Source organism: Zhurongbacter thermophilus (assembly GCF_026184435.1).
Taxonomy (GTDB): domain Bacteria; phylum Coprothermobacterota; class Coprothermobacteria; order Coprothermobacterales; family JAADFF01; genus JAADFF01.
Map to the genome: position 1 here is coordinate 1,038,086 of NZ_CP046447.1, position 115,343 is coordinate 1,153,428.

The 115,343-nt window shown below is 42.0% G+C and carries 128 protein-coding genes, 4 tRNA genes, 3 rRNA genes and 1 other RNA gene (2 of these 136 running past the window's edge); 22 read left to right on the forward strand and 114 right to left on the reverse strand.

Going from position 1 to position 115,343, the window contains the following annotated elements; all coding sequences use genetic code 11:
* The 5 genes from murJ to GM182_RS05170 all read left to right on the forward strand — a co-directional run.
* A protein-coding gene (murJ, locus tag GM182_RS05150) for a murein biosynthesis integral membrane protein MurJ (RefSeq protein ID WP_449186050.1) crosses the window boundary here: on the forward strand, positions 1 to 465 show its 3' portion. The gene continues 1,056 nt to the left of window position 1, outside the view; the window shows 465 of its 1,521 coding nt (coding positions 1,057-1,521); the start codon falls outside the window, past its left edge; it ends in the stop codon at positions 463 to 465.
* 55 nt (positions 466 to 520) lie between these two features.
* Positions 521 to 1,693, forward strand: coding sequence for a BMP family lipoprotein (locus GM182_RS05155; protein ID WP_449186051.1), 1,173 nt, complete (start codon positions 521 to 523; stop codon positions 1,691 to 1,693).
* Between the two features lie 61 nt (positions 1,694 to 1,754).
* Complete coding sequence (locus GM182_RS05160; protein WP_449186052.1) at positions 1,755 to 3,332, forward strand: ABC transporter ATP-binding protein; 1,578 nt, start codon at positions 1,755 to 1,757, stop codon at positions 3,330 to 3,332.
* Positions 3,325 to 4,467 (forward strand): ABC transporter permease, encoded by a 1,143-nt coding sequence (locus tag GM182_RS05165; protein WP_449186053.1) that lies wholly within the window; start codon positions 3,325 to 3,327, stop codon positions 4,465 to 4,467. Before GM182_RS05160 ends, GM182_RS05165 begins: the two co-directional genes overlap by 8 nt.
* The gene (locus GM182_RS05170) at positions 4,467 to 5,342 is read left to right on the forward strand and encodes an ABC transporter permease (RefSeq protein WP_449186054.1); all 876 of its coding nucleotides are present in this window, start codon (positions 4,467 to 4,469) and stop codon (positions 5,340 to 5,342) included. The genes GM182_RS05165 and GM182_RS05170 overlap by 1 nt, the downstream gene beginning before the upstream one ends.
* 108 nt (positions 5,343 to 5,450) lie before the next feature.
* On the opposite strand, the gene GM182_RS05175 is transcribed toward GM182_RS05170, so the two are convergent.
* Genes GM182_RS05175 through GM182_RS05185 form a run of 3 tightly spaced genes read right to left on the reverse strand, consistent with a single transcriptional unit; the run spans position 5,451 to position 8,176 of the window.
* Positions 5,451 to 6,788 carry an S-layer homology domain-containing protein gene (locus tag GM182_RS05175; protein ID WP_449186055.1) on the reverse strand — a complete coding sequence of 446 codons (1,338 nt, stop codon included), beginning with the start codon at positions 6,786 to 6,788 and terminating at the stop codon, positions 5,451 to 5,453.
* A complete protein-coding gene (locus GM182_RS05180) occupies positions 6,763 to 7,587 on the reverse strand; it encodes a hypothetical protein (RefSeq protein WP_449186056.1) in 825 nt (274 codons plus the stop codon). The genes GM182_RS05175 and GM182_RS05180 overlap by 26 nt, the downstream gene beginning before the upstream one ends.
* Positions 7,580 to 8,176 (reverse strand): pyruvate kinase alpha/beta domain-containing protein, encoded by a 597-nt coding sequence (locus GM182_RS05185; protein ID WP_449186057.1) that lies wholly within the window; start codon positions 8,174 to 8,176, stop codon positions 7,580 to 7,582. The genes GM182_RS05180 and GM182_RS05185 overlap by 8 nt, the downstream gene beginning before the upstream one ends.
* Before the next feature lie 60 nt (positions 8,177 to 8,236).
* Here GM182_RS05185 and GM182_RS05190 point away from each other — a divergent pair, with 60 nt between their 5' ends.
* Complete coding sequence (locus tag GM182_RS05190; RefSeq protein ID WP_449186058.1) at positions 8,237 to 8,878, forward strand: putative metalloprotease CJM1_0395 family protein; 642 nt, start codon at positions 8,237 to 8,239, stop codon at positions 8,876 to 8,878.
* A gap of 75 nt (positions 8,879 to 8,953) precedes the next feature.
* The gene (locus GM182_RS05195) at positions 8,954 to 10,282 is read left to right on the forward strand and encodes a glutamine synthetase family protein (protein ID WP_449186059.1); all 1,329 of its coding nucleotides are present in this window, start codon (positions 8,954 to 8,956) and stop codon (positions 10,280 to 10,282) included.
* A gap of 38 nt (positions 10,283 to 10,320) precedes the next feature.
* On the opposite strand, the gene GM182_RS05200 is transcribed toward GM182_RS05195, so the two are convergent.
* The 7 genes from GM182_RS05200 to GM182_RS05230 all read right to left on the reverse strand — a co-directional run bounded on the left by GM182_RS05200 (position 10,321) and on the right by GM182_RS05230 (position 16,107).
* Positions 10,321 to 10,395, reverse strand: a tRNA-Val gene (locus tag GM182_RS05200).
* 17 nt (positions 10,396 to 10,412) lie between these two features.
* A tRNA-Gln gene (locus GM182_RS05205) sits at positions 10,413 to 10,487 on the reverse strand.
* Between the two features lie 46 nt (positions 10,488 to 10,533).
* Positions 10,534 to 11,514, reverse strand: a complete 981-nt coding sequence (locus GM182_RS05210) for an ABC transporter ATP-binding protein (protein WP_449186060.1) — start codon at positions 11,512 to 11,514, stop codon at positions 10,534 to 10,536.
* Positions 11,507 to 12,496 (reverse strand): ABC transporter ATP-binding protein, encoded by a 990-nt coding sequence (locus GM182_RS05215; RefSeq protein WP_449186061.1) that lies wholly within the window; start codon positions 12,494 to 12,496, stop codon positions 11,507 to 11,509. Before GM182_RS05215 ends, GM182_RS05210 begins: the two co-directional genes overlap by 8 nt.
* 5 nt (positions 12,497 to 12,501) lie before the next feature.
* Positions 12,502 to 13,443: an ABC transporter permease gene (locus GM182_RS05220; protein WP_449186062.1), complete on the reverse strand. Its 942-nt coding sequence runs from the start codon at positions 13,441 to 13,443 to the stop codon at positions 12,502 to 12,504.
* A 10-nt stretch (positions 13,444 to 13,453) separates the two neighbouring features.
* The gene (locus GM182_RS05225) at positions 13,454 to 14,371 is read right to left on the reverse strand and encodes an ABC transporter permease (RefSeq protein WP_449186063.1); all 918 of its coding nucleotides are present in this window, start codon (positions 14,369 to 14,371) and stop codon (positions 13,454 to 13,456) included.
* Positions 14,372 to 14,439: 68 nt separating this feature from the next.
* Positions 14,440 to 16,107: a peptide ABC transporter substrate-binding protein gene (locus GM182_RS05230; RefSeq protein WP_449186064.1), complete on the reverse strand. Its 1,668-nt coding sequence runs from the start codon at positions 16,105 to 16,107 to the stop codon at positions 14,440 to 14,442.
* Positions 16,108 to 16,186: 79 nt separating this feature from the next.
* Here GM182_RS05230 and GM182_RS05235 point away from each other — a divergent pair, with 79 nt between their 5' ends.
* On the forward strand, positions 16,187 to 17,269 hold the full coding sequence (locus GM182_RS05235; protein WP_449186065.1) for a DUF763 domain-containing protein: 1,083 nt from the start codon (positions 16,187 to 16,189) through the stop codon (positions 17,267 to 17,269).
* Here the strand turns inward: GM182_RS05235 and GM182_RS05240 are convergent.
* The 5 genes from GM182_RS05240 to GM182_RS05260 all read right to left on the reverse strand — a co-directional run bounded on the left by GM182_RS05240 (position 17,249) and on the right by GM182_RS05260 (position 21,258).
* The gene (locus tag GM182_RS05240; protein ID WP_449186066.1) at positions 17,249 to 17,506 is read right to left on the reverse strand and encodes a hypothetical protein; all 258 of its coding nucleotides are present in this window, start codon (positions 17,504 to 17,506) and stop codon (positions 17,249 to 17,251) included. The genes GM182_RS05235 and GM182_RS05240 overlap by 21 nt on opposite strands.
* Before the next feature lie 72 nt (positions 17,507 to 17,578).
* Positions 17,579 to 19,567, reverse strand: coding sequence for an elongation factor G (gene fusA, locus GM182_RS05245; protein ID WP_449186067.1), 1,989 nt, complete (start codon positions 19,565 to 19,567; stop codon positions 17,579 to 17,581).
* Positions 19,568 to 19,591: 24 nt separating this feature from the next.
* Positions 19,592 to 20,110: an arginine repressor gene (locus GM182_RS05250; protein WP_449186068.1), complete on the reverse strand. Its 519-nt coding sequence runs from the start codon at positions 20,108 to 20,110 to the stop codon at positions 19,592 to 19,594.
* A gap of 33 nt (positions 20,111 to 20,143) precedes the next feature.
* Positions 20,144 to 20,671: a DUF2284 domain-containing protein gene (locus GM182_RS05255; RefSeq protein ID WP_449186069.1), complete on the reverse strand. Its 528-nt coding sequence runs from the start codon at positions 20,669 to 20,671 to the stop codon at positions 20,144 to 20,146.
* Positions 20,668 to 21,258, reverse strand: coding sequence for a protein-L-isoaspartate(D-aspartate) O-methyltransferase (locus GM182_RS05260; RefSeq protein WP_449186070.1), 591 nt, complete (start codon positions 21,256 to 21,258; stop codon positions 20,668 to 20,670). Before GM182_RS05260 ends, GM182_RS05255 begins: the two co-directional genes overlap by 4 nt.
* Positions 21,259 to 21,320: 62 nt before the next feature.
* On the opposite strand from GM182_RS05260, the gene GM182_RS05265 reads away from it, so the two are divergent.
* Positions 21,321 to 24,644: a hypothetical protein gene (locus tag GM182_RS05265; protein ID WP_449186071.1), complete on the forward strand. Its 3,324-nt coding sequence runs from the start codon at positions 21,321 to 21,323 to the stop codon at positions 24,642 to 24,644.
* 24 nt (positions 24,645 to 24,668) lie between these two features.
* Here GM182_RS05265 and GM182_RS05270 read toward each other — a convergent pair whose 3' ends face one another.
* The 4 genes from GM182_RS05270 to GM182_RS05285 form a co-directional block, all read right to left on the reverse strand.
* On the reverse strand, positions 24,669 to 25,040 hold the full coding sequence (locus GM182_RS05270) for a hypothetical protein (RefSeq protein WP_449186072.1): 372 nt from the start codon (positions 25,038 to 25,040) through the stop codon (positions 24,669 to 24,671).
* Complete coding sequence (locus GM182_RS05275) at positions 25,037 to 27,733, reverse strand: calcium-translocating P-type ATPase, PMCA-type (protein WP_449186073.1); 2,697 nt, start codon at positions 27,731 to 27,733, stop codon at positions 25,037 to 25,039. Before GM182_RS05275 ends, GM182_RS05270 begins: the two co-directional genes overlap by 4 nt.
* A gap of 124 nt (positions 27,734 to 27,857) precedes the next feature.
* Positions 27,858 to 27,932: transfer RNA gene (locus GM182_RS05280), tRNA-Gly, on the reverse strand.
* A 33-nt stretch (positions 27,933 to 27,965) separates the two neighbouring features.
* Positions 27,966 to 30,149: a bifunctional alpha,alpha-trehalose-phosphate synthase (UDP-forming)/trehalose-phosphatase gene (locus GM182_RS05285; protein ID WP_449186074.1), complete on the reverse strand. Its 2,184-nt coding sequence runs from the start codon at positions 30,147 to 30,149 to the stop codon at positions 27,966 to 27,968.
* Between the two features lie 46 nt (positions 30,150 to 30,195).
* Here GM182_RS05285 and GM182_RS05290 point away from each other — a divergent pair, with 46 nt between their 5' ends.
* The 6 genes from GM182_RS05290 to GM182_RS05315 all read left to right on the forward strand — a co-directional run bounded on the left by GM182_RS05290 (position 30,196) and on the right by GM182_RS05315 (position 35,024).
* On the forward strand, positions 30,196 to 31,404 hold the full coding sequence (locus tag GM182_RS05290) for a glycosyltransferase (protein WP_449186075.1): 1,209 nt from the start codon (positions 30,196 to 30,198) through the stop codon (positions 31,402 to 31,404).
* 90 nt (positions 31,405 to 31,494) lie between these two features.
* Positions 31,495 to 31,872, forward strand: coding sequence for a GntR family transcriptional regulator (locus GM182_RS05295; RefSeq protein ID WP_449186076.1), 378 nt, complete (start codon positions 31,495 to 31,497; stop codon positions 31,870 to 31,872).
* Complete coding sequence (locus tag GM182_RS05300) at positions 31,865 to 32,530, forward strand: ABC transporter ATP-binding protein (protein ID WP_449186077.1); 666 nt, start codon at positions 31,865 to 31,867, stop codon at positions 32,528 to 32,530. Before GM182_RS05295 ends, GM182_RS05300 begins: the two co-directional genes overlap by 8 nt.
* Complete coding sequence (locus GM182_RS05305) at positions 32,517 to 33,125, forward strand: hypothetical protein (RefSeq protein WP_449186078.1); 609 nt, start codon at positions 32,517 to 32,519, stop codon at positions 33,123 to 33,125. The genes GM182_RS05300 and GM182_RS05305 overlap by 14 nt, the downstream gene beginning before the upstream one ends.
* A complete protein-coding gene (locus GM182_RS05310) occupies positions 33,122 to 33,844 on the forward strand; it encodes an ABC transporter ATP-binding protein (RefSeq protein WP_449186079.1) in 723 nt (240 codons plus the stop codon). Before GM182_RS05305 ends, GM182_RS05310 begins: the two co-directional genes overlap by 4 nt.
* Entirely contained in the window at positions 33,834 to 35,024 is a 1,191-nt protein-coding gene (locus GM182_RS05315) for an ABC transporter permease subunit (RefSeq protein ID WP_449186080.1), read from the forward strand. The genes GM182_RS05310 and GM182_RS05315 overlap by 11 nt, the downstream gene beginning before the upstream one ends.
* Positions 35,025 to 35,048: 24 nt before the next feature.
* On the opposite strand, the gene GM182_RS05320 is transcribed toward GM182_RS05315, so the two are convergent.
* From GM182_RS05320 to rpsL, 44 genes are all read right to left on the reverse strand, one after another.
* Positions 35,049 to 36,521, reverse strand: a complete 1,473-nt coding sequence (locus GM182_RS05320) for an HD domain-containing phosphohydrolase (protein ID WP_449186081.1) — start codon at positions 36,519 to 36,521, stop codon at positions 35,049 to 35,051.
* A complete protein-coding gene (locus GM182_RS05325; protein WP_449186082.1) occupies positions 36,522 to 37,865 on the reverse strand; it encodes a sensor histidine kinase in 1,344 nt (447 codons plus the stop codon). It abuts the gene before it with no gap.
* Positions 37,849 to 38,973: a substrate-binding periplasmic protein gene (locus tag GM182_RS05330; protein WP_449186083.1), complete on the reverse strand. Its 1,125-nt coding sequence runs from the start codon at positions 38,971 to 38,973 to the stop codon at positions 37,849 to 37,851. The genes GM182_RS05325 and GM182_RS05330 overlap by 17 nt, the downstream gene beginning before the upstream one ends.
* A 64-nt stretch (positions 38,974 to 39,037) precedes the next feature.
* Positions 39,038 to 39,427 (reverse strand): 30S ribosomal protein S9, encoded by a 390-nt coding sequence (rpsI, locus tag GM182_RS05335; RefSeq protein WP_449186084.1) that lies wholly within the window; start codon positions 39,425 to 39,427, stop codon positions 39,038 to 39,040.
* 13 nt (positions 39,428 to 39,440) lie between these two features.
* A complete protein-coding gene (rplM, locus tag GM182_RS05340) occupies positions 39,441 to 39,878 on the reverse strand; it encodes a 50S ribosomal protein L13 (RefSeq protein WP_449186085.1) in 438 nt (145 codons plus the stop codon).
* Positions 39,859 to 40,638 (reverse strand): tRNA pseudouridine(38-40) synthase TruA, encoded by a 780-nt coding sequence (truA, locus tag GM182_RS05345; RefSeq protein WP_449186086.1) that lies wholly within the window; start codon positions 40,636 to 40,638, stop codon positions 39,859 to 39,861. The genes rplM and truA overlap by 20 nt, the downstream gene beginning before the upstream one ends.
* Positions 40,631 to 41,323: an energy-coupling factor transporter transmembrane component T family protein gene (locus tag GM182_RS05350; protein ID WP_449186087.1), complete on the reverse strand. Its 693-nt coding sequence runs from the start codon at positions 41,321 to 41,323 to the stop codon at positions 40,631 to 40,633. The genes truA and GM182_RS05350 overlap by 8 nt, the downstream gene beginning before the upstream one ends.
* Positions 41,310 to 42,062 carry an energy-coupling factor ABC transporter ATP-binding protein gene (locus GM182_RS05355; RefSeq protein ID WP_449186088.1) on the reverse strand — a complete coding sequence of 251 codons (753 nt, stop codon included), beginning with the start codon at positions 42,060 to 42,062 and terminating at the stop codon, positions 41,310 to 41,312. Before GM182_RS05355 ends, GM182_RS05350 begins: the two co-directional genes overlap by 14 nt.
* Positions 42,050 to 42,793 (reverse strand): energy-coupling factor ABC transporter ATP-binding protein, encoded by a 744-nt coding sequence (locus GM182_RS05360; protein ID WP_449186089.1) that lies wholly within the window; start codon positions 42,791 to 42,793, stop codon positions 42,050 to 42,052. Before GM182_RS05360 ends, GM182_RS05355 begins: the two co-directional genes overlap by 13 nt.
* Entirely contained in the window at positions 42,781 to 43,140 is a 360-nt protein-coding gene (gene rplQ, locus GM182_RS05365; protein ID WP_449186090.1) for a 50S ribosomal protein L17, read from the reverse strand. The genes GM182_RS05360 and rplQ overlap by 13 nt, the downstream gene beginning before the upstream one ends.
* Position 43,141: 1 nt before the next feature.
* Positions 43,142 to 44,665 carry a helix-hairpin-helix domain-containing protein gene (locus tag GM182_RS05370; RefSeq protein WP_449186091.1) on the reverse strand — a complete coding sequence of 508 codons (1,524 nt, stop codon included), beginning with the start codon at positions 44,663 to 44,665 and terminating at the stop codon, positions 43,142 to 43,144.
* Positions 44,666 to 44,680: 15 nt separating this feature from the next.
* Positions 44,681 to 45,295 carry a 30S ribosomal protein S4 gene (rpsD, locus tag GM182_RS05375; RefSeq protein ID WP_449187289.1) on the reverse strand — a complete coding sequence of 205 codons (615 nt, stop codon included), beginning with the start codon at positions 45,293 to 45,295 and terminating at the stop codon, positions 44,681 to 44,683.
* A 12-nt stretch (positions 45,296 to 45,307) separates the two neighbouring features.
* On the reverse strand, positions 45,308 to 45,703 hold the full coding sequence (gene rpsK, locus GM182_RS05380; protein WP_449186092.1) for a 30S ribosomal protein S11: 396 nt from the start codon (positions 45,701 to 45,703) through the stop codon (positions 45,308 to 45,310).
* 17 nt (positions 45,704 to 45,720) lie between these two features.
* A complete protein-coding gene (gene rpsM, locus GM182_RS05385) occupies positions 45,721 to 46,101 on the reverse strand; it encodes a 30S ribosomal protein S13 (RefSeq protein ID WP_449186093.1) in 381 nt (126 codons plus the stop codon).
* A gap of 18 nt (positions 46,102 to 46,119) precedes the next feature.
* The gene (gene rpmJ, locus GM182_RS05390) at positions 46,120 to 46,236 is read right to left on the reverse strand and encodes a 50S ribosomal protein L36 (RefSeq protein ID WP_449186095.1); all 117 of its coding nucleotides are present in this window, start codon (positions 46,234 to 46,236) and stop codon (positions 46,120 to 46,122) included.
* Between the two features lie 21 nt (positions 46,237 to 46,257).
* Positions 46,258 to 46,521: a translation initiation factor IF-1 gene (gene infA / locus GM182_RS05395; protein WP_449186096.1), complete on the reverse strand. Its 264-nt coding sequence runs from the start codon at positions 46,519 to 46,521 to the stop codon at positions 46,258 to 46,260.
* A 1-nt stretch (position 46,522) separates the two neighbouring features.
* The gene (locus tag GM182_RS05400) at positions 46,523 to 46,783 is read right to left on the reverse strand and encodes a KOW domain-containing RNA-binding protein (RefSeq protein ID WP_449186097.1); all 261 of its coding nucleotides are present in this window, start codon (positions 46,781 to 46,783) and stop codon (positions 46,523 to 46,525) included.
* A gap of 50 nt (positions 46,784 to 46,833) precedes the next feature.
* Complete coding sequence (map, locus tag GM182_RS05405; RefSeq protein ID WP_449186098.1) at positions 46,834 to 47,574, reverse strand: type I methionyl aminopeptidase; 741 nt, start codon at positions 47,572 to 47,574, stop codon at positions 46,834 to 46,836.
* Entirely contained in the window at positions 47,571 to 48,188 is a 618-nt protein-coding gene (locus tag GM182_RS05410; RefSeq protein ID WP_449187290.1) for an adenylate kinase, read from the reverse strand. The genes map and GM182_RS05410 overlap by 4 nt, the downstream gene beginning before the upstream one ends.
* A 59-nt stretch (positions 48,189 to 48,247) precedes the next feature.
* Positions 48,248 to 49,558 (reverse strand): preprotein translocase subunit SecY, encoded by a 1,311-nt coding sequence (gene secY / locus GM182_RS05415; RefSeq protein ID WP_449186099.1) that lies wholly within the window; start codon positions 49,556 to 49,558, stop codon positions 48,248 to 48,250.
* The gene (gene rplO / locus GM182_RS05420) at positions 49,551 to 50,009 is read right to left on the reverse strand and encodes a 50S ribosomal protein L15 (protein WP_449186100.1); all 459 of its coding nucleotides are present in this window, start codon (positions 50,007 to 50,009) and stop codon (positions 49,551 to 49,553) included. Before rplO ends, secY begins: the two co-directional genes overlap by 8 nt.
* Before the next feature lie 15 nt (positions 50,010 to 50,024).
* Positions 50,025 to 50,525, reverse strand: coding sequence for a 30S ribosomal protein S5 (gene rpsE, locus GM182_RS05425; protein WP_449186101.1), 501 nt, complete (start codon positions 50,523 to 50,525; stop codon positions 50,025 to 50,027).
* Between the two features lie 15 nt (positions 50,526 to 50,540).
* Positions 50,541 to 50,909, reverse strand: a complete 369-nt coding sequence (gene rplR, locus GM182_RS05430; RefSeq protein ID WP_449186102.1) for a 50S ribosomal protein L18 — start codon at positions 50,907 to 50,909, stop codon at positions 50,541 to 50,543.
* Between the two features lie 16 nt (positions 50,910 to 50,925).
* Positions 50,926 to 51,468 carry a 50S ribosomal protein L6 gene (gene rplF, locus GM182_RS05435; protein ID WP_449186103.1) on the reverse strand — a complete coding sequence of 181 codons (543 nt, stop codon included), beginning with the start codon at positions 51,466 to 51,468 and terminating at the stop codon, positions 50,926 to 50,928.
* A 13-nt stretch (positions 51,469 to 51,481) separates the two neighbouring features.
* Positions 51,482 to 51,880, reverse strand: a complete 399-nt coding sequence (gene rpsH / locus GM182_RS05440; RefSeq protein ID WP_449186104.1) for a 30S ribosomal protein S8 — start codon at positions 51,878 to 51,880, stop codon at positions 51,482 to 51,484.
* A 10-nt stretch (positions 51,881 to 51,890) separates the two neighbouring features.
* Entirely contained in the window at positions 51,891 to 52,076 is a 186-nt protein-coding gene (locus GM182_RS05445; RefSeq protein ID WP_449186105.1) for a type Z 30S ribosomal protein S14, read from the reverse strand.
* Between the two features lie 14 nt (positions 52,077 to 52,090).
* Entirely contained in the window at positions 52,091 to 52,627 is a 537-nt protein-coding gene (gene rplE / locus GM182_RS05450; RefSeq protein WP_449187291.1) for a 50S ribosomal protein L5, read from the reverse strand.
* An 85-nt stretch (positions 52,628 to 52,712) separates the two neighbouring features.
* On the reverse strand, positions 52,713 to 53,036 hold the full coding sequence (gene rplX, locus GM182_RS05455; RefSeq protein ID WP_449186106.1) for a 50S ribosomal protein L24: 324 nt from the start codon (positions 53,034 to 53,036) through the stop codon (positions 52,713 to 52,715).
* A 13-nt stretch (positions 53,037 to 53,049) separates the two neighbouring features.
* Positions 53,050 to 53,442: a 50S ribosomal protein L14 gene (gene rplN / locus GM182_RS05460; RefSeq protein WP_449186107.1), complete on the reverse strand. Its 393-nt coding sequence runs from the start codon at positions 53,440 to 53,442 to the stop codon at positions 53,050 to 53,052.
* Positions 53,442 to 53,807, reverse strand: a complete 366-nt coding sequence (gene rpsQ / locus GM182_RS05465; RefSeq protein WP_449186108.1) for a 30S ribosomal protein S17 — start codon at positions 53,805 to 53,807, stop codon at positions 53,442 to 53,444. Before rpsQ ends, rplN begins: the two co-directional genes overlap by 1 nt.
* Positions 53,797 to 54,003, reverse strand: coding sequence for a 50S ribosomal protein L29 (gene rpmC, locus GM182_RS05470; RefSeq protein WP_449186109.1), 207 nt, complete (start codon positions 54,001 to 54,003; stop codon positions 53,797 to 53,799). Before rpmC ends, rpsQ begins: the two co-directional genes overlap by 11 nt.
* A 3-nt stretch (positions 54,004 to 54,006) precedes the next feature.
* Entirely contained in the window at positions 54,007 to 54,429 is a 423-nt protein-coding gene (gene rplP, locus GM182_RS05475; protein WP_449186110.1) for a 50S ribosomal protein L16, read from the reverse strand.
* Between the two features lies 1 nt (position 54,430).
* Positions 54,431 to 55,135: a 30S ribosomal protein S3 gene (gene rpsC / locus GM182_RS05480; protein ID WP_449186111.1), complete on the reverse strand. Its 705-nt coding sequence runs from the start codon at positions 55,133 to 55,135 to the stop codon at positions 54,431 to 54,433.
* Positions 55,136 to 55,151: 16 nt separating this feature from the next.
* On the reverse strand, positions 55,152 to 55,547 hold the full coding sequence (gene rplV / locus GM182_RS05485) for a 50S ribosomal protein L22 (protein WP_449186112.1): 396 nt from the start codon (positions 55,545 to 55,547) through the stop codon (positions 55,152 to 55,154).
* A gap of 11 nt (positions 55,548 to 55,558) precedes the next feature.
* Positions 55,559 to 55,846: a 30S ribosomal protein S19 gene (rpsS, locus tag GM182_RS05490; protein ID WP_449187292.1), complete on the reverse strand. Its 288-nt coding sequence runs from the start codon at positions 55,844 to 55,846 to the stop codon at positions 55,559 to 55,561.
* Between the two features lie 33 nt (positions 55,847 to 55,879).
* On the reverse strand, positions 55,880 to 56,719 hold the full coding sequence (gene rplB, locus GM182_RS05495; RefSeq protein ID WP_449186113.1) for a 50S ribosomal protein L2: 840 nt from the start codon (positions 56,717 to 56,719) through the stop codon (positions 55,880 to 55,882).
* 10 nt (positions 56,720 to 56,729) lie between these two features.
* Positions 56,730 to 57,020 carry a 50S ribosomal protein L23 gene (gene rplW, locus GM182_RS05500; protein ID WP_449186114.1) on the reverse strand — a complete coding sequence of 97 codons (291 nt, stop codon included), beginning with the start codon at positions 57,018 to 57,020 and terminating at the stop codon, positions 56,730 to 56,732.
* Positions 57,017 to 57,655: a 50S ribosomal protein L4 gene (gene rplD, locus GM182_RS05505; protein ID WP_449186115.1), complete on the reverse strand. Its 639-nt coding sequence runs from the start codon at positions 57,653 to 57,655 to the stop codon at positions 57,017 to 57,019. The genes rplW and rplD overlap by 4 nt, the downstream gene beginning before the upstream one ends.
* 6 nt (positions 57,656 to 57,661) lie before the next feature.
* Entirely contained in the window at positions 57,662 to 58,324 is a 663-nt protein-coding gene (gene rplC / locus GM182_RS05510) for a 50S ribosomal protein L3 (protein ID WP_449187293.1), read from the reverse strand.
* 20 nt (positions 58,325 to 58,344) lie between these two features.
* On the reverse strand, positions 58,345 to 58,653 hold the full coding sequence (gene rpsJ / locus GM182_RS05515) for a 30S ribosomal protein S10 (RefSeq protein ID WP_449186116.1): 309 nt from the start codon (positions 58,651 to 58,653) through the stop codon (positions 58,345 to 58,347).
* Between the two features lie 17 nt (positions 58,654 to 58,670).
* Positions 58,671 to 59,918: an elongation factor Tu gene (gene tuf / locus GM182_RS05520; protein ID WP_449186117.1), complete on the reverse strand. Its 1,248-nt coding sequence runs from the start codon at positions 59,916 to 59,918 to the stop codon at positions 58,671 to 58,673.
* A 6-nt stretch (positions 59,919 to 59,924) separates the two neighbouring features.
* On the reverse strand, positions 59,925 to 62,021 hold the full coding sequence (fusA, locus tag GM182_RS05525; RefSeq protein ID WP_449186118.1) for an elongation factor G: 2,097 nt from the start codon (positions 62,019 to 62,021) through the stop codon (positions 59,925 to 59,927).
* A 6-nt stretch (positions 62,022 to 62,027) separates the two neighbouring features.
* Positions 62,028 to 62,510, reverse strand: coding sequence for a 30S ribosomal protein S7 (rpsG, locus tag GM182_RS05530; protein ID WP_449186119.1), 483 nt, complete (start codon positions 62,508 to 62,510; stop codon positions 62,028 to 62,030).
* A gap of 24 nt (positions 62,511 to 62,534) precedes the next feature.
* Positions 62,535 to 62,909, reverse strand: a complete 375-nt coding sequence (rpsL, locus tag GM182_RS05535; RefSeq protein ID WP_449186120.1) for a 30S ribosomal protein S12 — start codon at positions 62,907 to 62,909, stop codon at positions 62,535 to 62,537.
* Between the two features lie 215 nt (positions 62,910 to 63,124).
* Between rpsL and GM182_RS05540 the strand changes: the two genes are divergently transcribed.
* Positions 63,125 to 64,288: a hypothetical protein gene (locus GM182_RS05540; RefSeq protein WP_449186121.1), complete on the forward strand. Its 1,164-nt coding sequence runs from the start codon at positions 63,125 to 63,127 to the stop codon at positions 64,286 to 64,288.
* Between the two features lie 606 nt (positions 64,289 to 64,894).
* Here the strand turns inward: GM182_RS05540 and rrf are convergent.
* The 6 genes from rrf to GM182_RS05570 all read right to left on the reverse strand — a co-directional run bounded on the left by rrf (position 64,895) and on the right by GM182_RS05570 (position 72,181).
* Positions 64,895 to 65,011, reverse strand: a 5S ribosomal RNA gene (gene rrf, locus GM182_RS05545).
* 59 nt (positions 65,012 to 65,070) lie between these two features.
* A 23S ribosomal RNA gene (locus GM182_RS05550) occupies positions 65,071 to 68,111 on the reverse strand.
* A gap of 98 nt (positions 68,112 to 68,209) precedes the next feature.
* Positions 68,210 to 69,804: ribosomal RNA gene (locus GM182_RS05555) — 16S ribosomal RNA — on the reverse strand.
* The 16S, 23S and 5S rRNA genes sit together here, the layout of an rRNA operon.
* Positions 69,805 to 70,233: 429 nt before the next feature.
* Positions 70,234 to 70,773 (reverse strand): thermonuclease family protein, encoded by a 540-nt coding sequence (locus GM182_RS05560; RefSeq protein WP_449186122.1) that lies wholly within the window; start codon positions 70,771 to 70,773, stop codon positions 70,234 to 70,236.
* 12 nt (positions 70,774 to 70,785) lie between these two features.
* Positions 70,786 to 71,526, reverse strand: a complete 741-nt coding sequence (locus GM182_RS05565) for a sulfite exporter TauE/SafE family protein (protein WP_449186123.1) — start codon at positions 71,524 to 71,526, stop codon at positions 70,786 to 70,788.
* Positions 71,516 to 72,181 carry an HAD family hydrolase gene (locus GM182_RS05570; protein WP_449186124.1) on the reverse strand — a complete coding sequence of 222 codons (666 nt, stop codon included), beginning with the start codon at positions 72,179 to 72,181 and terminating at the stop codon, positions 71,516 to 71,518. The genes GM182_RS05565 and GM182_RS05570 overlap by 11 nt, the downstream gene beginning before the upstream one ends.
* 97 nt (positions 72,182 to 72,278) lie before the next feature.
* Between GM182_RS05570 and lpdA the strand changes: the two genes are divergently transcribed.
* Together lpdA and GM182_RS05580 are read left to right on the forward strand one after the other, a co-directional pair.
* Positions 72,279 to 73,646 carry a dihydrolipoyl dehydrogenase gene (gene lpdA / locus GM182_RS05575; RefSeq protein ID WP_449186125.1) on the forward strand — a complete coding sequence of 456 codons (1,368 nt, stop codon included), beginning with the start codon at positions 72,279 to 72,281 and terminating at the stop codon, positions 73,644 to 73,646.
* A 12-nt stretch (positions 73,647 to 73,658) separates the two neighbouring features.
* Complete coding sequence (locus tag GM182_RS05580) at positions 73,659 to 74,261, forward strand: cyclodeaminase/cyclohydrolase family protein (RefSeq protein WP_449186126.1); 603 nt, start codon at positions 73,659 to 73,661, stop codon at positions 74,259 to 74,261.
* Between the two features lie 45 nt (positions 74,262 to 74,306).
* On the opposite strand, the gene GM182_RS05585 is transcribed toward GM182_RS05580, so the two are convergent.
* The 8 genes from GM182_RS05585 to sepF form a co-directional block, all read right to left on the reverse strand.
* A complete protein-coding gene (locus GM182_RS05585; protein ID WP_449186127.1) occupies positions 74,307 to 74,723 on the reverse strand; it encodes a bactofilin family protein in 417 nt (138 codons plus the stop codon).
* Positions 74,724 to 74,734: 11 nt separating this feature from the next.
* On the reverse strand, positions 74,735 to 75,802 hold the full coding sequence (locus tag GM182_RS05590) for a M23 family metallopeptidase (protein WP_449186128.1): 1,068 nt from the start codon (positions 75,800 to 75,802) through the stop codon (positions 74,735 to 74,737).
* The gene (locus tag GM182_RS05595; protein ID WP_449186129.1) at positions 75,777 to 76,211 is read right to left on the reverse strand and encodes a DUF4446 family protein; all 435 of its coding nucleotides are present in this window, start codon (positions 76,209 to 76,211) and stop codon (positions 75,777 to 75,779) included. The genes GM182_RS05590 and GM182_RS05595 overlap by 26 nt, the downstream gene beginning before the upstream one ends.
* Positions 76,201 to 76,758 (reverse strand): hypothetical protein, encoded by a 558-nt coding sequence (locus GM182_RS05600; protein ID WP_449186130.1) that lies wholly within the window; start codon positions 76,756 to 76,758, stop codon positions 76,201 to 76,203. Before GM182_RS05600 ends, GM182_RS05595 begins: the two co-directional genes overlap by 11 nt.
* A complete protein-coding gene (locus tag GM182_RS05605) occupies positions 76,746 to 77,468 on the reverse strand; it encodes a glutamate racemase (RefSeq protein ID WP_449186131.1) in 723 nt (240 codons plus the stop codon). The genes GM182_RS05600 and GM182_RS05605 overlap by 13 nt, the downstream gene beginning before the upstream one ends.
* Before the next feature lie 52 nt (positions 77,469 to 77,520).
* Positions 77,521 to 77,870, reverse strand: a transfer-messenger RNA (tmRNA) gene (gene ssrA, locus GM182_RS05610).
* A gap of 55 nt (positions 77,871 to 77,925) precedes the next feature.
* Positions 77,926 to 78,378, reverse strand: a complete 453-nt coding sequence (gene smpB / locus GM182_RS05615; RefSeq protein WP_449186132.1) for an SsrA-binding protein SmpB — start codon at positions 78,376 to 78,378, stop codon at positions 77,926 to 77,928.
* Positions 78,379 to 78,840: a cell division protein SepF gene (sepF, locus tag GM182_RS05620; RefSeq protein ID WP_449186133.1), complete on the reverse strand. Its 462-nt coding sequence runs from the start codon at positions 78,838 to 78,840 to the stop codon at positions 78,379 to 78,381.
* 55 nt (positions 78,841 to 78,895) lie between these two features.
* On the opposite strand from sepF, the gene GM182_RS05625 reads away from it, so the two are divergent.
* Positions 78,896 to 78,984 (forward strand) — tRNA-Leu (locus GM182_RS05625).
* 9 nt (positions 78,985 to 78,993) lie between these two features.
* On the opposite strand, the gene GM182_RS05630 is transcribed toward GM182_RS05625, so the two are convergent.
* From GM182_RS05630 to tadA, 6 genes are read right to left on the reverse strand one after another with little or no spacing between them, the layout of a single operon-like run.
* Positions 78,994 to 79,944 carry a PSP1 domain-containing protein gene (locus GM182_RS05630; protein WP_449186134.1) on the reverse strand — a complete coding sequence of 317 codons (951 nt, stop codon included), beginning with the start codon at positions 79,942 to 79,944 and terminating at the stop codon, positions 78,994 to 78,996.
* Positions 79,928 to 81,412: a dTMP kinase gene (gene tmk, locus GM182_RS05635; protein ID WP_449186135.1), complete on the reverse strand. Its 1,485-nt coding sequence runs from the start codon at positions 81,410 to 81,412 to the stop codon at positions 79,928 to 79,930. The genes GM182_RS05630 and tmk overlap by 17 nt, the downstream gene beginning before the upstream one ends.
* The gene (locus tag GM182_RS05640) at positions 81,409 to 82,920 is read right to left on the reverse strand and encodes an AAA ATPase domain-containing protein (RefSeq protein ID WP_449186136.1); all 1,512 of its coding nucleotides are present in this window, start codon (positions 82,918 to 82,920) and stop codon (positions 81,409 to 81,411) included. The genes tmk and GM182_RS05640 overlap by 4 nt, the downstream gene beginning before the upstream one ends.
* The gene (gene recR / locus GM182_RS05645) at positions 82,904 to 83,521 is read right to left on the reverse strand and encodes a recombination mediator RecR (RefSeq protein WP_449186137.1); all 618 of its coding nucleotides are present in this window, start codon (positions 83,519 to 83,521) and stop codon (positions 82,904 to 82,906) included. Before recR ends, GM182_RS05640 begins: the two co-directional genes overlap by 17 nt.
* A gap of 11 nt (positions 83,522 to 83,532) precedes the next feature.
* Positions 83,533 to 85,221, reverse strand: coding sequence for a DNA polymerase III subunit gamma/tau (gene dnaX, locus GM182_RS05650; protein ID WP_449186138.1), 1,689 nt, complete (start codon positions 85,219 to 85,221; stop codon positions 83,533 to 83,535).
* Positions 85,222 to 85,261: 40 nt separating this feature from the next.
* Complete coding sequence (tadA, locus tag GM182_RS05655; RefSeq protein ID WP_449186139.1) at positions 85,262 to 85,729, reverse strand: tRNA adenosine(34) deaminase TadA; 468 nt, start codon at positions 85,727 to 85,729, stop codon at positions 85,262 to 85,264.
* 54 nt (positions 85,730 to 85,783) lie between these two features.
* Between tadA and GM182_RS05660 the strand changes: the two genes are divergently transcribed.
* The gene (locus GM182_RS05660; RefSeq protein ID WP_449186140.1) at positions 85,784 to 86,761 is read left to right on the forward strand and encodes an ATP-dependent 6-phosphofructokinase; all 978 of its coding nucleotides are present in this window, start codon (positions 85,784 to 85,786) and stop codon (positions 86,759 to 86,761) included.
* Here GM182_RS05660 and csrA read toward each other — a convergent pair.
* From csrA to GM182_RS05755, 19 genes are read right to left on the reverse strand one after another with little or no spacing between them, the layout of a single operon-like run.
* Complete coding sequence (csrA, locus tag GM182_RS05665; RefSeq protein WP_449186141.1) at positions 86,758 to 87,027, reverse strand: carbon storage regulator CsrA; 270 nt, start codon at positions 87,025 to 87,027, stop codon at positions 86,758 to 86,760. The genes GM182_RS05660 and csrA overlap by 4 nt on opposite strands.
* Positions 87,008 to 87,460, reverse strand: a complete 453-nt coding sequence (gene fliW / locus GM182_RS05670) for a flagellar assembly protein FliW (RefSeq protein ID WP_449186142.1) — start codon at positions 87,458 to 87,460, stop codon at positions 87,008 to 87,010. The genes csrA and fliW overlap by 20 nt, the downstream gene beginning before the upstream one ends.
* 9 nt (positions 87,461 to 87,469) lie before the next feature.
* Positions 87,470 to 88,471 carry a flagellar hook-associated protein FlgL gene (flgL, locus tag GM182_RS05675; protein ID WP_449186143.1) on the reverse strand — a complete coding sequence of 334 codons (1,002 nt, stop codon included), beginning with the start codon at positions 88,469 to 88,471 and terminating at the stop codon, positions 87,470 to 87,472.
* Positions 88,472 to 88,484: 13 nt separating this feature from the next.
* On the reverse strand, positions 88,485 to 90,266 hold the full coding sequence (gene flgK / locus GM182_RS05680; RefSeq protein ID WP_449186144.1) for a flagellar hook-associated protein FlgK: 1,782 nt from the start codon (positions 90,264 to 90,266) through the stop codon (positions 88,485 to 88,487).
* Positions 90,267 to 90,272: 6 nt separating this feature from the next.
* Complete coding sequence (locus GM182_RS05685; RefSeq protein ID WP_449186145.1) at positions 90,273 to 90,614, reverse strand: hypothetical protein; 342 nt, start codon at positions 90,612 to 90,614, stop codon at positions 90,273 to 90,275.
* Entirely contained in the window at positions 90,607 to 90,888 is a 282-nt protein-coding gene (locus GM182_RS05690) for a flagellar biosynthesis anti-sigma factor FlgM (RefSeq protein WP_449186146.1), read from the reverse strand. Before GM182_RS05690 ends, GM182_RS05685 begins: the two co-directional genes overlap by 8 nt.
* A gap of 52 nt (positions 90,889 to 90,940) precedes the next feature.
* A complete protein-coding gene (locus GM182_RS05695) occupies positions 90,941 to 91,792 on the reverse strand; it encodes an HDOD domain-containing protein (protein WP_449186147.1) in 852 nt (283 codons plus the stop codon).
* A 7-nt stretch (positions 91,793 to 91,799) separates the two neighbouring features.
* On the reverse strand, positions 91,800 to 92,537 hold the full coding sequence (locus GM182_RS05700) for a flagellar hook-basal body protein (RefSeq protein ID WP_449186148.1): 738 nt from the start codon (positions 92,535 to 92,537) through the stop codon (positions 91,800 to 91,802).
* A gap of 14 nt (positions 92,538 to 92,551) precedes the next feature.
* Positions 92,552 to 93,268, reverse strand: coding sequence for a flagellar hook-basal body protein (locus GM182_RS05705; protein ID WP_449186149.1), 717 nt, complete (start codon positions 93,266 to 93,268; stop codon positions 92,552 to 92,554).
* Positions 93,261 to 93,671, reverse strand: a complete 411-nt coding sequence (locus tag GM182_RS05710) for a sigma-70 RNA polymerase sigma factor region 4 domain-containing protein (RefSeq protein WP_449186150.1) — start codon at positions 93,669 to 93,671, stop codon at positions 93,261 to 93,263. Before GM182_RS05710 ends, GM182_RS05705 begins: the two co-directional genes overlap by 8 nt.
* Positions 93,668 to 94,318: a hypothetical protein gene (locus tag GM182_RS05715; protein WP_449186151.1), complete on the reverse strand. Its 651-nt coding sequence runs from the start codon at positions 94,316 to 94,318 to the stop codon at positions 93,668 to 93,670. The genes GM182_RS05710 and GM182_RS05715 overlap by 4 nt, the downstream gene beginning before the upstream one ends.
* Complete coding sequence (locus GM182_RS05720; protein ID WP_449186152.1) at positions 94,315 to 94,851, reverse strand: hypothetical protein; 537 nt, start codon at positions 94,849 to 94,851, stop codon at positions 94,315 to 94,317. Before GM182_RS05720 ends, GM182_RS05715 begins: the two co-directional genes overlap by 4 nt.
* Positions 94,836 to 95,477, reverse strand: a complete 642-nt coding sequence (locus tag GM182_RS05725; protein ID WP_449186153.1) for a sigma-70 family RNA polymerase sigma factor — start codon at positions 95,475 to 95,477, stop codon at positions 94,836 to 94,838. The genes GM182_RS05720 and GM182_RS05725 overlap by 16 nt, the downstream gene beginning before the upstream one ends.
* 1 nt (position 95,478) lies before the next feature.
* Positions 95,479 to 95,820, reverse strand: a complete 342-nt coding sequence (locus tag GM182_RS05730) for a hypothetical protein (RefSeq protein WP_449186154.1) — start codon at positions 95,818 to 95,820, stop codon at positions 95,479 to 95,481.
* A 4-nt stretch (positions 95,821 to 95,824) separates the two neighbouring features.
* Entirely contained in the window at positions 95,825 to 96,313 is a 489-nt protein-coding gene (locus GM182_RS05735; RefSeq protein ID WP_449186155.1) for a chemotaxis protein CheD, read from the reverse strand.
* Entirely contained in the window at positions 96,306 to 96,944 is a 639-nt protein-coding gene (locus GM182_RS05740) for a chemotaxis protein CheC (RefSeq protein WP_449186156.1), read from the reverse strand. Before GM182_RS05740 ends, GM182_RS05735 begins: the two co-directional genes overlap by 8 nt.
* On the reverse strand, positions 96,944 to 99,028 hold the full coding sequence (locus GM182_RS05745; protein WP_449186157.1) for a chemotaxis protein CheA: 2,085 nt from the start codon (positions 99,026 to 99,028) through the stop codon (positions 96,944 to 96,946). Before GM182_RS05745 ends, GM182_RS05740 begins: the two co-directional genes overlap by 1 nt.
* Positions 99,025 to 99,477: a chemotaxis protein CheW gene (locus GM182_RS05750; protein WP_449186158.1), complete on the reverse strand. Its 453-nt coding sequence runs from the start codon at positions 99,475 to 99,477 to the stop codon at positions 99,025 to 99,027. Before GM182_RS05750 ends, GM182_RS05745 begins: the two co-directional genes overlap by 4 nt.
* A gap of 18 nt (positions 99,478 to 99,495) precedes the next feature.
* Positions 99,496 to 100,737, reverse strand: a complete 1,242-nt coding sequence (locus GM182_RS05755) for a DUF2225 domain-containing protein (protein WP_449186159.1) — start codon at positions 100,735 to 100,737, stop codon at positions 99,496 to 99,498.
* 59 nt (positions 100,738 to 100,796) lie between these two features.
* On the opposite strand from GM182_RS05755, the gene GM182_RS05760 reads away from it, so the two are divergent.
* Both GM182_RS05760 and GM182_RS05765 read left to right on the forward strand, forming a co-directional pair.
* Positions 100,797 to 101,207 carry a methyltransferase gene (locus GM182_RS05760; RefSeq protein WP_449186160.1) on the forward strand — a complete coding sequence of 137 codons (411 nt, stop codon included), beginning with the start codon at positions 100,797 to 100,799 and terminating at the stop codon, positions 101,205 to 101,207.
* Positions 101,176 to 101,937 carry a tRNA (adenine-N1)-methyltransferase gene (locus tag GM182_RS05765; RefSeq protein ID WP_449186161.1) on the forward strand — a complete coding sequence of 254 codons (762 nt, stop codon included), beginning with the start codon at positions 101,176 to 101,178 and terminating at the stop codon, positions 101,935 to 101,937. The genes GM182_RS05760 and GM182_RS05765 overlap by 32 nt, the downstream gene beginning before the upstream one ends.
* On the opposite strand, the gene GM182_RS05770 is transcribed toward GM182_RS05765, so the two are convergent.
* The 12 genes in view from GM182_RS05770 to thrS are tightly spaced (at most 27 nt apart) and all read right to left on the reverse strand, a layout consistent with a single transcriptional unit that may run on beyond the window.
* Positions 101,934 to 103,994 carry a serine/threonine protein kinase gene (locus tag GM182_RS05770; protein WP_449186162.1) on the reverse strand — a complete coding sequence of 687 codons (2,061 nt, stop codon included), beginning with the start codon at positions 103,992 to 103,994 and terminating at the stop codon, positions 101,934 to 101,936. The genes GM182_RS05765 and GM182_RS05770 overlap by 4 nt on opposite strands.
* Positions 103,985 to 104,707, reverse strand: a complete 723-nt coding sequence (locus GM182_RS05775) for a PP2C family protein-serine/threonine phosphatase (RefSeq protein ID WP_449186163.1) — start codon at positions 104,705 to 104,707, stop codon at positions 103,985 to 103,987. Before GM182_RS05775 ends, GM182_RS05770 begins: the two co-directional genes overlap by 10 nt.
* The gene (locus tag GM182_RS05780) at positions 104,698 to 105,510 is read right to left on the reverse strand and encodes a N5-glutamine methyltransferase family protein (protein ID WP_449186164.1); all 813 of its coding nucleotides are present in this window, start codon (positions 105,508 to 105,510) and stop codon (positions 104,698 to 104,700) included. Before GM182_RS05780 ends, GM182_RS05775 begins: the two co-directional genes overlap by 10 nt.
* On the reverse strand, positions 105,510 to 106,601 hold the full coding sequence (prfA, locus tag GM182_RS05785; protein ID WP_449187294.1) for a peptide chain release factor 1: 1,092 nt from the start codon (positions 106,599 to 106,601) through the stop codon (positions 105,510 to 105,512). The genes GM182_RS05780 and prfA overlap by 1 nt, the downstream gene beginning before the upstream one ends.
* Complete coding sequence (gene thyX / locus GM182_RS05790; protein ID WP_449186165.1) at positions 106,591 to 107,325, reverse strand: FAD-dependent thymidylate synthase; 735 nt, start codon at positions 107,323 to 107,325, stop codon at positions 106,591 to 106,593. Before thyX ends, prfA begins: the two co-directional genes overlap by 11 nt.
* Entirely contained in the window at positions 107,325 to 108,869 is a 1,545-nt protein-coding gene (gene rho, locus GM182_RS05795; protein ID WP_449187295.1) for a transcription termination factor Rho, read from the reverse strand. Before rho ends, thyX begins: the two co-directional genes overlap by 1 nt.
* A 27-nt stretch (positions 108,870 to 108,896) precedes the next feature.
* On the reverse strand, positions 108,897 to 110,369 hold the full coding sequence (gene gcvPB, locus GM182_RS05800) for an aminomethyl-transferring glycine dehydrogenase subunit GcvPB (RefSeq protein WP_449186166.1): 1,473 nt from the start codon (positions 110,367 to 110,369) through the stop codon (positions 108,897 to 108,899).
* A complete protein-coding gene (gcvPA, locus tag GM182_RS05805) occupies positions 110,362 to 111,738 on the reverse strand; it encodes an aminomethyl-transferring glycine dehydrogenase subunit GcvPA (protein ID WP_449186167.1) in 1,377 nt (458 codons plus the stop codon). Before gcvPA ends, gcvPB begins: the two co-directional genes overlap by 8 nt.
* Positions 111,739 to 111,741: 3 nt before the next feature.
* Entirely contained in the window at positions 111,742 to 112,128 is a 387-nt protein-coding gene (gcvH, locus tag GM182_RS05810) for a glycine cleavage system protein GcvH (RefSeq protein WP_449186168.1), read from the reverse strand.
* 14 nt (positions 112,129 to 112,142) lie between these two features.
* Positions 112,143 to 113,234, reverse strand: coding sequence for a glycine cleavage system aminomethyltransferase GcvT (gcvT, locus tag GM182_RS05815; protein WP_449186169.1), 1,092 nt, complete (start codon positions 113,232 to 113,234; stop codon positions 112,143 to 112,145).
* Position 113,235: 1 nt separating this feature from the next.
* Positions 113,236 to 114,894, reverse strand: coding sequence for a hypothetical protein (locus tag GM182_RS05820; protein ID WP_449186170.1), 1,659 nt, complete (start codon positions 114,892 to 114,894; stop codon positions 113,236 to 113,238).
* 15 nt (positions 114,895 to 114,909) lie between these two features.
* On the reverse strand, positions 114,910 to 115,343 hold the final stretch of the coding sequence (gene thrS, locus GM182_RS05825; protein ID WP_449186171.1) for a threonine--tRNA ligase. The gene runs 1,507 nt beyond the window's last position; the window shows 434 of its 1,941 coding nt (coding positions 1,508-1,941); its start codon lies off the right edge, out of view; its stop codon occupies positions 114,910 to 114,912.

The following is a 115,343-nucleotide window of genomic DNA, read 5'->3' on the forward strand; positions in this document are numbered from 1 at the left end:
GCAATGTATGCCATAGGTATCCCTTTTCAGAGCGCTATCATAGCATTCAATAGAGGACATTATGCATTTAAAGATACCATGACCCCTCTAAAAACCTCTTCTTTTGCACTATTTATCAATGTTATCTTTAACTATCTGTTTGGAATTATTTTAAATATGGGAATAATGGGTTTGGCATTAGGAACATCCCTAGCTAGCATTGTCAATTTCTATATGTTAGGGCATACATTAGAAAAGAAAATATCAGGCAAGTTAATAAACATGTTATTAAAAGATTTTATGAGAATTACAGCTTATTCTATCCCAATGAGCATAGTTTTAATATGCAGCAACCTATATTTAGGACAGATGCATAAAATAACAACTATACTTATTATATTTACAGCTGTGTTTACTTATGGTATCACCGTTATACTCGTGAAACCTAAAGAATTAAACATCCTTCGCAAGAGAAACAAGGTATAATAATTTATGCAGAGACACATGTCTCAACAATACCCTATAGAAGGAGGGACTATGCATGAAGAAAGTTTTTACAATCATTACAGTCCTTGCCCTGGTACTTACACTGGGGCTCATGGGTTGCGGTCAGTCTCAGACCAGTAACCAGAATTCAGGAGGCCAAGCAAGTGGTGAGCCCAAGCTTAAAGTCGGTGTCGTCTTTGACATCGGTGGAAGAGGAGACAAGTCTTTTAACGACTCTGCTTACAGAGGCCTCGTAAAGGCAGCTAAAGAGTTAGGCGGTTACATCAAAGATGATCCCGACAATGTCAATTATGGAACTAACATCGAAATGAAGTATCTCGAGCCCAAGCAGGGTGGAAGCGACAGAGAGCAGCTTCTGCGTAAACTCGCCGAGAACGGCTACGATCTGGTTATCGGTGTAGGCTTCGCTTTCACAGATGCCATTAAGAATGTTGCCAAGGACTTCCCCAATGTTCACTTTGCTATTATTGACTCTTGTTATAGCCCAGATGAGCATCCAGCCAATGTTACCTGCCTGCTATTCAAAGAGCAGGAAGGTTCTTTCCTTGTTGGTGCTATCGCAGGATATAAGACAGAAACAAACAAGATTGGTTTCATAGGTGGTATGGATATTCCTCTGATTCGTAAGTTCATGGTTGGATACGAAGCAGGCGCTATGTATGTCAACCCAGAACTCCGCAAAGATGGTGCTATTATGACCGCTTTTGTATCTGACGACCCTGGACAGGCTTGGAATAACCCACCAAAGGGTAAAGAGATAGCTATCTCTCAGTATGACCAGGGTGCTGATATTATTTATCACGCAGCAGGCGGAACAGGTATGGGTGTCTTTGAGGCAGCACTTGAAAAGAACAAATGGGCAATTGGCGTTGACTCTGATCAGGGTCTCATACTTGCCACATCTGACCAGGAAAAGGACAGAGAAATGGCAAAGCATATCATCACATCCATGCTTAAGCGTGTAGACACCGCAGTCTACACCATTATCAAGGAAATGTACGATAATGGCAAAGTAGATGCCAAGGTCATGGAGTTTGGTCTTAAAGAGAATGGTGTTGGCTACGCCTACAATGATTACAACAAGGATCTTCTCGATCCTATTAAGCCACAGGTAGACGAGCTGAAGCAGAAAATCATCAACGGTGAAATTAAAGTTCCAGCTACAGATGACGAACTTCAGCAGTTCAAAGCTAGCTTAGGTCAGTAATCTTAAATGCAAAAGGGGGAGCATACGCTCCCCCTTTTATTTTTGTGGGAGGTGAAACAACTTGCCCGGAGATATCATCCTCAAGATGGAAAACATCACGAAACGCTTTCCTGGAGTACTTGCAAACGACCATATTAACTTTGACCTAAGAGAGGGAGAAGTTCATGCCCTTGTAGGTGAAAATGGTGCAGGTAAATCGACTTTAATGAAGATTCTGTACGGACTTTATCATCCCGATGAAGGAACTATCTACATTAAGGTAGACGGTGAACTGAAACCTGTAAAATTTAAAAACCCTCAAGATGCTATCAAACATGGAATAGGAATGGTGCATCAGCATTTCATGCTTGTATACGGTCTTACCACAATTGAAAATATTATTTTAGGTTATGAACCATCAGCTGTCATAGATTTCGATACTGCAAAAAAGGAGATTCAAAAAATAATGGATGAAAGTGGATTACATGTTCCACTCGATGTAGATGTAGAAGTACTTTCTGTGGGCCAGCAACAAAGAGTAGAAATACTTAAAGTGTTATACAGAAAAGCCAAAATCCTCATCCTTGATGAACCAACGGCAGTATTAACTCCACAAGAAACAGATGAGCTCTTCAACATTATTAATAGATTGAAAGAACAGGGGCATAGTATCATTTTCATCAGCCATAAGCTTCACGAGGTTATGGCTATAGCAGACCGCATAAGTGTAATGCGTAAGGGTCGCCTTGTCCATACAATGCCTAAAAGCGAAGCAACAAAAGAAAAAATTGCAGAGCTCATGGTTGGTCATCCAGTGCTTCTGGATGTTCCAAGGCCCAATGTAACTCCTGGTGAGACAATATTAGAGGTTGAAAACCTCACGGTAGAGTCGGATACCAAAGGTGTCATGGCCGTTGATAATGTTAGTTTTTATATACGAGCAGGTGAAATATACGGGATTGCCGGCGTTGAAGGAAACGGGCAGGCTGAACTTATAGAGGCCATTTATGGACTTAGGCCTCCGAAAGGTGGAAAAATCACCATAAAAGGTGAAGATATTACAGGTAAGCCTACCCATGTTATAAGAAAAAAAGGTGTCTCCCACATACCGGGAGATAGGCATAAGTTTGGTGTATTTTTGCCTTTTACACTTGCAGATAACAGTATTCTTGGCCACCATAGAGAAGAAAACTTTGCCAAATACGGCATATTTAGAAAATTCTCCAACATAGCTCAATGGGCCAGAGAGATTATTAAGAAGTTCGATGTTAGAACCCCATCGGAAAAAGTTCCTATGAGTGCTCTTTCCGGTGGAAATCAACAGAAATTTGTTGTGGGAAGAGAGATTAGCTTTGAACATGAACTCATGATTGCAGCACACCCTACAAGAGGTGTAGATATAGGAGCTATGGAATTCATCTATAGACAACTATTTGAGGAGAAAAAACAGAAAAAAGCAATATTACTTGTGTCGGCAGACCTGGATGAGCTGCTGCTCCTTTCTGATAGGATAGGTGTTATGTTCAAAGGGAAGATCATCAAAGAACTTGATAACACGAGCAGACAAGTCACTCCAAAGGAAGTAGGATACTACATGCTCGGTGGAGATGTAGAAATACATGAAGATAGTGACATAGCAGGGGGTGAACAAAGTGCCTAAAAAGAAAACAAACAATATAAAATATTTCCTCTTGTCTCTCGTCGCCCCTGTTGTAGGTATTTTGATATCGGCTATTTTACTATTTTTCTTGATACTACTTATCAGAAAAGGCTCCATCAGTGATACCATTCATGCCTTTTACATCATGGGGCAAACACTAACATCTACCCAAGACTTAGGGTACATTATTGCAAGAGCTGAGCCTCTTGTTATATCTGGTATTGCCGCAGCAATAGCATTTAGAGCAGGTGTCTTTAACATTGGTACGGAAGGTCAATATTATATAGGCGGTCTTGTAGCATCTATATATGCGATTTATTTCTCATTTAAATCTCCTTCACTCCACTGGCTCAATGTCATATTCGTCGTGATTTTTGCCATGCTTGGTGGTGCATTATGGGCACTTATACCAGCTATTTTGAAGGTAAAAAAGGGAGTACACGAAGTTATCACAACCATCATGATGAATCAAATCGCATACACAACAGCCAAATATTTTGTAAATGGACCTCTAAGTGGTGTCAAAGGTGGAGAAAGTTTGGAACCCAAAACAATGAATTTCCCTGCAGCTGTGGATTTCCATAGACTATACGATATATTCCATGGACATTTTCCATTCCCCAAATATATTCCACTATATGAAAGTCTCTTTATCGCAGCTATAATAGTTTTCGTAGCATATATCATTATCTTCTACACCAATTGGGGATTTGAAATAGAGATGCTTGGAACAAATCCCAATGCCACAAAATACAGTGGTGTGCCTCCTAAAGTAGTGGTTTTTAATGCCATGCTGTGGAGTGGTGCCATTGCAGGACTGATTAACATCCAAGAAATATTTGGTATTAAAGGCTACTATACTCACCATATGACAAGCGGACTAGGCTTTGATGGTATTGCTGTAGCACTTATTGGATACAACAATCCTATTGGTGTGGTTTTAGCCGCATTTCTCTTTGGTTTCCTCAGAACAGCGGGTTATAATCTACAATTTGAGCTCGGTATACCAAACTCTACAATGGACCTCATTACAGGTTTTATTATCATTGTCATGGTAATAGCAAGTGTGGCAATGAATAGATATATATCCAAGCTCCGTAGAAAAGAAGTCCTCTCTGAGGCAGGTGATAGATAATGTGGCAAACAATTTGGTTTATTATTAGAAGTACCATAATATCTTCAGCTCCAATCGGATATGCTGCACTTGGCGGTGTATTTAATGAACGATCTGGTGTTGTTAATATAGCTCTTGAAGGCATACTGCTTGTGTCATCCTTTGGTTATGTTGCCGGTGCCTTCTTTGGTCACAGTGCTTGGTGGGGATTATTTTGGGGTATTATGGCAGGTCTACTGCTATCACTAATTCATGCCGTGGCAACTGTAACATTCAAAATTAACCATATCGTCAGTGGTGTTGCACTAAATACCATAGCTATAGGTGTAACTCGTATGCTATCGCTTGTCATGTTTGGACAAGAAACACAGAGTAAAACAAACTCTTACACCCAAATATTTGGCATGGACATTCAATGGCTTGTAGCTCTTATGCTATTCCTGGTAATTGCCCCACTATCATATTGGCTTTTGTTTAAAACATCTCTTGGACTTAGACTACGCTCTGTTGGTGAAAACCCAGAAGCTGCAGATAGCTTGGGTATCAGTGTTGAGAAAATGAGATATACAGGTGTCCTTATAGGTGGTGTCATTGCCTCATTAGGAGGTATAGCATTATATCCTACAATATGGCAGAGTGGTATTTCCGGTGGAAGAGGTTTTATCGGTTTGGCATCAATGATTCTAGGAAATTGGATGCCTATCCGTTCGGTACTCGCCTCTACCATGTTCGGTTTTGCCGATGCTATAAGGTTACTTGATTTCGTTAAAGCCTACATACCTGATGAATTCTTAACCGCACTACCCTATGTGCTCGTTCTTGTCGTACTTGCAGGACTTATAGGAAAGGCCAGACCACCAAGAGCCGATGGTGTTCCCTATGTCAGAGGCGAATAATATTACATAAGGCAAATAATGTCAAATATATAAGGGGGACCGAGTGGTCCCCCTATCTTTTTAGCTACAATTTCCTACAAAGTCATTTTCTGTAAATCATTACTGTATTTACTTCGTAAGTAAATAGGCACGATAAAGCATAACAATAACTTCTAATCTTGTAACATTATCAAAGGGTCTAAAAGTACCATCATCATATCCTTTTACTATTCCCTGCTTATACGCTATCTCAAGCCACGGTGCATACCACTTATCTGGTGAAACATCTTTGAATATACCTTCAGGTTGAGTATTCGATACCATTTCATATACAGAATTACCATATATATACTTTAATAAGAATATAGTTGCCTCTAACCTTGATAAAGAAACTGTAGGTCTATAAGTTCCATCTGGGTATCCACTGACCCTATGCATATAAAACAAATTGCCTAACAATCCAAACACTGGCTCTCCAATAGATACATCGGTAAATATTACCCCCTTAAAAAGATAGAATCTCCGATATAAACCACCTATAAGTATCGCCATATCCTTCCTTGTTGCAGGTACTGAAAGATTACTCCATGGAATAACACCGATGTTTTCAAACGATAACACATAATCTGTAGCCCAGTCAGGAACATCATTGGGTAAACCTTTTTCAAATATGGGAATATTCAGATAACTTCCCAAAAAGGGGCTACCAGTTGCCACAACAGATAAAGAAAATTGCCCTTTATGAGTCTTTCTATCTTTAACGGGAATATTGATAATAGCTATCTTTCTACTATCACCAGAGGGAATGGTTATATACTTTCCCGGTCTTATAGCATACTTGACATACTTCTCGTCAATATCATACAAACTGCTATATATAAGGTATTTCCCCGAATACAGAAGAACATTGAGGTTGATATCATCTCTGGAGAGTGTAATGGTAGCATCTTCCTTATTTTCAACAAACACATCAAAACTAACAACGCCTGACGAAGCTGTCAATACACCTTGAAGAAATAACGGTGAAAAAGCAACATCATCTTCGAAATACTTGACACGACTACTATGAACAAAAACCGTATAAAGCCCGCGTACATGATCATTGATACTAACCTCTACTTTGTAAGTTCCATCCTTACACTTTCCTATAACCTGCGTTCCACGATATAAACCAGAAGTTGCATCACCGATAACAGACAGGGGTATATGAAAATATCGTCTTCCCCACGGTGATATCACCTCAATATGAGATAAATAACTAGACTTTTGCTCCATAAAAGATATATCTCTAAGAAACAAATCTATATTGGCAACAAGATTATCACCGTGGCAAGTAAAGTATGTATTCAGTGATACTGAAGGGTTATTACTACCATAGACATATACAGCAGGAACAGTATATAAAAGGATCAAGGATAACAACAATCCTCCAATTACAAATTTAAACATTATTAGTTTTAAACGCATTTTTCACCCACCTATTTATATCTATACCAGATAATACCCTTTTTCGCTCATTTATTGACACATGACTTTGTCTCAGTATATCAGCTATTTCCTTTGGCACATACTGTTCTACCCATTTCTCATATATAACTTTGGCTACGACAGAAGCTGCAGCAACATGAAAATACTTTTCAGCACCAGTTTCCAAGACAACATTTTTGATAAACTGGTCCACCAAAGCACCTTTACTATAACGATCAATAATAATTTGATTTGACAGAGGTAATTTCAACAATGTTCCAATGTACATATAATCTAGCATTCTAGCAATATTTCCCATCCTTGCATATATTCTGTCGAACTGCTCCGGTGTATAAAGCATATATGACACTTTAAGACCATGACCATCAGTTTCTTTGAGCCACTTATAGAGGTCAAACAACCGTTTTTTACTAATATCCTTACTATCCATAAATCCACGACCTTGCAAATCACCATAAACCTGCCTATCCTTTACCCATACACATGACACTACTAGAGGCCCAAGATATTCTCCTTTCCCTGCCTCATCACATCCTACCCCTGGAAAAACTAGACTATTTTCATCCTCAAATATTGTTGTCAGCTGTAAAATCTTTTCTAATCCTGCTTCCTCACCTTGGTAAACCATTTTCCCCGAGGTATAAATATTAACTATCCCATTTTCTGTCCTAAACTGGATACCATATGGGATAGTTTTACTAGGATATTTATCTTTGAGTACTTCCAGAACTTTATCTAGATGTCTTTTAACATTGATTGTTCGGGTTATATTAGCCATCGTCACCCTCCAGATGAAATTGCACTAGCTTAGGTCTACAAATAAAGTGAATAGGCCTTATTGTCCAAATATTACGGGTATGAGCAGGATTGATAATCAAAGCAGTATCTACCCCCCTAGCGGTCCCGCCAAGAGATACAACCACATCTTTTGTGGTTACAAGTCCAGCATCTGCAGCCATTGCGGCAAGTTCTACTGCAACCTTAGTACCCTCTCCCATTGTTCTTAGTGCTAGTGCGAATATCTCAGTAGGATATATTCCCTTAAAGATCTTTCTCATTCCTCTATCAATACCGGCAAATGCATGTGTCATTGTTACCACTTCTATACCCCTATCACGAAGCCACTGCCTAAGTCCCGGTTCAAACTCATCCTCATCATCGTGAAAATATCCTATATGATGGGTAAACACAATCATCCGAACACCTTTAGGCTTCATTTCATACGCCTTCTTGGCAACAATCCCCCTACTTGAAGGCACAAGTACCGTCTTAGACGGTAGTTTCAAAGCATACTCAAAGGCAAGCTCCAAGGTCTTCTCTGTATTAATCTCTCCCGGCATATCGTAAAGTACAGTTTTCAGCTCCACAGCAATCCCTCCTCAATTTCTATCTCTCTATTCCGATTATACATATTGAGGTGGGAAGATATGGCATGGGATATCAACTACGAGCATACAATAGGAACAATCGGACAAGGTGAAAAAAAATCTGATGATAAGTGGGAATTATATCGAATGTTTGTATCTACCCAAATCAAGCAACAAACCCAGCGTCACAAGTTACCCGGCCAACTTGACAACAAGGAGAAAAAAGAAGTAGAAAAGCTTAGGGAAATAGATAGAAAGGTAAGGGCTCATGAGATGGCCCATCTAGTAGCAGGTGGGCCTTATGTCAGAGGTGGCCCATACTATAAATATGTAACAGGGCCAGATGGCAAACGATATGCCGTAGCAGGAGAAGTAAAAATTGACACATCTGAAGAAAAGGATCCGGAAAAAACTATTCAGAAAATGGAGATTGTTAAAAAAGCAGCTCTTGCACCAGCCGACCCATCACCAACAGATAGACGTGTTGCTGCTGAAGCTGCTGCTAAGGAAGCCAAAGCACGGGCTAAACTTATGGAAGAGAAGATGAAGAAATTCCGCGAATCTATGAAAAAACATACATCTATATCTGCAGGCGAAAAGTCTTATGTTTATAATAACCTACTTGCTTCACATAATATGGTATCTTCTATCAATGCCTCCAATAATCCCCCCTTCGTGGGGGGAATAGATATTACTCTTTAAACCTCATTTTTTCCTCTTGTTCTCAAGCATCCTTTTTGTTATAATCTCTCATATTTATCCAAGGGGGGATATGTCATGACAAGAGAAGAAGTTCTTGGTATTGTGAAGGAGAAAAACATTTCGTTCATTAGGCTAATGTTCACAGACCTGGCAGGTATTCCTAAGAATGTAGAAATTCCTGCAGAAGAGCTGGAAAATGCCCTGGAAAATGGCGTGTATTTTGATGGCTCATCAGTTGACGGATTTGTTGGCATCGAAGAATCTGATCTCATCTTGAAACCGGATCTGGATACATTTACTATACTTCCATGGACATTTGAAGAAAACAGACATACCGCAAGATTTATTTGCGATGTATATACCCCGAGCGGCGAACCATTCAGAGGAGATCCTCGTTATGTACTGAGAAAAACACTAAAGAAAGCAAGGGATATGGGCTTTACAGATTTCAAAGTTGGACCTGAGATGGAATTTTTCATCTTCAAAGAAAAAGCCAATGAACCCACAACAGAAATAATAGATACAGGTGGATACTTCGACCTACTTCCTGTAGACAAAGGAGAAAGAGTTAGACAAGACATTGTCATAGCCCTCAAAGAAATGGGCTTCAATATTGAGGCAGCCCATCACGAGGTTGCCCCATCTCAACATGAAATAGACTTCAGATACGGGCCTGCCCTATCTGTTGCAGACAATGTTATTACACTAAAACTTGTTGCTAAGACCATAGCTATTGCAAACGGACTTGTTGCAAACTTTATGCCCAAACCCATTTTCGGTGTCAATGGTTCTGGTATGCATGTACATATGTCTCTCTTCAAAGGAGAAGAAAATGCCTTCTACGAAGAAGGTGGCATATACGGTGGTATTAGTCAGACCATGCTCTATTTTATTGGAGGTATACTGAAACACATTAGAGCACTTACAGCTATCACCAACCCTACGGTAAATTCCTATAAGAGACTTGTACCCCACTATGAGGCTCCAACCAATGCATGCTGGGCCACAAACAATCGTTCAGCTCTTATAAGGGTACCTGCAGCAAGAGGTAAGGGGACCCGTATCGAGCTGAGAAATCCCGATCCTTCTGCCAATCCATATCTTGCATTTGCCGCTATATTGGCAGCAGGTCTCGATGGTATAGAAAACAAGATAACCCCACCTAACCCTGTAAACAAGGTCAACACATACGACCTCAGCGATGAAGAAATGAAAGAGCTTGGCATCATTCCACTACCTGCAACACTGGAAGAAGCACTACTGGAACTTGAAAAAGACGATGTTATCAAGGAAACATTGGGAGAACATGTATACAATATGTTCACCACTATTAAATGGGCTGAATGGAGAGAATACAACATGATTGTGCATGACTGGGAGATTGCTAAATACTGCAGAATATAACCATAAAAAGAAGGGGGACTGCGCGTCCCCCTCTTTCATGGTGGGCGGTGTAGGTTTCGAACCTACGACCTCCTGCTTGTAAGGCAGGCGCTCTCCCGCTGAGCTAACCGCCCATCTATCTCCTCTCCCGTGGCTGGGGGAGGAGGACTCGAACCTCCACGCCGGGATCCAAAGTCCCGTGTCCTGCCACTTAGACGATCCCCCAACCGAGGATCGCTAATGCGATATGTATTATAACACAAAAGCGATCCTCATTCAAGAGGGAAATGACAAGCCACTTTGCGCCCCCCAACCTCTTTTAACTGAGGTTTTTCCTTAAAACATATATCCTTTGCATAAGGACATCTTGTGGAAAATGGGCAACCGGGAGGCGGATTCAGTGGACTTGGCACTTCACCTTGCAATATAATTCTCTTACGCTGCCTCGCTATCTTCGGATCGGGTATGGGTACAGCAGAAAGAAGTGCCTCTGTGTATGGATGAAGTGGCTTTCTAAAAAGCTCTCTAGACGGAGCTTCCTCTACAACATTACCCAAATACATGACAATAACTCTATCAGATATGTATCTAACCATTGATAAATCGTGGGCAATGAACAGATATGTCAAGCCATATTTCTCCTGTAAATCAATAAGCACATTAACAACCTGAGCTTGAATAGACACATCAAGGGCAGAGATGGGCTCATCAAGCACAATTAGCTCTGGTTGCACAGCCAATGCCCTCGCAATTCCTATACGTTGTCTCTGACCACCAGAAAATTCATGTGGAAAACGATTGGCATGCTCCCTAACAAGGCCTACCGTTTCAAGAAGCTGGTATATGCGTTCTTGCCTTTCTTCCTTGGTTTTATACAGCTTATGGATATCTAAGGCCTCGCCAATAATTTCAGCAACTGTCATACGGGGATTGAGTGATGCATATGGGTCTTGAAATACCATCTGTATTTTTCTACGATAGGGGAGAAGCTCTTTATCACTTAGATGGGTAAGCTCTTCATTCTTAAACCAAATCTTACCATCGGTAGGTTTATAAAGCCTTACAATCGTTCTTCCAAGTGTTGTCTTTCCACATCCAGACTCACCAACAATACCAAGCGTCTCTCCTTCGTACACCTCAAAGGAAACCCCATCTACAGCCTTGACATATCCAACAACCTTTTTAGGAAAACCACCTGTAACAGGAAACCATGTCTTAAGATTTTCTATCTTCAATATGACGTTTTTAGACACTTTCCACCACTCCCATCTCCTTAAAAACTTTCCAGCAGTACACTTCTCTATCATCTGTACTGACAGCTACAGGCATTTTCTTAGCACAAATACGCATAGCATAAGGGCACCTGGGATGGAATCGACATCCGGGAGGTGGAGCAATCATATTAGGTGGGCTACCAGGAATAGCATACAACCTTTGACTTCTATCCATATCAAGCTTTGGTACAGCAGAAAGAAGAGCCTCTGTATAAGGATGTAAGGGCTTCTCAAACATGCTATATACATCACCTTCTTCTACCTTCTTACCAGCATACATTACCATGACCCTATCGGCAAACCCTGCAATAACACCAAGATCATGGGTAATAAAGATAACTGCCATATGATATCTTTCCTGTATCTCTTTAACAAGCTCCATAATCTGTGCCTGAACTGTCACATCAAGAGCTGTAGTAGGCTCATCCATGATGAGTAGATCAGGATTAAGGGCAATAGCCAATGCTATCATAACTCTCTGCCTCATACCACCAGAAAATTGATATGGATACTGAGAAAGCCTTTTTTCTGGTTCAGAGATACCAACGGCTCTCAATAATTCTATAGCCCTATCTATCTTTTGTTTTTTTGTTTTAAGATTCGGATCCCTACTAAGAAGCTCCATCATATGATAACCAACCGTCAGCGTAGGATTAAGGGAAGTCATAGGATCCTGAAATACCATGGCAATACGCTTGCCACGATAAGAATTCATTTCCCTATCAGATAATTTCAATAGGTCTATCCCATCAAAGATAATTTCACCACCAACTGTTTTTCCTGGCTGCTGCACCAGTCTCATGATAGACATTGCTGTAACCGATTTACCAGAACCTGATTCTCCAACAATACCTAGAACCTCTCCTCTATCAACAGAGAAGGATACTCCATCGACAGCTTTTACCACTCCAGCATACGTGTAGAAATATGTCTGAAGATTTCTTACTTCCAATAGTGCCATTATCGTCACCTCCTCAGTCTCGGGTCAAGAGAATCTCTTAAACCATCGCCAACAAAGTTGAATGCAAGGGCTATCAGGGCAATTGTCAGAGCGGGAAATAGCATCAACCATGGAGCTGTGCGAATGTACTCAACACCATCAGATGCCAAGCTACCAAGAGAAGCCATTGGGGCAGAAACACCGAGTCCTATATAGCTGAGAAACGCCTCGGTAAAAATAGCATTGGGAATATTCAGTGTAACGGTAACAATAACAGGACCCATAGCATTGGGTATAAGATGCCTAAGTAAAAGTCTTTTGGTGCTTGCACCAAGCACTCGTGCAGCAAGTACAAACTCTTCTTCTTTTAATGTTAAAATTTGACTTCGAACAATTCGGGCCATACCAAGCCAGTAGAAGAAACCCAACGCCAAGAAAATATTGACAAGCCCTGGACCAAGAACGACCATCAATAGGATAACAATAAGCAGTATTGGTATAGCATACATAATATCCACTATACGCATCATTATCTCGTCTACCTTTCCACCCATAAAACCTGATATACCACCATATAGAACACCTATAACAAGCTGAACCATAGCCGCAAGAAAACCAACAGCTAGCGAAATACGGGCTCCATACATCACACGGGTGAATAGATCTCTTCCAACATAATCTGTACCAAACGGATGAGCAAAATTAGGAGGTTCTAATATGGCATTATAATCTTGCTTATCATAAGGATACGGAGAAACAAGTGGGCCTACAAGGGCAAATAGCAATATTATGACCAGAAGAACTAAGCCTATAACAGCTAGGCGATTTTTTCGAAAACGACGCCATACATCTCCCCAAAATGTTACCTGAGGAGCAGTTAGTGCCTCCGCTCCCATCTTTTCAGATTCAGGTATTGGCTCCCACAAACTTTTGTCTTTCAGTTCTTCAACTCTTATATCCACACTCACCTTTACCACCTCACTCATACCTGATACGGGGATCAAGCAGGGCATAAGTAATATCTGCAAGTAAGTTCATAAGAATAAGGAAAGCCGCATAGAAAACGGTAACACCCAGTATAACAGTGTAATCACGATTGTAGATAGATGTAACATAATATCGACCCAGCCCCGGTATATTGAAAATCTTTTCTACAACAAAGCTACCAGTAAAGATTGCAGCAATCAGTGGGAATAGATATGTGACAACAGGAATAAGGGCATTCTTGAGTGCATACACAATAAGAACTCTAAAACCAGACAGTCCCCTTGCCTTAGCTGCTTTAACATAATCGTTGCTAAGAACTTCAAGCATAGAGGCCCTTGTAAGACGGGCAATAACTGCTGTTGGACCTAATGCAAGAGAAAGTGCCGGCAATATCATATGTTCCCATGACCCCCAGTTTGCAACGGGAAGCCAATGCAGTTTTACACCAAAGATATATTGAAAAATCGGTGCTATAACAAACGATGGCAAAGATATAAATAATATGGCAAAGAACATGGAAAACGAGTCTATCAGCCCCCCCTGATGTAGAGCCGATATGCTACCAAGCGATATACCAACAAATGTAGCAATAAGAACCGCCCAAAAACCAAGTTGAGCAGAAACGGGAAAACTCTCTTTAATAATGTCATTGACTGTTCTATCAGGATATTTAAAAGATGGACCTAAATCACCATGAATAATATCATTAAGGTAAAGAATATATTGCTTCCACATAGGTTCATTAAGATGATACTTCTCTTCCAAATTCTTTTTGATAGCCTCTGGAACAGGTTTTTCCCTGTCAAATGGACCACCAGGAATCATGTGTGCTAAAAAGAATGTTACAGTGACAACCACCCAAAGTGCTATAACCATAAGGGCCAGTCGCCTAACAATAAACCTCCCCACTCGCTACACCTCCTCTATAAAAAGCGGGGGGACTATGCGCCCCCCCTGCAAAGTCGCATGTCAAAGTCTTATTTCTGAATATAAGCCTCTTTGAAGTCTACCCAACCAAGAGAAATAGCAGCATAGTTCTTTACATAAGTCTTAACAAGTCTTGGATTGGTGTAGAAGTACAGAGGAATAATAGGCATATCTTCCATTAAAATCTTCTCTGCCTCATGCATATACTGGACTCTCTTAGCATTATCTGTTTCATATTTAGCCTTTTCGATGAGCTCGTCATACTGAGGATTAGACCAACCTGTATCATTATTTCCACTGGTAGAAACAAACATATCGAGGAATGTCATTGGGTCAACATAGTCACCAAGCCAACCTGCACGGGCAAGGTCAAACTGCCCCTCATTACGGCTCTGAAGATAAACTTTCCACTCCTGATTCTGAAGTTCCATTTCAATACCAAGATTTTCTTTTAGCATGCTCTGAATAGCCTCACCAATCTTCTTGTGGCCTTCAGATGTATTGTAAAGGTATATCAGCTTAGGAAAACCTTTTCCATCAGGATAACCAGCTTCAGCAAGAAGCTCTTTGGCCTTCTGTACATCTTCGGAGAAGTAATTTCCACCAACCTGTCTGAAATCTGTTCCCGGCTCGGCATCTGGGATACCCGGTGGAACAAATGCATAAGCGGGCTGCTGACCAGCTTTAAGAATTTTATCGGTAATGACAGATCTATTGATAGCCATGGCAATGGCCTTTCTTACCCTAACATCCTGAAGAGGATTCTTTTCGCCACCCATGGTCTTATCGGAACCGACATTAACAAGAATGTAGTATGTACCCAGAATTGGATCGATATGGAATTCAGGTTTGCCTTTCCACTGGTCAATCTGGGCTGTCGGAATGTTGTCAATCATGTCAACTTCGCCATTCTCAAACATCTGAACAGCAGTATTGGCATCTTCTACCATGTAGAAAACCAACTTGTCAAGTTTAACCTTATCCTTGTCAAAGTAATTGGGGTTCTTCTTCAGGACGAGCTTATCGTGGTGGCTCCACTCGGCAAGAACAAATGGACCATTGGTTACATAAAGGCTTGGATCCTTATCAATGCCCTTAGGCCACTCTGGATGTGCTTTAAGAACATGCTCTGGTAGTGGATAAAGTGTTGGAAATGCTACCAGAGAAAGGAAATATGGAGCAGGCTGTTCAAGCTCTACCTGCAATGTGTAGTCATCAAGAGCTTTTACGCCAACCTCGTTGGGATCGGTGATTTCACCGGTGTTATACTTCTCACCGTTCTTAATGTAATAAAGCTGGTAGGCATACTCAGATGCAATCTCTGGAGAAAGAGCTCTCTTCCAGGCAAATTCAAAGTCGTGAGCGGTTACTGGCTGACCATCAGACCATTTTACATCTTTCCTCAAATGGAAGATATAGGTCTTACCATTGTCTTTAACCTCCCAGCTCTCTGCAACGGCTGGCTGTGGCTTACCATCTCTGTCAAGACGAGTAAGACCATCAAAAGTATGTAACATGACTGTCATTTCAGGAACACCTGTTGCCTTTGCGGGATCAAGTGTCTCAGGCTCTGTACCAAGGTTGTACCTTAGTACCATCTCTGCTTTCTGCTCTTGTCCCTGACTCTGTTCTTGCTTCTGCTCTCCACAACCTACAAACATACCAAAGATAAGTCCGAAGACTAGAAGCAAGGTAAGAAATACTCTAAATTTTTTCACTGCTACTCCCCCTTTCGGAAGTTTTTTCACATAAAGTATTATACTAAAGATGCAACTATATGCAAAAAGGAGGTCATTTATGCGAAAATCAGGACAAGCAGATTTACCACTTCACGGGGGAAAAGCACCACGCTGGCTCTTCTCACGTATGGTAAGGTTAAGCAGGGTTTTTATAGAACTTGTACTCATAGAATTCGGACCTGACAAATTTATTGATATGCTATCTGACCCATACTGGTTTCAGGCATTCGGCAGTTTCCTTGGATTTGATTGGCACTCCTCAGGTCTAACAACAACAACACTCGGAGCCATAAAAATGGCATTATCAGAACTTCCTCCCAACATCGGTATATTTATTGCCGGTGGCAAAGGTAAAACAATGCGCAAAACCCCTGTAGAAATAGAATATACAGCTAAGTATCTAAAAATCTCTCCAGAAAAGCTGAAGTCTATCAGTAAAATAGCCGCTAAAGTAGATAGTGCATGGATCCAAGATGGATATAATATTTATCACCATAACATCATCTACACGTCCGATGGAAAATGGACTGTTATACAACAGGGCATGAATCCACAAAACAAATATGCACGAAGATACCATTGGCATTACAAACATATCAACGATACACTAACAACTCCTCATTCAGGAATTGATACCAAGGAATTAGAGAAAAAAGTATTCAATCTAACAACAAAGAAGTCAGAACCTACCAAACAAAGCATTCTGCAATTGTTCCATGAGATAAAACCTTCTGAGATAGAAAGCATATTCAAGAGTCTATCGGAAAAACAAAATAGCCTTTTTATGCCTGCACATCACGATGTTCGTCTAAAGTTCAGTGGCAATTTAAAAAAGGTTATTCTCTCTACATATGAGAATCCACCTAAAAATATACATGAACTGGCACTTTCCAAACTTGGCCCAGCTTCTACACGAGCTCTAGCAATGGCTGCCTCGTTACTATATGGTTCTGATATAGACTTTACCGACCCAGCTGTATATTCTTATGCACACGGTGGTAAAGATGGGCATCCATATCCTGTGAATATTAAGATATATGAAAACACAATAGCCATACTTGAAAAAATAGCCCGCTCACCGGGAGAAGAAAGCAAGCGAGCTAGAAAAATCCTCCAACAACTAGCTAATCTTCTCAAATAATGATTCTATATGTTTTAGTAGGTCATCGGCAACACCGGAAATATCATCTTTTTGTCCGACGGCTCTATATATTTCTGCAGAAAAAACAATGCCATTATCAACTTCTTCCTCAGGAATCCAAAAAGCACCGACTAGTTCATTTTCATGTTCATAAAATCTCACTAAAACTTCCTGGTCCTTGACTCTTACAATTCCATAAGCCTTTTTTTCTGCCAGCTTCTTTAAGAAATCTATCATAGCTCCCACCTCCTAAAAGACAATAGGGGCTACCGATTTGGTAGCCCCTATATTATAAGGTATAACTTACACTTAGTCTTCTTCTTTCTGAGACTCTGCTATAATCTTTTCTGCCATATGAGCAGGCACTTCGGCATAGTGGTCAAATTCCATCTGGAATGTGCCTCTGCCACCGGTGATAGATCTTATGGCACGGGCATAATCCATAAGCTCAGCATAAGGAACCTCAGCTATAATAACTTGATATTTACCCTCTGTATCCATGCCTATAATACGACCACGTCTAGAGTTGATATCTCCCATAATATCACCAACATAGTCCTTGGGCACTTTAACAGTAAGCTTGTAGATTGGCTCAAGAAGTATTGGTTTAGCATTCATCATAGCCTCTTGGAATGCCAGAGAACCAGCCACCTGGAAGGCATAATCTGAGGAATCAACAGGATGCTCTTTACCATCAAATAGTTTCACATGAACATCAACAACAGGATAACCTGCAATAACTCCCTTAGCCATACGCTCTCTTACACCTTTATCTACAGATGGGATATATGTACGGGATATAGCACCACCAAATATAGCATCTTCAAACTCATAACCTTTTCCTCTTTCAAGAGGCCAAATCTCTATGTGAACAACAGCATATTGACCATGTCCACCTGTTTGCTTAACGAATTTACCGACAGCTTTGGCCCTACCCTTTATGGTTTCTCTATAAGGTACCTTACGTGGAACAAGATTGACATCAACATGATACTTATTATGCAACCTCTCAAGAAGAAGTTTCTGCTGAACATCACCTTGTAAGTTCACCACAGTCTGATGCATTTCTGTGTCATAGAATGTCTCAAACGATGGATCTTCCTCATTACATTTATGCAATGCCTGTAAAAGTTTCTCCTGGTCAGTCTTGGTTTTAGGTTCTATGGCGATAGGCATAATAGGCTGTGGATACGGTATCTTGGTAAGCTCTACAGGGTTATTGGGGTCTGTAAGTATCTGATTGGCAGATATCTCTTCTACCTTTGTAATAGCTCCCATATCACCAGGCCCAATCTCATCAATTTCTGTGAGCTCCTTACCTAAAATTTCATAAATATGGTTGATACGTACCTGTGCTCCTGTATCTTTAACAAGAACAGTATCACCTTTCTTTAGAGAACCGCCAAATACCCTAAAGAGAACAATTTTACCAATATATGTATCTATATAAACTTTAAATGTAATAGCACCAAATGGCTGCTCTATCAGAGGTTTGTCAGCAGTATATGCTTTCTCCCATATACGCTCTGCAGGGGATGGAACATCTTCTTTGATTACCTTCAAAAGCTCATCTATACCGATATCTTTCTCGACAGAGCCAGGAATAACAGGAATAAAATTGCCCTCAAGGAATGCTTCCTTCATAGCCCTTCCTATTTCTTCCTTGGTAATCTCCTCACCGCCAAGATACTTTTCCATAATTTCATCGTCTATCTCAACGACAAGGTCCATAACCCTTTCCTTCAGCTCATCGGCAAGAGCTTGAACTTCCTCGGGAAATTCATCGGAAAATATAGATACAAGCCCCTTAAAGTTTGGTCCTTCCCCTACTGGAAGATAAAGGGGCATTGCTTTCTTTCCAAAGGCATTCCAAATAACCTCAAGGTACTCTCTAAAGTTTACCCCTTCTTTATCCATCTTATTGACAAAGATAATACGGGGCATATCATGATCTTCTCCACGATCCCACAATCTCTCTGCCTGTACACCTACTTCACGGGCAGAAATATCAAGAACAAAAATAGCCGTCTCACTAACATGAAGGGCTGCACATGCCTCACCGGCAAAGTCTAAATAACCGGGAGTGTCAATCATGTTAACCTTAACACCTTCATACTCAAATGGAAGCAGTGTTAAATTAACAGACATGCCGTGCTCTTTTTCAAAATCGTCGAAGTCGGAGATACCGGGAGCCTTAATCTTGCCTACCTTCATAAGTATTTTCTCGGCAAGGGCAGTTTTACCAGTGCCGTGATGTCCAACAAGGGCTACATTACGAATAGTTTTAGGGTCTCTCATAAAGCATCGCCTCCTATTTGATTTTTACTCTTCTTCGTCCTCCAGCGACATAGTATCGTCTGGGTTGAATTCAACAATTTTCTGGAGGGTACTAACAACTTCTGCTGCATTACTTCCTTCTTTAAGAAGGAAGAAGATCGTGTCATCTCCTGCCACACTACCGGCTATCTGTGGCAGAGATAAAGATTCAATAGCCCTAGCAACGGCACTGGCTGTTCCCGGTATTACCTTAACGAGCAATATAGGGCTGTTATACTCAAACGATGTAACAGCACGGCGAATAATTTCTATAACACGTTCATTAACTCCTTCAACAGCATAATCCTGAATCATATAGCGATATTCGCCAGTAGGAAGTGCAACTCTCACAGCACCAATACGCTTGAGGTCTCTGGAAATAGTACTCTGAGTGGCATTAAAACCTGCCTCACGAAGTTTATCTACAATTTCTTTCTGGGATCCCAAAAACTCTTCTTTAAGAAGTTTCTGGAGGTACATTAAACGCTTCTTTGTGCTCTTTCTCGAGCGCGAGCTGTCTGTCACTCTCATCACTCCTTTTTCATAAATATTCACTAATCACTCTAAGAGTATTATACTGAATAATCGTCTCGTATGCAAATAAATATTCACTTTATCAATTTCACTTGTTCGTTCTTGCAAATATGAAATAAGTTCCACTCCCATAGCAGATACAGAAGGACGCACATCCTGAGGGCGATAACATTCATGTGGCATACCACACACTTTGCATAGACGACACGATCCCGGGAAGAGGGGAAAGACATAATAAAAACCCATGTCTTGAAGTTTTCTCTGAATGTTTATTAATTTATATTGGAAATTTCTCTTATACATATCGAAGTCTTCATCGAATTCATCCTGCGTTGTCACTAGAACAAACCTACTATAACTTTGCCAGAACCTTACAATATCCTCATAAGTACCAGTATAAGGAGGACAAGAAGGATAATTACCATACTCCTTGCAACCAAACTTACACATGTACAAGGGCTTTATAGAAATAGGAAGATGGCTAATTTCATCAATACTAATAGGTTCAAGTCCTTCCGCTTTTACAATCTGAAAAATATAATCATCTTTCATCGCAGTGGTACAAACCTCACGGGATATAGCGTTTCCACCTTATCACCTTCAAACGTTTTCTCTATCTTCATAAGATACTGAATTCTTTCATCACCAACAGGAACAATCATAATTCCTCCCTCTTTTAACTGGTCAAGGAGCTCTATAGGAATATCCTCGGCATGGGCGAAAACCAAGATTTTATCAAAAGGCGCATACTCAGGAAGACCTAATACATCACCTGCAAGAAATACATGTACATTGTCAAAAGATGACAGATTTTCCTTGGCCAGCTGGTACAGCTCTGGTATCTTTTCCACAGTGTACACATCTGCACCTAAGGTTGCCATGATAGATGCTGCAAATCCCGTACCTGTACCAATTTCTAAAACCTTATCTCCTCTTTTGATATCGGCACGACATATCATATCCGCAATAAGAGAAGGCTGTGAAGTAGTTTGGCCATAGCCTATAGGAAGTGGCATATCATGATCGGCATATTTCCGATAAGCACGAGGCAAAAACTGCCTTCTATCTATCTCTTCAAATGCCTTTATAATCTCGGGTCTATCAGCACATACACGTTTAACATTCTCTATATAAGACATGTGCACCCCTCCTTTTAAAACACCCTCTTATAGTAATATATATTCATAAGGAGGTATTCGCCTTGAGTTTTTTGGAGATAGACGAACAAAGCGACTTTACATGGCTAGAAAATTGGCAAAAAGCCTCATCTATTTCGGATATTATCGCCAATTTAGATAATATAGATAATATAAAAAAGAATAGTTGGCCTGTTGAAAACCTTTCTCTAGGGGAGTCTCTTGCCACTATATCTTATTTATATGAATTAAAAAATGTAGATATACCGCTCCCACTTGCCCTTGATAGTATTGTATGGACAGATACAGGTTTGATACTATTGCCATCTGAACACCTGCTTAAAAGCAGAGAAGTTAAAGAATTTGCCAATAAAGTAGCCATTGATGCTATCTCCAAATGGAAAGGACATAGTCCTTTGCTATCAGAGCTGTTCAAAACTTTGCAATCCCAGGGATTAGATGGCATTGACAATATTGTAAGTAAGGAGCAACTTAAACAGTGGAAACTGCTCAGGCCGATTATACCGGAATATATTGATGTACTAGCCCATCAATTTCTCGAAGAAAGTAGTGGCAATCTTATAACATTTACCGGATTGGAAGGGGAAGGAGAAAGACTTGTAATATCAGCACTTATCAAAAACTTGAGAAATAGAAGCTTTGTTGTCATTACCGTTCCTGCAGGTGGTTCTTATAAAACCATGGTGGAATCCTTATTAGGCGGACTTGTTAAACTCATCCCTAGAAATACCATTAAATCTATCTTATCCATGTATGACGGTAATGTGGGCAGAATCCTTTCTAAATACACAAACATAACCTATAAGGGACCATCTGGTATACTCATACCTCAAATGGAAGGTTATTGGATAGGGCTTACAGTTAGTCAATTACTAAAACTTATCGACAAACCTGTTGCTGTAATTTTTGAAAATTATATTGACTCAGCTCGTAAAAAAAGTGTATGGGAAGCCTTGTCTTACGCTAAAGATGGTTTGTTTATTAGGAAGGATCCAGAAGGAACCCCTATTTTTCCACTAATGGACCCTGAAGAAGTCAGCGCTATAGCCAATCGCATGAACCTACCAGATATAGACCCTCTAACCCTATATAGTCTTTCCGAAGGCAAAACAAGCAGCGTTGTTAGCATATTAAGGATACTTCATTATCTTGACGAACATATGACAACAGCTATAAAAGATAAATTCTCCCTCATAGAAAAACTTGGTGAGAAACTCAAACCAGAAACTATAAAATATATAGCTGCAGCATTTGGAAGCAAACATACAGAAATACCATCAACCTTACTAAAAGGCATAAACACCTATCAAGATCTACTCCACATTGTAGAAAGCGGTCTTATTGACCTATATGGCGACCTTGCAACCATTGCAGACAACCATCTGTTGTCAAATATTATAAAAAACGCAGATGAGAGAATTTCTATTAGCAGACAACTCATCAGAAAAAGCAAACTCACACTGCCCATAATATACCATTTCTTAGACGAAGTTGATAATCTATCGGATAAGGGCAAACTAATACTCCTAAAACTCAGTGGTGCACTGCTTCACAAGCTGAGAAGTGATAACCTTGCAGAGGCTCTTGAACTTGCTTGGGAAATGGAAAAACGATTCGGGGATTTACTTTTAGAATACCCTCGTTATTACCTGTTAATAGGACATGTATTCATGCTAAATGGCAGAAGAGAAAGGGGTTATGAAATATTCTCTGCTGTACGCATGTTTCACGGTGATACCCCATGGCTTCTTACACATATTTTATACTATGCTTTTCCTATGCTTACAAATGGTATAGGATGGGAAGAGATACACAACATACTTACCAACTTAAAAGTAGACAGAGGTCCTTGCATAGAATACCTCATCAGAGATAGCATCATAAGGTTTAAGCTAAGACATAACAAAGACATATCACCTGAAGAGATGAATAATCTTCACAAAGCATACAAGCAATGTCCTGTATTTATAGAACATACTTTTCGATACAGAGATATTCTCATGCACATATATGCCAGAAACAAACAATACGATAGTGCCCTTTCAGAAGCTATCAAACTAAAAGATGCCTTCACAGAAAAAGAGCCATATCTTATGGCATATGGCATGTTTACTACAGGCATGTATTTAACGCTATCTGGTGGAAATCTATGGCTGGCAACATACTATCTAGAACGCTCCTTTGAATACTTCATTTATTACTACAATGTTGAGGCATTCCTAGCCATAGGCATGGCTATACAGTGGAAAGCCCAAATGCTCAGTCGCAGCGAATTTGAAGAATATATCAATACCCTGCTAGCCCTCATCGATATCGAAGGACTTATACTCTATGACAGAGATTATATCTATCTATCCATAGCCCTTGCATACCATCTATATGGTATGCAAGGAGTGGCAAACAGTTTCTTATCCATGGTATCCAAAGAAGTGGTGTTTAATAACGGTGGCGATATCACAAGAGGAAGTATGCACCTATACAACCTGCTTACAGAGGCAGCACCTACAGAAAACTTACCCTACTCTGAACACTACACCTACGATATGAACCAATATGAAATAACAGAAGATTTACCTAATCCCCCTCACTTACTTGTCGCAGACATGATTAAAAGTGGGAAGCCAAGAACCGTTAATCAAGATATAGAATCACTGACAAAACTTTCCAAGCATCTTTACAAAAACGGATTTAAACTCCTATCTGCTTATATACATGCTCTTATAGGCAAAAAGGCTATAAATTCTGCAAGGGAAATTGCCAACTTCCACTTTAGAAGAGCCAAACACCTGTTTGATATATTAGATTCGAAATGGTCTGATATAGTACTTGAAGAAATAGAGATGTCTGACCCATTTTATGCCCTCGCCATAAAAACTGCTATGGAGGTAGAAAAAGGTAACCTCATAGGTGGTTCAGATGCCACAGAGATTATAGAAATGTTCATCGAAACTATACGAATCATGCAGAGTGAGAATGAGGTACTGGAGCAAATCATTACACTAATCGAGGCATTTACAGGCTGTGATAATCCCATCAGTGCTAGCACAGACTTCCTTACCAGTGCTCTCACAATATGGGGAGCTTCCCGTGGTTGGATATATCTTGAGAGTCAAGGAACACCCAAGCTGTGGATACACATAAACATTCAAGGAACAGATGAAGAGGATTTTCTCATGCTTCCGATGGCTATGAAAGAGAGTATCGTCTCCAAGACAGGTAATTTCGTCGGTGCTATTATCAAAGAAGAAGACATCATTCTAAAGATCTATTTGGAAGCAGATGACAAGCAAAAATTTGGAAAAAACCATTTATTTGTCCTATCAAGAAGTGGAGATGCCCTACTTCACTTCTTAAGAAGCCACATATAGGAATAGGGCATCTCCACCTTATACTTACTTCTGCATATTCTGTAGTCTTATCATTTTACTTCTATCCCAGAAGTAGTAGATAATACCAAATACCATACCCCACATAGCTGAATTGGTAATGGTATAACCCATCACATAAGAGATAATACCCACGCCAATACCAACGGCCAATCCTCTAATAAGTAAGGTTTTGGCCATGCCCACCTTATATTTCAGCCAGAACTCCATGGCACTAAGCACTATAAAGATACCAATAATAATGCCAAAGCGGGTATACAGCTCTGAACCGGTAAAACCATTTTGTTTTAAACTATCCCACACAAGCCATGCAACAATGCCGGCAAAGAGCAGATAGCTAACAACAAGAATACCTATGATTTTTTTTATATCCTTCAAGATTCATACCTCCTTCCATACCATACCTTTGCCACTTCAAGGGCAAGAGCAGGCAACAGTGATGCAATGACAATAGTTGTCAAAAGACGAATATCCTTAACAGGGTTCAGCTGCATCACCCTATCTATCCCAGGTAAATACATGGCAAGCAAGAGAAGTGCTATAGAGATGAAAACAGCCCAGTTCATATACTTATTTGTAAACATCTTCGGGGTAAAGAGTATCCACTCCTTTTCAGACCTTGCAGCAAATCCCCTTACAACCTCTGCAATAACCAGTGTTGCCAGTGCAGCAGTTTGTGCTACATCATGTGGAAACTGCCAAACATATTTCACAAGATAGTAGACCGAAAGGACAGCTACTGTAATAAATGTAGCTGTTGCCCCCATAAGGAATGTCATTTTTCTATCAAGAAGCGGCTCGTTGGGATCCCTTGGAGGACGTTCCATAACATCTTTTTCGGGTCCCTCCATACCAAGAGCAAGTGCTGGGAACGAATCAGTAAGAAGGTTCAAGAAAAGAAGATGTATAGGTCTAAATGGAGATCCCCAGCCAAATAGTTCTGCCAAGAATACTATGGCAACCTCGCCCAGATTACAAGATAATAGAAATTGCACAAATTTTCTTATGTTGTCATAGATAATACGACCTCTTCTAACAGCTTTAGTAATGGTGGCAAAGTTATCATCAAGAAGTATAAGGTCTGCAGCCTCTTTGGCTACTTCTGTACCTCTAAGCCCCATAGAAACACCAATATCTGCCATCTTCAGAGCCGGAGCATCATTAACACCATCACCTGTCATGGCAACAATTTCATTGTGATACTTCAAAGCTTTAACAATACGTAGCTTATGTTCCGGACTAACACGGGCAAATACCTTGGTATCTTTGACTATTTTTCTTAGCTCTTCGTCTGTCATTCTCTCCAGCTCAGCACCCGTAATATATGTACCTTCTTCGTGATCTTCGACAAGACCAATCTCTTTGGCAATGGCCATGGCAGTAATAGGATTATCACCTGTGACCATAGCAACTTTAATTCCAGCAGTTTTACACATCTTTATAGCCCCAGGAACCTCTGGTCTTGGCGGGTCAATCATTCCAACGAGACCAACAAATATAAGGTCTTTTTCAGCTGTATCCTCATCAGGCTCTGCCATTTCTTTATAAGCAAATGCCAAGACCCTGAGTGCCTGTGAAGCCATAGAATTTGCAGTTTCTATAATTTTTTTCCTATCTTCCTCAGTAATTGGTCTAACCTCTTCTCCCACCTGTATATAAGATGAGACGGCAAGAATAGATTCTACAGCACCTTTCGACATGGCATAATATTTACCATCACACTTATGTATAGTCGTCATCATCTTTCTATCAGAATCAAATGGAATTTCACCTACACGAGGACATTCTTCCCTTAAACTTTGGACATCCAGCCCACCCTTATAAGCTAAAACGACAAGGGCCCCTTCAGTAGGATCACCTACAATGCTATATACACCATTTTCATCTTTTCTAAGATGAGAATCATTACATAAAGCGGATATCTTTAATATCCATTCCATTTCTGGAACATTCGCATTTTCAATATCACCTTCAGGGCTATAACCCTCACCTTTGACTTTATGGCATCCACCCGACGGGGTTCTCACATAGCGCACTGTCATCTCGTTCTGAGTAAGCGTTCCTGTTTTATCCGTGCAAATATGAGTTGTGCTACCCAATGTCTCCACAGCAGCTAATTTCTTCACTATTGCATTTTCTGCAGCCATTTCCATAACACCAATAGCAAGAACCAAAGTCATAACTGCAGGAAGTCCCTCAGGAACAGCGGCAACAGCCAGAGATACGGCGACCATGAACTGGTCAAGTATTGTTTGGAACATATTACTACCACTACCCCATGCCCTGTAAAGTCCCAGAGCAAAGACAATGGCAACAATACCCAAGGTGATAACACTGAGCTTTTTACTAAACTCTGCCATTTTCTTTTGCAGTGGGGTCTTTTCCTCTTCCATAGAAGCAAGTGAAGTGGCAATTTTACCAAGTTCTGTTGCTGGACCTGTAGCAACAACGATACCTTTGGCCCTACCCTTAACAACAGAGGTACCCATATAAAGCATATTCTTCCTATCTGCAAGAGCTGTATCTTCTCCTACTGTGCCAGGTACTTTCATAACTGGATGAGATTCACCGGTAAGAATAGATTCATCTACCATAAGGCCAAAGGCTTCCAGTATATATATATCAGCTGGAACTTTATCACCTGCTTCAAGAACTACAATATCGCCAGGGACAATTTCATCTACAGTGATCTCTATAATAGCCCCATCTCTTATAACTCTCGTATGAGGAGTGGTAAGTGTCTTCAATGCTTCAAGGGCACTCTCTGCTTTATATTCTTGGTATATACCAATAATGGCATTGAGCACAACAATGACAATGATGGCTATAGCATCAACCCATTCTCCTACAAATATGGAGATAACCGATGCCACCATAAGAAGTATAATCATAGGGTCAAGAAGTTGCTCAGCAAGCCTATCCCATAGGGTCTTTTTCTTTCCCTCAGGTAATACGTTTCTTCCGTATTTTTCTAGCCGCTTTCGAGCTTCTTCTATTGAAAGCCCCTTTTCGGGATCAACCCCGAACTTCTTTATAACTTCTTCCCTTGTCATAGCATGCCACTTTTCCACTCAAATCCCCCTCCTCATGGAAGATGTTATTTTATCTTTGCTATTCTAACACAAACATCCCATGTATATCGAAAATATCAAGATATCAAAAACGAAACAAGGGGGCAATTAATGCCCCCTTGAATGGAGCGGGTGACGGGATTCGAACCCGCGACCTCCTCCGTGGCAGGGAGGCGCTCTACCACTGAGCTACACCCGCCCCTTGCCAGTCGCAAATGCATTATAGCAAAAATCATTTTGTCATGTCAAGAGTACTTAGCTCATTTAAGAGGCTTCTCATTTCATCGACATCTTCAACAATCCACTTTGCTTTCGAAGGTTTAGGACCCACCTTTATTGTCCATGCATGCTCTGGCATGGCTTCAAACATATCCTCATCAGTCCAATCATCACCAGCTGCCAATATAAAATCGGCATCCTCTATGAACCGTGAGGAGGCAATCCCCTTATTAATACCGGCAACCCTTACCTCTATAACTTTATTACCGTCAATAATCTCTAAATCTTTTCCTGAAATCAGTGACATAAGTACTTCTTTCAGCTCCGCAGCCATAACCTGTGCATGCTCGGGAAGTGCCATTCTATAATGCCATGCAATGGCATGCTCCTTCTCTTCAACAAATGCACCAGCTGTTCTGTCAGCATACAGCTCCATGATAGGTCTAATATCGTTCTTCCAATCTGAAGGAATAGCAATAAGTGTATTCCAATCCTTACCCTTATGCTTAATCCAGGCACCGTGTTCGGCCACGAAAGACACGGGCAAATCTCCAAACCACTGATCAAGGGTCTTTCTATCTCTACCACTGACAATAACAACCTCCGCCTTATCAGAAAGCCTTTTTAGAATATCTTTTATCTCCTTATCAGGCTTAGCGTATTCTGGTCTTCTTACAATCTTCGTTAGTGTACCGTCATAGTCAAGTAGAAGCACTCTCTTTCTGGCAGATATAAAAGCATCTTTTAATTGTTTCTTAGCTTTTCCTGTTAGTATCTTCCCTGCAAACTGTCTGTGATAGTCCTTAATACCTTCCAGTCGCTCAACGAAATCTTCTGCCCATCTATGAACATTCCACTTCTTCACCCGTTCAAACATCTTACCCATACGCTCTCTCTTTTCTTCTATGGACATTGTCAGTGCCTCGTAGATGGCATCTGCCACCCCATCGGTATCCATAGGATTGACAAGTACAGCCTCTCCAAGCTCTGCTGCCGCACCGGCCATTTCACTTAGTACTAACATGCCACTCTCACCTTGTTTTACAGCAATATACTCTTTGGCAACAAGATTCATACCATCTCTTATGGGAGTAATGAGTGCAACATCGGCAAGGGCATACAGTGGTACCAAATCTTCCTGGGGAAAGCTTTTGTACATATACCATATAGGTATAACACCCCAGCCTCCATATTTGCCGTTAATCTGACCAACAAGTTTATCTATCCGCTCTTTCATATCCTGATATGTTTCCACTTGAGAGCGAGAGGGCACAACAATAAGGGCAAATACCACCTTTTCTCTCATCTTTGGGTACTTATCAAAGAAGCGCTCGATAGCCTTTAATCTGAGGTCTATACCTTTGGAATAGTCAAGTCTATCGATAGATAGTACCAGTTTGCGCCCATGAAGTTTTTTCCTATAATTTTCTATCTTTTTCTGGACAGAAGAAGACTGAGCCAGCTTTATAAATCTATCGGTATCAATACCCATAGGAAATGCAGATGCCTTTATCTGCCTCTTACCAACCCATAGCCTACCCATATGATGTTCTATACCAACAATGCGTCTAACACTGCTAAGGAAATGCCTAACATAATCATATGTATGAAAACCTATTAAGTCAGCTCCAAGCACTCCCTCAAGAAGTTCTTTCCTTTCGGGAAGCAATCTAAAAACTTCATAAGACGGAAATGGTATATGAAGGAAAAAACCAATAGTCGCATCAGGTATCTCTTTTCTTACCATTTGAGGTACAAGAAACAGATGATAATCATGAACCCAGATAATATCCCCATCTCTATATAAGGCTATAATCTTTTTGGCAAACTTCCTGTTTACATCAACGTAGCGTTTCCACATCTCACTATCACTAAACACTGTATAGTTAGCAAAATAGTGAAATAGAGGCCACAATGTTTTATTGGAATATCCATGATAATAACCGGCTATATCCCTTGAAGATAAAAATACAGGTTCAAATCCATCGCGTCTAAGCAGCATCTCCAGTTCTTCCCTATCATCCATAGAAAGGGTATCTGAAGCCATACCTGGCCAACCTATCCATATGCCTTCACTATTTTCAAATACAGCAGAGACGCCTGTTGCCAAGCCTCCAACACTCTTTTTGGTGGTAAACTGACCTTTGCGTCGGGAGACCGTAACTGGTAATCTATTAGAGACAATAATATAACGCATAAAATCACCCCCTTCTCTGTAATAATACCAAAGGGAGGTGAAAGGTATGCAGAAAAAACTTTCTGACTATCGTCGTGTTATTGGTGACAAAGAAATATACGAAATTTACAAGGCAGCCAAACCACTACTAGGTAAGCACGTCGTACATATCAACTCTACATATCAAGGCGGCGGTGTTGCTGAAATGCTAAATACACTCATTCCTCTAATGAACTCTATTGGCATTAAAACAGGGTGGAGAATACTTCATGGCACTCCTGAATTTTTTAATGTCACCAAATCGTTTCACAATGCCCTACAAGGGGCAGACATAAATCTGACCAACAACATAAAGAAAATCTATGAAGAGACAGTAGAAGCATTTTCTGTTTTTACCCATCTTGACCATGATTTTGTCATTGTTCATGATCCACAACCATTACCACTAATATCTTTCTACAAGAAATCCCAACCGTGGATATGGAGATGTCATATAGACATAACCAATCCTAATAAAACGCTGTGGGAATATCTTAAAGGATTTATACTTGCCTACGATACAGTGATTATTTCTAGTGAGAAATACAAAAAGGACGATCTTCCTAACCCGCAGGTTATATTCTATCCATCAATAGATCCATTATCTGAGAAAAATAGGGATATGACTCCTGAAGAGGTAGATATGGTCATTAAAAAGTATGGTATAAAAACAGACAAACCAATAATTACTCAAATATCTCGCTTTGACCCGTGGAAAGACCCTGTAGGTGTTATAGAGGTATTCAAGAAGGTTAAGCAAAGTGTAGATGCAAGACTTGTACTTCTCGGCAACATGGCCAGCGATGATCCAGAGGGTTGGAAAATATATAGAGAAGTTGAGAAAGCTGCTAAAGACCTTATCAAGACAGGTGATGTATTACTTCTAACAGTTGATTCCAGCACATTGGTAAATGCCCTCCAGAGAAAAGCCGATGTTGTTATTCAGAAATCCACAAGAGAAGGATTTGGCCTCACAGTCACAGAGGCTATGTGGAAGAAAAAGGCCGTTGTCGCATCTCGTGTTGGCGGTATCACACTGCAAATTGAAGACGGTGTTAATGGCTTCCTCCATGACCCATACGATTACGATGGATTTGCCAATACAATTGTTAAGCTTCTTGAGGATAAAGCCCTTGCCGAAGAGATAGGGCAGCGCGCCCATGAAACAGTAAAAGAAAAGTTCCTTATCACAAGACTCCTAAAAGATTACCTCAATCTCCTTTCATCACTTATGTAAATAGCGCGTTCAAGGCTGTGCATATGCACAGCCTTTCTTTTTTCTACTTTTGTATTATTTGTTATAATACAAATAGACAAGGTGAGGCATATGGATATAAAAATAGATTATCACAACACAAAACCAGTTTATAAGCAAATAAAAGAGCAAATCAAATATGCTATTGCTACAGGTGAGTTGAAACCCGATTATCGCCTTCCCCCTATAAGAACCCTTGCATCACAGTTGCAGGTCAATCCCGGCACTATTCAAAGAGTATACAGAGAACTCCTCAGTGAGGGATACCTATACACGAAAGGTTCAGGAGGTACATACATCAGCAGAGAAGCTCCTGTAATTTTAGCGCATGAAAGACAACAAATCATTACAGAGGATATAAAAACATGTGTAAGTAAGGCCAAAAAATTGGGTCTGGATATACACACTATCCATAAACTCATTGATAAGGAGTGGAATAACGATGCTTGATGTTAAGAATGTATGGGTAAAAATAGGCAAGAGAGAAATACTCAAAGACATTAGCTTTCATGTAGACAAAGGGTCTCTTACCGCATTTTTAGGACCGATAGGTAGCGGTAAAACTACAACCATTCGCACAATACTAAAGCTACTCAAACCTTATAAGGGAACAATATCTCTTGATGGAAAGGCATTTTACATCCCACAAAATACATTAATATACCCATCTATCACAGGGTACAACATATGCTACATAGCAGGATCTCATGCAAATACATTTAATAAATTGTGCAGTATATGGAAAATACCATGCAATACACCCATTCATGCAATATCTGAAGGTCAAAGAAGATTAATATTCTGGGCGGCAGCTCTCTCCAGCGATGCAGACATTATACTCGCCGACGAGCCATGGCAAGGAATTGACTTACCGCGTGTAAAAGCACTGAGAGAGTACATGATCCAGTGGGTATCAGATGGAAAAAGCATATTAATGGCATCTCACCAGATATACGAGGTAGAAAAAATTGCCGATACAGTCATCTTTATTAACGACGGTGAAATTATACTCCAGGGAAACTTAGAGGAGCTTAAGGAACATAGGGACCAAACGCTGGAACAGATGTATATGCACCTGTTTGGAGGTGAATACTATGAGGCTGTTTAAAACTTTTTATGGCAAAAACAATTTTTTCCTATATGTTCTGTATATAGGCATTTTGATATTTCTATATCTGTTTACAAACCTTTCTCCAGACAGCAACAAATTACTAAATGAGATGCACATTACAATGTCTAAGATACTTATGCTATACGGAATACTCGCTGGCGTTATTATAGGGGTAAGTGACCCATATTTACCTACAATATTTACCCCACGAGGTGAGTGGTATCGTACAGTTGGTATTACCGCTACCGACATATTGGAATACGAAGTCTTACATGCACTTGTTTATGCATCTATACCAACCATAGTTATTGTCTTAAAAGGAATAAGCATAGAAAAATCCCTTATGTATGTTTTTATGCCAGCAATAGCAGTTGGGCTTACTTTCACAACCCTAAAAAGTGCATTATCTCTACTATGTACAAAGGTTAACATATCCGCTTCCCTAGTACGTGTTACATACATGGTTGGAGGTATAGCACTGGCGGGGAATATCGCACAACTTGTTATCACTTATCCAATTGCAAGTAGTCTAACAGGGCTACTTATATATATATTGGGAAATGCTTTCATAATAAGGGAGGTGGTTTCATGATCGAGATCACAAACTTAAAGCGGAATTTTGGCAAAACAGAAGTATTAAAGGGCATTAGTCTCAAGGCCGAACCCGGTAAAGTTACAGGACTTTTGGGTCCTAATGGTGCCGGTAAAACAACAACTATCAAAATCCTTAGCACTATTCTAAAACCTCACGGAGGAGACATCATTGTTAATGGACACAGTGTTATCAAAGAGCCAGCTTTAGTTAGAAAAAATCTCGGGGTTGTATTTGAAGAATCAGGCATATATCAGAGACTTACCGGTGAGGAAAATATTCTCTACTTCGCCGACCTTGCAGATGTTCCACCTGATGTAGCAAAGGAAAGGATGTATAAGTTCTTTGAGCTTCTTGACGTAGACTATGCCAAAAAATTGGCAGGTACATACTCCAAGGGTATGATGCAAAAAATCAATCTTATAAGGGCCATAATACATAATCCTCCTGTAGTAGTCCTTGATGAACCAACAAACGGTCTTGATGTACCATCAACAAGGGCCGTAGAAACATTTATCAGAGAAATGAAAGACGAAGGAAAAACGATATTACTGTCTACCCACCTCATGGCACAGGTAGAGAAACTGTGCGATTACATATACATCATTCACAAAGGAAGAATTGTAGAGGAAGGTACCCCCCAGTCTATTAAGGAGAAATACGATACCGCAACTGTAGAAGATGCCTTCTTAAAGGTGGTGAGCTCTGATGTGGCGTAAGGTGTGGAGTGTTGTCAAAAAAGAACTAAAAGATCTATTTAGAGAAAAACGCACAATATTTATGACCATAATATTACCGGCTATACTGATGCCTGCTCTCTTAATAGGCATGTTCTACTTTCAAACATCTACATCTAAAAAGGAAGAAGTGCAGGCCAAAACCGTAGCCATACAAGTGGGAGATACACTGGCTAAGCATTATGCGGAGATTTTGAAAAAGGAGAAAATTATAGAAAATTACATTGAAGTCGATGACATAGGTAAAGCTATAAAAGATGGAAAAGCTCTCACAGGCTTTAAAATCGAACCAAAGGGTGATAGTATCATTATTGAAACATACTACAACGTAGAAAAAGCCAGTGGTAGCCAAAAAATACAGGCTATTGCCAATATTATCAAAGAAATGTATGTGGCCGAATATCTACAAAAACACGGGCTTCCACCTGTAAATACGTTAACCCAAATCAAAACTACACCTATTGGAGACCCCCTTGCAATGGTAAAGGCTATGACAGGATACCTTCTGGGTCTCTTTCTCGTCATGTTTACGACAATAGGCAATACTTACCTTGGGGCCGATATTGGTGCTGGTGAAAAGGAAAGGGGCACATTACTACCACTACTATCATCACCCGCAGATAGAAAATCCATTGCCACAGGTAAGTGGGTCGCCCTAACAATTACCAATCTTATATCGGCAACAGCTCTTCTGGCAGGTGAAGGATTCGCTATATGGTATGTTATAAAGCAGAGTGCCAGTATTGCACAGAGAAATTTTGATATTGGCATGATAGGAAAATTTATCAGCCCGAGTACAATGGTTATGCTATTCTTAGCGGCAGTGCTACTTGCCCTATTTGGTGCTGCACTGCAACTCATTATTTCTATGTGGAGTAAAACTCTGAGGGAGGCCCAGCTATACCTTAGCCAGCTTGGACTTCTTGTATTCTTGCCTGCTATGGCCATTATTCCCACAATGATATCTGGTGGTAAACTGGCAATGTGGGCATTCTACATTCCTATTGTCAATACCATGGCACTGGTATATGGAGCTGTTATGGGACAGCTGACAACACTCAATGTTATCGTTGCCTTTGGCGCCAATATTCTTGTAGCAGCAGTAGTAATCGGTATTGTAGTGAAAATCCTTGACATGGAACAAGTCATCTTGAGGACCTAAATATTTTTCTAAGAATGGGTAGGGTTAAATACGCACAACTCTACCCATTCTCTTCTTAATCTCGTCATAGTGCTCTATGAATATATCTACAACCATGGGATCAAATTTCTTTCCCTTATTTTCGCGGATAAATGCAAGAACCTCATCCTCAGGCCATGCCTTCCTGTATACCCTATCGTTAATAAGGGCATCGTATACATCTGCAACAGCAGTAATACGGGCAGGTAGTGGAATCTCTTCTCCCTTCAGACCATCTGGATACCCTGTGCCATCAAAGTTTTCATGGTGATACCTGGCTATAAGTGCGGCAATCTCAAAAACATCTTTATCGAACCGCGTCAGTATTTCATATCCGATAAGGGTATGTCTTTTCATAATTTCAAATTCTTCATCAGTCAGGCTACCAGGTTTGTTAAGAATATTATCCGGTATACCAATCTTACCTACATCATGAAGCATGGAAGCCAATTTATATTTATATACTGTTTCACTATCAATTCCAAGAAATTCTGATATGCTAGAAACAATCTCTGCAACCCTAGCAACATGCTCTCCTGTCTCACCTGATCTCTTACCAAGCAAATCTGTTAGTAGATAAATAATGTCAAATAGAGTAGTATTAAGTTGCTTGGTAAGTTCCATATTATGGGCAGCAACAATAGCATTATGTAAAAATATACCTAGAATGTTCTTCAACAAATCATCGTGCTTGTACATCTTCACAATAAAACCTACGTCTCTCATTTCTTCATCCTTAATATGCAAAAGGATAACATCTGAGGATGGCCAAAAGAAACTTTGACTTCCAGGTATATCCATAACATCTTTTAATTCTAAAACCTCTCTATCCATCACTCCTGTCTGCTCTACCACCTGTCCTTCTATTACAAACAAAGCAGATGCAGGTGATTGAAATGTATCCAAGAGTTCCAGCACTTTATGGTATACTCGTCTCAAAAAGGATTGAATGCTAAGTTCTGAAGACGCATCGGAAAGAAATGCGGCAATGTTTCTAAGTAGATTAGCTTCTCTTTCCACTCGCATAATATCTCTATAGGAGCGAAGACCTGAAACAACGATAGTATACAGAACATCAGATGATATTTCACCTTTTTCCCGATAATCATTGATATCGTATTTCTGCACAACTTCCCGCCTGGGGGCATATCCTGGCTGACCTGTTCGTATAACAAGCCTGATAAAGCGATTACCTAAAGTTTCCCTAATGTATTTCACAAGCCTCAGTCCTGCCTGGTCGTCTTCCATGACAACATCTATAATAGCCAATGCAATATCCGTTTCTTGTTCTAATATTTTTCTTGCCTCTTCACCAGAATAAGCACTAATAAGTTTTACAGGTCTACCTTCAAATGTAAATTTTCTAAGGGCAAGTCGAGTAATGTGATGGACATCCTCCTCGTCATCAACGAGCAGAACCTTCCATGGCTGTACTAAGGCCTCTTTACGTCTTTGGGCCGTCGTTTTAAATATGTCCATCTATTCCACTTCCTCTACAGGAAATGATATCACAATCCTAAAACCATGCTTATAATTTTCATCTATCTTAACAGTACCATTAAGTGTCGATGTTACAAGATTGTAGATAATAGATAGACCAAGACCGGTAGTATATCCTCCGGACTTTGTAGTAAAAAATGGCTCAAATACTTTATCTACAATTGAAGGGGAAAGGCCTTTACCATTATCACGATAATCTATGGTAAGTTGGCCATTTGCTATCGAAACATGAATATCTATCTCACCACCACTTCTACCATTAAAACCATGAACAAGTGAATTTTCTAGAAGATTAGTCAATATCCTAACAATAGCACCGGGGTAAGAAGATATCTTTTTATTATCACCACTGATATTAACCTTCACTCCGGCCTTTTCAAATCGCTTACCAAACGACTTAACTATATCCCGAATAAGCTCCATTACCTCAAATTCCATTTTTTCTTCTGATACTTCATAAGAAGTTATTTTCTTGAAGCTACGAATAAGCTCGTATGCTCGTTGGATATTACGCTCTAGTAAATCTATAAGTTCATTACCTATTTCAAGAAACTCTCTGAATTCCGATTCTTCTAACAATTTGTCTTTATAAAGCTGACTAATACGCTGAATCTCTCTAGAAAGTTCTGATACAGAAGTATATGCAACGCCAAGCGGAGTATTAACATCATGGGCTATCTGAGCCATGAGCTTAACAAGAGACTGAAATTTCTCCTGCCTAACAAGCTCAGTCCGTGTTGTCTCTAGTTCTTTTATCGTGTGCTTTAATGTGGAAAGCGTTTCAGAAAGTTCTTTATTAACTGCCTCTAACTTCTGTCTCATACGCAGATTTTCTAAGTATCTGGATAGTAAAAGATATACAAGAAAATATATCATAAAGATAGAAATGGCTACAGTACGGCGAAAATCCACTGTATAGAATGTTATAGAGCCAATATTCATTTCATCATAGGTGACAACAATTGATGTATCATCAATCTCCACAAGTCCTGCCCATAACAGCGCTTTCTGGAACCCGTTGAGACGAGAACGGCAATCAGTACTCTTAAAAAGAAGATTTCCGTAATCATCCATGACAGATAAACCACACATATCACCAGAGGAAAATAACACATGCGCAATTTCTCTAATTCTATTGCTGTTAAGCTCCCACACATATTGTTTCAACATAGCGGTGTATATCGATACTTTTTCCGTATATTGCCTATGCCAAGTCATGTCATAATAATACACAGTAACCAAAGCCATAATCATAAAAAGTAGAGCTCCAATAGACTTTTTAACAGACAAAAAACGGGAACTACGCTTATCTTGTTCCTTCATCGTAAATCACCTTTTGCAAAAAACTACATACTCCACGTATAGCAGGCGAACAACTAAAATATCTGCCTTTTACAAGAATATAACTGTCTGTTATCGGGGTATCACTCCATACAGAGAAAATCACACCATTTTTTAGATACATATCCAAAAAACTCTGACTGTAGCACGCAATATGGGGATTAAGGTTATAGGATGTCAAAATACGAAACACTTCACCCTTTTCGCCACATAGATATTGAGGGATACCTACATAAAAATCGCGCAGAGAAACTGTCTCAGGTTTAACCCCATAATGAGACAATATGTTATCCAATAGACCTTCACTAACAAGGTGAAATAAAGCGTCATTAACATGAAAAACTACATCTTTGGGAACATTTCGGGAATAAACAAGATAATGTCCATATCTATCCACAATACCTGGAGCTAAAACAAGTTCCTTATTATATAAGGATGTAACAAGATACTTTAGAGACAACGCAGAGTAAAATCCCAAATCCAATCTTCCCCTTGCCACCATACGTAAGAGCGAAGTAACATCGGACACTTCATAAATCTTGGCATGTATAACACCACCTATTAGACTTTTTAAAAACCTTTGCGTTCGAGTGCCTGCCACTACTCCTATTTTTTTGCCTTCAAGGGAAGATGGACCTGTGTACACAAATGCATCTTCCTTACGTTTGACAAACACAGAAGAAGTAATATACACAGGAATATCAGAATATTCAAATTGTCTACTGCGAGCAGAAGTATATGCGAGTAAGGCAAAGAAGGAAATTCTACCGTACTTCAAATCCAGTAGAATTCTCTTCAGCGGTCTATAGGGAACAACAGAAACGGATTTTATAGAAATACTTCTATGATTAAGGCTTTTATTAAGTGCTAAATTTACATCATTACCAATGCCACCCAACTCCGAATACTTAGGGAAAGAAGAATCCTGATACTCAGTGACCAACACATAGTTTGTACCTTTTGGAGCAATATCCCGAGATTCATTAGAAGCATAAGCAGCAGTAATATACAAGCAGATAAAAATGCCTACAATTAAAAAACTGACAAGCTTTTTCATAATATCACCAATAGTCATTATATAACCAGTCACGATATACAAAACAAAAAAAAGGGGCAGAAATATCTGCCCCTTATCTTTTTAGTAAATAAAATAATTAACGCTTTCTGTACTGTCTGGCTCTTCTTGCCCTGTGAAGACCGTATTTCTTTCTTTCCTTTTCACGGGGATCTCTTGTAAGAAGACCTTCCTTTTTGAGCATTGGTCTGAGATCTGGATTCTCGGCAATAAGCCATCTGGCTACAGCCAACCTGATAGCATCAGCCTGACCAGACTTACCACCACCGCGTACACGGGCTATTACATCATACTTTTCTTTTACACCGGCAATCTTGAGGGGCTTATCAATAAGCATCTCAAGAAGTGGGCGATGGAAATATCTTCTGTAGTCATAACCATTAACCCATACCCTACCAGTACCGGGAACCAAGTATACTCTTGCAACTGCTTCTTTACGACGACCAACTGTTATTAATCTTCCTTTCACCGCTTATCCCTCCTCATACCCACTTGGGCTCATACTTTACTGGCTTCTGAGCCTGATGGGGATGCTCAGGACCTCTGTAAACTTTCAGTCTACCAAGCATCTTTTTGCCCATTGCTGTCTTGGGAAGCATACCTTTAACTGCTCTCTTAATAATCTTTTCTGGGGTACGCTGTCTCATAAGCCACAGTGGTGTCTCTCTAAGATGGCCAAGATAACCTGAGTGAGAATAGTACACCTTCTGCTGCTCCTTCTTACCTGTTACCTTAACTTTATCGGCGTTAATAACAATAACAAAGTCACCCACATCAACACTTGGTGTGTATATGGGTTTGTGCTTACCTCTTAGAAGCACTGCTATTTCAGAGGCAAGCCTACCAAGAGTTTTACCCTCGGCGTCAACAACCCACCAGGTACGCTTCACCTCTTCCTTCTTAGGTATTATCGTCTTCATCGCTCTCACACTCCTCCTGCCACTTTATATCTATTTTATTATAGCGGATTTCTTTCAAAAAGAGCCCGCCCGCCGGGGCCGATTTACCCCGTAAAGATATATCTCCTTCAAGCACCTTACCGCTGGCACCCTGTGGCAACCGTCCAGTAGCCACTTCTACTAAAGTACCAACGATAAGTCGCACCATACCATATAAAAAACCCGAAGACCTAAATGAGAGTATAACATATTTACCCGCTTCGGTCAAGGACACATGTAGGGTACGAATAGTATTTTGTCTTGGGGCACCTGTCTTAGAAAAGTACACAAAGTCATGAGTACCTTGCACATACTCTATCTCCCTGCGAAGAACATCCACATTAAGATGTCTTACCCACCAACCATATCCTCTATCAAACACCGATAAAGGACAACGACTAAGCCTATATATGTATTCTTTTTCATGAGGGGTCCTTTGGGGATGAAAACTATCAGGCACATATGCCACCTTCCACACCATAACATCTTCGGGCAATAGCCCCCTCATAATTTGCAACCACTTCCGAGGTTCTATATTTCTATTGGAGTAAAAGGATACCACTTGATAATAGGCATGAACTCCAGTATCAGTCCGTGAGGCATATTCTATACGAATATCTTTGTTCTCTACACGTGAAATAGCCTGCTCTAACACCCCTTGTACAGTTCTCATGTTTGGCTGATACTGAAAACCATGAAAACCCCTTCCGTCATATTGCACAACAAATGCCACTTTATGCATACACACTCACCACCAACAACGCTATAGCTATAAGCAAAAGAAGTATATCTATTATCCCAAACCGAATCTCTTTTACAGGAGGAATACCTTTCTTGACATCTACACCTCTTAGATACAACGATATAGCCATAGCTTCTGCCTTGACAACAGCCGATATAAATACAGGAACTAATATAGAATAACCAACAGACAAAACATGACGAATATTTTTTATATCAAATCCACGAGCCCTCTGAGCAGTAATAATACGTTCTACCTCTTCTGACATAAGTGGAATAAATCTGAGCGACATTGCCAATACAAATGCCAGCTCAGAGGTGGGAAAGCCTATATATTTCAACGGTTTGAGCAAGGCAGAAATACCATATGTAATATCAAAGGGGGAAGATATCAGAGAAATTAGAGATAGTAAAACAATTAACAATAGAAGACGATAGCCCGTTAGAAAAGCGCTCAAAACATTACCTGTTGTTATAGCAGATACCACAATAAGCAAAAACACAATCCATAAGGCTCCAACAGTATATCTATACAGTTTTTTCCATGTAACATTAAATATAACTAAGACGGATAAGACAAACATGCTAACCAAAACAGTAAACCATATGTTTTTCCATAAGATAACAGCCAATATAACAAATAATATTATTTCCGTAGCTGGATGAATAAGTCTACGTACAGCCATGATATTTCCCCCAATACTCATACAACACATAATCTGGTGGCAATATGCCATATGAAACAAGCACCATATAATCAACTCGATTCTTGTCAATATAATGAACTTTTCCATCATAGAGAATAATTACTTCATCGGCTATGGAAATATCCTCAAGATTATGGGTAGTAAATAGAACAGTATTATCAGACTTAGCATAATCAGCAACAAACGATAAAATACTCTCTGCAGATATACCATCAAGACCTGCTGTAGGTTCATCAAGAAGCAGTAACTGTGGCCTATGAACGATTGTGGCAGCTAGTGATACCTTTCTTTTTTCTCCTCCTGAAAGCATGTGAGGATTGCGCTTCAAAAATGATTCATCGAGTCCCACAGCTAGTAAAGCACCTTTCACTAAACTATCGAACATATGTTTCTTTTCAGGATATAACATTTTTAGAGCAAACACTACCTCGTCATATACAGTAGTAGCAAATATACTTCTATCAGGATATTGAAAGGCAATAGAAACACACCGACGAAATTGCCTTTCTGATATTTGCCAAACATCTTTACCCTCAAGGATTATTTGCCCTGATAGAGGCTTGGCCAAACGAGCAAGAAGTTTCAACAGTGTACTTTTACCAGACGCCATAGCGCCTAAAAGTGCATAAACTTTTCCCCTTTCCAAAGACAAGGAAATATCAGATAAAACGATCATGTTTTTTTCGTAGCCAAAAGACAAACCATTTACTTCGACCAAAGTATTCCCAGCGGTTTCCACGGTATATTCCACTTCCTCGTCAGTTTATAGCTAAGAGGCAGAGTTAATCCAAATTGTTGATAATCTTCTTCCCACAAACTCTCAGGAAAACCATCAAATGCGATGGCTCCATCTTTAATACCTATAACTCTATCGGCATATTTAAGATCCTCAGAACGCTGTGTAATAAGAAAAATCAACAATTTCTTTGATAAATTTCGGAGATAACCCAATATCATATAACGTTCTTTCGTATCTAACATAGATGTTACCTCATCAAAAACGATAACTCCGGGAAAAAGAACCATCATCGTAACAATAGCCAACACCTGCTTATAACCACCCGAAAGTGTATGCACTTCTCTATTGCGGAAAGAATACAACCCAAATTGTTTTAGAATAGTTTCAGCTTTAGAGTATGCATCTGCATGTGAGAAACCTTTTAATAAATAGGAAAGAACAACTTCCTCCCAAACAGTAGAACCAATAAATCCCCATTCTGGATTTTGCCAAACATAACCTGCACGGGGTACACTATTTGTATCTTCATCATATATACGACCATCATAATTTAATACACCAACCAAAGCCTTGGCAAATGTAGATTTACCAGCACCATTAGTTCCGACAATAGCAACAAAGCCCGGTTTATTAAAAGAAAGGGTGATGCTTCGCAGCACCACCCTATCCCCATATTTAACTGTTAATTTTTCTACTATTACTCTACCCATTCGATAATGGCCATCTGGGCACCATCACCACGGCGGATACGGGTACGAACAACCCTTGTATATCCACCATTTCTGCTTTCATATTTGGGAGCAATTTCCCTTACAAGTTTCCAAACAGCCTGTTTATCATAAAGATGCCTCTTGGCCTCTCTGACCTTGTTGTACATAAGTGGCTCTTTCTTCACACGGGTAACTACCCTTTCAACATAAGATTGTAGTGCCTTTGCTTTAGGATGTGTGGTCTCAATACGACCATATAGAACAAGGGAGTTAAACAAGCCCCTCAGCAGAGCCTCCCTTTGGTTTTTCTTTCTACTAAGCTGAACTTTCTTTACTCTGTGCCTCACCTTACTGACCTCCTTTCTCCAGGTAGGCAGTCAGTGCGTCTTTTATCTTCTTTTGTCTGGTAGCTCCTATACCACGTACAGTAGATATAGAACCATCGTCTACCATGGCCTTTAGTTTTGCCACAGTATCAATACCAGCAGACTTTAATATCTTTACAAGAGTGTCATCAAGTCCAAGAGACTCAATAGATGCACTCTCATCAACGGCACTTTCTGCACTTACTGCCTCTGCTTCTTCTTTAGCTCCAGTGTATGACTGAATAACTTCAATAATCTTCTGGGCTCTGCTCTGGCCAATACCTTTAATTTCTGTTAGCTTTCCCTGATTAATAATCTCGACAAGCTGGCCTATTGTCTCTATACCCGCTTTCTTAAGATTCTTTTCTACTGGAGAGCCCAAACCTAACACACTTATATCTTCATTAAGTTTTTCATCCGACTCAATGGAAACAGTTGCCATAGGTGAAGTCTCCACAAACAGTTCTTCACCACGCTCTTTCATCCAACGCTCCAAGGCCTCGATAATAGATTCTTTTCTCTTTGCACCAATATGTGGTATATGGTCAAGACCACCAGAACGTGTAATATCCACAAGTTCCTCAATAGTATCAATACCATGTCTTTGTAAAATCTCTGCCACAAGATCAGGCAAGCCCAATTCTGTAAGAGGAGTATGAGACTGTATCTGCATGGGCATCTGCTGTTGAGTTTCATTGCTACGAGTATGATACTCTTCAACAGCATCATCAAGCATATCAAACAGTGTCAACCTATCTCTCATAATGGCTACCGCCTCTTTAAGGGCATCTATGGCAGAAACGGAACGATCTGTCCAAATCTCCATAACGAGCTGGTCATACTTAGAAGACTTACCTACACGGGCAGGTACAACCTTGTATGCAACTCTTTTAACAGGAGAGAAGAAAGCATCAATAAAAATGATGTCTCTTCCGGCGTGCATAAAGTTATCGGTAGAGGTGGCATCAATAGTGATATAGTCTCTAATATGAGCACCACCAGGTGTAATCTCGGCAAAATGCTCTTTTACTTCTTCTTCTGTCATATAACCGCGTCCCTTGGCTACAAATATCTCCATCTTGACCTCAATGGGTTCAGTAATCTCAAAGAGTCTCAAATCACCATTGATAACTTCAACATCAGCAGAGCGGCTTATATCAGAGGCCCTGACAACAGCAGGACCTGTTTTAGATATATACAAGGTCTTGAAATCACTATCTTCCAGTTTGACAACAAGGTTCTTCAGATTCATAGTAATCTGAAGACCATCCTCATATATACCCTCAAGAGATGTAAATTCATGGTAAAAACCGCTGAGCTTATAAGCAATAGGTGCTGCTCCCTCAATAGAGGAAAGAAGCACTCTTCTCAGCATATTTCCTATTGTAATACCATAACCCTCATTAAGGGGTCCTATGCTAATACGAGCATAGTTGTACCCCTTTTCGGGGTCATCGTACATCTCTTCTACTTTTAGATTTATATCAGCAAGCGGTATAAGTTCCATATAAGCACCCCCTCATTAACGGGAGTAGAACTCAATAATCAGCTGTGTATTAACGGGCAGATTGGCTTCCTCTGCTGTAGGAAGTGCAATTACTCTACCCTTACCCTGCTCAAAGTCTACCTCAAGCCAAGAAGGTACACCTATCTTCTTGACTTCCTCCATTACCTTCTTTACATCAGGATTATTAAGCATCTTAGAAGAGATAGTAATCTCTTCACCTACATCAACAAGGAAAGAAGGAATATTGGTCTTTATACCATTAACCCTTACATGACCATGGGTGACCATTTGACGTGCCATTCTCCTCGTTGGTGCAAAGCCCATACGATATATAACATTGTCAAGTCTACGCTCAAGAAGCTGAATAAGATAGTCACCAGTGGCCATCTTTCTCTGACGGGTGGCCTTTTCAAAATAGCGACGCATCTTTGTCTCAGATATCTGATAAATTCTTTTCAGTTTCTGCTTCTCTCTAAGACGAATAGCATACTCAGTTGGTTTTGTACGAAGTTTCTTTGGTCTATTACCAGGTGGATTATTGAGCCTACCACATCTACGCCATCTCTTCAGGCCCAAATCCACACCTTCTCTACGAGATAGTCTACATACAGGTCCAGTATATCTCACTATCCATCACCCTCCTTACATCCTACGTGGCTTTGGTGGTCTGCATCCGTTGTGAGGAATTGGTGTCACGTCACGGATACCCTTAATTTCAAGACCGGCACTCTGAATAGCACGAATAGCCGTTTCACGGGAAGAACCAGGACCCTTAACCCAAACCTCTACCTCTTTCATGCCATACATCTGCTGGACCTTCTTGGCAGCCTGCTCGGCAGCAAGCTGTGCAGCATAAGGAGTACCCTTCCTGGTACCCTTAAAACCTGCTGTACCACCACTTGCCCATGCAAGAGTATTACCCTGAGGGTCTGTAATGGTAATAATTGTATTATTGAAAGTTGCGTGAATATGGGCGATACCGAATGGTACCTGCCTTCTTGCACGCTTCTTTGTTGTGCCTCTTCTTCTCCTAGCCACAGATCATCTACCTCCTTTTACTTCTTAGGTGCTTTCTTCTTACCGGCGACGGTCTTCTTCGGACCTTTACGAGTACGAGCATTTGTTCTTGTTCTCTGGCCCCTAACAGGAAGTCCCATCTTATGTCTGAGACCTCTATAACATTTAATTTCAATAAGACGACGGATATTCATGGCAATCTCTCTACGGAGATCACCCTCTACTACATAGTGCTCTCTTATGTAGTTCTCAAGAGTCTGAATTTCCTCATCTGTCAGCTCATTGACCTTCTTCATTGGGTCAATACCTGTAGCCTCTAAAATCTCCTTTGCACGAGCACGGCCAATACCATAAATGTAAGGCAGGGCAAATTTGATTCTTTTATTCCTTGGCAAATCTACACCAACTATACGAGCCACTATCAAACACCTCCTACATTATTTACCCTGACGCTGTTTATGCTTAGGATTTTCACAGATAACATAAACACGTCCTTTTCTTCTTACTATCTGACACTTGTTGCAAATCTTCTTGACAGAAGGTCTTACCTTCATACTCCTCTACCTCCCTTCAATCTATCCAATCCTGTAAGTTATACGGCCTTTCTCCAAGTCATAAGGAGAAATCTCTACTTTCACCCTATCTCCTTCAACAACCCTGATGTAGTTCATACGCATTTTCCCTGAAAGATAAGCAATAATCGTAATACCATTGTCAAGTTTCACCCTAAAGTGGGCATTTGGCAAGGCTTCAACAACAACGCCTTCCATTTCAAAAAATTCTTTTTTCTTCTCGCCGCTCTGCTGTTTGGCTTTTTTGTTTTTCTTTGCCTTTCCCACCTCAGGCCACCCTACCTCTCTCATTAAGTTTTTTCAGCACGCCATCAACCTCCTTAAAAAGCAGTTTGTCCAAATGCATGTTCACTTTCTGAACATGCTTCATATTTTTTCGCTTTAGGCGCTTCATGCCATACTTCGGTCCAGCAAGATACAAAAAGCGCCCGCAGCGATCAACGACAACATAAAACGTACCAACATCTTTTCCCGCTGTTGATTTTACTACATCTCCCACTTTATACCTACTACTCGTCGCACTATGCACTATTATACAACAACCTCCATATAAATACAATAGCAAAACACACCTAAAACCTATATCTTTGTCATAATCTCATAACCATCTTTCAGTATTGCAATGGTATGCTCAAAATGAGCTGCCGGCTTTTTATAAATACTATACACGGTCCAGCCATCATCTGCAACTTTAACAGAACAATCTTCATATGCAACAACCATAGGTTCGATAGCTATAAATTGACCTTCTTTTAGACGAGGTCCTACACCTTTCTGACCATAATTAAAAATCGGAGGCTCCATATGAAGCTTACGACCAATACCATGACCTGTATAGTCACGAAGCACACAGAAACCCGCCTGTTTCACAGTTTTCTCAACAACCTCTCCTATATCACCTGTATGAATACCTGCTTTGACAATAGCAATAGCATTATAAAGGGCCTTCTCAGTAACCTCCATGAGTTTTTGCTTTTCCTCAGAAACTTTACCAACAGGCACGGTAAATGCCATATCGGCATACCAACCTTTATAAGACAAACCAATATCTATAGATACAATATCTCCAGGAAGTAGTGGCTTATTCCCAGGAATACCATGAATAACAACCTCATTGACAGAGAAACAAATAGTAGCTGGGAAACCGCCATAACCTTTGAAAGCAGGAATGCTATTTCTCTTTTTTATCTCCCTTTCGGCAATTTCATCAAGTTCCTTGCCTGTAATACCAGGAGCAATATGTTCTTTTAAAATTTCTGATACCTCAGCAAGTCTCTTACCAGCTTCTCTCATACCCTTCAGGGTACTTGTATCTATCACTCTAATGCCTCCTTCAATCTCTTGTAAACCTCTTCAATAGAACCTACCCCATCCACAGCCACGTAAATACCCTTCTTTTTATACCAATTTATTACAGGATCGGCATATTTGTGATACTCTTCCAGTCTTCTACGAACAGTTTCTTCGTTATCATCCGCTCTCTTTTCAAGAGTAGCACCATCATTGGGGCATTTTCCCGGCTTGTTGCTAACATAACCACAAATAGGACACACATACCTGTTGGTAAGGCGACGGATAACTTCCTCTTCAGGTACAACGATCTCTACAAATTTATATACCTCATATCCAAACTCCTTAGCAATATCATCAAGAATTTCTGCCTGTTTAACTGTTCGGGGAACCCCATCAAGGAGTAGTTTTTCCGGATAGCCCATCTTGGCTATCTCATCTTTGACAATTTCCATAACAAGCTCATCAGATACAAGTCCACCACTTTTAACAATGGCCTCCACCTGCTTACCCAGTGGTGTACCTTCACGAATGTTTCTACGGAACACCTCGCCAGTTGAAAGCCAGGCAAATCCATCGTTTTTAACAAGCAAAGAGGCCTGTGTCCCCTTACCAGACCCCGGTGGTCCAAAGAGAATATACATCTTCTTCACATTCTCCACCCCCTGAGGAGATATTAATTAAGGGCAGCCTCAACCCCGTATTAGAGGTTGAGGTAGCCCTTGAAGTGACGAAGCTGAATATAGGACTCGATTTGCCTATATGTCTCGATGGCAACACCAACGACAATCAGTAGTGATGTACCACCGAAGAAGAACAGTCTTGCGGTAGTCATACCACTAAACATGTACTTCATAATGATATATGGAAGTACTGCCAAGATGCCAAGGAATATGGCTGTTGGCAGTGTAAGTGTGTTGATAACCTTGGCAAGATAGTCGGCTGTGGGCTTTCCTGGACGAATACCGGGGATATATCCACCATACTTCTGGATATTCTCGGCAATTTCTTCTGGGTTATAGGTAATAGAGTTGTAGAAGTAGGTGAAGAAAACAACAAGCAAGAACATAACGATGTAATACCAAATACTATTGGCAAATTTATACCAACCCAGTAGTGGCCCCCACTGAGGATTGTTTTTAGCATAGGCAATAATCTGAAGAATAACCTGAGGTGCATAAAGCATAGACATGGCAAAGATGATAGGAAGCACACCAGCCTGAATCAGCCTAATAGGAAGGTATGTAGACTGACCACCATATACCCTTCTACCTCTAACCTGTCTAGCATACTGGATAGGCACTCTTCTCTCAGCAAGGTATGCGTAGATAGTAAAGTACATAACAACGATACCACCAATAATGGCAAGAATAATCTTAATCCATGTCTGAACGTCACCGGCAGCTCCTGTAATGTATTGATACATGCCCACAAAGAAGGAGTTAACAATACCAATGAAGATAACCAAAGACACACCATTACCGATACCAATAGTGGTAAAGACTTCACCAAGCCAGATAAGAAGCATACTACCGGCAGTAAGAACAAGTGTTGTGGTGAGAATGGTCATGCCGTTATTATCGATAAAGCCCTGATTGGCAAAGAGCTTGGCAAGTCCCCATCCCTGAAGTAGGGCAAGGGCAATGGCCAGCCATCTAACATATTTTTGCAGCTTCTTTCTTCCCTCTTCACCCTCTTCTTTGGCAAGTCTCTCAAGAGAGGGAATAACAACTGTTAATAGCTGCATGATAATCGATGCATTGATGTATGGCAGAACACCCATGGCAAATATAGCCACATTATTTGTTCTACCACTACCAGAGAAGAAACTCAGAAGAGTGAAAAGGTCGCTAAGACCTCCACTCTTCTGAACTGCCTGATTCAGCACTTCCCATTTAAAGCCCGGAATAGGAATGAAAGAACCTATTCTGAACAGGGCAATAAAGATCAGTGTATTGATGATTCTTCTGCGTGTTTCAGGAATCTTCCACGCAGATATAAATGTCTTAAACATTGTCTATCACCTCAACGGTGCCTCCGGCTTTCTCTATCTTTTCTTTGGCAGACTGAGAAATAGCATGCACCTTGACGTGAAACTTCTTGGTCACCTCGCCTCTACCCAGAAGTTTAATGCCATCTCTCATCTGCTTGACAATACCCCTTTCTTTAAGAACTTCAGGGGTAATCTCGGCACCGTCTTCGAACCTCTCTTCAAGAAGTTCTACATTGATAACGACATAGTCCTTCTTGAATGGATAGTTTTTAAACCTCCACAGCTTCGGAATTCTCTTATAGAAAGGTGTCTGACCACCTTCAAAACCTCTCTTGTTCACACCTCCGGAACGCGCCTTCTGTCCCTTATGACCTCTTCCAGAGGTTTTGCCGTGGCCGGAGGATATACCACGGCCTATTCTCTTGCGTCTTCTAACAGCACCTGGTGCTGGAGCAAGCTCGTGAAGTCTCATAATCTTCACCTCCCATTACCTTTCAAGGAGTTCCTTGACATCTTTACCCCTGAGTTTAGCAACTTCGTCTGGAGTACGGAGATTCTTAAGAGCATTAATTGTTGCATATGCGAGATTGGTAGCATTGGTAGAACCCTGGGCCTTAGAAATAATATCGTGATATCCAGCAAGCTCCAGTATCATACGAACAGTTCTACCTGCAATAAGACCGGTACCCCTAACAGCAGGCTTAAGAAGAATACGAGATGTATTCAGCTTACCCTCAACAGTATGAGGAATTGTTGTTCCTGCCATAGGTACCTTTACTAAATTCTTCTTTGCCTTCTGTATAGCCTTAACAACAGCATCAGGCACTTCAGATGCCTTGCCAAGACCTATACCAACTCTACCCTTGCCATCGCCAACAGCAACAAGAACTCTAAATCTCATACGCTTACCTCCGGCAACAACACGGGTAACCCTTTTAATCTCTATTATCTTTTCCTGAAATTCGCTATCCTGTCTTGGTCTTGCCACGCCAGTAGCACCTCCTTAGAACTCAAGTCCGGCTTCTCTTGCAGCCTCTGCAAGAGCCTGGACTCGTCCCTGATACTTAAAGCCGCCTCTATCAAAGACAACTTTCTTTATACCCTTCTCGAGAGCACGCTCGGCAATAACTTTGCCGAGATATTTGGCTTGCTCTGTTTTGCTCATGCCCTTGATAGCTTCCTGTATTGCCTTCTCATTGGTAGCTGCAGAAACAAGGGTATGCCCTATCTCGTCATTTATTATCTGCACATACATATGCTTAAGGCTCTTATATATAGCCATGCGAGGACGTTCTGCGGTACCAAACACGCTTTTGCGTATCCTTCTATGCCTCTTTACCCTTTTCTCTTTTCTATTTACAGGTGTGTACACTACTGTTCACCTCCCATTACTTACCAACGGTCTTACCAGGACGCAGTACTCTATGTTCGCCCTCGTACCAAATACCTTTACCCTTATATGGGTCAGGTATTCTCCATCTACGGACGTTGGCAGCAAACTGTCCAACTCTCTCTTTATCAATACCCTTAATGATAATCTGGTCGGGGTTTGGTACCTCTATGGTAATATCTTCTGGTGGCTCGATCTCAACATCGTGAGATAAACCAAGACGCATAACAAGTTTCTTACCCTTCAGATCAGCTCTATAACCAACACCTTTAATGATGAGTTTAATCTGAAAACCTTGGGATACACCAATAACCATATTATTAATAAGAGCCCTTGTTGTACCATGAAGAGCCTTAACCTCTTTCTCATCATTAGGTCTTTCCACAATAACCTGACCATCCTCAACCTTAATAATCATTCTTGGGTCAAACTTCTTCTGCAGTGTACCCTTAGGGCCCTTAACGATTACTGTGTTGTCAGGCTGAACAGTAACCTCTACACCCTTAGGTATTATCACTGGCTTTTTACCTATACGAGACATTCGCTATCCCCCCTTAGACCACATATGCAATAATTTCGCCGCCAACACCAAGCTCTCTTGCCTCTTTGTCGGACAGGACACCTTTACTGGTTGTGAGGATAGCAATACCAAGGCCATTCATAACCTTTGGTATATTGTCCTTGTCAACATACAGGCGGCGACCAGGTTTAGATACTCTCTTAACATCGTTGATTAGACGCTCTTTGTTAGGACCATACTTCATAAATACCCTGATGTATTTCTTGCCATCTACCTCATACTCTTCATAATCGTTGATAAAACCTTCATCCTTAAGAACACGAAGCACATTCATCTTGTACTTAGAATGAGGGATACCCTCTACCTTCTCGTGATATCTCATACTTGCATTTTTCAGTCTTATGAGAAGATCTCCAATAGGATCTGTCAACATCGCCATCACCTCACCAAGATGCTTTCTTTAGTCCAGGGATAAGACCCTGGTGGGCCATTTTTCTCAAACAAATACGACAAAGACCAAAGTCACGATAAACAGAACGAGGACGACCACAAATACGGCATCTTGTATATTTTCTAACCTTAAATTTCGGTTCCTTCTGTGCTTTTACTATCAAAGCCTTTCTTGCCACACTCATCGACCTCCTTATTTCTTCTTGAATGGCACACCCAGTGCCTCAAGCAGAGCGTATGCCTCCTCATCGGTCTTGGCAGTTGTCACTATAGTAATGTCCATACCTCTCTGCTTGTCTGCCAGCTCATATGGGATTTCTGGCCACACGAGCTGCTCTTTCAAACCAAAGTTATAGTTTCCTCTTCCATCAAAACCGCGGGGATTAAGACCTTTAAAGTCTCTCACTCTTGGAAGAGCTGTATTGATAAGTCTGTCAAGGAAATCCCACATATTACCTTTTCTGAGTGTGACCATAACACCGACAGGCATACCCTTACGAATCTTAAAGCCGTGAATAGACTTTCTGGCACGGGTTACCATTGGCTTCTGCTTAGTGATAAGCTCTATTTCCTTGACATTCTTCTCAACGGCAGCTGAACCAAAGGCACTCTTCTTACCGCCGCCACCGGAGGCCTTTTCCATAACGACTTCCTGTCCAATACCCCTATTAACAACAATCTTTACGATCTTGGGGACTTCCATAACATTCTTATATCCAAACTTCTTCATCAGGTAAGGTACGACTTCCTCTTCGTACTTCCTGTGAAGGTCATTGTATATCTTCTTTTCAAACGCCACGGTTATCTACCTCCCATTACTTATCAATGATGGCGCCACACTTCTTGCAAACGCGAACTTTTTTGCGTTTGCCGTTCTTCTCAATGAACTTGTAGCCAACACGTGTGGGCTTTCCACAGCTGGGGCATATGAGCATAACCTTAGAAACATAAATTGGTGCCTCAAACTCCATATAGCCACCCTGTGGATTCTTCTGGGTAGGTCTCATTGCCCTTTTTACAATATTGACACCCTGAACGACAACTTTATTTTCTTTGGGTATAGCTCTAAGGACGGTGCCGACCTTTCCCCTATCTTTGCCGGAAATAACCTTTACTTTATCTCCTGTTTTGATCTTCATTATCTACACCTCCTTAGATAACCTCTGGAGCAAGGGACACGATTCTTGCAAAGCCCTTCTTTCTCAGCTCTCTGGCAACAGGACCAAAGACACGTGTACCCTTGACCTGAAAGTCATTGGTAATAACGACGGCTGCATTGTCGTCAAATTTCACATAAGAACCATCATCGCGACGGACCTCTTTGGCAGTTCTCACGATAACAGCCTTGACAACATCTCCAACCTCATACTGAGAGTTAGGGATAACAGCCTTAACAGAACCAACAACAATATCACCGACGGTACCCCAAATCTTGACATTAGGGTTCAGAGCATCGTCCTGAAGATTACCAATAACCCTGATAACCTGAATCTCCTTTACACCTGAGTTGTCTGCTATCTTCAGACGGGAATAGGGTCTAACCATTACTCATCCCCTCCCTCTTCAGTTGTACCTTCAATAATTTCCTCAACTTCTTTTTCCACAACTTCTTCATCTGCAGATACATCTTCTCCCTGCTCCTTAAGATGCTCACGAGCAAGGGCAAGAGCAGAACGCTCAACTATAGATACAAGTTTCCATCTTTTTAACTTGCTTATTGGTTTAGACTCTTCAATGAGAACCTTATCGCCAACATGGGAGATATTGTTCTCATCGTGCACATAGAATTTGCTACGACGCTTGATAACTTTCTTGTATAGAGGGTGAGGAACCCTTCTCTCAACAACGACAACTCTTGTCTTATCCATCTTATCGGACACAACTGTGCCAACAAAACGCTTACGCGCCATATTTCTCACCCCTTTCACGCTCTCCAAGAACCGTGAGAACACGTGCTATATCCTTCTTTACCTGCTTAATTCTTGCTGTATTCTTCAGCTTACCCATTGCATGCTGGAAACGGAGGTTAAAAAGTTCCTCCCTAAGATCCCTGAGGGTAGCCTGAAGCTCTTCATTTGTCATTTCTCTAAGTTCACTTGCCTTCATGACTTACACCCCCATTTCCTCGTCACGCTTGATAAGGCGAACCTCAAAGGGTATCTTATAGCCAACGAGCCTTGCTATCTCTTTTGCTGTCTCCTCATCTACACCGGAGAACTCAAAGAGTACCTTACCAGGCTTAATGTGTGCAATCCACTTCTCAGGGTCACCTTTACCTCCACCCATACGCACCTCAAGAGGCTTCTTGGTCCATGGGTGGTGAGGAAATACCCTAATCCAAATCTTTGAACCCTTTTTCAGAGCACGAACCATGGTAACACGAGCAGACTCTATGGTCTGAGCAGAGAGATAACCTCTACCAACAGCCTGTATACCATAGTCACCAAAGGCAACAAAGTTTCCTCTTGTTGCTACTCCCTTTATGCTGGGGAGGTGGGTCTTTCTCCATTTAACTCTTTTTGGCATCAACATATCAACCACGCCTCCTTCCTCTTCTACGAGAAGATATTTCCATACCCCTTGGAGGCAGAAGCTCCTTAAAGTCTGTTACATCACCTTTATAAATCCATACATGTACACCGATAACACCATACTTTGTTACTGCCTCGGCAAAGCCGTAATCAATATCAGAACGGAGTGTAGACAGGGGCATGCGGCCGTCAAGGAACCATTCGTCACGGGCAATTTCTGCACCACCAAGACGACCAGCAACAAGCACCTTTACACCTTTTGCACCAGAACGCATGGCCTTATACATGGCCTGTTTCATAGCGCGCTTATAAGATACACGACGCTCAATCTGTTTGGCTATTCTCTGGGCTGCCAACTGGGCATCCAGATCGGGTTCTTTTATCTCGCGTATCGATACATTTAACTCTTTGTATTTACCACCTGTCAGCTTCTGAAGCCCCTCACGAATCTTATTAACCTCAGAACCCTTCTTACCAATAAGCACACCAGGGAAAGCAGTATATACAAAGATATTCATCTTATTACCTACACGCTCTATCTCCACGCCAGAAATATCAGCATGGTCATAGTTTTCCTTAAAGAACTTTCTTATCTTGTAATCCTCTTCAATAAGATCAGGATACTTATAGTGTGGTACCATCCAACGGCTTCTCCAGCCTTTTAGGATTCCCAATCTAAATCCGAACGGATGTGTTTTCTGTCCCAATTTTCACACCTCCCGCTTAGGCCTGCTCTGCCTTTTTCTGGCGTCTGAGGAATTTCTCATATTCCTCATCTGTCATCTCACGTACTTCAACAGTGATATGGCTAAGTCTACGCTTCATGATGTCGGCACGACCAAATGCTCTGGGTTTCAGTCTCTTTAGTCTTGGACCTTCATCAACATATGCCCTGTGAACAATCAGTCTATCTCTATCCATATCATGGTTGTTGATAGCGTTAGACATGGCAGAGTAAAGAACCTTATATATCAACCTTGCTGCCTTTTTAGGCGTATATTTCATTATGGCAAGTGCCTCATCAACCTGCTTGCCCCTTATCAGGGCGATGACGGGGCGAGCCTTTTTCGGAGAAAGTCTTAGGTATTTGGCTGTAGCCTTAGCTACTTTGTATTCCATCCCCGATCACCTCACCTTAAAGATGTCTTACGCTCGCTCTTGTCACCATGACCACGATAGGTCCTGGTTGGAGCAAACTCGCCCAGTTTATGTCCCACCATCTGTGGTGTGATATACACTGGAATATGCATTCTACCATTATATACGGCAATTGTAAAGCCTACCATCTCTTCTGTGATAGTGCTACGGCGAGACCATGTCTTTATAACCTTCTTATCTCCTGTCTCTTTCATCTTGCGTATCTTTTTCAGAAGCTTAGGATCGGTATACTTACCTCTCTTATAATGTTCGCCTCTAATCCACTCTATTTTAGCCACCTTATCATCACCCCTTTACTTCCTCTTCCTACGTTTAACAATAAACTTATCGGAAGGTCTACGTCCTCTTCTGGTTTTCCAACCAAGTGTCTTCCAACCCCATGGAGACAGTGGTGCTGGGTGACCGATAGGTGCCTTACCCTTACCACCACCATGTGGGTGATCTACGGCATTCATGGCACTACCACGGACATGTGGTCTACGACCGAGCCATCTAGAACGACCGGCCTTACCCAAAGAGATATTTTCATTGTCGGGATTGGAAACTCTACCTATGGTTGCCTTGCATTTCAGATTAATCTTTCTGATTTCACCAGAAGGCAACTTTATAATGGCATATTTTCCTGTATCATCTTTACCCATATACTGAGCCCATGTACCGGCGGCACGCACAAGCTGTGCACCCCTACCGGGATAAAGCTCAATATTGTGGATAACAGTACCAACAGGAATATCCTTCAGCTGAAGAGCATTACCAACCTTGATCGGTGCCTCAGGACCGGATATAACAGTATCTCCAACCTTGAGACCCTCGGGGGCAATGATGTATCTCTTCTCACCATCTGCATAGTGAAGCAGCGCAATAAATGCAGTTCTGTTTGGATCATATTCAATAGCTGCAACCTTTGCAGGGATACCATCTTTATCTCTCTTGAAGTCAATAATACGATATTTCCTCTTATGGCCTCCTCCACGGAAGCGAACGGTTACCTTACCCTGATTATTACGACCACCAGTAGACTTCTTTGTAACAACTAAGGACTTCTCAGGCTCTGTCTTTGTAATCTCAGAAAAGTCCAGAACTGTCATGTGGCGACGACCTGGTGTTGTTGGCTTAAACTTCTTTATACCCATGACCGTTCACCTACCTTCCTTCCATGATGTCAATACGCTGACCTGGTGCAAGCTGAACAATAGCCTTCTTTCTTGTACCAGTATATGTCCACCAAGGACCTTTTCTCTTTACTTTACCCTTCATATTCATTGTGTTAACCCACAGTACCTTTACTCCAAAAATCTCCTCTACAGCTTTCTTTATCATGGGCTTATTGGCCTTGGGATGTACCCAGAAGGTGTATTTTCCCTCTTCCATAAGCCTCATTGTCTTCTCTGTAATGTGAGGAGCGAGTATTATCTGATGTGCCTCTAGCTTCATTTGCCCCACACCTCCTGAACCTTTTCCCAAGCCTCACGGGAAAAGACAATATTGCTATTCTTGAGAATCCAATAAGGATGCAAGCTACTGAAGTTTACCACGTCGGCCCTTGCAAGATTGCGTGCAGACAGAGCAACATTCTTCTGATCGTTGCAAAGAACAAACAATGTGCTCTGATTTTCTGCATCAATACCGAATTTCCCAAGAATTTCCTTCATCTTCTTGGTCTTAGGTCCTTCTGCAAATGCATCACCGAAATCCACAACCTTAATAGCATCTCTACGGAGTGCATCTCTAATAGCAGACCTCATGGCCTCTTTTCTCATCTTCTTTGGCATATCCTCAGCCCAGCTTCTTGGCTTTGGACCAAATACTACAGCACCCTTATACCAAATAGGGCTTCTTCTATAACCATGACGAGCCCTACCAGTATGCTTCTGAGGCCATGGTTTACGCTTAGAACCTTGAACTTCACCCTGCTTCAGGGTAGAAGCACGACCACGACGCTTACCAGCAAGATATCTCTTTACAGCCTGCCAGAGCAATTTACCACGAACGGGGCCCTCTGCCAACTTTTCAGCAACGGCAGATGTGCCGATTTCTGTTCCGTCGTATTTATATACTTTCAATTCCACCCTTCATCACCTCTCCTGTGGTCCTGTTCCATATGCAAGTCTAATCTCAAGAAGACCGCCTACGGGACCTGGCACACTTCCCTTAACAAGGAGCAGGTCCTGTTCGGGAATAATCTTTACCACTTCAAGTCTCTTCACCATTCTTCTCTCATTGCCGTAATGACCGGGCATCTTCTTGCCTGGCTTAACTTCAGCTGGATAAGAACCTGCAGAGATAGCACCAACTCTTCTGTGCCATCCACGAGCACCGTGAGATCTGGGACCTCCAGAGAAGTTCCATCTCTTCATGGCTCCTGCAAAACCTCTACCCTTTGTCTTTCCAGCAATATCTACCTCGTCACCCTCTTTAAACACATCTGTAACCTTGATAACCTTTCCTACCTCACCAAACTGTTGAGTAATACCAGGATATCTGAACTCTCTCATGTGTCTCAGAGGTGGTGTACCGGCCTTTTTGAAAATACCCAGAAGTGGCCTGTTAAGAACCTTCTGTGCTCTTCTCTCATCTATTTCCTCAAAGCCAACCTTGATAGCCTCGTAGCCATCCCTCTCAGGAGTCTTAACATCTACAACATATACAGGACCGGCTTTGATAACGGTAACAGGAACAACTGTTCCATCTTCTTTAAAGATCTGTGTCATTCCCAATTTCTTTCCAAGTATTCCTATACCCTTCACTTCGCATCACCTCACAGTTTAAGGTGGACATCTACGCCAACGGGAAGCTCAAGATTTGCCAACTTCTCAATTGTTTCCTGTGTTGGGTTAAGAATGTCTATTAGTCTCTTGTGAATACGAATCTCAAAATGCTCACGGGAGTCTTTATCAATATGAGGAGACCTCAGAACACAGTATACACGCCTATCAGTAGGCAGAGGTATCGGACCAGATACCTCTGCCCCTGTGCTCCTGGCGGCCTCCACTATTTTCTGTGCTGACTGGTCAAGTATTCTGCTGTCGTAGGACTTCAGTTTGACCCTTATTCTCTGAACCGCCATGGTTATCCCTCCCTAAATTACTCAATGATCTCGGTGACAACACCAGCACCTACTGTGCGGCCACCTTCTCTGATTGCGAATCTGCTGCCCTCTTCAAGAGCAATCGGATATATAAGCTCTACCTCTAGCTCCAGGTTGTCTCCAGGCATTGCCATCTCTACGCCTTCAGGCAGCTTGATGGTTCCGGTAACATCTGTTGTCCTGATGTAGAACTGTGGTCTGTATCCGGTGAAGAATGGCTTGTGTCTTCCACCTTCCTCTTTCTTCAGAATATATACCTGTGCTTTGAATTTACGGTGAGGCTTAATGGACCCGGGCTTTGCCAAGACCTGTCCTCTCTCTACTTCGTCTTTACCGATTCCTCTCAAGAGAACACCGATGTTGTCTCCGGCGATTGCCTCATCAAGCTCTTTCCTGAACATCTCTATTCCGGTAACTACGGTCTTTCTGATCTCGTCAGACAGTCCTACGATTTCTACCTCATCACCTACATGAAGGACGCCTCTCTCTACCTTTCCGGTAACAACCGTTCCTCTTCCTGTAATGGTGAAGATGTCTTCAATTGGCATCAGGAATGGTTTGTCGGTCTCTCTCTGTGGCTCTGGAATGTAGGTGTCAAGAGCATCTAAAAGCTCCCAGATCTTGTCTACCCACTCGTTCTCGCCCCTCTGGACATTCGGATGTCCTTCTATGTACTCAAGGGCTTTCAATGCAGATCCAGCTACTACTGGTACTTCATCGCCAGGAAAGTCATACTGATTCAGCAGGTCTCTGACTTCCATCTCTACCAGCTCAATTAGCTCGGGGTCGTCTACCATGTCTACTTTGTTGATGAATACGATGATGTATGGCACGTTAACCTGTCTGGCAAGCAGTACGTGCTCTCTGGTCTGGGGCATGACACCGTCTGTTGCTGCTACGACCAAGATGGAACCGTCCATCTGGGCTGCTCCGGTGATCATGTTCTTGATGTAGTCTGCGTGTCCTGGACAGTCTATGTGTGCATAGTGTCTTCCTTTGATCTGCTTTCCATTGACTTCTCTGTCTGGGGTCTCATACTCTACGTGGGCTATGTTGATTGTGATTCCTCTCTCTTTTTCTTCCGGTGCTTTATCAATATCATAGTATCCCAAGAAGTTTGCAAGTCCTAGACCTGCCAATGTTCCTGTGATTGCTGCTGTCAGTGTTGTCTTTCCGTGGTCAATGTGTCCAATTGTTCCCACATTTAGGTGTGGCTTCGTTCTTACAAATTTCTCCTTTGCCATATCCTATCACTCCCCTCTTTCTTTCTTTATAATTTGTTCCTGAACGGACCTTGGAACCTCTTCGTAGTGAGAAAACTCCATAGCAAAGGTTCCACGACCCTGTGTAAGTGTTCTCAGTGCTGTGGCATATCCAAACATTTCGGCCAACGGCACTTCAGCGGTAATAACCTGAAGTCCACCCTGTGCCTCCATGCTCTTAATTCTACCTCTTCTGGAATTAAGGTCACCGATAACAGAACCCATATACTGCTCAGGAACGGTAACCTCAACTTTCATGATAGGCTCAAGCAGAACAGGGTCAGCTTTTTTAGCTGCTTCTCTAAATGCCTTAATAGCAGCCATCTGGAATGCCATATCTGAAGAGTCAACCTCGTGATAAGAACCGTCTACCAGTGTAGCACGAAGATCCACAACGGGATAGCCGGCAAGAGGTCCTGACTCCATAGCCTCTTTAAGACCTTTCTCTACAGAAGGAATATACTCTCTTGGAATAACACCACCAACAATCTTATCAACAAACTCAAACCCCTTACCTCTTTCGAGAGGCTCGAATTCTATGACAACGTGACCATACTGACCGTGACCACCTGTCTGACGGATGTGCTTACCTTCCACCTTAACAGGCTTGGTAAATGTCTCACGGTAAGAAACCTGTGGCTTACCAACATTGGCATCTACCTTAAACTCTCTCTTTAGACGGTCGACAATAATTTCAAGATGAAGCTCACCCATACCGGAGATAATAGTTTCACCGGTCTCATGGTCAATCTTTACCCTAAATGTTGGATCCTCTTCGGCAAGCTTCTGGAGTGCCTGAGAAAGCTTGTCCTGATCAGACTGTGTCTTTGGCTCAATAGCAATAGACACAACTGGTTCAGGAATAAAGATAGACTCAAGAATAATAGGATGTTCCTCATCGCAAAGTGTATCACCAGTGGTGGTGTTCTTAAGACCAACAATGGCACCAAGGTCACCAGCACCAATGGCCTCAACGTCTTCACGATAGTTAGCATGCATACGTAGAAGCCTGGATATACGCTCCTTTTTGCCCTTAGTGGCATTATAAACATATGTTCCAGCCTTAAGCATACCAGAGTAGACTCTAACATATGCAAGCTTACCAACAAATGGATCTGTCTGAATCTTAAAGGCAAACACAGCCAGTGGTGCATCATCAGATGTTGGTCTTTCCTCTTCCTCACCAGTAAGAGGATTAATACCCTTAACAGGAGGAATATCAAGAGGAGATGGAAGATAATCGATAATAGCATCCAAAAGTGGCTGAATACCCTTATTCTTAAATGCCGTACCCATAAAAACAGGGAAAATTTCCCTCTGAAGAGTACCTTTTCTGATGAGTTTCTTTATCTCCTCAGGAGACAGCTCCTCACCAGAGAGATATCTCTCCATAGCCTCATCATCAAACTCAACGGCTGTTTCTATGAGTTTTTCTCTCCACTCTTCAACAAGGTCCTTCAGTTCATTGGGAACCTCGACAATCTCGTACTCTTTACCAAGATCATCTTTCCAGACATAGGCCTGTCTGGTTATGAGATCTACAACACCTTGGAACTGATCCTCTTCCCCAATGGGTACCTGCATAACTACAGGACGCACATAAAGCTTATCTTCTATTGTATTAACAACTCTAAAGAAGTTGGCACCAATACGATCCATCTTGTTAACAAAGATAATTCTTGGAACCTGATATCTATCAGCCTGCCTCCAAACAGTTTCTGTTTGGGGCTGTACACCGGCAACAGCATCAAGAATAATGATGGCACCGTCAAGCACACGCATAGCACGTTCAACCTCAATTGTGAAGTCTACGTGGCCGGGCGTATCGATAATATTAAGACGGTGATCTTTCCAGAATGCCGTTGTAACAGCCGCTGTAATTGTGATACCACGCTCTTTCTCTTGTGGCATCCAGTCCATTGTAGCCGTACCATCGTGAACTTCACCTATCTTATGGGTACGACCAGTATAGAAGAGAATACGCTCTGTTGTTGTAGTTTTACCGGCATCAATATGAGCGGCAAAACCTATATTCCTTGTTTTTTCAAGAGAGTATTCTCTTACTGTATTTTTACCCTTTGCCATAGTCTATCACCTGCGCCCCCATCTAAGGTGTGCAAATGCCTTGTTAGACTCAGCAATTCTATGTACCTCATCTCTCTTGGCAATAGCGCCACCCTTACCGTTGTAGGCATCAACAAGCTCATCGGCAAGTTTATCTACCATATTACGAGGACCACGAGCTCTTGCTGCAAGAACAAGCCATCTGATAGCAAGAGATATCTGTCTACGCTCTGGCACCTCTACTGGAACCTGATATGTGGCACCACCAACACGACGAGAACGGGTCTCTACAATAGGCTTGACATTGTCTACAACCTTTTCCATAAGCTCTTTGGGATCTACCCCACCAAGACGCTCAGAAGCAATCTTAAGAGCCTCATATACAATCTTCTCTGCCTTACTCTTCTTTCCGCCAAGCATAGTTCTATTAATGAGCTTCTGTATAAGCACACTGCCGTATATTGGATCCGGCGGAATCTCACGTGGCGGTACTGGACCTTTTCTTGGCATACCCTACTCTCCTCCTTTCAGACCTTACTTCTTAGGTCTCTTTGTTCCATATTTGGAACGGGACTGTCTTCTGCCCTCAACACCGGCAGCATCATATACACCACGAATGATGTGATAACGAACACCAGGCAGGTCTTTCACACGGCCACCTCTGACCAAAACCTGAGAGTGTTCCTGCAAATTGTGTCCCTCACCGGGAATATATGCAGTAACTTCTATACCATTTGAAAGACGCACCCTTGCAACCTTACGAAGAGCAGAGTTTGGTTTCTTAGGTGTCATTGTTCTAACAACAACACAAACTCCCCTCTTCTGAGGGTTACCCTGAAGTGCTGGAGATTTTGATTTCTCCTTGACCTTTTCTCTTCCGAATCTTACCAGCTGATTAAAAGTTGGCATTTTGACACCTCCTCATATATCTTCTGTCTGCCATTTTCTCGTCCAAAAAACAACACCTTGCGTATACGCAGACACGCTATCACAGATTATAACATAAAAACATACATACTTCAATAAGTTCCCACGTACCACAGCACTATCCATTATACACAAATTGCATATCCCGGGCAAGTATATAATGAATATTGAATCTGAAATTTAGGGAGGGGATATTCATGTTTTTTGCTTACTCAGATCTTCATAATCCACAAATAATAGAAAAACTTAAAGCAATGTTTCATTCGATACCTTCGGATAATCTATCTACCGTTGCCGTACTTACCGGAGGCGCCGAAGAGAAGTTTTTAAGGGCATTTAGAGAAGGAAAACTATCACCACCAATAGCCGTACTTGCCCACGAAAGTCAAAACTCTCTTCCTGCTGCCGCAGAAATAATGGCATACCTACATCACAGAGATATACCATCAAAGCTATTTCTCGTACCTGATGAAGCAGAAGAAGTCGGAAACGCCAATACAATGTCCGGACTTTTAAAAAATTTGGACGGTAAATATATAGGTTTACTTGATGAGCCTAGCCCCTGGCTCATAAGCGCCAGCACATTAACCCCCTATGACCTCCACTCCAATTGGGGACTAACCATTAAACGATTGACATGGAAAGAATTCCTAGAGATATGGAACGAGGAACCAACACAGGACGAAGTCTCCTCCTTTAAGAAAAAAATACAAAGAGCCGATAAAGTACTCGTATCAGAAGAGGAACTCATAAAACAAGTAAAAATGTATAGAGCCTTAAAACACCTCCACGAAAAGCATGATCTGCTTGGACTCAGTGTAAAGTGTTTCCATCTACTCAACTTACTTGGAACTGTACCATGCCTCGCTTTTGCGGTTTTAAATAGTGAAAATTACATTTTAGGCTGTGAAGGCGATATCCCCGCCCTCATTGGCATGATAATATCCAAATATCTCACAGATAAAAGCGGATTCATGGCCAACCTCAACTGGTTTTACGACGGCTATAGAGTACTTATGTCTCACTGTACATCACCTATATCTCTGCTTGACCGCTTCTACATACCTACACACTTTGAATCAGGTAAAGGGGCAGCAGTTAAAGGATACTACCCCAAAGGCATGATTGTTAGCCTTGTCAAGATATTACCCAGCGGTAAACTGTGGTTTGCTAAAGGCACCATTGTTGATACTCCAGAAAAAGATAATATTTGCCGCACACAGGTTGTTATAGAAGTAGACAAAGACACTTATGAAGAACTGCGAACAGGCAAACTGGGTAACCATACGGTAATTGTGCCAGAAGACATTACCCCCATACTGAAACATATCGACTGGCTTGCAGGATACCTCATGGGATAAAAAACTATAAAGGGAGCCACTGGGATGGCTCCCTTTTCAAGAAGTTTCCACAATACAAAAGCCCTTGTCGTATATCACCACATCGAACTTTGTGATGCAACTGTATTTCTTTATTACACCGAAAGAGAACTTCACACAACAATTCAACTACTCTTATATCATTTTCCACCGTCACATTCAAGAAGCTAAGAAGCTTTTTGAGATGACAGAGACAGTAAATCACAGACTTACCGTGTTTATCACTATTTCCGCTTTTTTTATCTAACAACATACAATCCCATGATAAATTGTTACTTTTCCAAAATAATTTACAGGGCAGCGACTATGGCTTTTCTGCTCATCTCATATTGCTCCATCAAACTACTTGCATTCTTTGTCTTTCACTTAACCATAGCTTTTTCGGGGTGTCTGCCTCTACAATCCTCACTTCGTCTTACTTCACTTTTCTCTATCCATGCACACATCTATTGATTAGATCAAGTAGGTTGTTAAAAGAAAAATCTCTTCTTCCACATCCTTCTATCTATCCGTATCTACTACCTCTTGTATCTTTCTTCAAAACGAAAAAAGGGAGCCACTTTCCAGCGGCTCCCTCATTCTCTAGTGGGTCTGCACCGGCCTACTTTCCCAGCCCCTCGCGGTGACTAGTATCATCGGCCTTCGTGGGCTTAACTTCCGGGTTCGGCATGTTGCCGGGTGTACCCCCACGACGTGGGCACAGACCCACTATTTACCTCTAAACCCCAGCACACGAGCTTCTGGCAGTAACAGGTAGAGTTAAAAGTGAGAAGCCCTCGGGATATTAGTACCGCTCGGCTTCACCCCTCGCGGGGCTTCTACCTACGGCCTATCTACCTGGTAGTCTCCCAGGTCCCTTACCTCCCTTCAAGGGAGTGGGATACCTCGTCTCGGGATGGGCTTCGCGCTTAGATGCCTTCAGCGCTTATCCCTCGGGGGTCTAGCTACTCGGCTGTGCACTCGGCAGTGCAACCGATCCACCAGCGCCCCCTGCCGACCGGTCCTCTCGTACTAGGCCGACCTCCCCTCAGGTATCCTGCGCCCGCGGCGGATAAGGACCGAACTGTCTCACGACGTTCTGAACCCAGCTCGCGTGCCCCTTTAATGGGCGAACAGCCCAACCCTTGGGACCTGCTGCAGCCCCAGGATGGGACGAGCCGACATCGAGGTGCCAAACGGAGCCGTCGATGTGGACTCTCGGGCCCCATTAGCCTGTTATCCCCGGGGTAGCTTTTATCCGTTGATCGACGCCCCTTCCACTTAGGCGCGCCGGGTCACTAAGCCCTGGTTTCCCACCTGCTCGAGCTGTCGCTCTCACAGTCAAGCCACCTTCTGCCTTTGCACTCATCAGCGGGTTTCCAAGCCGCCTGAGGTGACCTTTGGACGCCTCCGTTACCTTTTGGGAGGCGACCGCCCCAGTCAAACTGCCCGCCTAACACTGTCCGACCTCCGGCTTCACGGAGCGTCGTTAGCCCATCAAGTGGCACAGGGTGGTATCTCACCGGCGGCTCCAGCCCGCCCGAAAGCGGGCCTTCTTAGCCTCCCACCTATCCTGCGCAGTGCCACCCAATAGGCAATGTTAGGTTGCAGTAAAGCTCCACGGGGTCTTTCCGTCCTGCCGCGGGTAGAGGGCATCTTCACCCCCACTGTAATTTCACCGAGCCCCCAGTCGAGACAGTGTCCCGGTGGTTATGCCTTTCATGCAGGCCGGAACTTACCCGGCAAGGAATTTCGCTACCTTAGGACCGTTATAGTTACGGCCGGCGTTTACTGGGGCTTCGGCTCGGAGCTTCTCCCCCTTCCGGGGGATAACCCCTCACCTTAACCTTCCAGCACTGGCCAGGCCTCACCCCATATACTTCGGCTTTCGCCTTCGCATAGAGCTGTGTTTTTGGTAAACAGTCCCCAGGACCCATCTCCTGCGGCCCTTTCGCCCTACACCCCGCTCCACTGTTAAGCTTAGCGGGGGTCAAGCTACTCGGGCGCCCCTTCTCCCGAAGTTACGGGGCCATTTTGCAGAGTTCCTTGACTGGGGTTAGCTCGCTACCCTTTGGTGCTTCGCACCTTGCCCACCTGTGTCGGTTTCCGGTACGGGCACCCACCTTTCATCGGCTGCGACGCTTTTCTCGGCAGTCTGGCACGTCACACCTTCACCCCTTATGGGGCTCCCCGTCATCCCTCAGCTTGCCGGAGGAGCGGATTTGCCTACTCCTCCTCGCCTCAGGACTTGGACCGGGTGTTCCCTTCCCCGGCGTGCTGCACCTCCTGCGTCCCGCCTCAGCCTCCAGGTGGGTGGGGCCGGAATCTTGACCGGCTATCCATCGGCTACGCCTTTCGGCCTCACCTTAGGTCCCGCCTTTCCCTACGTGGATTGGCCTTCCGTAGGATCCCTTGGGCTTCCGGGCGGTAGGGTTCTCACCTACCTCTCGCTACTCATGCCAGGATTCTCACTTCCCTGCAGTCCATCACCTCTCACGAGTGTGACTTCACCCCGCAGGGAACGCTCCCCTACCAACTATACAGATCCGCAGACCTGTATAGTTCCGTGGCTTCGGTGCTGTGCTTTAGCCCCGTTATATCTTCGGCGCGGAACCGCTCGACCAGTGAGCTGTTACGCACTCCTTAGAGGATGGCTGCTTCTAAGCCAACCTCCTGGCTGTCTTCGCAGTCCCACATCCTTCCTCTTGCAACACTTAGCACAGACTTCGGGACCTTAGCCGACGGTCTGGGTTGTTCCCCTCTCGCCTCCGGAGCTTGTCCCCCGGATACTCACTCCCACTTCTGCCTGCCAGCATTCGGAGTTCGACTGGGTTCGGTACCACTTCTGTGGCCCTACCCCAATCGGTAGCTCTACCTCCAGCAGGCAATCCGTGAGGCTGCACCTAAATGCATTTCGGGGAGAACCAGCTATCCCCGCACTCGATTGGCATTTCACCCCTATCCACACCTCATCGGAACGGATTTTACCCCGAACCCGTTCGGGCCTCCAGCCGCTGTTATACGGCCTTCACCCTGGGCATGGATAGATCGTGCGGCTTCGGGTCTCATGCCAGCGACTTTTCGCCCTTTTCAGACTCGGTTTCCCTCCGGCTCCAGCGCTCCAGCGCCTTAACCTCGCCACTGACATGAACTCCCTGGCTCATTCTTCAATAGGCATGCACTTCCGGATCCTTAGATCCGGTCGTACCCCTTGTGAACACACGGTTTCAGGTCCTCTTTCACTCCCCTCTCCGGGGTGCTTTTCACCTTTCCCTCACGGTACTTCTCCACTATCGGTCACCTGGAGTGTTTAGCCTTGGAGGGTGGTCCCCCCTGATTCCCCCAGGATTCCTCGTGTCCCGGGGTACTTGGGATCATAGCTCACGGAGCCTAGTGCATTTCGCCTACAGGGCTTTCACCTTCTTCGGCCCAGCGTCCCAGCTGGTTCGGCTATACACTAGGTTTTTTACTCCGCGGCGTGTCGGCAGCCACGCCTAGCTATGTCCCGCTACCCCCACAGGGCAACGCCTGCCGGCTTCTTCACCCTGTGGGTTTGGGCTCTTCCCCTTTCGCTCGCCGCTACTTAGGGAATCTCGGTTGATTTCTCCTCCTCCGGCTACTGAGATGTTTCACTTCGCCGGCTTGCCTTCCATACCCTACTTGCTTCAGGTATGGATGATGTGCTTTCGCACATCGGGTTTCCCCATTCGGAGATCCTGGACTACTACCGGGTGCAGGCCCCTCGTCCAGGCTTTTCGCAGCCTGCCACGTCCTTCTTCGGCTCCAGGTGCCAAGGCATCCACCGTGTGCTCGTTTTATCTTCTCACTTTCTTACCCTCTACCTGTTACTGCCCGTTTGCTCGCGTGCTGGGGTCTTCACCCTCAGCGGGAACGCGACCTCGCAGGGAACTTCTCTCTCCTTAGAAAGGAGGTGATCCAGCCGCAGCTTCCGCTACAGCTACCTTGTTACGACTTATCCCCCCTCACCAGACACACCTTCAGCCGGCCCTTACCGGTCACCAGCCTTCTGGTGCCCCTGATTCGGGTGGATTGACGGGCGGTGTGTGCAAGGCCCGAGAACGTATTCACCGCGGCTTTGCTGATCCACGGTTACTAGCGACTCCGGCTTCATGTGGGCGAGTTGCAGCCCACAATCCGAACTACGGCGGGCTTTTAGGGCTTCGCTCCACCTCTCGGCTTCGCTTCCCGTTGTACCCATCCATTGTAGCATGTGTGTAGCCCAGGACATAAGGGCCATGATGACTTGACGTCGTCCCCCCCTTCCTCTGGCTCTTCGCCAGCGGTCTCCCTAGAGTCCTCTTGCCCCCTTACTGGCAAGGAGTAACTAGGGACAGGGGTTGCGCTCGTTGCGGCACTTAAGCCAACATCTCACGACACGAGCTGACGACAGCCATGCAACACCTGTGCTGGGTGGACCTGCTTAGCAGGTCCCACCCCTCCCTTTCGGGCGGGCTTGCCCCAGCATGTCAAGCCCTGGTAAGGTTCTTCGGGTTGCGTCGAATTAAACCACATGCTCCGCCGCTTGTGCGGGCCCCCGCCAATTCCTTTGAGTTTCAGCCTTGCGACCGTACTCCTCAGGCGGATGGCTTATCGCGTTTGCTGCGGCACCGAAGGGTCTAACCCCCCGACACCTAGCCATCATCGTTTACGGCTAGGACTACCCGGGTATCTAATCCGGTTCGCTCCCCTAGCTTTCGTCCCTCAGCGTCAGGCCAGGCCCAGCAGGCCGCCTTCGCCACTGGCGTTCCTCCCGATATCTATGCATTTCACCGCTACACCGGGAATTCCACCTGCCTCTACCTGCCTCTAGACTCCTAGTTTCCACCTGCCTCTACCTGCCTCTAGACTCCTAGTTTCCACCCTCCTCTGCCCGTTGAGCAGGCAGCTTTCAGAGTGGACTTAGGAATCCGCCTACGGACCCTTTACGCCCAGTGATTCCGGACAACGCTCGGGACCTACGTCTTACCGCGGCTGCTGGCACGTAGTTAGCCGTCCCTTGCTCCAGGGGTACCGTCCTTCCTCTTCCCCCTGTACAGGTGTTTACACCCCGAAGGGCTTCTTCCACCACGCGGCGTCGCTGGGTCAGGGTTTCCCCCATTGCCCAATATTCCCCACTGCTGCCTCCCGTAGGAGTCCGGGCCGTGTCTCAGTCCCGGTGTGACCGTCCACCCTCTCAGGCCGGTTACCCGTCTTCGCCTTGGTGAGCCGTTACCTCACCAACTAGCTGATGGGACGCACCCCCATCCTCCAGCGCCTCAGCTTTCCTCCTACCTTAGCCAAGTCATCTTTTAATAACTTGGCCCCAGTAGGAGCGTATGGGGTATTACCCACGGTTTCCCGTGGCTATCCCCCTCTGGAGGGTAGGTCAGGTACGCGTTACTCACCCGTCCGCCGCTCCGTACCCGCTGCCCATAAGGGCTGCGGGCCGATCGCTCGACTTGCATGTGTTAGGCGCGCCGCCAGCGTTCGTCCTGAGCCGGGATCAAACCCTCCATGACATACTTTATCCTCAAGACCTCACGGCCTTTCGTTTCTATCCATGGAAAGTTTTTATCCCCAAGCTCTTATATCACTTGCGGAGTACGGCAGTCTCAAATACCTTCACGGGGTATTCTTCACTGCCTTTTCCTTTCGTTCCCTGCTTGGTCGCGTTCCCGCTCTCTCGCCGTGCCCGGTTTTTTCTCTCCCCAGGCAGGCAGTTATTAGTATACCAGCTTTTGTACTCTAGTCAATCGTGTATTTTTGTATACTTTTATGGTGCTTGGGGATGTCTATGGGGAGGTGGAGGGGTTTACTATGTGGGAGGGGCTTTCATTCTTGTTGTGGACTGGGGTTTTTTTATTCTTTGCTTTATTGGTTTGGTGGGGTTTCTGTATATGGTTTCCCATCTATATATAAATATAAGGGGCGGGCTTATGCCCGCCCTACTATCGACATTTTTTCCACAAGCCCTTATTTTCATTACGGGCTTTTCTCTGGGCATCAAGAAAATCATCGACATATTTAACATTAGGAGGCACTGTCATCACCTGGGCATATCCTTCCCTAACAAGCAACCAATTCCACATATAGTGAAGATCATAATGGACTTTGCGCGGATCTTTTATCCATACATAGGCCAGCAATCTTCCATATTTATCCCGCCTACCAACATCAAACTCCAGCCATACATATCTACCTGTCAACTTATCTGTAAAATCACGAGCCTCTGCCGCACCACACTGCTCAGGTCTACCAAAATGGGCAAGTTCTGGTGTATTGACCCCGATAAGTCTAACCTTTTCCACTATACCGTCAGGCATAATTACCCTTATAGTATCGCCATCAAGATGACATGAAGCCACACACTTAACCTTCACCTTGATAATATTACTGTCATCTTCAGTGAGAAAACCACAACCTCCAAAGAGTATCGCTATCATTAAAAACACAGATAAAAGTGTCAAAACTTTACTTCTCTTATGCACTTACATCTCCTCCTAAAAACCAAAAATATAAGAAATAGATACAATGCCAACCATAAGTATAAGCACCCACTTAACCCAATAAGAACCCTTGAAAATAGCAAACACCGTTCCCACATAGGCACCAATCATATTACCCACTGCCAGTATAAGACCAAGTTTCCAATCGACAAGGCCATTTAGAGCAAACATTGTCAAAGCAATAGCCGTATAAATAAGCACAATAAACACCTTTATGGCATTAGCAGATACAAGATCATACCCTTCTATAAGCACTAATGCATAGACAAGAAAAAAGCCCACTCCTGCTTGAATAAATCCTCCATATATGCCAATAAGAAAAAAGACTATAGCAGAAAGCCATAGGGGAGGTCTATCCACCTTTTCAACAGTACCAAGATCGGGTTTCTTCAATGTAAATATCAGCATGCCAAGAAATATAAATCCTATGATGCGCTTAAGAAGAGTTCTATCTATAGATATAACAATATAGGCACCCAGTATAGCACCAAGTGTGGCAAACAATGCAAGAACAAGCCCTCTACGCCATTTCAGTTTTCCTTCTTTAAAAAACTTAGAAACAGAAATGATATTTTGCAGAAAAATACCAACCCTATTGGTGGCATTTGCCATATCGATTGGTAAGCCAGCAAAGTTCAGCAATGGAATTGTCACCATTGAACCACCACCGGCAAGCACATTGACAAAACCGGCAAAAGCTCCACCAAGCAGCAGAAGAAGATATTTATACCACACGGTGGAGAACCTCCTTTACTTCGCACAGAGATGAAACTTTAACACCTTCATAGTCTTTATACTTACCATATCTATCTATTAGAATGCCTTTGATACCTACCCTATCGGCGCCAATTACATCAGAAAGACTATCGCCTATCATAATGGCATTTTTAGGTTCAAATCCGCTATCGGTAAGGGCCTTCAAGTAAATATCTTTGTGGGGCTTATAGGCCTTTGCCATTGCCGCCGTTGTAATTCCATCAACCTCTATAGGCAGAGACTTTGTCAAAGGTAAAGAATACTCACTGTCAGAATTGGATAGAATCCATATTGTGTGTCCTTCTACCTTGAGTTTATTTACGCACTCTATATCATCAAAAGGTGGTATAGAAGACAAAAGTCCATAAACATAACCAACTACAAAATCCGGGCTCTTACTGACCCCAAGGTAATTAAGAAGTTCGCTATACAAACGATTAAAGTAATAGCGCTCCACCATGTAAGGACGCTTATCTAAATTTGAAAAAACCTCATAATACTTTTCAATATAAAAGTCATGAAACGACTGATAATCAATATCTTTATTGGAATAAACCTTAAAGAACTCATAAATACGTTTGTTAACAGGTGTAATATCTACTAGTGTGCCAAACATATCAAATAGCAGTAGCATATATATTCCCCCTCCCAACATGCGTTTTTAGTATTTTACCTTATAGACACATAACTATCTGGTAAGTATAGTAAACTTTTCATAGGGAGGTGAAACTATGAAACATTATGACACCATAGTTATTGGTTCCGGTCCAGGGGGATATCACGCAGCTATAAGACTGGCACAGGGGGGACATAAAGTAGCTGTTATCGAAAAGGGAGATATTGGAGGCACATGCACTAATAGAGGTTGTATACCTATGAAGGCACTTATATACGGTATACATGTCAAGCAAACAGCGGAAAAAGGTAAGCGTATGGGCATAAAATTCGGTGCCCCAGAGATAGATTACAAAGGTCTAAGAAAACATATGCTGACCAATATCACCATGTCCCGTAAGGGAGTAGAAATGATACTAACCAAGCGTGGTATTGACATACTAAAAGGAGAGGCAGTATTTGTTGACAAAAAAACTATTGCTATTGGAGATGATAAGATCAGTGCCGATAACATTATCATAGCGACAGGTAGTAGACCACTGTTATTTCCCCCGTTTGATAATGTAGACGGCATATGGACGAGTGATGACTTCATAAATGCAGATAGCTTACCTGAAAGCATTATTATTGTTGGTGGCGGTGTCATTGGCGTTGAGACCGCAACAGTGCTATCTGGCCTTGGTGTAAAGGTCTATATAATAGAGCTTATGCCACAGATCATACCGACAGAAGATACAGACGTTGCCACTGTCGTAGACAAGACATTATCAAGAAAAGGAGTAAAGATATTCAAAGAGACCAAAACCACCAAGATAGAAAAAAGAGAAAGTGGTTACAAACTATATGGACTCCAAGGAGAAAAAGAAATCGTGCTTGAAGCAGAAAAACTCATGCTTTCGGTAGGACGTCAGGCAAACATACCAACTGGTACCACAGATATTGACATTACACTCCACAGAAAAGGTATTGAAACCAACGATTACTTAGAAACATCGGTAGATGGAATATATGCCATAGGCGATGTCAGAGGAAAAACAATGCTTGCCCATGTAGCAGCACATGAAGGCATACATGTAGCAGAAGAGATACTATCAGGAGAAAAGAAACCCTTGGGCACACCGGCCATACCCGGGGCTATCTTTACTATTCCTGAGGTAGCTAGTGTTGGTAAGAGAGAAAAAGAACTGGAAGAGGGTTCATATCTAAAAGGTGTTGCTCCACTATCTGCCAATGGCAGGGCAAGAACTATGGCAGAAAGAGAAGGATTTATCAAAGTCCTTGCCGATAAAGATACTCACCGTATAATAGGTATGCATATGGTAGGAGAAAATGTTAGCGAAATGATTATGGTGGGATCGGTGGCAATCGAAAAAGGTTTAACACTTGAAGATATAGCACATACAATATTCCCACACCCTACCATTTCCGAATTTATTAAAGAGGCATGTGAAGTAGCACTAGGAAAGGCAATACACATTTTATAGGAGGTGGCACACATGTTTAAAGAGATGACTGTTCAGGAGTTTATAGAGAAACTGGCATCTGATGCTCCAACTCCCGGAGGTGGCACAGCTGCAGCCATTATGGGAGCCATGGGAGCTGGTTTGTTTAAAATGACCATAGACATTACAGCTAAGAAGGTTGATGATGACTTACTTAGCAGTATTGGAGAAAGCATGAAAGGTGCATATGAAGAATTTCTGGTCCTTGCAGACAAAGATGCTGAGGCTTTTGATGAGTATATGAAGGCAAAGGCTATGCCCAAAAGCACAGAAGAGGAAAAAGCAGTACGCAAACAGGCACTAAAAGCTGCCCGTATTAAATCCATTGAAGCACCTATGCAGACATTAGAAAGAAGTCTTGAAGTGCTTCAGGCATTTGACATGATCAAAGACAAGATATCTAAATATGTTCTATCCGATGTTATTGGTGGAGCCTCTGCTTTAAAATCTGCTGCTAAAATTGCCTACGCCAACGTCAAAATCAATGTTGCCGGTAAAGAGGCTTATGCTCACTATATGGAAAATGCCAATAAACTGATGGCAGATGCATCAAAACTTGCAAATGCAATTATAGACTTCGCGATGGAAAGAATGTAAAAAGCAGGTTTTACAAAAGCAATAAAGGGAGCTACATAGCTCCCTTTATTTTTTATTCTTGTTATCCTTATTACCCTTTTTAGGCTGTTTAGCAGATTTTTCTGTAGAAGACTCCTTACTTCTTGGGGCCATTTTACCTTTTATTTGTCCACCTTCTTCTACATGAAGGCTTCCATAAGAAGCCTCTCCCTCCACAAGACCATTCATTCCTATAATAAGCTCATTTTCAACCTCGACGATACCATTAACCTTACCAAACACATGAAGTTCCTTAGCCTTGATAGTACCTTGAACCTTACCTTCTTCAGTAATAATTACAAGATCTTGGGACACAATATCACCATTAAAAGAACCAGCTATATTGATTGTTCCCTTTGTGGAAAACACTTTACCCTCTACGGTAGTATGTGCGCCCACATACAAGCCAATATCGCTAGAAACTCTCCGTCTTCTTCCAAACATTGCTCTCCCTCCTACCTTCTACTAAGATATCTTAGTGGATCTACAGCAACACCATTTACATGAACTTCAAAATGCAGATGGGGCCCCGTACTTCTTCCAGTAGATCCCATCTTGGCTATCTCCTGCCCCTTTTTCACCTCTTGTCCTATTTTCACCTCAATCTTTTCAAGATGAGCATACACAGTCTTAATACCATTACCATGATCTATAATAATAGACTTTCCATATCCACCATTCCAACCTGTCCATATAACCTTACCAGATGCAGCGGCATACACAGGGGTACCCCAAGAGTTGGCTATGTCAATTCCTTTATGAAATTCCCAACGACCAGGCATAAGAGGGTCTCTACGCCATCCAAATCCAGCTGTAAACCTCCCTTGGGCGGGCCATAGTGTGGGGACATGCTCCATAAGAGAAACATATTTATTGGTATCATTGGATATTTCACTACTCACAGCACCAAGACGGACCAATGTATTGGATATATGTTCGAGTACAAGATTGGCCTCCTGTAATTTATCCATTTGATTCGTCACACCATACTGGGAATATGGCGTAACAGATGGAGATAAAGCAAATGCAGGAGATAGTGTAGTTGTTGAAGCGGTAGCATCTGATGCCGTAGCTGTAAAGACAAATGACAAATCCGATGCAGCAGCAACACCAAGTTCAGAAGCTCCCTTAACACCCTTAAGTTCCTTACCAGTGGACACAAGCACTTTATTGATTTCGTTGATACCAGTAAGGAGTTTGTCTAACTTGTATTCCAGCTCGTTGGTTTTGGAAACAAGGGAAGAAATCTCTTTACTACGAGCCTCATCATATGCCTGAAAAGCATACACAAGTCTTGCATCTCGTATAGCAACTATTTTCATTTGAGAATATGCCCACAGCTGGGCAGACATAAGTGCAAATGTGGCAAAGAAGATCATTAGTATTGCAGCAAGTAATTTCACCTGCCACCTGCCAATGGAGATATTTACCATACCCCCATGTCTATTACTAGACACCATAAATGAATAATGAATATCAACAGCCCTTCTACTGGGCTTATATCTCCTTCTTGATGCTTTCAATAGCAAGCTCTTCTTCGGGACTAAACGAGAACGGCTCCTCACATTTCCACCCCCTTACATTCTTGATGTAGACACGAGAAGCCCCTGTCATAGTAAGTGATGTAATAACCCAGCCGTCACCATATTCATTTATAACAGCAAGAGTAGAACTTTTCTTTCCCTTTTCTTCAGGAATAGCATCATAGCGGGCTACACGCCAACGACCAGGAATTTGAGCAATCTGTTCTTTGAGAGTGTCTACATCTTCTCTAAGGGTCTCAACATCTTCAGTAAGACTCTCCAAGACCTCTATAACATGTCCTGGTTTGCCCCATTGTCTCCATTTCAGAAACATATATACATTGAAAAAAGTCAAAATCAGCAACATAACAGCAATAGCTGATATGGCATACCACACATTAAAATTCATTTGTCTCACCTCTATACACTACAAACAATGCAAGCAAACAGGCCAATATACTACCTCCCAATGCAACCTTATGTGGTAACCCCATTAGAGGGGCCCATTTAACATTATACAGCACAAGTGATACAGAAAACACTATACAACCTCCTAAACGAGACCACATAGATCTTGGCCAAAATAATAACAGCAAAAGTACACTCACAACATAGGAATATGGAGGAGGGAAAATAGCAGAAACTTGAATCATAATCGTGAGAGCAACAACTTCTCCATCAGAAGGTTCAACAAATGACAGCAAAAATGCAAACAACACTCCAAATATTAAATGACCAAGAAGGTATCCTTGAGGAACGAATCCTATAGGATAAAACAAGTAACGTTTAGCTATGTGCATGGGCATATTCAAGACAATATAAGCTGCATGAGATACAAATAATCCCATACCTACAGCTAACGATGTACCGGCAAAGGCAGCAAGTAGCGCTTGTTTACCTCTGGTAAGCAGAGCATAAATAAAAGAAATCAATATGGCAACAGCTAAAATAGCCATATACCCTGAATAAGGCCCGTTTTGGAGCGCTTGCACCCTCTAATCACCTCACTTCCGGGTATAGACCTAACAGCATCTATAGGATTATAAACAGGATCAGTACTACCAACACCTTCCAGTATAACCTGTCCTGCTCCTGTAGTGGCAAAAATTCTGCGTGCCATATGCCATAAAGGGTCTTCGATTTCCACACTGGGAGGCATTGTCTGATAGAACATATCTCTTATAAAAGATAAATGCGTACATCCTAAGATTATGGCATCTATTTTTTCAGATATCACCATATTGCGAATGTCCTCCAAACATCTTTTTACACCATCTACATCCCCGTGTTGAATGGCATTAATAAGATATGTTGCCTTATGATAAACCCCCATACCATAGGTCAGTCTCTGATATACACCACTCTCTATTGTACGACTAGTAGCAAGCACAAGTGGACGTTTATACATAGACAGATGCTCTCCCCAACCCTGGAACAAATGCCATACAGGAATTTTATACTTTTCGTCCATGACAACAGTAGACATGGTATTACATGCAACTACTATCTTCTCGAAACCGAGCAATCTCGCTGCCGCCACATGAAAATCAAATATGTTAGATAAAGTTTCCCTTGTTTTTTCTCCATATGGAAAATATTTAGCATCGGCAACAAAAAAAATAGAGGCATTTGCCTCTAAAAAACACAGGTCTCTCAGTAGTGCCAATCCACCTATCCCTGAATCCAATATATATATTCTTTCCATCGTTCAAAAAGTTTGGTGGAGGCGGCGGGACTCGAACCCGCGTCCGAGAAGCCTCCCCGGTACGCGTCTACAGGCTTAGCCTGTGTTTCATTGTCGTCCTACCTTAGGGCACAGGCACCCATGGTAGGACCAAGCCCCAATAAGTAGGTCTTTATGGCGGGGCGACCATAAAGACCTTGCCACCTCTTTGACGCCGTACCCGGTGCCGGTGGCTAGCACCGGGGGGCGGCTGCCTTATTTAATTAGGCAGCGAGTGCGTAATCGTAATCGGCATTTATTTTGTGTGTCACCTTTTTAACGGGATGGCGACCAACCCGGCCTGCAGCGTACCGGCCCGACTCCCCGTCGAAACCAGTCGCCCCCATCTTTCAATTTTTATGTACCAGAAAGCGATTACAATTATAACACATATCATAGATTACCTATAATTTTTCAATTCGGCAGCAATCTTGCGACGAATATCTCTTTCTTTTATAGCCTCTCTCTTATCGTACTTTTTCTTACCGCGAGCGAGGCCTAGCTTTACCTTGACAAGACCTCTATCATTTATATACACTTCAAGGGGTATAAGGGTAAGGCCTTTTTGGGCAAGTTTACCTGCCAATCTCTTTATTTCTTTCTTGTGCATAAGAAGCTTTCTTTTTCTCCTTGGTTCATGACCAAACACACCTGTAGCATTGTCATAAGGGGCAATATACATATTCTCTAACCACAACTCCCCACCATCGACACGGGCAAATGCTTCAACTATAGACACTTTACCCGCTCTTACAGATTTCACCTCACTACCTTTAAGAACAATCCCTGCCTCGTATTCTTCTAAAATATCATAATTGTGTTTGGCCTTCTTGTTCCTTGCAATCACCTGCACCTATTCCTCAGCTCCTTCATCGACATCTTCTGGTTCAGAGAAGGACGGAGATACCTCATCAACAAGTCCCCAATGTTCTGAAGGAAGTATTATGGCATACATAAGGTCTTTGGTATCAAGCACCTTGATACGTCCACCACCTGCTTTGGCCATACCCCACGCAAAGTCAAGGAACCTTCTTCTATCATCTTTTTCCATAACTTCTGACAAGTCTACTATCACAGGGATATCCTGCTTCATCACCGGTTTAACATACCTAACATCTTCAAACACCTGAGCACGGTAGATAAAAACCGTTTTCTCTGCTAAAGAAGAATAATCTGTCGCATACCCTTCTGTATAATTAACACTTTCTTCTTTTCTATATTCCTCTTCAAACTCTTCATCTTCCATGTCTGCAACTTCATCATCTTCGTAATAACCTGCTTGAAGCCAATTCTTAATAAAGTCAAAAACGCCCATACCCTTCACCCCTTGACATTTATTTACTTCTTTAGTATTATATCAATGCAATGGTGCGGAAGTGGCGGAACTGGAAGACGCGCTGGACTCAGGATCCAGTGGGCCTAAAAGCCCGTGCGGGTTCAAATCCCGCCTTCCGCACCATTTTCTGATTTATCCTTCACTTTCAATCTCGTCGTTACTTTTATTGTTGTGTTCACTGTGTTCAACTCCTGCACTTTCATTATCAGAAGAAGTGGAACTTTGTTTTTTTGAGTCTTGTGAATTCCCATTATAAGAAAATACAAGCTGCCCCTTTCTCCAGACCTCAGAAACATCCTCAAGGTCTATCCATGCTTGGCCACCTTCATCTGTATGAATATATACCATATTTGTGAAGATATTACGAGTCATAACCTTACCGCTTTTGCCCTCTTTTAGTTTAACAACATCGCCAACCTTAGGAAATCCTTTTTCATCCATTTCCAGATAAACATTATCTTCATATCTAAGACAGCACATAAGTCTACCACATTGTCCTGAGATACGGCTAGGATTAAACACACTTAGCTGTCTCTTTGCCATGTATATAGATACATTGTCAAAAGCCAATATATGTTTATGGCAACACAGAGGCCTACCACAAACACCAATACCACCAAGCATCTGTGCTCTATCACGAACTCCAACCTGCCATAAGCGTATCTTCACATTGAAGGTCTCTTGTAGATCTCTAACCAGAGCTCTAAAATCCACCCTACCAGATGATGTGAAGTAGAGAGTGAGATTTCTACCCTTCAGGGCTATTTCCCCGGCAAATAGTGACATTGGAACAGAATACTCTTTAACCTTCTGACGGGCAACACGCATAACCTTTTCTAAAAACTCTTTTTTCTCCTCCCAAAGCAATATGTCCTCTTCAGTAGCTTTCCTAATCACAGGAAATTTTTCCTTTTCTTCCAAATCAACATGGGTTGTAAATTCCCCTAAATATTCAGCTATAATTTCACCTATTTCAGAATCAATAATAACCTTTTCGCCCCTATCCAAGGACATATCTTGGGGTATTTCAATAATGACTTTTCTATTACTATCTAAAGCCTTTGCACTATGATATGTGTGCACGCTCAATTCCCTCCTTAAGTCGCCAATAGATCAAATCTGCTATAAGCTTTTTCTGCACATTAGCTTTCAGCATTCCTTCCCATTCTACCAGCATAAGAACATCATCTGGAGTAATATGTTGCTTTCCCTCCATCAACCCCTGCAAAAACAGACTTTCCACCTCTAAAAACAGCTTGTCCCACATAACATTGTCCTCAACAAGAGATTGTCCCACAGGGACATATTTATAAAAATCCTCTTTAATATAATCAAGAATACTCTCAGAATCAAGTACCTGCAAAATATGTTCAACCCTGTCAGGACATCCTTCAGAGAGTCTTGCCAAAGTCTCTGCCTCTTCACGAGATACACTAAAACGCTCTTCTATATATACGGCAAGCTGTTTTGTAGAAAATCTATCTAACCTCACACCAGCACACCGAGAACGAATAGTAGATAAGACGCGTTCAGGATAAGATGTATAAAGCATGAATATACCCCACTCTGGGGGTTCCTCCAATATCTTCAAAAGGGCATTAGACGCCTGCAAAGTCATAAAAGAAGCATCATCAATAACAACTACCTTATACTTAGCCTCTATGGGACGATAATCAAGAAAATCTCCAATAGCTCTTACCATATCTATTTTGATAGATGACGGTTTCTCCCCATAAACAACCATAACATCTGGGCTATAAATACCATATGGCTCATCTTCTACATCCTTGGCAGAAGGAACAAGAGTATAAATAACCTTTCTAATCATATGCTTGTGTCCACAACCCCAAGGTCCATACACAAGAAAAGCATGCATACCACGGTCTATTGCCCTAATTATGGCATCTGCTATTTCTGCACGAGAAATGTCCATCTCAGTAGGTGCAACTTCATCTATCAGTTTGTCAAGATACGGTTTTACAGATCGAAATATCTCATCAGGAGATATCGTGGCATCAACGACGATAATTCTATTACCGTGAGCAGCTGCATCTTCCAAATATAGGCCACGAACTTTACTGAGAAATTCCTCCCTTTCAAAGTGCTCAACAGCATTTCCCCTACCTTTTATACGATTCATAGCCTCGCTGGCAGGCAAATCGAGAAGTATGGTAAGTTGAGGAAAAACATCTCCTATCGCTTCCATATTCAGACGCTCGATAAGGTCCCTATCAACTCCTCGTGCTCCCTGATATGCCATAGATGAATCGGCAAAACGAACAGATATAACCCACTTACCAGCTTCAAGAGCTGGTCTTATAACACGCTCCACATGCTCATGTCTATCCGCCATAAATAGGAACATTTCAGATAGAGGCAGAGGCCTATTATGCATGAGTATATCTCTCACCTTACCATCAAAGGCATCACCCGGCTCACGGGTCAGCACAACTTCTATACCCTTTGACTCCAAATACTCTTTTATCCTTGCTGCCAGTGTATCCTTGCCGCTACCATCTATGCCTTCTATTGTTATAAAAGCACCCTTCACTGCGCATCACCACCGGGGTATTTAATGACAATTTCATCACCTACAATTTCATACTCCAGACCAAGGGATTTGATAACCTCTAACTGTTCATTCAAGAGCTCCTCATATACAGGCACTCTCAGGCTCACCTCTGTCTGCAGCACCTCTAAGGCTGCCTGACGTGTCTTAGCAATAATATCTTCCGAGACTTCTTGGCTTTCTTCCGTATCAAGTCCCAAGTAGTCACTGAGCGCACTTTGAATCTGTTTAACAGTATTACTCCGTACACTGATAATATCTTTACCCATACGCTCAGCTAGTCTAATCTGGGGATAATGTTTCGATATACGGGACTTTAGAGCTATGACAAAGTCTGCCATATCAAGGTTACCGGAAAGCATACCGTTGATACCCAAGTCTTTGATGGCACTTTCTACCTTATTCTTGCTAAGGCCAAAGGGGTATATTTTCAGCGTTCTGTTTTTAATAAACTCTTTCTTTTCTTCTCTAAGATCCATAGGAAGTGGTTGGCTCTCTTCTATTTCCACGGTACCATCCTCTTTAACCCTGCGTATCTCCACCTTAGGTGGTATACCAGCAAGTATACTATCAACAGATTTGGCAACATTGCGATGTATAACAAATTCATTTCTACTCTTAATCTCGATAAGTATCTTGAATGTTGGCTGCCCTTTACGCTCCATCACGGTCTTAGAAGTCTTCCTCCTGCGTGCCTCTTCATCACTCAAGGTAACAACATTGATACCACCAACAAGGTCAGATAGCGTTGGATTAAACAACACATTTTCCAATGAACCACCATGTGCTGTAGCAATAAGCCTTACCCCACGTTCAGCAATTGTACGAGCTGCCATAACCTCTTCCTCTCTGCCTATTTCGTCAATGACAATAACCTCGGGCATATGATTTTCAACGGCCTCTATCATAGTATCGTGCTGTTTCTCAGGAGAAACAACTTGCATTCTCCTAGCTCTACCTATAGCAGGATGTGGAATATCACCATCACCACCAATTTCATTAGATGTATCTACAACAATTACACGCTGTCTCATCTCATCGGCCAGAACACGGGATACTTCACGGAGTATTGTTGTCTTGCCGACACCAGGCTTTCCAAGTAGAAGAACACTATCACCTGTTTCGGTAAATATATCTTTCAAAGGTTCAAGCACACCAAACACCGCTCGGCCTACACGCAGTGTCAGCCCAACAATTTTACCGGTACGAGTGCGGATAGCTGATATTCTATGAAGAGTACCGGCAATACCAGCCCTACCATCAGGGCCAAATTGTCCTACACGGGAAACAATATAATTAATATCATCCTCGGTAATCAATCTATTATCAAGGAGCTGAAAATCTTTGTGAAACCTTACCTCAGGTTGCCTACCAAGGTCAACAACAAACTCAACAATATCCTCTTTATTATCAATAGCCTCAACAGCCTGTTTAAGATAATCAGGCATTACCTCTATAAGTTTATCTAAGTCATCAATAACCTTTATCATCATCAACCTCTACCCTTCCTTCAATTGCCCTCGCAAGGGTTTCTGGGCTGGCAAATGTTATCTCTGTACCAACAGATATACCTCTTGCAAGTGTGGTAATCCTTACATCGATACCTCTATCTCTTATTTCCTCTGCTATATAATCTGCCGTAATTTCCCCTTCAGTAGTAGCAGACATAGCCAAAATAACTTCTTTTACCTCATCACGAGCCAAGCGCTCCATAAGCTTTTCTATTTTCTCTGAATCGGGCATCTTCCCCCTTTTCATATCAACAATACCCCAAAGTACATGATAAAGGCCTCTATATGCTCCTGTTTCTTCAATTCTGTCCACAGATTCAGTATCTTCAACAACACATATAACACTTTTATCACGACTCTCATCGCTGCATATATGACATAAATCCTTTCCCGGTTCTGCATAGTAAAAACACTCTGTACACAACTTGACATTATCAAGAGCCTCAATAGCTTCTATAAGTTCTTTTCTGTAGGTAGGCGATTCCTTAAGCATATATTCGGCCATTTCTCTGGCCCTCTTAAAGCCCACACCGGGCATTTTTCTGAGAAGCATAGCAAGGTGTTCAACAACACTATTCAACAAACATCACCTCACACATGAAATATCTCTTCAAGAATCTTCATAGCCTCTTCTTCAGAGGCAGGCACATAGGGTTCAGAGGCACCTTTTTCTTCTACTACGACATCGGTAACGCCAAGAGGCTTTAATACTTCAAGTAATTTCTCCTTCCAACCAAACTTGTTTATAGCGGTTTCAAAGAGATCTTTGGCATATGTCGTAGAAAAGTAGAGCTTATTACCATCTAACCGACCAACCTTATAATACATAAGAGCCCATTCAGGATAGTGAGCAGCAAGCAGCTTATATGCCTCATCAACCGGTTTTTTCTCCTCTTTCTTAGGTTCACTCTTAGGTTTTTCCTCTACGGTTTTAGGGGCTTTTTTTTTATAAATGCTAACAATATCTTCTGCTTCCTTGTCTATATTAGAAGAATGGACGGAGTTGTCCGTAGTTCCCTTATTATCTGGTACCTCTTTGCTCCCAGCTAATTTTTTCTTATCGGCTACCTGCTTAGCGGTTTCTGACAAAGCAGCTGGTAAATTAGTAGCGCTTCTTTGTGGGGCTTTCTTTACGGATTCCTTCCTTGCAGATGGCTTTATCATAACCTTGCTGGATTCCTCAGAACCTTCAGAGGATACATTCCAAAATGCCATAAGTTTTACAGTAACCATCTTTAGCACAGAAGACTTATGCCTGTCAGTATAACGATAATAACGCTCTAACTCTATCATCTGTTTAGACATCTCACTAAGTACATCTATGCCAAGCTTTGCCAGAATATCCAGTATATCTTTTTCCACCTCCAAGAGGCCTAACTTCTCTGCTGAAGACCTATCAACGGCATAGTCAATAGCATAAGAGATATATTCAAACAGGGTTCTGTGAAATAGTACTGGATCTGTACCCTCATCAAGTACGTTATCAAGAACAGCAAATACCGCAGATGTATCACCTTTCTCTAGTGCCCTAAAAAACTCCAATACCCTTTCGGCAGATACGCCACCAATAACCCTCTTGACAGCTTCAAGGGTTATCTTCCCATCACCCACCAAAGACACCTGCTCCAACAGATTAAGTGCATCTCTCATAGCTCCATCACTATAGCGGGCAATCAGTATCAGGGCCTCTTTCTCACACTCAAAGCCTTCACCATCACATACCCTTTGCAGCAGTAAAACGCTATCATCTATAGAGAGTTTGTGGAAATTAAAACGCTGCACCCTTGATAAAATGGTTTCAGGTAACTTGTGAGGATCGGTAGTGGCTAGCACAAATACAACATACTCAGGAGGTTCTTCTAATGTCTTCAAAAGAGCATTAAATGCCTCTTTGGTAAGCATATGAACCTCATCTATGATATATACTTTGTATCTACCTTCAAGAGGAGGATGTTTTACACGTTCCCTTATCTCCCTAATATCATCAATACCTCTATTAGAGGCAGCATCTATCTCTATTACATCTACAGCTCTACCTTCAGTAATGGCACGGCACATATAACAGGTACCACATGGCTGGGATGTAACCCCCTTTTCACAGTTAAGACCTTTTGCCAGAATACGGGCTATAGATGTTTTACCTGTTCCCCTAGGTCCTGCAAACAGATATGCATGGGAAATATTGCCAGAGTCAAGTGCCTTTTTCAATATTGAAACAACGGCCTCCTGACCAACAACCTCATCAAATGTTTGTGGTCTGTACTTTCTATATAAAGCCAACGCTATTCCCTCCCTGCTCGTTATGTAAGATTATTATATGCTACTTCCTCCTCTCACGAAAAAAAGCTTTTAACATACTAGCCGACTCATCTTTTAATACACCACCAAGTACTTGAAATTTGTGATTAACCCACTCAAGGGATAAAAAATCTTGATTGGATATCACAGCCCCCATCTTAGGGTCATATGCACCAAACACCAGCCTCTTAATACGAGATTGATATAGCGCTCCTGTACACATCATACATGGCTCTAATGTCACATAAACTACCACATCGGTAAGATACCATGTACCAAGAATCTGTGAAGCCTTCCTTAAGAGCAGTATCTCTGCATGAGCTGTAGGGTCACTAAGCACATGTCTCATATTATGGGCTCTAGCAATAATATTACCGTCTTTCACGGCGACAGCACCTATGGGCACATCATCATGAGACCATGCAAGCTGTGCCTCTTTTAAGGCTAATTTCATAAAGTATATATCCTCTGCAGCAATCTCTTTCATCATACTCACCGTTATAATTGTATTAGACAATGAGTGAAAACGAGGGAGGTTTGCCCTATGAAAATTGGTGTTGTAACAACAGGGGCCGATGCACCGGGTGGTAATCCAGCAGTAAGAAGTATTGTCAGATACGCTCTCAGGCAAGGCATAGAACTAGTAGGTATTAGAAAGGGTTTTTTGGGATTTCTCAATGATGACATTATTGTATTAACCTCACGAAGTGTATCAGGCATATTACCAGCAGGAGGAACTATTCTTGGTTCATCAACATTTGACCCTACAGCAAATGAAGAGGATATAGCCATTATTAAAGATGAAATGGAAAGATATGGTATCGACTATCTTGTCGTTGTTGGAGATAGGCCGTCACTCATAGCTTCTTATAAACTCTATCAGTCAGGAATCAATGTCATTGGTATACCACAGACAATAGATAATGATATTGTTGGCACAGATACAACAATAGGTTTCAATACAGCAGTTACCACAGTAGCAGAAGCTCTTGACAGATTACATACAACAGCAGAATCACATCATCGGGTTATGGTCGTGGAAGTTATGGGAGGAGACGTGGGTTGGTTAGCCCTCATAGGCGGTATTACCGGTGGAGCTGATTATATCATCATACCTGAAATACCATTAGATATCGATAAGCTTATCGATCACATTATGGACAGAAAAAAAAGGGGCAAAGACTTCAGCATTATTGTGGTAGCTGAAGGGGCAGATATTCCCGGTAAAGAAGAAAACGGAGTAGGCAATGCACTAAAAAAACTCATATCCGAAAGAGGCAACTTCGAAGCAAGAGCTACAGTACTCGGTCATCAGCTAAGAGGAGGGTCTCCTACGGTTACAGACAGATTACTGGCCACACGTATGGGTATAAAGGCTGTAGATGCCATACTATCAGGTGAAAATGGTGTCTTTGTGGGCATAGAAGGGGAAAGCATATCAACCAAACCACTAGAAATTGTAATTGAAAAGCCCAAATATGCCGATATAAAGCTTTATGAAGAAGCGGCTATATTCTTCTAAGTATCTTTTCTCTTAGCCTTAATAGTAAGATCGGTAAGAATGGAGGGTTTTTCCCCTCCTTTCTTTACTTTTACATGGGGCATTGTCTTCGCAGCAACAACATTAATATCCTTAACGGCTTCAAGGAGCTCTGCACGAAGTATCTTTACATCAGCCGGAGCCTCAATACCTATCTTAACGGAGTCTCCACTCACCGAAACAACAACAATTTTTATGTTGTCACCAATTACAATGGCCTCTCCCTTTTTACGTGTTAGTACTAGCACCGTCTACCACCGCCGTTATATCCTTCTTCAGAGGATACTCTTCTTTATCTATAACAACCTGTCTCCCCTTCTTGATTTTGGGATTAATGAGAAGCGGAGCTTTCAAGTTTGCATAAGTTTTATGGTTACCATCATCTGTTTCCTCAGTCCAGACAATAATCATAGGTAATATATCATTTTTATCACCAAGATCAGCTATCTCTATCTCATCAACAGGAGGTGCATACTCAGGATCAATAAATAGTGATGGAACTATCCAAAGGGCAAAATCAGCTTCATCCACTGACTGTAGAGTAAAAAATGGTTCTAGGCCCTCTTCCTGAATAAGTACAAAGCGTTGAAGCCAAGGAAGACCTACCAGTCCCTGTGGGAACAGTATAATAGACTCTTCTGGAACATCTATAGGTCCGAATATTTTTGTGTTGACTATCATCTATACCACCTACCTGATATAATCAATAAGACTTGGTGTAAGTATGTTAGATGCAACTTTTAAGGCACTCTGGTACACAAGTTGCTCTTTTGAATAGGTAATATACACCTCAGCCACATCGGCATCCTCAAGTTTACTTCTCAGACCTTCATAATTCACTCGCATCTTTTCGTAGAATGTGTGGAGCCCCTGCAATCTCTCTACCTTGGTACCTATGTATGCTAATGCCTCACCAACACGGGCAAGAACCTTATCTATAGTATCAAGAAAGGCCTCTTGGTTGCCATTTGCATCGGTATACTGCTCTACAGACAGGTTCTTATCCTGAAGCAACGCATCTCTTGCTTGAATAATGACCCTAAACATCTTCAGGTCATCAGATGGCGTTGTATTACTTGTCTCTTTCATCACAGCCCAATCACCTGGCACATTCTGGGGCATGGTTACACCCTCTCCCACCTCAACAGGAAGCCAAGCTTCATCATTGAGATTACCTGTAGATGGATCACGGGAGGGTATAGGATAGCCGTGATATGTTACAGCGATAATTTTTCCGGTAGCATCTTTTTGAACCTCAAAGGGTTTATGTAATACATCCGCCCCAGCAAAGAGATATCTATCACCATATTTGGCATTCATCCTATTAACAAGCTCTTGGAGTATCTGATCAAGCTCATCGGCAAGCGCCTTTTTCTCATCTGGACCAAGGGAATCAGAGCCACCCCTTATAAAGATATCTCTCGCCCTTGTAAGTAGGTCTTTGACCGTATCAAGATTGCTCTCTGACATCTCAAATCTACTCTGAAGCTCCTCTATATTCTTCTGCCATCTATCCATCTTAGAAATCTGCCCGCGCCAACGAAGAACAAGTGCTGTACCCAGTGGGTCATCAGAAGGCTTTAGGATACGTTTACCAGAAGATAGCTCGTTCTGAGCCCTCACAAGACGAGACATAACAGATTGGATATCGTAAAGCATTCTCTCATGTAAGAATGTATTGGATACTCTCATCATTCACACCTCCTTACGCCCTTCCTAAATTAATAATCGTATCCATCACCTGTTCCATTACTGAAACGAGTCGAGCAGAGGCATTGTATGCTTTCTGAAAGCGTATGAGATCCGCGGCTTCCTCGTCTAAATTAACACCACTCTCTTGCTTTCTCTTTAGATCAAGCATCTTTGTCAAATTCTCTACATTCTTCTTTATGGTTTTATTGTTTTCTGAATCAGAGCCTATTCCAGACACCCATGAGTCAAAATATTCACGGGTGCTCTTTAATGTCATATCAGAAGTAAAGTTGGCCGGAGATGCAAGATTAATAGTATAGTTATTAACAGTAATAGAGGTTTGTCCCATGTTAATATCTCTTAGCTGTGCCATGGCAACAGCAACCGTAGAATCTCCAGAAAGATTGTAGTATCCATCTGAACCAACACCAGCAGTAGGATCTTGTCTTGCCGCTGCTAGCCTCTCGGGATGCCCATCAATATCGGGATTAAGATATACATGGGCAGCTATACCCCTAAAGTTTGAGCTTTTCCACAAACCACTGGAATCATCACCGGCATACAGTGTGGCAACTAAATCTTGTGGTCTTGAAGAAGTATATATACTATCTGGTACTAAGAATATATCCTCACCGGCATTACCATGAAGGTCTGCACCCTGCCTATGAACCTCATTGGCACGGGAGACAAGTCCCCATACCAACTTATCAAGTTTCTCAAGGGCATTCCAAATGACATCATCACGAGCCTCAATAAGACCAAAAAGCTTTCCACTTCTTAAACTCTTATTGTCAAGAGCTACATACTTCACAGACTCATCAGGCGAATCACTAAAGAACTTCACCCATAATGTATTTACCGATGTGTTATAAGGATCTACACCACTGAATGTACCACCATCACCATCGGGCGAACCATTAAAGCGGATCTTATCACCATTCCACCCTTTATTGCCATACGCACTGACAAACTTTGTTGTTGCATTAGAAAGATCAGAAACATCAGAGGCATTAATCTCCGTATTTTTGAAAACCTCTATAGGATTTACCCTTCTATCATCGATAATATTCATAGAACCTACAAACAAGGAGATACCACCATTGTCAAGCTTCTCAACCCGTACATTGACAAGCTTGCTAAGCTGATCAACGAGATAATCTCGTTTATCTAGCAAATCGTTAGGCCTCTGATTGGCAGCAAGTGCCTGTTCTATTTTTCCGTTAAGGTCAGCTATCTGATGAGCCAATGTATTTATCTTCTTGACTGTTTCACCTATCTGAAAGTCTATTTCAGACCTGAGGTCAATAAGCTGATTGGCATAATGATGAAAAGTATCAATAAGATTTTTCGTTCTTTCTATAACCATATTACGTATGGCAGGATCTTCCGGGGTCACACTTAGTTCCTGCCATGCATCAAAGTATGCAGACATAACAGAACCAAGTCCTATGTCACTAGGTTCTTGTAACATAGTTTCTATGACATCGTACACCCCTTCTTTGGCCTCTTCACTACCTAGCACACCATTTTCCTGCCGAAACTGTCTATCAAGAAAATCGTTTCTCAATCTCTGTATATACTTAACCTCTACACCTGTTCCTATCTGGCCAGGAATACCCATATAGCCCATGCCAGGAACTCCAAATGGATATGTGGTTTCCACCACACCACGCTGCCTTGTATAACCAGGAGTATTAACATTAGCAATATTATGAGATACAACATCCATAAGCAGCATATGTGCACCAAGAGAACGCTTCGCTATCTCAAGGGCAATATTTCCTGCACCTAGCATAGGCCATCACCTCACCCTGCCAGAAAAGTCGTAAGTAGATACACCGCTCTCCAGCGTTTTGAAAACATCTTTATACATGCTGACGGCCATGCTAAGCATTACGAGGTTGTTATCAAGCAGTTCAAGGAGCTCGGGAAGCTCCATTAAAATCTCTTCGTTTGAAAGAAGCTCTTCTCTTTGCTGAGGATCATCCCACCAACTACGAAAAATGGCCGCTTTCTCCTCTATCAGTGGGGTTAGCTCTTCTACTTTTTTACTATCCCACTGTGAGATATAGCGGCCCTGGGTGCGGATCAGATCCTTCAGCTCCTTAATCAGAGCTAAATACTGATCCGCACCTCTAGACATCGTCTATCACTCCTAATATTCGGGCAGCAACCTCTTCAGCAGAAACTTTATACTCTCCTCTGGCTATCTTATCTTTTAGTGCTTCGATGTATGCAGCTCTATCTGCCTGTAAACGCTCCAGAGATTTCGCCACATTAATCCTGACATCATCTTTTTTGCTAAGTGTCTTGCTCTTCTTACTTGCTGGTTTGATATCCTCTGCTTTATCCGCTCGAGCCAACCTAATTGATATGTCTGAAAGATGCACATACAACCTCTCAAGACTTGCACGCATGGCCTATCACCTCATAATCAATATCGGAAAGTCCTGTGCAAAATTCACTGCCTCACCCCAGTGAAGACAAGAAGAGCTCAGACTGATCTAATGTTTCATTGAAGAGAACATCTATTTCCTCAGGTGCTATACCCAACTCTTCCAAAACGTTTTCTTCTAAGGTGTAATTCAGGCCTTCTAAACCTTCACTACCCCAACCCATAGAATACGCTATGTAATCGGCAAGGTGCACAACCTTTGCCATCAAGTTGTCGGTCTCACTCGGTCTATGATGATACTTAATAGCATCAACATATATATCAGGCAAATTCCACTTCTCAGCTGCCATAGCACCTACAACAGCATGGTCATATCCAAGCACCTGTCTTTCTGCTTCATCAAATGTCTTACCCTCTGCTATTACCTTAACTATTTCTTCATATGCACCTGCAACGTAGGTAGCAAGCAAGAGCTTGCCTATATCGTGGATAAGACCTGCAACAAAAGCCTCTTCCATATTAACACCTTTAACATTTGCATGTTGGAGAATGAGTTTGCTTCCCACAGCAACCGCAACACTATGGCGCCACAAGGCACCTTCTGGTAAAGCATAACCAAGTACTGGTTTTTTCAGTGTACTGCTAAGAATAACGCTCCACACAACACTACGAGTAGTACTGAAGCCCAAAATAACAACTGCTTCGCTGATAGTAGAGACCCTCCTAGGGAAACCATAGTAAGCAGAATTTGCAAGCTTCAGAACTTCGGTGGTGAGCGCTTGGTCCATGGATATAAGTTTGGCAAGCTGAGAAATCTCCGCATCAGGATCATCAATGTAATTGATGATCCTCATTGCCACACTTGGAAGCGGTACTACCTCTTCTATCTTATCTATGAGTTTTTGTAAATCCGGAACTTTCACCACCGCTCAATCAACCCCTCATATTTATACTTGTTTGTATCATCTCATCTGCATTTTTTAAACTTCGGGCTGCAAATTGATAAGCCCTTTGAGCTTCTATGATACCTGTCATCTCCTCCGTTATATCAACAGAGGACGCCTCTAAATATCCTCCTAATACATTATAACCATTTTGTAGCAGAAAAACAGGACCACGGGCCACATATTTATTGTTTCCTGTCTTTACAAAGTTATCTGTCGACTGTGAATAATATATACCTACAGTGGCAATAACCTGATCCTTATACCAGATATTGCCCCTCTCATCTACCATAACCTCATCCAAATTAACACCCTTTAGATTAATAGGGTTTCCTCGATTATCGAGAACATGCATACCCTCATCATCTACAAGGTTGCCATCAACATCTATCTTGAAATCCCCATTGCGGGTATAAAACACATTACCAGCTTCGTCTCTAACAGCAAAATAACCCTTACCAAGGATAGCCATATTAACAGGAGTGTTTCCCTCTATAAAGTTGCCTTGAAACGGCATTTCATACTCACGAACGGCTAAAGAACCAGTAGAAATACCAACAGGTTTTGTAATACCATAGAACTGATTAATAATACCTGTCATAACAGCCCTTTCGAATGGCTTGTATCCAATGGTACCAACATTGGCAATATTTTGGGCATGAGCATTAATCTTAGATGCAGATGCCCACAACCCTGCTCTCGCTATCGAATAAGTCCATTCAGACATGATCTATCACCCCATTAAGAAACGGTGTTGATTAGTCTACCCACCGTATCATATTCGGTCGTAACAACTTTTGATGATGCCTGAAACGACCTAGCAGCACGAATCATATCAGTCATCTGCTTAATAACATCAACATTAGGCTCTTCTAAATAACCCTGTAACACAACAGAACCACTTCTTACCGCAGTCCCCGTATAAAATCCACCACCAATATCGGTCATACCATTGAGATTATATGTGGGTATGGTACCAATAAACCTACCGGCCGCATTAAACATGCGACCAGCGGGATCAACATAGAAATCTTCTGGCACCCTAATAGGCGCTCCGTTTTTACCTAAAAGCACCGATCCATCTGCAAGGGCTAACGTGCCATCTGGTTGTCTAATAAATTCTCCATTGCGTGTATATACTCTCTGTCCATTTCTACTGACGGCAAAATAACCATCACCAACAATAGCAAAATGATAAGGACTATCGGTAGGCTTTAAACCACCTTGTTCATTGGAATATGTAAGCGCATCTATCTGAACATTAAAAGTCAAGGGACCAATATCTGTAGCTTGTCCTTTTTCTACTCTTTTTAATACATGTTCCTCATCTATACCTATGGAAACAAGTTTTTCCCTAAAGCCCGGTGTATTGAGGTTAGACAAATTATCTTCTATAACCTCTTGCCATCTAAGATTTGTTATAAGCTTTGAAGTAGCCTGATATATACCTCTAAGCATCGTCATCGCCCTCCTTACCCAAGGCGACCATCAATGTAAACTTTACAGTCTCCTTAGGTACACCTAACTTTGCAACTATCTCACCTATATTATAACCCTTCAGATAGAGCATAATAATGTCCCTTGCCTGTTTATCAAAGTCTTTCCACTGCACTTCAACAAGTCTCTCAACTACAGTATCAACTCTCTCTAAATACTCCTTATAAACCGATGCCAGCGATTGCATATATGCCTTCATATGAAGCCTTTCTCGCTCCAGTTCCTCAATAAGCTTTTGATATTCATATTCTTTCTCATGGAGATAATCTTCCACAGTCTGTTTAAGCCATCGATAGGCAATGAAAAACATAATAACATTAACAACAAGAACAAGCAATATACCAAAGACAGTCCAAGCTATCACCTAATCACCTCCATAAGCATATATTCTTTACCTTTATTATCTTCAACAATGTAAACATTAAGCATGATACGTGTTCCTCTTGCCGGTATAACCAAAAGATATCCATTACCCAAATACTTTAATTTCCCTGAGGGACTAATGGCAACATTTGGGAAATAATATTTCAAATTAACAGAAGAGCGTATTTTCTTCTTCATAAGAAGTACTCTAAAAGCAGATTTAACATGGGCTGATACTTTATCAGCAGGTATTCCCCTTCTTTTTATAGGAACACCATAGAAACCAACAATAGTATGCACAGCAAATTTTAGCAAAGTAGAAACATGTCTTTTATAAACACGCAAAGATATATTGCGGTAGCGCCTCATATGAACCTTGAGCATGCGTTTGTTTCTCACCTTGGTTCTCAGAGGTCTGACGTGCATATTCTCTATATGAGCCTGTAGTTTAGGCACTTCTAACCTTGTTGTCACTACATCCAGTGGCTCACTATGAAGCATATGAGATGGCAAAGACAACAGGTAATCTGGCTCATGGGTTTTATAAGACCATACATCTAGCGGCTTAGAATGTATTCTGCGTATATATCCCAAACGAATAATGTAAGGTGAAAAGGCCACCCTGGCCTTATTAACCTTAATACTCATAATTTATACTGAGTATTGTAAATATAGTCAATAACACCTTCTACTCTCTTAAGAGGTTCTATAACATCGGCAATATGCATGGCGAATTCTACCAATATATCCACCAGCTTGCTTACATCCTTTTTCTTACCGGCAAGAAGTAGGTAATACGGAGATTGAGCTGGATACAGTTGGACAAGATAGCCTTCTCCCTCTGCCACATACTTACCAACATCCTCAAGGGGAGCATGCTGGGTATGTTCTAGATAGGCTATAGGAACAGAGGACCTAATTTGCAACATGTCTTTAGCACCGACAATAATATACTCAGGAGAAACAGACAACTCCTTAATAAGAGACTCACCAACAACTTTTACCCTAACAGCTAAATCTAAACTATCACCAAAGAGAATTCTCTGAACCTCTGTCGGTTCAACAGGGTCCGTATAACGAAATTCTTGAGGGATTCCAAACTCATTAAAAACACCTAATCCACCCATATAAACAAGCTCTCTTACAGGTTTGACAACCAAATATCCTAATAGGGAACCCATCCCTTATACCTCTCTTTCACATAATTTTTTAGCTTCATCAGAGCCTTGGTATGGAGTTGAGATACACGGGACGGAGATATATCTAAAATATGTGCTATTTCCTTAAACGCAAGTCCTTCATAGTAACGCAGGGTAATAATAAGGCGCTCCTTTTCATCCAATTCGCTTTTAATAGCTTCCGCAACAACCTTAATAAGCTCTTCTCGTGCCATCTCCTCTTCTATATTGCTTCGAGATGGAAACTCCTCATAAACTCTCATTAGGTACGACTCAAGAGACAACTCCGCAACTCCCTCAAGAGAATCAAACTCTGCTTCTGTAATCTCTCCATGCATATATTTTTCTTCCATGTCCTTGTATTTATCATATTGGGCACGACTGAAATAGCCCTGTTTTCTAAGGAAATCAACAATGGCATTTCGCATATTACGGTAGGCATATACCTCAAATGGAACTCCCTTATTGGGGTTATATGTATCAATGGATTTCAGCAAAGCCAGTAATGCCTCCGACCTTAAATCGTCCTCGTCTATACGGGGAGGCAAACTTGTATACGAAAACTTCCTTACGACTTTCTCCACCAGTTCCAGATACTTTCGCACCATCTCTTCTCTGTCTACAGCCATATCATTTTTCCTCCACTATATGCTCTTTCCCTAAAGTCGTAAGAGCTTCAACAATGTCATCAACACTGATTGCTTCCCATTTTTTCTGCTCTTCCTCTTCCTTCTCTTTCTTCAATCTTTCTATATATGCCTCGACCTCAGCCAACTTTTTCTGATACATATACTCTTCATAAGTCTCAACAATAGTTGCAATAATACGGGCCAACACCGCAGAAATAGCCACATTGAGAGAAAGATAAACAGATAGTTTATAGACAGTCAACTTACCATATAAAAAAGCAAGTAGAACGAAGATATTACCAAGTAGCATAAATAATCCCCAAAAGTACAATGTCTTTTTCATATCACTATATTTCTACTTGGCCTCCTCTAACTGTTCGTACATAGAATTTTCCGGTGGCAACATCTAATATAAAAGTTTTACCCTCGTTACCACCTACGGCCTCCCCATGCAGCGGCAACCCTAACTCTTTAAGCACCTTCTTTACTGCTGCAACATTTCGAGAACCTATATCCATAATCGGCGACTGAGATGTCTTAAACATGCTTGCACCGCCAGCAATCTTTACAATAAGCCTTTCCTTTTTGGCACCTGCCTCTAGCATCATATCTAAGAGATGAGGCACTCCTTTGTCTGCAAACTTACCTGGTAAATCTGTAGGTTTACCAACCTTAGAATCTGGTAGCAAGATATGTACCATCCCACCGATTTTCTCTACAGGATCGTACATACCCACTCCCACACATGAACCTAAACCTATCGCCATTAATATACCGTTCTTCTTTAGTACGAAGCTTTGACCAATACCTACATGTACGATATTCTTACTATTCAACATCCTCATCACCCAGCAGTCCCATTAGTTTTAGCAATTTAATAAAACTCTCTGGCGAAGGCACATTAACGATCCAGCCTTCGGCCTTATTATTTTCATCATTGCCTATAATAAATTCTGTCTTCACCACTAAAGCATAGTCTGTCTCAGCAGCAATACTAGCCAATGCTAAGTTTAACAAGGCCTGTAACATATCGTATGCAGCAGATGGTGGTGAAGGTAACACTTGTACATTAAAGAATGTGGCTATAGCATTTAAGAACGAGGCAGAAACAATATTGCCTATCTCCTGAATCATGGAAATTGTCATATCATCTATCTCTTCGACTTCCATTCCCATTAGTAGCTTGGCCAATGTTTTAACCGTGTCTTCTTTAAATATCAAAAGGATAACACCGTCAAGATCACCATTATATGTTAGCTGTACACCAAACGCCGGTTCATCTGGAGAACCAATCTTTTCTATAACATTGGGAATCTTCTCTACAATAACAGACGGAACAGTAATATCCACCTTCTGTCCTAACATTGCCGCTACTGCGGATGCAGCATTTCCTGAACCTATATTATTAATCTCTCTAAAAGCATCTATAAACAAGGGATTCTGGGTTATTAGCTTATCAAAGTCCACTATTCTCTACCTCCCATTAGCAGCTGTGTCAGATCGGTAATCAGTGCAATAGTACCATCACCTAATATTGTAGCACCAGAGATATAAGGAACACCTACATATTTACCCTTGAGGGGCTTAATAACGATCTCCTGCTGACCAATAAGATCATCTATTACTATGGCAGCACGGGAACCTGCACTTCTGACAACAACAAGATGCTGTCCTTCACCAGCTGTTGGTACTTTAAAGATGTCCTTGAGGTAATATACAGGCAAAACGTCTCCTCTGAGTATGAAGACTTCTCCAACCTGAGTCTTCTTCATACGCTCATCTTTCTCAACAACCTCATCAACACTACCCAGTGGTATGGCATATACCTCATCACCAACAGTAACAAGTAGGGCTGTAATAATAGCCAGTGTCAGAGGCAATCTGAGAATGAATTTTGTACCCTTGCCTAATTCTGACTGTATCTCAATACTGCCACCCAGTTGCTCGATAACAGCTTTAACAACATCCAGCCCCACACCTCTACCCGATACATCGGTAACTTTTTCAGCTGTGGAAAAACCTGGTCTAAATAGAAGCTCATAAATCTCTCTCTTCGTTAGAGTTTCGGCCTCCTCAGGGGATATAAGACCCTTCTCTATAGCTTTCTGCTTAACCTTTTCTGGATCAATACCCCTACCATCATCCTCAACCTCTATGAAGACATAGTTGCCCTCTGCATATGCTCTAAGCCAGAGGTGACCTTCTTCAGGCTTGCCTTTGGCAATTCTCTCTTCTGGGGTTTCTATACCATGATCTATAGCATTTCTCAGCAGATGAACAAGGGGATCACCCAGTTTATCAAGAATGGACCTGTCTATCTCTGTCTCTTCACCCTCTATAATAAACTCGACCTTCTTGCCAAACCGCTTGGCAAGGTCTCTTACCATACGAGGGAATCTACGGAAAACAAAAGCCATAGGAGTCATTCGCATAGACATAACTTCATTCTGCAGTTCTATAATAGACCTACCTATACGCTCAATAACACCCTCAAGAGCCTCCTGGGAGTTTTTCTCTTTGGCAACCTGAAGCTCTGTTCTGTAGATAACAAGCTCTCCAACAAGATTCATGAGTTTGTCAAGTTTAGACAGTGGCACACGAATAAGCTGCTCTATCTGATGCTTCTCTTTGTGTTCTTCTTTAGCTTTATCTTTCTTTTCTTCTTTGGCAGCAGGCTTCTGTGGCTGTGCTACCGACTCTGCAGTTTTTTCCTCTTTCTTCTCTTCAGCAGGTTTAGCTTCTGACTGCTTAAGAACATCAACATTTTGTATAACCTCTACCTCAACACTCTCTATCTCGGCTATAGACTCTATCTTCTTCTTTATTTCCTCAACATTAGTTCCCTGAGGGAAAATGGCCAGGAAGAAGATATCTCTATCAAATTTTTCTTGCTCTATATCTTCTGCAGGGGGAACGGATTTGACAACCTCACCTGCATGGTCTTCAATGGTCTTAACAACCATATATGCACGTACACTCTTCATCATAGTGCCTTCACGCATACGAACATGTATTTTTGCAACAACATTACCTGCCTTCACGGCGTCTTCTACAACCAAAAGGTCATAATCATTAAGCTCAAACTTGATAGACTCAGTAGCAGGCTCTTCTTTTTTCTCTTCCTTCTTTTCTGGTGCAGAGGTTGTTCCTGTTGGAACCTTACCCGATGCAGCTTCTTTGAGAGCATTTAACAGCTCTTCCTCTGGAGGTTCAACCTCATCACCGTTTGCAAGATTATCAACCTGTGCTTGCAGATAGTCAAGAACCCTAAACAAAAGATCTATGAGCTCTTCTGGAAGTACAGCCCCCTCTTTATCTCTAAACGGCTGAAGGGCACTTTCCATAAGATGGGTAACCTCTGCCATATGGGAAAAACCCATAGTAGCAGACATACCCTTCAATGTATGGGCTGCACGGAAAATTTCTCGAATAGCATCAAGATCACCAGGATGCTCTTCTAAAATAAGTAATTTATCATTGAGAATCTGCAAATATTCCCTTGCCTCGTCAATAAACACAGGGAGGTATTCATTTATATCTATTTCGCTCATCTACCGTCCCCCCTTCCTCTGAGCAAATTATCTATATCTATCATGAGCACAAATTTATCATTCCAAAGAAGGCTTGCCTTGAACTTTTCGGCACCTTCCATTCCTTCGGGTACTTCTTTCAATTCCTCTTCATCTACAAATAAAATACCAAGTATATGGTCAACAAGTATACCTATATCTTCTTCTCCTTCTCTTCCGGTGGATACCCAGAGTATACGCATCTGCTTTTTCTGCTCTTCTGTTAGCTCCTCATCTTCGTCAACATTAAAAAGTTTTCTACCATCTACAACAGGAAGAAGTATTCCACGAACATTCATAAGACCTTTAACAATAACTGGTGCATTAGGAAGTCTTGTAATCTTATCAAGTTTTAATATCTCTTTTACGTATTCAATTGGGGCAGCCATGTACTTATCTTTAAGACCAAATACTACCATGCCCACATTCATCTGCACCACCACCCTTTCTCACTTTTTGAAGAGAAGGCACGGATAAAGGCGTCCATCATAAAGCCACATTCCTTCATCTACCACCTCAAACCCAAGATTAGAAGCAAGTGCTTCATCTTCCTCTGTTTCAATTATACCAACTACCATTATATTTTTAGTACGACCACCGCATTGTTTCACATAATCCTCCACCATGCTTATAGGGCTAATAACAATACATGCAGAACTATTTCTGCCATCAAATAACAATTCATAACCTGACGATATTCCTGCATACTTTGCACTTGTCCTACCAAAAAATTCCATTACTCGATAGAAAATTTTCATAAATGATTTCCAATTATCAGCATCTATCTTATTAAAATCCTCTAAGAAAGCAAGATGCGACATTGCAAGATAAAATCTCTTTAGCGGAGTATAAAAAGCTTTCTTATCAGAGGATATATTCATTTCTTTGACAGAAAGCTTACCTTCGAGTGTACGATAGGCATTTCTCAAGGCCGAAAGCATCGCCTCTTCTGTAACATCTTCCTCCTCTTTCTTGTCCTCGCCAATATCTATATCTCTTGCAGATGCCACCTTGCTTCTAAGGTCCTGCCATACATCAAATACATGCTTACGCATCACTGGAGACAACTTCTGACCAGCCTGTTCCAGCTTAAGAAGATCATTAAGATATTTGACAGATTTTTCGTAATAACCTAACATATATGCTATAACGCCAGCAGAATATATAACTTTGACAAACATATCCCTAGATGAGTATCGCTCCTTCGTGCTTGACAGAGCTTCTTCATACATCTGCAATGCCTTAGCAAGGTATTCTCTTTCCTTATTTTCATCACCTATAAGTCTATATATCCAAGCCATCTTATGAAGCGTAAGCCCAAGCTTATGTTTAGGACCATTGGTAAATTCCAAAAGGCGATACACCCATTGATATATTTTCAATGCCCCTTCGGGATCTCTATCAGGTTTTGCCGCTATCGCCTTATCTGATGCAGGAACTTTAACGAGAAACTTAATAAGCTCTGTCTTGTTCTTCGTTGGTGGTTTATCAAATTCATTTCGGTAGTATGCATACCCACACTTTGGGCACATGTCCACTTCATAAAGAACCGGATGTTCCCCTTCAACATGGGGGAACATATCTATATCAATGGCAAGCACCCTATATGCATATCCTGACCGCAAAATTTTTATTTGAAAAGTATTACCACATATGGGACATGTCCTCTCCTCGTACCAATATGGTCTCACATTCACCAACCCCCAAGGAAATTTTTTATATTCTTCATTTCCATTATAATATAAGGGCTATGGGTAAAAGAAAGTTACCAAATATCGTCCAACTGGCATTGTTTACCGCCGCTGCACTGAGTATTGTTATTGGAGCAGGGAAACTACCGATACAAGACACACTTGGACTCAGGCTCATGAGTGTTTCCATTATATTTTATGCAGGTTTTGTCTTGGGAAGGGCTACAGAAAACTGGATACTCATGAAAAAGAACCGAGATACGGTGCTTAAAGAAGGTATTTACACAGAACATTCTCACCCTATATATTTAGGTACCTTTATGTTATTTGCAGGCTTAGCACTACTATTTCGCTCTACCTGGGGACTTGTATTTGCTACACTATGGGGATTATTCTTAACACATCAGAGTATTAAGGAAGGAAGAGAGGTAAAAAAACTTGAAAAGAAATCTAAAACTACTGATAGATAGGAAAGGAAGACGATTTCTCATTAATGTCATTCCAGGAGGCAAAAGTCATTTTCATCATGGCACCATTTTACATGATGAAATCCTTGCCGGCAAAACACATATTGTTTCATCCAAAGGTGCCAAGTTTGTTGTAATGGAACCTTCACTAGAAGATTATGTTCTTAAGATGCCAAGAAGAGCCCAGATTGTATATCCCAAAGAAAGCTCTCGCATTGTCAGTTTGCTTGATTTAAAAGATGGTGATAGAGTACTTGAGGCTGGCAGTGGTTCAGGTAGTCTTACGCTCTTCTTAGGCAGAGCAGTTGCCCCATCAGGACTTGTAGTATCTTATGATGTCAGACCGGAACATCAAGCACAGGCCATAAAAAATGTAGAAGGTTGGAAAGAAGAGATACCTGTAGAGTGGCGTATAGGCAAAGTAGAAGAAGTCCCAGAAAAATCATTTTACGATGCCATCGTCCTTGATCTACCAACCCCTTGGGTTGTCATACCTTATATAAAAGATGCTCTAAAGCCATCAGGGAGAATAGTTCTTTATCTCCCTAATATTCCCCAAATAACAAGAGCAGTATCAAGTCTCGCAGAAAATGATTTTGTTAACATCACAACTATGGAAATACTTGTTAGAAACTGGGAAATTGATGGAGAACGTGGTATTGCCCATCCTGAAATGAGGATGGTATCCCATACAGCATTCCTTGTTTGCGCTATCTATCTACCATCCACCTAGCCGTTCCAAAATGATTGCCAAGACAAGACATTGTAAACAAATACCGATTCATTTGTGAGTGTAACAGTCAAATAGGGACCAGAGGCTCTAACCCCTTTAACCCAAGTGGTAAATCCACCAGGTACTCTACCAATGTCGTACATATACCTGGTCGTTCCCATAATATCTAAAACAGAGATATACCTATTTCGCCTGACAATAACAGGTCCTACAGGAACATACATAGACAAAATAACTGTATACGTACCAGACGGTAGCTGAGCAGGTTCTCCAGCAAATCGGAATTCCGTACCATCGTACATAAGCAAAGCCACTTTATTCTTTGTCGTGATAAGATAAGCATCACCACGAGTTCGACGCACTTTTTCAATAGGATACTTAAATGGGCTAATAATTTCACCAAGCAATTTTCCATCAAAATCTACAAACGATAGATGATTAACATAGTCAATCATAAGAACACCTATCTTATCTAAAATGTATATTCCCCTCACCCATGTCTCCGTTTTTATACGGGCTCGTTCTTCAAATGGAGTCATAATAGAGATATATTCACCATTATAGAGGGCTATAACATTATTACCAGGAGCCACATTTTCGAAATGTCCCTTGAAATGTCTCACCTCTCCCCCGTTTTGGAGCCAAAATACCTTTCGAGGTGTTAATATGGCAAGAGAATGTTCTCCTCCCTCAACAATTCTTGTTAGGTCTTTAATATAGATACCCGTATGATATAACTGAAAGCGTGGCATATCAAGAAACAATAGCTCATCAGAAGATAATATAGCCAACACATCACCCAATCTATACAGCTGTCCCCCTTTAGAAACGGGAACAGCTACCTCATCAAATATCTTAGGAATACCATCGATATCTATACGTGCAAGCAATCCCTTACTGAGTATATAAGTTCCATATACCGATGTGTACGCATCAAACACCGGTTTCACAAGCCTTATAGGCCCAACCTTTCCCTTTCCAGAGGGTTCCATCTCAAAGTCAAAGTATGAAGTTTCCCCTGGTTCCATCCATACATAGGTGTTAATCGTCTCAAACAATGGCCTCTTAACTTTCATATGCTTGCTGCCAGGGAAAATACGGTCCACTATAACTGGTGCTACTCCAACAAACTCATCATCTATATATACAGCACTTTCCTCAGGTTCAACATTAATAACAGCCCTTGCCATAACATCACTAAACAGAGCCTCAACCTCTGGAGAAACGGCAAATCCACTCCTCTTCGCTGCATTGACTACCTCAACAGCGAAATCGAGGGCTCTTTTATATCTATTTTCCCTTGTTGAGGACAATGATTTAATAAATACCTCATCAAAAGCACTGGGAACGGCTTTTTCATATAGCGATGGCTCTCTGGTCAGCCCCTTGTCTATCCAATCCATAAACTCTTTAGAATTATCAGGTTCAAACGGTAGATGCCCTGTCATAACCTCATAAAGCATAAGTCCAAGCTGGTATATATCGGTGCGCGGATCGAGAGGTTCGCCTTTGATCTGCTCCGGCGCCATATATGCGGGAGTACCTGCATATCTACCCTTTACAGTATGAGAGAACATATTTATAGCTATACCAAAGTCTGTAATACGGGGTTCATTAAACTCATCATACAAGACATTGGCAGGCTTTATATCCCTATGTATTACGCCATTGGCATGTGCAAAATCTATAGCAAGTGCTACCTTAATAATATCTTCGATAAGTTTCATGCGGTCATCGGAATTTATACGCTCCTTAAGAGAACCGCCGGGCAAATATTCCATAACAACATATACATACTCAGGAGTATCAATAAAATCGTATAGTTTCACAATATAAGGATGCATAAGCCCCCTAAGAACTACAAACTCCCTACGATATGTATCGGCACTTTCATAGTTTTCACGCTTCATTATCTTCACAGCAACATTTAGACCAGAATCGGTCTCAACAGCTTTAAACACCTGCGCCATACCGCCCTCGCCAATAAAATCGACAACGAGGTAAACGGTATCCCTACCCTGTATTCTGTCTCCTATCTTTGCATACCTTACTCCCATACAACCACCACAAAACTAAAGTTATCGAAAGCTCCTCTTTCGTAAACAAGCTGTTTAATATACTGTGCTGCCTCTCGAGGAGTTTTGTCTAAGAATGCATCTCTAATTTCTTCAGGAGATACATGAAGTGTTACCCCATCAGATGCTAAAAAGATGATATCTCCCTTTTGTAAAGGACATTCATACTCCCCCGGTCCTGTATATATACCGGGATAACCTCCCATACAGTTAACAAGAGTAGTATTAAGTACTAAACTACCCTCAGAATATACCCATGTACCTACAATATGGGGCTCATCAAGACGTCTAATACGAGGCCCCCTAATAAGAAAAATAGGAGAATCACCGGCATACCCTATATAAACATTGCTCTCATCAAAAATGGCCATACTCATTGTGGTAGAAGCCCCACGCATAGAGGGATCCGCTTCTTGTAAAAAGATTAGTGCCTCCTGAACTTTATCAAATATAGACCTTATCAGTTGAAGACTGGGTGATACCCCCCTATCAATCATATCTTTAAAATAGGCCATAGCTATCTCTACAGCAGCTTGAGAGGCCCTCTCGCCATATGGACTACCAGCAACACCATCGGCAACAATAGCAGCAAATGGTGGAGAAACTGTCATATGTGTACCCGGAGCAGGATACACATAATCTTCCATGTTGTTCCTAACTTTTCCCATTTCCGCAACCGATATAATTAGAGCCATACGAGAGCAAACCTCTCCTTCCCAAATCTATCTCTATAATATTTTACCCTTGAGATGGTGAAAATCTCATGCTTTTCTAAAGAGTCCCTGGTCGTATCGTCAAATTCAAAGAGGAAACCTCCGTGAAAATGCATATCAACAAGTTTATTTAGCAGGCAATGAATAAAATCCACTCCATTATTACCACCATAAAGTGCTGCCTCCGGTTCTTTATTTACAAGATTATCAACCGTAAATCTATCGCTATCTGGCAAATACGGCGGGTTCGAGACAATGAAGTTCACAGGTAAATAATTCTCAAGAAAAGAGAATACATCGGCATGATAAAGTTGCAGCCGACTAACAACATCAAATTTTCTGGCATTGACAAACGTATTGACAACAGCCAAAGGGTTAATGTCGATACCAATAACATTTATATCTTGTCTACCCATGAGAATAGATACACCAATAACACCTGTGCCAACACCAACCTCTAAAACATGAGCATCTTCAGGAATGGCTTCGAGAGCAATGTCAACAAGGTCCTCTGTTTCTTCTCTTGGAATAAACACATCGGGAAAGACAAAAAATGGTTTTCCTCTGAACTCTTCAACGCCACATATATACTGTATGGGGATGCTTTTCTTTATATCATCTGCTACACGGTAAAGCCAAAGATCATCTACATTGGCAGTAGTATCCCAACAAGAAGAAAGGCCAAAGCAATATTTCAAAACAAAGCACACATCGTGTTCATAACTGGTTCCGTAAACCTGTAAGAGGGCTTCTTTGATAACTCTACGTGCAGAGAAAACATCCATCAACTCTGAGATATACTTTGTAGTTTATCCTTTGTTTCAGCAACCCTTAGTGCCTGTACCAGCTCATCAAGATCGCCATCAAGTATAGCATCCAAATTGTACAGTGTCAGTCCAATACGATGATCTGTCACACGACTTTGTGGAAAATTATATGTGCGGATCTTTTCACTTCTATCACCACTACCCACCAAAGAGCGGCGGAGTGCAGAAACTTCCTGCTCTTGTTGCTGCTGCATCATCTGGTAAACCCTTGCCTTTAAAATTTTCATGGCCTTTGCCCTATTCTGATGCTGTGACCTCTCTGTCGTTGCAACAACAGTGATTCCTGTAGGTTTGTGAATCAGTCTCACACCACTCTCGCGCTTGTTCTGGTGCTGTCCACCTTTACCACCAGAGCGGAATGTTTCCATCTCTATATCCTCAGGTCTAATATCAATCTCGACCTCATCAGGTTCTTTCATAACAACAACAGAAGCAGCAGAAGTGTGTATCCTACCTCCAGACTCTGTCACTGGTACCCTTTGTACCCTATGTACTCCTCCCTCATACTTCAAATGGGAATATACCCCCTCACCCTTCACCTCAAATGTAATCTCTTTAATACCACCAAGGTCCGTCTCATTGACAGATAGTACATCTACAGTCCAACCTTTGCGTTCAGCATAACGAGAATACATCCGAAAAAGATCTCCAGCAAACAGAGCTGCTTCTTCACCACCTACACCGGCACGAATTTCCATAATAACATTGCGTTCATCGTCAGGATCAGGTGGCACTAACACATCAGGAAGTTTCTCTTCCATCTCTTCAAGCTGTTTTTCCACTTCTTTGAGTTCATCTTTGGCAAGCTCTAACATATCATCATCGGTTTCTTCCTCTAATATCTGCCTAGCTTCTTCTCTACGCCCTATCAGCTCAAGATACCTCTTGGCAGTAGGCACAACCTTCTGAAGCGCTTTTCTCTTACGAGACAACTCCACCATCTTATTCTGATTAGAATAGATAGAAGGATCGCTGAGTTGATGCTCTATATCCTCATATTCTTTTACAAGCTCTTTGCACTTTTTTATAAGAATCTCTTCAGGAAGCACTACCTTCACCTCTCCCTTTCTGTTTTATAACGATATTCATGTAGCAATCATCATCACCTTCAGGACAGTATCCAAGCATAACACATCTTGGTCCAACACCATCAAATATTATAGGAGCAACTTTTTTCACCTCGTTTAGCATAAGTGCAGCAGCCTGTCTTATCTCCCATTGTGCATGGGTGCACAGTCTCAGGCCAAAGAAGTGTATGAGTTCTCTGGCATTCATAGTCACCATAATCGGTGACGTCACAGCCTGCGGAATAAGAAAACGGGCATCTTCCCTGGGTATACCTAGATCAAGCAATTTGTGATAAAGCTCCACAGACTTACCAATATGTTCCCGATAAAGGGCTATGGTCTCTTCATTGTCTGCAATAGTAGTTGGCACTTGAAAAGCCTCGTCATTTATCTCTGTATATCTATGAGACCGTTGACTGTATGAGGCAATCCTGTGTCTTACAAGTTGATGGGTGCATACCCTGCTGCACCCATCAACAATGAAGGTAAAGTTTGCATGCTCAAGAACACTATGATGGCCTCTTTTTAGCACAGTGTGTATAAGCTTTTTCATACGCCGCCTATATTTGGGCTCATCTTTGTGAGCTAATATATCATCCCACATATTCAGCGGCTCATCGGTAGTATAGGTTAGTTTTGTTGCATAGTAAACAACAGCATCAGGATTCGGCGTATACGCAAGAAGTTTGACCTGAATCACAGGCATCACCCTTTAAGCGTTTTCATCATAAGATTGAGAAACTCCTCGTTGGTATCAGTCTCCTTAAGATAGTTGATAAGCTCCTGAAGTGCAGCCATGTTATCCCTTTCACTAAGGATACGCCTCAGATACCAGACGGCTTTCCGCTCATCTTCACTGTAGAGTTTTTCCTCATGTCTTGTTCCACTGCGGTGTACATCAATAGCCGGATATATACGTCTTTCAGCAAGCTTTCTATCAAGAACCAGCTCCATATTACCTGTACCTTTAAACTCTTCGAAGATAACTTCGTCCATACGACTACCTGTTTCGACAAGGGCAGTAGCAAGTATTGTAAGACTACCTCCCTCTCTAAAGTTTCGAGCTGCACCAAAGAAACGCTTTGGCCCCATAAAAGCTGCGGGATCAAGACCACCGGATAGGGTTCTACCAGAAGCCGGTAGGTTAAGGTTGTATGCCCTTGTCATACGGGTAATACCATCAAGTAATATAAGGACATCTCGACCAATTTCTGCTTGCCTCTTAGCATAGTTCAACACAATATCCGCTACCTGCTCATGATATGTGGGCTCAAGGTCAAATGTAGAGGCAATAACTTTAGCCTTAGGCACATTGTCCCTCATATAGGTAACCTCTTCAGGTCTTTCATCGATAAGGAGAATAATAACCTCTACCTCAGGATGATTCTGGGTAATAGCCCTTGCAATGTCTTTGATAATAGTAGTCTTTCCAGCTTTAGGAGGTGCAACAATAAGCCCACGCTGCCCCTTACCTATAGGTGAAAACAGGTCAATAATACGAGTTGTCAGCACCTTTGGTCCCAAATAGAGATTAAAACGCTCCTCTGGGAAAATCGGGGTTAAATCTTCAAATTCGGGTCTTTTTTTGTATTTCTTATCAAACTCTTCCACAGGTATACGGTTAATCTTGTGTATCTGAAGAAGGGAATGATAGTTTTCGCCTGGATGTGGATCCCTCATAAGACCTTCAATCTCATCACCAGGACGCAGGTTAAACCTTGCCACCTGCTTAGGAGACACATATACATCCATCCATCGTGGTGGAGTTCCCTTAACGACCTTTAAAAACCATTGCTCCTTTTGCTGTCCCCTATTATCCTTACCCTTTTTTAGTACAAGAATACCCTTCTCTTCAAATGTACGGTCTTTTACTTCCACATGCGAACTTTTCTTATCCGATTTTTTTTCTGAAGATTTTTCAGTTTTAACCTTAGATTCCTTTTTCTCTTCCTTTGGCTCTTCCGGTGATTCCTCTATCTCCTCTTCCTCAGAAACAGGAGGCTGGGCAACTTCACCAACCCCAGCCTCCTTTAACAGTTTCTCTGTAAAAGAAGCAATCTCCTCATAGCCATTTTCTCTTAAAGCCTTCAAGGCCTCTTCTGTATTTTCCAGTATATATGTGGCTATTTTTTCAGACATTTCTGCCTTCGTAAGGCTACCCAGCTTAGACACACCAATATCTTTACCTAGTTTCCTTAGATCGTTGTATTTATAGTTCGTCTTTAGATACATAGCAAGACGCTTCTTCATTTCATCCAACATTAATCCCTCCCTACTTTACTCTTCCTCTGTGTATACAACTTTAAGTTGTTTGACGGCCTTCACATCATCAAGCCTACCTATAGGTGCATTGTTGGGAGCACTATGTAATATATCAGGATTTTCATGTGCCTCTTTATATATTGTTTCCAGTGCTGCCGCATACATGTCTAGATTATATTTAACCTCGGTCTCCGTAGGCTCAATCATAAGTGCCTCAGAAACAATTAGTGGGAAATAAATTGTTGGCGGATGCACGCCAAAGTCGATAAGTCTCTTAGCAATATCTAGTGTCTTCACGCCCTGTTCTTTCAATACCTTACCAGTAGCAACAAACTCATGTTTATATAGCTCTCCATATGGTATTGGGAAATACTTCTTAACTTTGGCTGCCAAATAATTGGCATTGAGTACTGCCAATCTTCCCACTTGTCTGAGGCCTTCACCGCCTAAAGATATTATATACATATAAGCCTTAAGAAGTACTAAGAAATTGGCATGGAACATCCTCATTCTACCAATGCTATGTGGTATGTCGTAATTCAGTCTGAACATACCACTCTCTTCATCATATACCACAGTAGGCACAGGCAGAAAATCTTTTAGGTGCTCTTTCACACCAATAGGACCACTACCGGGTCCACCTCCACCGTGTGGTGCAGAGAATGTCTTATGAAGATTTAGGTGCACGATGTCAAAGCCCATATCACCAGGTCTTGCCATACCAAGAATACCATTGAGGTTGGCACCATCGTAGTAAAGAAGGCCTCCCACACCGTGAATAAGCTCTGCAATCTCTAAAATATTCTCTTCAAATACACCCAATGTGTTGGGGTTTGTGAGCATAATAATAGCTATCTCATCGCCATACTTATCAACAATCTCACGAAGGGCATCCATATCAACCTGACCCTTTTCATTGGACTTGACCTCTATAACATCAAAGCCTGCCATTGCCGCAGATGCCGGGTTTGTGCCGTGTGCACTGTCGGGAATAATGGCAATATGTCTCCCCGTCTCACCTTTCTGTCTGAAATAAGCACGGGCAATAAATGTACCTGTCAGCTCACCATGGGCACCAGCTGCAGGATGAAGTGAAATGGCATCCATGCCTGTAATCTCTTGAAGAAGCTCTGATAGGTGATACATTACAGCCAGGGCACCTTGAACATCCTCATCAGGTTGATACGGATGAAGCATGGCAAACCTTGCATCAGATGCCACATGCTCATGAATCTTAGGATTATACTTCATAGTACAAGAACCCAGCGGATAAAAGCCCGTATCAACAGAGAAGTTAAGCTGAGATAGTCTTGTATAGTGTCTGACAACTTCCACCTCAGGCACATCGGGAAATGGTAGGTCATCTCTGACAAGCTCCTGTGGCACATCCACGGAGAAGTCATCACCAATAGGGTCGTCTACCTCATATGTAGACTCACCAAGTCCATCAAGCTCAAATATGAGATATTCCAGTATCTTATCAGCCATTCTTAATCACCTCCGACAGGTGGGAGGCAAGCCCATCAATATCTTCCTTGCTGTGAAGCTCTGTTGTAGCAATAAGCATATAGTTTTCATATGCAGGACCAAAGAATCTATGCAGTGGCACACCGGGGTAAATACCCTCTGCAGCCATATGCTCAAATACATGCTGTGCAGAGATAGGAAGCTTGACAGTAAATTCGTTGAAGAATGGACCACTAAATGGTATTTCTATTCCTTCAATAGATGCCAATTTCTCTTTAGCATAATGGGCTATCTTATAGTTAACATAAGCCAGTTTCTTGAAACCTGTACGACCAAGCAAGGCCATATAAACAGTAGCCCTCAGGGCCATCAAGAAGTGATTAGAGGTAATATTAGATGTTGCCTTAGCCCTTCTAATATGCTGTTCTCTTGTCTGCAGTGTTAGCACAAACCCTCTTGTACCCTCAGGGTCAGTAGTCTCACCGACAAGTCTACCGGGCATCTGTCTAACATACTTACTTCTTGTTGCAAGGAAACCAACACCTGGACCACCAAAGGCCGGATAGTTACCAAGTCCTATGGCATCACCCACGACAATATCGGCACCATAGTAACCAGCAGGCTTAATCAGGCCATATGCAAGGGGCTCAAGTACAGTAGCGATATATAAAGCACCTTTTTCATGGGCTATCTCAACGGCGTCTTTTTCATCTTCAATAACACCAAAGAAGTTAGGAGACTGTACAATAACAGCAAGTGTATCCTCATCGACAAGATCTTTGAGATGCTCTACATCTATACGACCTGTTTCTTTATCATAGCGAATCTCTTCTATAACAGTGCCCTTAGGTTCAAGGTACGTCTTCAGTACTTCTTTAATCTCCGGATGAAGTGTAGAGGCAATAATAACCTTATTTCTCTTACCGCGGTGGATACGAATGGCCATATAAACGGCTTCTGCGGTAGCAGATGCGGCATCATACATAGAGGAATTAGCCACATCCATCCCGGTCAATCTGGCAATATAGGTTTGCCACTCAAATGACACATGAAGTGATCCCTGAGATGCTTCAGCTTGATACGGGGTGTAAGCAGTATAGAATTCTCCTCTAGAAGAAATGGTGTCTACAACAGAAGGCACATAGTGTGGATAGACACCAGCCCCCATAAAAGAGACAACCTCAAACAGGTCATAGTTCTCATCGGCTAGGTTGTCCATGTAAAAGCTCAGTTCTTTCTCTGTCATAGGGGCAGAGAGAGCCTGAAAAGCTCCCTCTGCCTTTTCTTTCAGCTCGTCTGGAATATCTTTAAAGAGGTCATCTATACTGCCCACCCCAATCGTCCGAAGCATCTCATCTATCTCATTCGGACGATGAGGTGTGTATCTCATATATCATTCCTCCCCTATCATTCTCTTGTATTCATCGGCTGTCATAAGGTTCTCAAGTTCAGAAGGATCCTCAAGCTCAATAACGGCAATCCAACCATCACCATATGGATCCTCATTAATAAGTTCGGGGCGATCATTCAGCTCCTCGTTAACCTCAATAACCTTACCACTAACAGGGCTGTATACATCGGCAGCAGACTTAACAGATTCTACAACTGCCAGTGTATCACCTGCTGTTACCTCTTTACCAACCTCAGGAAGCTCAACAAACACAATGTCGCCAAGCTCAGACTGAGCGTGATCTGTAATACCTACACGTACCTTTTTTGGACCAATTTTCTCAACCCATTCGTGCTCCTCAGAATAGAGCAGGTTTTCTGGAAAATTCACCCCTCTTCACCTCCTTAAGAGTCTTTGCGGTATATAGGAAGCCCCACAACTTTGGCAGGATGGAGCTTTCCTCTTATTTCTACCATAATTTCTGTACCTTTATCAAGTGTATACGGAATATACACCTGAGCAATACCGGCCCCCACTGCTGGGCCAAATGTTCCACTGGAAACATATCCTATCTCTTCATCCCCCTTATATATCTTACTACCATGACGAGGAATAGCACGATCAAGCATAACGATACCTGTACGACGAAGCAGCGGATCTTCCTCGATCTTCTTCTGTAGTGCCTCTTTACCAAGAAAAGACTTCTTTTTCATGCGAATAAACCTCATAAGGTTAGCCTCAACAGGTGTGGTGTTTTCGTCCATGTCTTCACCATACAGCGGAAATCCTGCCTCTAATCTTAGCGAGTCTCTGGCACCAAGCCCACATGGCAAAACACCTTCATCTTTACCGGCCTCAAGAAGCACTTTCATCAGCTCTGGGCCTTTATCCCACTCTACAAGTATCTCAAAACCATCTTCACCTGTATAACCTGTACGAGCAATGGATACAGGCATCCCTGCAATCTTACCAAAGGCAAACCCGAAGAATGGAATTTCTCTAACATTAACATCTTCTGCAACTTTGGCAACGATATCTTCAGCTTTGGGTCCCTGTATAGCAACTAGAGACCACTGTGCAGATTCATCAATAAGTTCTACTTCTCTTTCACCTACATGCTTGGCAAGATGTGCAAAATCCTTCTCTACATTAGAAGCATTGACAATAAGCAGATACTCATCATCGGCAATACGGTAGAAGATAAGATCATCAACAATGCCGGCATTTTCATTGAGCATAGGGGTATACACTGCCTTACCCACCTTAACACTCTTTACACGAGAAGGCAGTACATAACCCAAGAACTCTACAGCATCCTTGCCTTTAACCCTAATCTCTCCCATATGTGACAAATCAAACACACCGGCATTTTGCCTGACCGCCATATGTTCTTCCTTAATAGTTGTGTAGCGGACAGGCATCTCCCATCCCCCAAACTCTGTGAAACGAGCCCCCAACTCCTTGTGGAGGTCGTACATCGCTGTACGTTTTACCACATTAGTCCCTCCTTTCTAAATCCCACAATGAGAAGAAAGATTGAAATACCACTCCAAGCTTATCATCGCTCAAAGGATATATTACACCTCTTCCCTCAATCAATGTAGCCTTCCATGTTACTATGTTGATCAGTGCCAAACCATCTTTAGGGCCAGACACTGGAAATGCTACTACCCCTTCTTTCCACAGATACGGTGCCCCAATAAAAGTGGCGCTAAGGTTATCAAGCAACTTCTCCGTTTTCTCCATAACAAGATTGTCGGGAACAAAATCATCTGATGCCCTCATAACCACAAGGGCATACTTCTTCTTATCTCTGATATTTCTATATGCAAGCACATAGACATCACCAGCAGGCGAGAGATAGATACGCTCGCCTTTATAACCTTCTGGCAATGCGATAGGCATTCTCAGTTGCTTAAATGTACCACCAACGCGGCCACTATAAAGATACACTTTATCATCTGTCAATAAGGCAATTGTTGTATCATAGTTCTCCGCTTGTATAGACACATCTTTTAACTTGTCTAAAAAGGCATCAGATAAACCATCAAATGTACCCCATGAAGAATTAACAAATGTAGATTTCAATACAAGCTTACCACCGGATAGATCTGGACTAACAAATGTTTTAGGACTATTCCAGTTAACACCTTCAATAGCAGGACTGGAAATTGTTGTAGCCTTATACCATTTATCCAGATACTTTGGAGTATCACCAGAAATGTCAAAAGCAATTCTTAGTGCTGAACCAACATCATTGGTAAACGCTATGAAATATGTACCATCAGTCCAGTTCACCGATGCCATATCCCACACTCTATCAAATGGGAGTTTTATATCGGTATAAGTTTCTGTAGCAATATCGGTAATAGAAGAGATATTCCACAGAGCAAGAGGTTCAATAAAACTCACTCCTGAACCAGTAGCACTTCCTGTTGAAGATGTTGTTTGCGTAGATGTATGTTCCACCTGTTTCTGTGTGGTGACCTTTAGTGAGTGGTGATACCAGATATACCACACACCTACAAGGAATATAAGTAAAAGCGCTACCCATACCGATGCTCTATGTCCATATTTCCTTGCCGCAATTTTGGGTGAGACCCTCGCTTTCTTTTTTTTCTCTCCAGATTTCCACACATCTTGAAAAGCATCCACAGTAATTCTCCAAGGTTTGCTCCCATCTTTCAGAACAATATCAAAGCTATCTTCGCCAGTAATAGGATATATAGAATATGAAATCTTGTAATTTTCATCTCCAGGTGACAATACATTCCAACGGAGATAGTGGGTAAAGTCATATATAGGGTCAGTTAAACAGCGTTTCCTATGTGGAGCATTTTGAAAAACATGAAGTCCTCCTAACGGAAATGCATGAACTTTTCCATCCGCAAACCATAGTATAACTCCCTTAGCCTTTCCTCCCTCTTTTCTCTTCTTTTCATGTATAGTCAGTAGCCACTGCTTAATATATTCAAACATGTCATCAGTACCTTCTAAAAACTGCTCTATAAGGGCGTCAATATCTTCTTCACTGACCCCTTTAAGAGCAAAAAAGAGCCACCCGCGGTCGGGTTGCTCTTCATTTTCATATAGGTCATAAACCCAACCGCTTGGTGGCTCAGAGGTATACAAACTGAGCTTAAGCAAATTTGCCATATCAGTTTCCTCTCCTTACTTGTTTATCCAAGATGGTGTTCTCTCTCTACTTGCTATTTCCGCTTTTATCTTCTCTACAAACTCACCTACAGGCATTGCTCCAACATCACCAAAATGTCTATGTCTTACAGACACATTTCCTGCCTCCATCTCACGAGTACCAATAATAAGCATATACGGTATTTTCATCAGCTGAGCCTTTCTAATACGAGCACCAAGTTTGGCCCCTGTATCAAGATCAATAACAGCCCTTATCATCTGACTACGCAAGGTATTATATACCTCTTTGGCATAATCAACCTGGGCATCGGCTATTGGTATAACTATAACCTGTTCTGGATGTAGCCATGTGGGAAATGCCCCTGCATACTGTTCAATAAGTGTGCCAAAGAAACGCTCAAAGGAACCAAGCAGTGCCCTGTGTATCATAACCGGTTCGTGCTCCTTGC

What these genes read in the sequence shown, in the direction of transcription:
- GM182_RS05600 (WP_449186130.1), bottom strand. Translation starts at nt 76,758, where the DNA reads ATGGCTATTTTAGCTGTTGCCATATTGATTTCTTTTATTTATGCTCTG.
- rpmC (WP_449186109.1), bottom strand. Translation starts at nt 54,003, where the DNA reads ATGAAGGCAAGTGAACTTAGAGAAATGACAAATGAAGAGCTTCAGGCT.
- GM182_RS05700 (WP_449186148.1), bottom strand. Translation starts at nt 92,537, where the DNA reads ATGTCTGAATGGACTTATTCGATAGCGAGAGCAGGGTTGTGGGCATCT.
- secY (WP_449186099.1), bottom strand. Translation starts at nt 49,558, where the DNA reads ATGTTTAAGACATTTATATCTGCGTGGAAGATTCCTGAAACACGCAGA.
- GM182_RS05175 (WP_449186055.1), bottom strand. Translation starts at nt 6,788, where the DNA reads ATGCGTTTAAAACTAATAATGTTTAAATTTGTAATTGGAGGATTGTTG.
- gcvPB (WP_449186166.1), bottom strand. Translation starts at nt 110,369, where the DNA reads ATGGCTGATAAGATACTGGAATATCTCATATTTGAGCTTGATGGACTT.
- GM182_RS05180 (WP_449186056.1), bottom strand. Translation starts at nt 7,587, where the DNA reads ATGGCTAATATAACCCGAACAATCAATGTTAAAAGACATCTAGATAAA.
- GM182_RS05715 (WP_449186151.1), bottom strand. Translation starts at nt 94,318, where the DNA reads ATGAGTATTAAGGTTAATAAGGCCAGGGTGGCCTTTTCACCTTACATT.
- GM182_RS05775 (WP_449186163.1), bottom strand. Translation starts at nt 104,707, where the DNA reads ATGGCTCTAATTATATCGGTTGCGGAAATGGGAAAAGTTAGGAACAAC.
- GM182_RS05195 (WP_449186059.1), top strand. Translation starts at nt 8,954, where the DNA reads ATGACAAGAGAAGAAGTTCTTGGTATTGTGAAGGAGAAAAACATTTCG.
- rplM (WP_449186085.1), bottom strand. Translation starts at nt 39,878, where the DNA reads ATGAAGACGATAATACCTAAGAAGGAAGAGGTGAAGCGTACCTGGTGG.
- GM182_RS05240 (WP_449186066.1), bottom strand. Translation starts at nt 17,506, where the DNA reads ATGATAGATTTCTTAAAGAAGCTGGCAGAAAAAAAGGCTTATGGAATT.
- GM182_RS05540 (WP_449186121.1), top strand. Translation starts at nt 63,125, where the DNA reads ATGTTTTTTGCTTACTCAGATCTTCATAATCCACAAATAATAGAAAAA.
- fusA (WP_449186067.1), bottom strand. Translation starts at nt 19,567, where the DNA reads ATGAGAGACCCTAAAACTATTCGTAATGTAGCCCTTGTTGGACATCAC.
- rpmJ (WP_449186095.1), bottom strand. Translation starts at nt 46,236, where the DNA reads ATGAAGGTAAGACCTTCTGTCAAGAAGATTTGCAACAAGTGTCAGATA.
- GM182_RS05580 (WP_449186126.1), top strand. Translation starts at nt 73,659, where the DNA reads ATGTTTAAAGAGATGACTGTTCAGGAGTTTATAGAGAAACTGGCATCT.
- rpsG (WP_449186119.1), bottom strand. Translation starts at nt 62,510, where the DNA reads ATGCCAAGAAAAGGTCCAGTACCGCCACGTGAGATTCCGCCGGATCCA.
- gcvPA (WP_449186167.1), bottom strand. Translation starts at nt 111,738, where the DNA reads ATGAGATACACACCTCATCGTCCGAATGAGATAGATGAGATGCTTCGG.
- rpsL (WP_449186120.1), bottom strand. Translation starts at nt 62,909, where the DNA reads ATGCCAACTTTTAATCAGCTGGTAAGATTCGGAAGAGAAAAGGTCAAG.
- GM182_RS05570 (WP_449186124.1), bottom strand. Translation starts at nt 72,181, where the DNA reads ATGCTACTGCTATTTGATATGTTTGGCACACTAGTAGATATTACACCT.
- tadA (WP_449186139.1), bottom strand. Translation starts at nt 85,729, where the DNA reads ATGATGAAAGAGATTGCTGCAGAGGATATATACTTTATGAAATTAGCC.
- GM182_RS05720 (WP_449186152.1), bottom strand. Translation starts at nt 94,851, where the DNA reads ATGGGTTCCCTATTAGGATATTTGGTTGTCAAACCTGTAAGAGAGCTT.
- GM182_RS05290 (WP_449186075.1), top strand. Translation starts at nt 30,196, where the DNA reads ATGCAGAAAAAACTTTCTGACTATCGTCGTGTTATTGGTGACAAAGAA.
- GM182_RS05705 (WP_449186149.1), bottom strand. Translation starts at nt 93,268, where the DNA reads ATGCTTAGAGGTATATATCAGGCTACTTCAAAGCTTATAACAAATCTT.
- GM182_RS05190 (WP_449186058.1), top strand. Translation starts at nt 8,237, where the DNA reads ATGGCATGGGATATCAACTACGAGCATACAATAGGAACAATCGGACAA.
- truA (WP_449186086.1), bottom strand. Translation starts at nt 40,638, where the DNA reads ATGCATAAAGTGGCATTTGTTGTGCAATATGACGGAAGGGGTTTTCAT.
- flgL (WP_449186143.1), bottom strand. Translation starts at nt 88,471, where the DNA reads ATGAGAGTATCCAATACATTCTTACATGAGAGAATGCTTTACGATATC.
- GM182_RS05215 (WP_449186061.1), bottom strand. Translation starts at nt 12,496, where the DNA reads ATGGCACTATTGGAAGTAAGAAATCTTCAGACATATTTCTACACGTAT.
- GM182_RS05770 (WP_449186162.1), bottom strand. Translation starts at nt 103,994, where the DNA reads ATGGGAGTAAGGTATGCAAAGATAGGAGACAGAATACAGGGTAGGGAT.
- GM182_RS05410 (WP_449187290.1), bottom strand. Translation starts at nt 48,188, where the DNA reads ATGTATATTCTCTTTGGACCACCGGGGTCTGGTAAGGGGACACAGGCC.
- GM182_RS05595 (WP_449186129.1), bottom strand. Translation starts at nt 76,211, where the DNA reads ATGAATTTTAATGTGTGGTATGCCATATCAGCTATTGCTGTTATGTTG.
- GM182_RS05320 (WP_449186081.1), bottom strand. Translation starts at nt 36,521, where the DNA reads ATGGACATATTTAAAACGACGGCCCAAAGACGTAAAGAGGCCTTAGTA.
- rplW (WP_449186114.1), bottom strand. Translation starts at nt 57,020, where the DNA reads ATGAAGCTAGAGGCACATCAGATAATACTCGCTCCTCACATTACAGAG.
- tuf (WP_449186117.1), bottom strand. Translation starts at nt 59,918, where the DNA reads ATGGCAAAGGAGAAATTTGTAAGAACGAAGCCACACCTAAATGTGGGA.
- GM182_RS05295 (WP_449186076.1), top strand. Translation starts at nt 31,495, where the DNA reads ATGGATATAAAAATAGATTATCACAACACAAAACCAGTTTATAAGCAA.
- rplF (WP_449186103.1), bottom strand. Translation starts at nt 51,468, where the DNA reads ATGTCTCGTATAGGTAAAAAGCCAGTGATAATACCTAAGGGTGTAGAG.
- GM182_RS05260 (WP_449186070.1), bottom strand. Translation starts at nt 21,258, where the DNA reads ATGTCTTATATAGAGAATGTTAAACGTGTATGTGCTGATAGACCCGAG.
- rho (WP_449187295.1), bottom strand. Translation starts at nt 108,869, where the DNA reads ATGAAGAAGCGTCTTGCTATGTATCTAAAGACGAACTATAAATACAAC.
- GM182_RS05360 (WP_449186089.1), bottom strand. Translation starts at nt 42,793, where the DNA reads ATGGGTAGAGTAATAGTAGAAAAATTAACAGTTAAATATGGGGATAGG.
- lpdA (WP_449186125.1), top strand. Translation starts at nt 72,279, where the DNA reads ATGAAACATTATGACACCATAGTTATTGGTTCCGGTCCAGGGGGATAT.
- GM182_RS05310 (WP_449186079.1), top strand. Translation starts at nt 33,122, where the DNA reads ATGATCGAGATCACAAACTTAAAGCGGAATTTTGGCAAAACAGAAGTA.
- GM182_RS05255 (WP_449186069.1), bottom strand. Translation starts at nt 20,671, where the DNA reads ATGAAAGATGATTATATTTTTCAGATTGTAAAAGCGGAAGGACTTGAA.
- GM182_RS05155 (WP_449186051.1), top strand. Translation starts at nt 521, where the DNA reads ATGAAGAAAGTTTTTACAATCATTACAGTCCTTGCCCTGGTACTTACA.
- GM182_RS05820 (WP_449186170.1), bottom strand. Translation starts at nt 114,894, where the DNA reads ATGGCAAATTTGCTTAAGCTCAGTTTGTATACCTCTGAGCCACCAAGC.
- fliW (WP_449186142.1), bottom strand. Translation starts at nt 87,460, where the DNA reads ATGATAGTCAACACAAAAATATTCGGACCTATAGATGTTCCAGAAGAG.
- GM182_RS05585 (WP_449186127.1), bottom strand. Translation starts at nt 74,723, where the DNA reads ATGTTTGGAAGAAGACGGAGAGTTTCTAGCGATATTGGCTTGTATGTG.
- GM182_RS05235 (WP_449186065.1), top strand. Translation starts at nt 16,187, where the DNA reads ATGCGAAAATCAGGACAAGCAGATTTACCACTTCACGGGGGAAAAGCA.
- GM182_RS05350 (WP_449186087.1), bottom strand. Translation starts at nt 41,323, where the DNA reads ATGGCTGTACGTAGACTTATTCATCCAGCTACGGAAATAATATTATTT.
- rplP (WP_449186110.1), bottom strand. Translation starts at nt 54,429, where the DNA reads ATGTTGATGCCAAAAAGAGTTAAATGGAGAAAGACCCACCTCCCCAGC.
- rplO (WP_449186100.1), bottom strand. Translation starts at nt 50,009, where the DNA reads ATGAGACTTCACGAGCTTGCTCCAGCACCAGGTGCTGTTAGAAGACGC.
- GM182_RS05685 (WP_449186145.1), bottom strand. Translation starts at nt 90,614, where the DNA reads ATGTCTAGAGGTGCGGATCAGTATTTAGCTCTGATTAAGGAGCTGAAG.
- GM182_RS05760 (WP_449186160.1), top strand. Translation starts at nt 100,797, where the DNA reads ATGGGTAAAAGAAAGTTACCAAATATCGTCCAACTGGCATTGTTTACC.
- rpsJ (WP_449186116.1), bottom strand. Translation starts at nt 58,653, where the DNA reads ATGGCGGTTCAGAGAATAAGGGTCAAACTGAAGTCCTACGACAGCAGA.
- GM182_RS05745 (WP_449186157.1), bottom strand. Translation starts at nt 99,028, where the DNA reads ATGAGCGAAATAGATATAAATGAATACCTCCCTGTGTTTATTGACGAG.
- fusA (WP_449186118.1), bottom strand. Translation starts at nt 62,021, where the DNA reads ATGGCAAAGGGTAAAAATACAGTAAGAGAATACTCTCTTGAAAAAACA.
- GM182_RS05370 (WP_449186091.1), bottom strand. Translation starts at nt 44,665, where the DNA reads ATGGAACTTATACCGCTTGCTGATATAAATCTAAAAGTAGAAGAGATG.
- rpsQ (WP_449186108.1), bottom strand. Translation starts at nt 53,807, where the DNA reads ATGGCGCGTAAGCGTTTTGTTGGCACAGTTGTGTCCGATAAGATGGAT.
- GM182_RS05300 (WP_449186077.1), top strand. Translation starts at nt 31,865, where the DNA reads ATGCTTGATGTTAAGAATGTATGGGTAAAAATAGGCAAGAGAGAAATA.
- GM182_RS05170 (WP_449186054.1), top strand. Translation starts at nt 4,467, where the DNA reads ATGTGGCAAACAATTTGGTTTATTATTAGAAGTACCATAATATCTTCA.
- sepF (WP_449186133.1), bottom strand. Translation starts at nt 78,840, where the DNA reads ATGGGCGTTTTTGACTTTATTAAGAATTGGCTTCAAGCAGGTTATTAC.
- GM182_RS05730 (WP_449186154.1), bottom strand. Translation starts at nt 95,820, where the DNA reads ATGAAAAAGACATTGTACTTTTGGGGATTATTTATGCTACTTGGTAAT.
- GM182_RS05325 (WP_449186082.1), bottom strand. Translation starts at nt 37,865, where the DNA reads ATGAAGGAACAAGATAAGCGTAGTTCCCGTTTTTTGTCTGTTAAAAAG.
- GM182_RS05660 (WP_449186140.1), top strand. Translation starts at nt 85,784, where the DNA reads ATGAAAATTGGTGTTGTAACAACAGGGGCCGATGCACCGGGTGGTAAT.
- rplB (WP_449186113.1), bottom strand. Translation starts at nt 56,719, where the DNA reads ATGGGTATAAAGAAGTTTAAGCCAACAACACCAGGTCGTCGCCACATG.
- GM182_RS05690 (WP_449186146.1), bottom strand. Translation starts at nt 90,888, where the DNA reads ATGCGTGCAAGTCTTGAGAGGTTGTATGTGCATCTTTCAGACATATCA.
- rpsH (WP_449186104.1), bottom strand. Translation starts at nt 51,880, where the DNA reads ATGTTGACAGATCCTATTGGAGATCTTCTCATAAGACTGAAAAATGCA.
- GM182_RS05780 (WP_449186164.1), bottom strand. Translation starts at nt 105,510, where the DNA reads ATGGATGTTTTCTCTGCACGTAGAGTTATCAAAGAAGCCCTCTTACAG.
- GM182_RS05305 (WP_449186078.1), top strand. Translation starts at nt 32,517, where the DNA reads ATGAGGCTGTTTAAAACTTTTTATGGCAAAAACAATTTTTTCCTATAT.
- GM182_RS05285 (WP_449186074.1), bottom strand. Translation starts at nt 30,149, where the DNA reads ATGCGTTATATTATTGTCTCTAATAGATTACCAGTTACGGTCTCCCGA.
- rplN (WP_449186107.1), bottom strand. Translation starts at nt 53,442, where the DNA reads ATGGTTAGACCCTATTCCCGTCTGAAGATAGCAGACAACTCAGGTGTA.
- thyX (WP_449186165.1), bottom strand. Translation starts at nt 107,325, where the DNA reads ATGCCTGTGATTCAGGTCAAACTTCTTGCGTATACGCCGAATCCTGAT.
- GM182_RS05315 (WP_449186080.1), top strand. Translation starts at nt 33,834, where the DNA reads ATGTGGCGTAAGGTGTGGAGTGTTGTCAAAAAAGAACTAAAAGATCTA.
- rplV (WP_449186112.1), bottom strand. Translation starts at nt 55,547, where the DNA reads ATGGAATACAAAGTAGCTAAGGCTACAGCCAAATACCTAAGACTTTCT.
- flgK (WP_449186144.1), bottom strand. Translation starts at nt 90,266, where the DNA reads ATGCTAGGTGCAGGAAATATTGCCCTTGAGATAGCGAAGCGTTCTCTT.
- rplX (WP_449186106.1), bottom strand. Translation starts at nt 53,036, where the DNA reads ATGAAGATCAAAACAGGAGATAAAGTAAAGGTTATTTCCGGCAAAGAT.
- rplE (WP_449187291.1), bottom strand. Translation starts at nt 52,627, where the DNA reads ATGAAGAAGTTTGGATATAAGAATGTTATGGAAGTCCCCAAGATCGTA.
- GM182_RS05750 (WP_449186158.1), bottom strand. Translation starts at nt 99,477, where the DNA reads ATGAATGTGGGCATGGTAGTATTTGGTCTTAAAGATAAGTACATGGCT.
- GM182_RS05640 (WP_449186136.1), bottom strand. Translation starts at nt 82,920, where the DNA reads ATGATAAAGGTTATTGATGACTTAGATAAACTTATAGAGGTAATGCCT.
- GM182_RS05725 (WP_449186153.1), bottom strand. Translation starts at nt 95,477, where the DNA reads ATGGCTGTAGACAGAGAAGAGATGGTGCGAAAGTATCTGGAACTGGTG.